This window comes from Burkholderia sp. NFPP32 (assembly GCF_900119325.1).
In the GTDB taxonomy this organism is placed as follows: Bacteria; Pseudomonadota; Gammaproteobacteria; order Burkholderiales; family Burkholderiaceae; genus Burkholderia; species Burkholderia pyrrocinia_C.
On record NZ_FPJP01000008.1, the window covers coordinates 113,054 to 226,681 of the forward strand.

Consider the following 113,628-nt stretch of genomic DNA (forward strand, 5'->3'; position numbering starts at 1 on the left):
CGGCCTCTTGCAGGCAGGCTTCGAAGTAGTCGGCCATGTCGTCTTCGGTTTGCAGATGGTCGGCCGAATCCCACGGCCGGGTGCTGATCTTGTCCATCGATCACTCCATGTCGAGATGCGCGAGCATCGCGTGCGCGGCGCGTATGTCGGCCTGTTGCGTCGATTTATCGCCGCCGCAGAGCAGGATGACCCAGATCGTTCCGCGCCGGACGTAGTAGACGCGATAGCCGGGGCCATGGTCGATACGCATTTCGACGACCGGCGAGCCGGCGGATTTCCAGTCGCCCGGATTGCCCATCGACAGGCGGTCGATGCGTGCCTGGATGCGGCGCTTCGCGACGCGATCCTGCAGGCCGGCAAACCATGCGTCGAAGACGTCGGTGGTCCGGATGCTGAACGTAGGCGCACTGTAGGGCATTGATTGCAGTATGTCAACCATGGTTCACAGGTATATCGGGCTATTCCGTAGTCGCTACATTAGGGCCGCCCGCTCCGTTTGCGCGCCGAATGGCCATTCGGCCGAAGTCGAAATCTGCCGAATCCGTCTACAATCAAAAACATCTTTTCCGCCCGTGCGCGCCCGCCGCGCGCGGGCGGATCCGTTCGTCCTCCGGTATCCGGAGGCGCCGCCGCGCATCGCTCGTTGCGCGGCGGGCAGTGCCGTGGCTTGTGTCCGGTAGGTAAAGCGTCCGCGTGCCGTAGGCCGGCGCGCGTCATGTACGCCGCGTGTCCGTAGGCCGGGCAGGCGGCATCAACCGAGAGTCCCCATGAAAGCATCGGATCTGTTCGTGAAGGCGCTGGAAGCCGAAGGCGTCGAGTACGTATTCGGCATTCCCGGCGAGGAAAACCTCGATCTGCTCGAATCGCTGCGGCGGTCGAAAATCAAGCTCGTGTTGACCCGGCACGAACAGGCGGCCGGGTTCATGGCCGCCACCTACGGCCGCCTGACGGGCCGCACCGGCGTGTGTCTCGCGACGCTCGGGCCCGGCGCCACGAACTTCGTGACGGCCGCCGCGTATGCGCAGCTCGGCGGGATGCCGATGCTGATGATCACCGGGCAGAAGCCGATCAAATCCAGCAAGCAGGGCCACTTCCAGATCGTCGACGTGGTCGACATGATGCAGCCGCTCACGAAGCTCACGCGGCAGATCGTGTCGATCGGCCACATCCCGTCGGCCGTGCGCGAGGCGTTCCGGCGCGCGGAGGAAGAGCGGCCCGGCGCGACCCACCTCGAATTGCCGGAGGACATCGCGCACGAGGAAGGGGACGGCAAGCCGATTCCCGCGAGCTACAGCCGGCGGCCCGTGGCCGAGGAGAAAGCGGTCGCGCACGCGGTCGACGCGATCCAGTCCGCGCGCCATCCGCTGCTGATGATCGGCGCGGGCGGCAACCGCAAGACCAGCTGCAAGATGCTGCTCGAATTCGTCGACAAGACGGGCATCCCGTTCTTCACGACGCAGATGGGCAAGGGCGTGATCGACGAGACGCATCCGCTGTGGCTCGGCAACGCGACGCTGTCCGACGGCGACTTCGTGCACCGCGCGATCGAGCATGCGGACTGCATCATCAACGTCGGCCACGACGTGATCGAGAAGCCGCCGTTCTTCATGCACGCGGACGACAAGACGGTCATCCACGTGAACTTCCTCGGCGCGCAGGTCGACCCGGTCTATTTTCCGCAGATCGAGGTGGTGGGCGACATCGCGAACGCGGTATGGCAGATGAAGGAGGCGCTCACGCCGCAGCCGCACTGGGATTTCGTGCGCTTCGCGATGATCAAGGAGCATTTCGACGCGCACCTGCAGAAGGGCCAGCACGACCCGCGCTTCCCGATGTACCCGGTGCGCATCGTCAACGACCTGTACAACGCGCTGCCGGCCGACGGGATCGTCTGCCTCGACAACGGCATGTACAAGATCTGGTTCGCGCGCTACTGGCGCGCGCACGAGCCGAACTCGTTGTTGCTCGACAACGCGCTTGCGTCGATGGGCGCGGGCCTGCCGTCGGCGATCGCGACGAAGATCGTGCATCCGCAGCGCAAGGTGATCGCCGTGTGCGGCGACGGCGGCTTCATGATGAATTCGCAGGAGCTCGAAACGGCCGTGCGGCTGAAGCTCGACATCGTCGTGATGATCCTGCGCGACGACGCATTCGGGATGATCCGCTGGAAGCAGGAGAACATGAATTTCCCCGATTTCGCGATGACGCTGCAGAACCCCGATTTCGTATCGTATGCGCAAAGCTACGGCGCGCACGGGCATCGCGTCGAATCGGCCGACGATCTCGAACCGCTGCTGCGCGAGTGCTTTTCGTCGCCGGGCGTGCACGTGATCGACGTGCCGATCGACTACTCGGACAACGAGCGCGTGCTGAACCGCGAGATCAAGCGGCTGTCGGCGCAACTCTGAATTCCCCGTTCACAGGAAGGAGTCGTTCCATGTTGAAGGAAACCTATCCGTACTACCTCGCCAACGAGGCTGTCTACGCGAACACCGATCTGGAAGTGACGGACAAGTTCAGCGGCGAGGTCGCGACGCGCGTCGCGCTGGCCGACGCGAAGGCGATCGATGCGGCGATCGGCGCGGCGGTCGATGCCGCGAAGCCGATGCGCGAGCTGCCGGCCTTCAAGCGGCAGGCCGCGCTTGACCATTGCGTCGCGCGCTTTCGCGAGCGCTTCGACGAGCTGGCCGAAGCGCTGTGCATCGAGGCCGGCAAGCCGATCAACGATTCGAAGGGCGAGGTGACGCGGCTGATCGACACGTTCCGCGTCGCGTCCGAGGAATCGGTGCGTATCGACGGCGAGATCATCAACCTCGAGATCTCCGCGCGTGCGCAGGGCTATACGGGCTACACGAAGCGCGTGCCGGTCGGCCCGTGCTCGTTCATCTCGCCGTTTAACTTCCCGCTGAACCTCGCCGCGCACAAGGTCGCGCCCGCGCTCGCGGCCGGTTGTCCGTTCGTGCTGAAGCCCGCGAGCCGCACGCCGATCGGCGCGCTGATCATCGGCGAGGTGCTCGCGGAGACCGACTTGCCGAAGGGCGCGTTCTCGGTGCTGCCCGCGCATCGCGACGGCGCCGATCTGTTCACGACCGACGAGCGCTTCAAGCTGCTGTCGTTCACGGGCTCGCCGGCCGTCGGCTGGGCGCTGAAGGAGAAAGCCGGCAAGAAGAAAGTCGTGCTGGAACTCGGCGGCAACGCGGCCGCGATCGTCGATGCGGACCAGCGCGACCGGCTCGACTACGTGGTCGAGCGTCTCGCGTTCGGCGCGTACTACCAGTCGGGCCAGAGCTGCATCGGCGTGCAGCGGATCCTCGTGCATGCCGATCTTTACGATGCGCTGCGCGAGAAGCTGATCGCGAAGACGCGTTCGCTGAAGATGGGCGATCCGAAGGATCCGTCGACGTTCGTCGGCCCGATGATTTCCGAATCCGAATCGCGCCGGCTGTCGGGCTGGATGGACGCGGCCGTCGCGGCGGGCGCGAAGATCGTCGCGGGCGGCAAGGTCGACGGCGCGATGTTCGAGGCGACGCTGCTGGAAAACGTCGGGCACGAGCAGGACCTGTACCGCAAGGAGGCGTTCGGCCCCGTCGCGATCCTCGAGAAATTCGACCGGTTCGACGACGCGCTCGCGCGCGTGAACGACAGCGATTTCGGGCTGCAGGCCGGCGTGTTCACCGATTCGCTCACGCATGCGCAGCGCGCGTGGGACGAGCTGGAGGTCGGCGGTGTCGTGATCAACGACGTGCCGTCGTTCCGCGTCGACAACATGCCGTACGGCGGCGTGAAGGATTCGGGCCTTGGCCGCGAAGGGATCCGCTACGCGATCGAAGACATGACCGAGCCGCGGCTGATGGTCGTGCGGCGCCGGTAACGCGGGGCGGGCAGCGCGGTGCCGCGACGGCACGCGGGCGGGCGATCGTGCCGGCCCGCGTGCCGTTTTTCATCGCGGCACGCGTACCGGGCCGCGTCGGGCCCGTGCCGCGTGGCGGGCCTCCCGAACACGCTCGACTGCGGGCATCGCATCGTGATGTAATCGCGCCAAACTGCCGACCGGGGTACGACGCCGGAAAGCGCGAATTCATTCTTCACGAGGTCGATTCATGTCTCCCGTCTCGGCATTCAAGCTGGTTCTGTTGTCATTCCTGGCGATCGTCGCACTCGAATGCATCGCCAAGCGGCTGCGGCTGCCGCCCGCGGCCGCGCTGCTGATCGGCGGCATCGGCATCGCGTTCATCCCCGGCCTGCCGCCGATCAACCTCGATCCCGAACTGGTGCTGCTGGTGTTCCTGCCGCCGCTGCTGATGGACGGCGCGTACTTCTCCGTGTGGGAGGAGTTCAAGCGCAACGTCGGCGGCATCCTGCTGCTCGCGATCGGCGCGGTCGTGTTCACGACGTTCGCGGTCGGCTTTGCCGTGCACTGGGTCGCGCCGGCGCTGCCGTGGGCTGCCTGCTTCGCGCTCGGCGCGATCGTGTCGCCGCCCGACGCGGTTGCCGCGAAGGCCGTGCTCGAACGTGTCGCGCTGCCGCGCCGGCTGATGGTGCTGCTCGAAGGCGAGAGCCTGCTGAACGACGCGGCCGGCCTCGTGCTGTTCCGCTTTGCGGTTGCTGCCGCGCTGACCGGCGCGTTCAGCCTCGAGCACGCGGTCGTGCGCTTCGCGGAGCTCGGGCTCGGCGGCGTGGTGGTCGGCTTCGTGGTCGGCAGGCTCGTCGTGTGGTTCCTGAAGCTGCTTGACGACGACTATCTCGTGATCACCGTCGCGGTGATCGCCGGCTGGATCGCGTACATCGCGGGCGAAATGGTCGAGGTATCGGGCGTGATCGCGACCGTCACGGCCGGCATGATCATCGGCTGGCATCAGCACGAGGTGTTCTCGGCGGCGGTGCGCACGCGCGGCACCGCGTTCTGGCAGGTCATCGTGTTCCTGCTCGAGGCGATGGTGTTCGTGCTGATCGGGCTGTCGCTGCGCGGCGCGATGCACCGGCTCGGCGGCTTCGAGCAGGTGCTCGCCACGATGGTGCCGCCCGTGCTCGCGGTACTGGCGGTGGTGATCGTGTCGCGCTTCGTGTGGATCTACGCGGTCGAGGCGCTGAAGTGGCCGGTGCGCGGCATCGCGCGGCGCGGCGACGCGCCCGACTGGAAGGCCGCGACGATCATGAGCTGGGCCGGGATGCGCGGTGTCGTCACGCTGGCGATCGCGCTGTCGCTGCCCGAGGCGATGCCCGGCCGCGACGTGATCCTGGTCGCGTCGTTCGCGGTGATCCTCGTCACGGTGCTGCTGCAGGGTACGACGATCGGGCCGCTGATCCGGCTGCTGCGCCTGCCGCAACGCGAAGAGCGCGCCGCGCATCACCTGACCGAGCCGCAGACGTGGGCGTACGTCGAGGCCGCGCAACTCGCGGCGATCCAGCCGCTCGTACGCGACGAGAACGGCGCGGTGATCCATCCGCGCCTGCTCGAGCAATACACGTATCGCGCGGAACTGACCGAGCGGACGAAGAACGAACCCGCGTATCCGGCGGAAGTGCGCACCGCGCACTACGACGTGGTGCTGGCCGCGATCAAGGCCGGGCGCGCGGAACTGTTGCGCCTGCATCGTTCGGGCCGCATCCACGACGAGATGCTGCACATGCTCGAACGCGATCTCGACCTGCAGGAAGTGTCCGCGCAGCACGCGCGCGGGTAGGCGGGCCGCACCGCCGTCACGCGGGCCGGCTCCCTGCCGGCCCGATGCGCGTACGGGACGATCCCCGCCCGGCGCGCCGCTTTTTTTCTCCCTTCCTCAAGCCGATTCGATGCATTTGCATCAGGCCCCAATACGTGCCGCGATCGAGCCTTGCAGCGCATGCAAACCTCGCTTCGTCGGGCTCGCAAACGTTATCGTCTTTCGAATCCGGAAATGATCAGATTTATCTGATTGCGGCTCTTTCCGCATATTTGGCAAAACTAAACCGGAAGGAGATAGATGCTGTGTTCTAATTTCATTTAGAATCAGCCGGTTATGTTTATTGAGAGAAAGAATGCGGAGGTAATGCGGTCGTCGACGGGGAAAATCGATGCCCGAACCCCCGCAAGGCAGTGCCGACAGGCCAAATCGGCAGAATCAGGCGGGTTTATCAACCGCCAATATAAGATAGTGTCCAAGTCGGATAAACAACTCCTATGAATGAATCGATTGGAGATTCGGCGTTTGAAACTGTGTTTATGAAAGAATCGAGCAGTGATAATGCCCCGGATTGTCTTGAATCGGGGCTTTCGGTCCTTCTGGTCGACGATCAACCGTTCGTCGGCGAGGTGATCCGCCGCGCGCTGCGCAGCGAACACGACATCGACCTGCACGTGTGCACTGACGCGCACCGGGCGCTGTCGGTCGCGCGAGACGTGAAGCCGACCGTCATCCTGCAGGATCTCGTGATGCCGGAGATCGACGGCCTCGATCTCGTTCGCGCGTGGCGCGCGGACGCCGGCACCGCACGGGTGCCGATCATCGTGCTGTCCGCGAAGGAGGAGCCGATCGTCAAGCGCGAGGCGTTCATCGCCGGCGCGAACGACTATCTGGTGAAGCTCCCCGACGCGATGGAACTGACCGCGCGCATCCGCTATCACTCGAATTCGTATCTGATGTCGCGGCAGCGCGACGAGGCGCTCGATTTCCTGTCGCACGACATGCGTTCGCCGCAGACGTCGATCCTCGCGCTGCTCGACGTCTACCGGACCGAACACGGCGACATGCCGGCGATCATGGAGCGCATCGCCGGCCATGCGCGGCGCGCGCTCGCGCTCGCCGACGGTTTCATCCACCTGACCCGCGCACAGTCCGAGCGCCGCGCGCACGAGGTCGTGAGTCTCAACGAGATCGTGCTCGATGCCGTCGACCAGCTTTGGGAGAAGGCGGCCGGGTGCGGCAGCCGGGTCGTCGCGCACGTGCCCGATACCGAGTGCGTGACGATGGGCGACCGCATGATGCTCACGCGCGCGGTCGCGAACCTGATCGACAACGGGCTGAAGTACGGCCCGGCCGGCACGGACGTGCACTGCACGCTGAGCGGCGAGGACGGCGCCTGGCTGATCGGCGTCGAGGATACCGGCGCCGGCATCGCACCGGGGCAGCGCACGGCCGCGACCGAGTCGTTCGTGCAGCTCGAATCCGCGCATGGCGCGGCGCGCGGCGGCTTCGGCCTCGGGCTCGCGTTCGTCCGCGCGACGGCGGCGCGGCATCGCGGCCAGATTTTGATGCGCAATACGGCGCGCGGCTTCATGGTCGCGCTTCGACTGCCGGCGCAAGCGGAGCGGTGATTTCGCGGCGCGGCCCGCCGGCGCCGCGTCGTCCGCCTCCGACCACGAGGCGCTCGTGGCGCGCCGTCCGGCGCGCAGGCGGGCGTGGATTTTTTCAACGCTGATTTTAGAAAGCCCATAACGAACATGGCCACCGTGACGCCCCGCGCGACCAATGAAAGCCTGCATCCGACGATCGGCGCTGCCCGGCTGACGCTCGGCAATCGCATCCTGCTCAGCTTCGGCGTGCTGTTCGTGCTGATGCTGGTGACAGCCGGCGTGTCGTACGAGCGCCTGCGCGCGATCAACAGCGAAGCCGTCAGCATCGAGCGCGACTCGCTGCCCGGCGTCTACCTCGCGTCGTCGCTGCGCGGCTCGGTGAACGAATCGTTCATGCTGCTGCAGCAGGCAACGTTCGTCGACACCGATCCCGAAGCCGTGCAGCGCGATCTCGCGAAAATTTCCGACGCGCAGAAGGAAGTCGAGTCGCTGTCGGTCGAATACCAGAACACGACGTTCCGCGACGACGACCGTCAGCGCTTCGCGACGTTTCGCGGCTCCTACGAACGCTACCTGCCGCTGCTGAACGAAGCCGTGCAGAAACACCGCATGTCGCGCGACGAGGCCGTTGCCGCCTACGCGAAGTTGCAGCCCGTGTGGGGCGAGGTCGTGCGCAATGCGAATACGCTGGTACAGGAGAACCGCAAGTTCGCCGACCAGTCCGCGAAGCTGATCCGCGAATCCGTGCAGGATACCGAGGTCGTGCTCGCGACCGCGCTGGCGATCATGCTGCTGTCCGCGCTCGGGCTCGGCTACGTGCTGTACCGTTCGGTCACCGTGCCGATGGCGCGGCTCGTCGAGGTGCACGACGTGATGCGCACCGGCAACCTGACGCGCCGCCTCGACCTGCGCCGCCGCGACGAATTCGGCACGCTCGAGACGGGCTTCAACCGGATGGCCGACGAGCTGACCGAGCTCGTCTCGCGCGCGCAGCAGTCGTCGCTGCAGGTGACGACGTCGGTTGCCGAGATCGCGGCGACGTCGCGCGAGCAGCAGGCGACCGCGAACGAAACCGCGGCGACGACGACCGAGATCGGCGCGACCTCGCGCGAAATCTTCGCGACGTCGCGCGACCTGCTGCGCACGATGAACGAGGTGGCCGGCGTGGCCGAGCAGTCGGCGACGCTTGCGGGCGTGAGCCAGAGCGGGCTCACGCGGATGGGCGAGACGATGCGCAGCGTGATGGACGCGGCCGGTTCGGTGAACGCGAAACTCGCGATCCTCAACGAGAAGGCGCTGAACATCAACCAGGTGGTCGCGACGATCACCAAGGTGGCCGACCAGACCAACCTGCTGTCGCTGAACGCGGCGATCGAGGCCGAGAAGGCCGGCGAATACGGCCGCGGCTTCGCGGTCGTCGCGACCGAGATCCGCCGCCTCGCCGACCAGACGGCCGTCGCGACCTACGACATCGAGCAGACGGTGAAGGAAATCCAGTCGGCCGTGTCGGCGGGCGTGATGGGGATGGACAAGTTCTCCGAGGAAGTGCGTCGCGGGATGCTCGACGTGCAGCAGGTCGGCGGGCAGCTGTCGCAGATCATCGCCGAGGTGCAGACGCTCGCGCCGCGCTTCCAGATGGTCAACGAAGGGATGCAGACGCAGGCGAACGGCGCCGAGCAGATCACGCAGGCGCTGTCGCAGCTGTCGGAAGCCGCGCAGCAGACCGCCGAGTCGCTGCGCCAGTCGTCGCAGGCGATCGACGACCTGACGCTCGTCGCGAACCAGTTGCGCACCAGCGTGTCGCGCTTCAAGGTCGACGCGTGACGCGCGCCGACCTGCAGAGCGGCGCACACGCGCTGTTCCTGATGTTCGAGCTCGACGGCGAGCGCTATGCGCTCGACGCGGCCGGCATCGAAGAGGTGCTGCCGCTCGCGATCACGAATGCCGTGCCCGGCGCACCGGAATGGATCGCCGGGCTGCTGATGCGCGGCGGCCAGCCGGTGCCGGTGATCGACGTGCCGATGCTCGCGCTCGGGCGGCGTGCGCATGCGCTGCGCTCGACGCGGCTCGTGATGGTGCGCTATCGCGCGGGCCACGCGGACGGCGAGCGCGTGATCGGCCTGATCGTCGAGCGCGCGACGCAGACGATGCGGATCGATCGCGCGGCGTTCCGCGCGAGCGGCATCTCGACCGCGCGTACGCGCTGGCTCGGGCTCGTCGCGAACACGCCCGACGGCGTCGTGCAGCAGGTGTCGGTAGCCGACCTGATCGACGACGTAGCACGCCTGTATCTGTTCGACGGCCTGCCGGGCCACGGGAAGGAGTCCGCATGAAAGAGTCCGAATCGCGATTTCGCGGCTGGCTGCTGCGCGAGACCGGCATCGACCCCGATTCGCTCGGCAACGATTTTCTGATCCGTGCGCTGACGGAGCGCGTGCACGCGTTGCAGGCGGACGGCGAGCGCCTGCCGTCGGCGGCGCGGCCGCCCGTGACGCAGGACGCGCTCGATGCGTACTGGCAGCAGCTCAACGCGTCGGCCGACGAGCGGCGTGCGCTGATCGAGCTGTTCGTCGTGCCCGAGACGTGGTTCTTCCGCGACCGCGAGGCCTTCGCGACGCTTGCGCGGTTCGCGGCCGAACGGCTCGCCGCGACGCCCGGCCGCGTGATCCGCGTGCTGAGCGCGCCGTGCTCGACGGGCGAGGAGCCGTATTCGGCGGCGATGGCGCTGCTCGACGCGGGGCTCGGACCGGCCAGCTTCACGATCGACGCGATCGACCTCAGCGCACGCGCGATCGAGCAGGCGCGGCTCGGCTGTTACGGGCGCAACGCGTTTCGCGGCACCGCGACGGAATTTCGCGCGCGCTACTTCACGCCGGCCGCCGACGGCTGGTTGCTCGACGAGCGCGTGCGCGCGTGCGTGCAGTTCCGTCACGCGAACCTCGTCGAACCGATCGCCGATACGGGCTTTCGCTACGATTTCGTGTTCTGCCGCAACGTGCTGATCTACTTCGACCGCGACGCGCAGGATCGCGTGATCCGCTCGCTCGACGCGTGCCTCGCCGACGACGGCATGCTGTTCGTCGGGCCGGCCGAAACGGGCGTCGCGATGCGGCACGGGATGCGCTCGGCGCGCGTGCCGCTCGCGTTCGCATTTCATCGCGAGTCTGCCGGTGCGGCGCCGCTGTCCGCGGTGGCGGCGGTCCGGCGCACGGAGCGCTTTACCGTTGCGCCGCTCGTGGCGACGCGCCCGGTGCTGGCCGTCGCGCCGCCGGCCTGGCTCGGCGGCAGGCTGCAGCCGTTCGCGGCGCCGGCGCCCGCCGTGCGCACGGTCGCGCTCGATGCACGGGCCGACCGGCGGGTGGCGACGGTCGAAGCGGCCGCGCCGGTCGCCGACGACGTCGCGCCGACGCTCGAGGAGGCGCAGGCGCTCGCGAACGCCGGCGCGTTCGACGAGGCCGAACGCGTGCTCGCGCAGTTCTCGGCGCGCGTCGGGCCGCATGCCGACGCGTTCTACCTGAACGGGCTGATCGCGGATGCGCGCGGGCGCGCGGCGGAAGCCGGCGACTTCTACCGGAAGGCGCTGTACCTGCGGCCCACGCACCACGAGGCGCTGACCCATCTCGCGACGCTGCTCGACGTCGGCGGCGATCGCGCGGGCGCGCAATGGCTGCTCGAGCGCGCACGGCGCTCGGCCGGCTGACACGAATACGCGATCGGGACCGACACCGCGATGACCAGAGGAATCCATGAACCGCGCCGCCGCTGCCACTGACGACACGACGATCGACGTCGACGATTGCTGGAACCGGATCGGCACGCACGGCGACCGCTCGTGCGAGCGGCTGGCCGACTGCCAGCGCTGCCTGAACTGCCCGGTCTACGCGTATCACGCGGCGAAGCTGCTCGAGCGTCCGCTCGGCGACGCCGAGATGGCCGACGCGACACGCCGGATGAGCGCGTTCCGCGCGACGAGCGTGCGCGACGACGACGGCGATACGCGCCACGCGGCGCTGGCGTTTCGCGTGGCCGACGAATGGCTCGCGCTGCCGATCGGCGTGCTGCGCGAGATCGCCGGCACGCGCCCGATCCATTCGCTGCCGCATCGCCGCAATTCGGCCGTGCGCGGCGTGGTCAACATCCGCGGCACGCTGCGCATCGCGATCTCGATCGGCGCGCTGCTCGGCCTCGACGCAGGCAAGGGCGGCAACGGCGGTGGCGACGGCCGTTTCACGCGGCTGCTGGTGGCCGCGCACCAGGGCGAACCGGTCGTGTTTCCGGTCGACGAAGTCGAAGGCGTGCTGCGCTTCGGCGCATCCGACTGGGTGCCCGTGCCGGCAACGGTCGGGCGCGCGAGCGCCGGCCTGTCGCGCGGCGTGCTGTCGTGGCGCGGCAAGTCGGTGGGCCTGCTCGACGACGATCGCCTGTTCGACGCCGTGACACGGAGCATGCGATGAGCGGCGACGACGACCTGAGCCACCTGTCGCTCCTCGAGCTGTATCGCGAGGAGACGCGTACGCAGACCCAGGCGCTGTCCGAGCGGCTGCTCGCGCTCGAATCGGGCGAACCCGATTCCGTCGCGCTCGAGGCGTGCATGCGTGCCGCGCATTCGCTGAAGGGCGCCGCGCGCATCGTCGGCGTGCCGCTCGGCGTCGACATCGCGGGGCGGATGGAAGAATGCTTCGTCGCCGCGCAGGCCGGCACGATCGCGCTGACGGCCACGCACGTCGACGTGCTGCTCGCCGGCGTCGACCTGCTGGTGCGCGTCGGCGATCCGCAGGGGCCGCCCGTGTCGCCGACCGAGATCGACGTGTTCGCGGCGGCGCTGACGGGCGCCGATGCCGCGCAGACGATACAGGCGGTCGTCGTGCCGCCGTCGGCCGTGCCGTATCGCGAGCACGACGGCGCCGCGAACGAGTCCGTCGGGGCCGGCGCCACGGTGCCGCCGCTCGCGGTGTCGGGCACGGTGCCCGATCCGGTCCAGGCCGGCCGCGTGGCCGGCGCCGGCGCGATGCGCCGCGTGCGCGCCGATACGCTGAACCGGCTGCTGAGCCTGTCCGGCGAATCGCTGGTCGAATCGCGCTGGCTCAAGCCGTTCGCCGAATCGATGCTGCGCGTGAAGCGTGCGCAGCGCGACGCCGCCCGTTCGCTCGATCTGATGTACGAACAGTTCGCCGACGATCTCGACGCGGGCATGCTCGCGTCGATGAACGAAGTGCGGCACATGCTCAATGACCTGCAGCGTTCGCTCGCCGAGCGCATGGACGAATTCGACCGCTTCGAGCGGCGCAGCACGCATATCGCCGAGCAGCTCTACGACGAGGCGCTGCAATGCCGGATGCGGCCGTTCGGCGATGCGACGCGCGCGTATCCGCGCATCGTCCGCGATCTCGCGCGCTCGCTCGGCAAGCAGGTGCGCTTCTCGATCGTCGGCGAGGGCACGCAGGTCGACCGCGACATCCTCGACCTGCTCGACGCGCCGCTCGGCCACCTGCTGCGCAACGCGATCGACCATGGCGTCGAGTCGCCCGACGCGCGGCTCGCGCGCGGCAAGCCGGCCGAGGCGAGCGTGACGCTGGAGGCGCGCCACAGCGCCGGCTCGCTGCTCGTCAGCGTGATCGACGACGGGCCGGGCGTCGACATGGACGCGCTGCGCGCGGCCGTCGTGCGCCAGCGCCTGACCGACGACGAGACGGCCGCGCGGCTGTCCGATCCCGAACTGCTCGAATTCCTGCTGCTGCCGGGCTTCTCGATGCGCGATGCGGTGACCGACGTATCGGGTCGCGGCGTCGGCCTCGACGCGGTGCAGGAGATGGTGCGCGGCGTGCGCGGCGCGGTGCGGATCTTCAACGAGCCGGGCGCGGGCATGCGCTTCGTGCTGCAGTTGCCGCTCACGCTGTCGGTGATCCGCAGCCTGCTCGTCGAAGTCGGCGGCGAACCGTATGCATTCCCGCTTGCGCACGTGCGCCGCACGCTCGAACTCGCGCACGACGACATCGACGTGCTCGAAGGGCAGCCGCATTTCCCGTTCGACGGCCGGCGCGCGGGCCTCGTCGCCGCGCACCAGTTGCTCGATGCGGGCGAACCCGACGGGGCGCGCGGGAGCACGGCGGTCGTGGTCGTCGGTGGCGAGCCCGAGCTGTACGGCGTCGCCGTCGACCGTTTCCTCGGCGAACGGATGCTCGTCGTGCAGCCGCTCGACAGCCGCCTGCACAAGATCCAGAACATCGCGGCCGGCGCGCTGCTCGAGAACGGCGACCCCGTGCTGATCGTCGACGTCGAGGACCTGATCCGCTCGGTCGACAAGCTCGTGCGCGGCGGGCAGCTCGCGCGGCTCAAGCGCGGCCCGCAGTTCGCGCTCGTCGACCGGCGCCGCCGCGTGCTCGTCGTCGACGATTCGCTGACGGTGCGCGAGCTCGAACGCAAGCTGCTGGAAAAGCGCGGCTACGACGTGACCGTTGCGGTCGACGGGATGGACGGCTGGAACGCGGTGCGCAGCGATGCATTCGATCTCGTCGTCACGGATGTCGACATGCCGCGCATGGACGGCATCGAGCTCGTCACGCTGATCAAGGGCGATCCGATGCTCAAGCGCGTGCCGGTGATGATCGTGTCGTACAAGGATCGCGACGAGGATCGCCGCCGCGGGCTCGATGCCGGCGCCGACTACTACCTCGCGAAGAGCAGCTTCCACGACGAGGCGCTGCTCGATGCCGTGCACGACCTGATCGGGGGCGCGCGCGGATGAACATCGGCATCGTCAACGACCTTCCGCTGGCCGTGGAGGCGCTGCGCCGCGTGCTCGCGCTGCGGCCGGACCACCGCGTGCTGTGGGTGGCGACCGACGGCGACGAGGCCGTGGATTTCTGCATCGCCCATCCGCCCGATCTCGTGCTGATGGATCTCGTGATGCCGAAGGTCGACGGCGTGGCGGCGACGCGGCAGATCATGGCGCGCGCGCCGTGCGCGATCCTGATCGTGACGGTCAGCGTCAGCGCGAACACGTCGTCGGTCTACGAGGCGATGGGCGCGGGCGCGCTCGACGCGGTCGACACGCCGACGCTTGCGCTGGGGCTGTCGACCGACGCATCGCCGCAGGCGCTGCTCGGGAAGATCGACCAGATCGGCCGGCTGCTCGAAAGCCGCACCGCGGCGCTCGTGCCGCCGGGGCCGACGCCCGCGCGCGGCCAGCCGGCGCTCGTCGCGATCGGCGCGTCGGCGGGCGGGCCGACCGCGCTCACCGCGCTGCTGCGCGCGCTGCCGGCCGATTTCCCGGCTGCGATCGTGATCGTCCAGCACGTCGACCAGGCGTTCGCGCTCGGGATGGCCGAATGGCTCGACGGCTATACGCGGCTGCCCGTGCGCGTCGCGCGGCAGGGCAGCGTGCCGCAGGCGGGCGAGGTGCTGCTCGCGGCGACCGACGATCACCTGACCCTGTCGCCGCGCGGGGTGCTCGGCTATACGCGGCATCCGGTGGAGACGCCGTACCGGCCGTCGATCGACGTGTTCTTCAACAGCGTTGCCGACGGCTGGCAGGGAGAGGCGCTCGGCGTGCTGCTGACGGGCATGGGGCGCGATGGCGCGCTGGGCCTGAAGGCGATGCGCGCGAAAGGCTGCTACACGATCGCGCAGGACGAGGCGACAAGCGCCGTCTACGGGATGCCGAAGGCGGCCGCTGCGATCGGTGCGGCATCGGCGATCCTGCCGCTCGAGCGGATCGCGCCGCAACTGATCTCGCGCATCGCGCGCGCGCCGCGCGACTGACGGCGCGCCGGGGGGGGGGGGGCGACACCGTTTTGGCCCGGTGCGCTGGCGCTGCATTGCGTGCGATGCGCGGCGTCGCGTACAATTGCGGCCTGCGGAGATGGCATGCCTCCCTGCGGTCGTTGCGGCGCGTTGCGCGCGGCGCGGCCCTCAACCGCCGGTTTGCCCGGCTGATGATGCCTGCGTGTTCCTGGGTTGTCAGGAGGTCGCAGGCCGTCCATGCGGTATTCTGCCGCCCAGGTTTTGATGTTCTGTCGAATCTGGAAATCATGTTTTTCACGACTTCTGCCGACCTGCTCGCGACCGTGCGCTACGTGTGCCGCTGGCTCGCGCTTTCGGCCCTGCTCGGCGCGCTGGCCGGCACGGCTTCCGCGCTGTTCCTGATCGCGCTCGACTGGGCGACTGGTACGCGCATGACACATCCGTGGCTGCTGTGGGGGCTGCCGGCCGCCGGTTTCGCGACCGGGTGGATCTATCATCGTTTCGGCCAGTCCGTCGCGCGCGGCAACAACCTGCTGATCGACGAGATTCACGACCCGAAGGCGCTCGTGCCGAAGCGGATGGCGCCGCTGGTGCTCGTCGCGACCGTCGTTACTCACCTGTTCGGCGGCTCGGCCGGCCGCGAGGGCACGGCCGTGCAGATGGGCGGCGCGCTCGCCGATCGCGTCACGCACATGTTCCGCCTCGACCGCGAGCATCGCCGCGTGCTGCTGATGGGCGGCATCGCGGCCGGTTTCGCGTCGGTGTTCGGCACGCCGCTCGCGGGCGCCGTGTTCGGGCTCGAGGTGCTCGCGATCGGGCGCGTGCGGTACGACGCGCTGCTGACCTGCGTTGCGTCGGCGATCGTCGCGGACGTCGTGTGCCGTGCGTGGGGCGTGCATCACACGGCCTATGCGATTCCGTTCGTGCCGGCCGTGTCGGCGACGGGGCTGGCCGTGACGGTCGTCGCGGGCATCGCGTTCGGCGTCGTCGGGCGGCTGTTCGCGTTTGCGACGCATGCGCTGACCGCGTGGTTCCGGCGCGTTGTCCGCTATGCGCCGCTGCAGCCGGTGCTCGGCGGCTTGCTGGTCGCGGCGGCGGCCACCGTGCTGAACGTGCCGCAGTATCTCGGCCTCGGCATTCCGACGATCGAGGCCGCGTTTCACGGGCCGCTGCCGCTCTACGATTTCGCGGGCAAGTTCGCGTTCACCGTCGTCACGCTGGCGTCGGGGTTCAAGGGCGGCGAGGTGACGCCGCTGTTCTACATCGGCGCGACGCTCGGCAACGCGCTCGGCCAGGTGCTGGCGCTGCCGGTGGCCGTGCTCGCGGGGCTCGGCTTCGTCGCGGTGTTCGCGGGTGCGGCCAACACGCCGATCGCGTCGACGATCATGGCGATCGAACTGTTCGGCGCGGATATCGGCGCGTATGCGATCGTCGCGTGCGTCGTCGCGTATCTGTTTTCGGGGCACGCGGGGATTTATCGCGCGCAGCGTGTGGCGGTGGGGAAGGGGGCGCAGGCCGAGGCGGAGTGAGGCGGAACCGTGGATCGAGGTGTTCACCGACGAAAGCCGGTACTCGGTGATCCTGCGGATCACCTGGCACGCTGGATTACGTTACTTCTTCGGCAGCTTCGCGACGTTGCGCGCCAGCAGTTCCTCGATATCGAAGCCTTTTTCCGCCAGCAGCGTCGTGACGATGCCGGTCAATTCGCCGAGCGTTTCCTTGACCGATTCGCGGATCGTATCGACGACGACCTGCGTGCTGCGCTCGATCTCGATGTTGACCTTGTCGTTGACGCCCTTCGCATCGAAGGTCGTCGCGCGTCGCGTTTCCGGAATCAGCCAGATTTCAAACCAGCCTTCGTCTCGATTGACGTCCGAAACCGTGAGGCTGCAGCCGTTGATCGCGATATAGCCCTTCGCGAAAACATATCGTTTGAATTCGGCAGGCACGCCGATGCGAATCATCCGGTTGTGCTCGGACGACGCGATGTGCAGGATGGTCCCCGGGAAATCGACATGGCCGGACAGCGGATGCCCGCCGATTTCCGCGCCGTCCTTCGCGGCCCGCTCCACGTTGATCCGCGCGCCTGGCGCCAGGTCGGCCAGCGTGGTGATCTTCAGGCTCGGCAGCATCACGTCGAAGTCGATCAGCTCCGGCGAATGGATGGTCGTCACCGTCAGGCACACGCCGTCGACGGACACGCTGGCGCCGATCTCGATGTCGTCGGTAAACCGCTCGGGGAATTCGATGCTGAAGGTTCTCAGCTCTCCGTGATCCTTGATGGCCTTGATGACGCCAACGCCCTGGACAATTCCTGTAAACATGATCGATCCCTCGTCGCAAATTTCCTGGTCGACATGATAAGTGATCCCGGAAAAAGCGATGCGGCGGCGCGCGGCTCAGGGCCGGCCGGCGATATTCGCGGACGCGATGCAAAAAAGGCCGTGCACGTGGCACGGCCTCGATCCGCTTCCGGTCGGGTCAACACGGCCCGGCGGTGATCATCCCGCCGCCGGGCCGTATCGCGACACGCTTGCGTCAAGCCTCCGCCGGCTCGCCCAGCGGCCCGGCATTATCGTCCGCCATCCGCCGCGGCGAATCGGCAAGCCCCTTCGCGAGCTCCAGCGCCTGCCGCTCGAACAGCCGGCGGTAGATGCCGCCGTCGATGCGGATCAGCGCGTCGTGGTTGCCTTCCTCGATCACCTTGCCGCGATCGAGCACGAGCAGCCGGTCGAGCGCGCGCACGGTCGACAGCCGGTGCGCGACGACGAGCGTCGTGCGGCCGACCATCAGCCGCTCCATCGCCTGCTGGATCAGCAGCTCGCTTTCGCTGTCGAGGCTCGACGTCGCTTCGTCGAGGATCAGGATCGGCGCATCGGCGAGGAACGCGCGCGCGATCGCGACGCGCTGGCGCTCGCCGCCCGACAGCTTGATCCCGCGTTCGCCGACGAGCGTGTCATAGCCGTCCGGCAGCGCGACGATGAAATCGTGCGCACTGGCGAGACGCGCGGCGCGTTCGATGTCCGCGCGGCTCGCGTCGGGGCGCGCATACGCGATGTTCTCCGCGAGCGTGCGGTGGAACAGCACGGGCTCCTGCTGGACGATCGCGATCTGACTGCGCAGCGAATCCTGCCGCACGCGCGCGATATCCTGCCCGTCGATCGTGATGCGGCCGCCCGACACGTCGTACAGGCGCTGGATCAGCTTGATGAACGTCGTCTTGCCCGACCCCGAGTGGCCGACGAGGCCCACGCGCTCGCCGGGCGCGATCCGCATCGAGAAATCGTCGTACAGCGGCAGCGGATGGTTGCCGTAGCGGAACGTCACGTGCTCGAAGCGGATCTCGCCTTGCCCGATCCGGATGGCAGGCGCGCCGGGGCGATCGTCGATGCCGAGCGGCTGGCGTTCGAGCGCGACGAGTTCTTCCATGTCGTTCACCGAGCGCTGCAGGTTGCGGATGTGCATGCCGACGTCGCGCAGGTAACCCTGCAGCATGAAGAACATCGTCAGCGCGAACGCGATGTCGCCGACGCTCGCCTCGTCGTTCGCCCACAGCCGCAACGCGACGCCGATCATCGCCGCCTGCATCGCGACGAGCATCGCGCCCTGCAGCCCGCCGTTGAACGTGCCGCGCACCCACGTGCGGCGCGTGCGCTGCCGCCACTTGCCGATCACGCGCGCGAGCCGCGCTTCCTCGCGCGTTTCCGCACCGAACGCCTTGACGACCGCGTTGCAGCTCACCGCGTCGGCGAGCGCGCCGCCCATGCGCGTATCCCACAGGTTGCCGAGCCGCGCGGCCGGCGCGACGATGCCGAGCGACACGGCGACCGTCACCGCGATGTACAGCAGCGAGCCCGCGCCGACGACGAGCCCCATCACGGGCCAGTGCGTACCGAGCAGCACGGTCGCGCCGACCAGCATCGCGACCGACGGCAGCAGCGCGATCAGCACGGTGTCGTTCAGCAGGTCGAGCGCCCAGATGCCGCGCGTGATCTTGCGCACGGTCGAACCCGCGAAGCTGTTCGCGTGCCAGTCGGTCGAGAAGCGCTGCACGCGATGGAACGACGCGGCGGCGATCTCGCTCATCATCTTCAGCGTGAGCGTGATGATGTTCAGGTAGACGGCTTGCCGCAGCACCGTCGCGCCGATGCCGAGCGCGGCGAGCGTGCCGAACGCGGCGACGGCCGAATGCCATGCGGCGGCGCGGTCGGTCAGGCCGGTCGACAGCGCGTCGACGAGGCGGCCGGCGAACAGCGGCGTGAGCACGTCGGCGAGCGCGGCGAGCAGCGCGAAGGTCGCGACCGTGGCGATGCGCGCCGGCTGCTTGCGCCAGTAGCGGATGGTGAAGCCGAAGACGGCCTTGAATGCGTGGCCGCCCAGATGGGAGGTTTTTCTGGTCATTTATCATTGCCCGGCGCATCGCGCGACGGGACTTTCCGGTTCGGAGAACGTCGAAAACGCAACAGCCGGAGCCGCGTGGAAAACGCGGGCGGAACGAAACGGGCTGTCGGGAAAAGCGCGGCTGACGGGTTAGCGAAAAACTCGGGAGCCGGCTCGGACGGCGGGCTGGATCAGCTGCGCCGTGGGACCACGTTCGGGAAGGTTGCTGGCATTCGGAACATCTGCACCTCCCCTGAAGTGAACGGTTGAAAGGACGCCGAAAAGACGTTTAAAGATTCTATCAGCAGTGTTCTGCACGCTGCAACGTCTGACGAATGCGGCGTTGCGGCGTCGATACGGTTAGTATTCAGGGTTCCGGCCCTTTCTTTTTAGGGCTTTCCGCGAAGCGGTGGCGCAGGGTGGGCGGCGGGCGCATCGATTACACTTCGGCGTTCGCGGCACGCCACGGTGCGTGCGTCCCGGCGCGGCCCGGCACGACGAGCGGCCGCCCGTTGCGGCCCTCGCAGAATCACCCCCGATACACTCCTGAGGAAACGATGAGCGACGTTCAGCAAGGCATTCTGGCTCCGATCGACACGGCGGCCCGATACCTCACTTTCACGATTTCGAATGACGGCAATGTAGCGGCGGCGCTGGCCGCGCTGCGCGAGATCGTCGATGGACGCGACACGGTCGTCGGTTTCGGACAGGCGCTGGCGGCGCACCTCGGGCGCCCGGTTCCGGGCCTGACCGACTACCCGGCGTTCGTGGTGAAGGACCGCACGCTGCCGGCGACGCCGGCCGACGTGTGGGTCTGGCTGCGCGCCGACGATCGTGGCGAGATCGTGCTGCGCGCGCGGGCGATCGAACGCGTGCTGGCGCCGGCGTTCGCGCTGCAGGACGCCGTCGACGGCTTCCGCTATTCGAACGATCGCGACCTGTCCGGCTACGAGGACGGCACCGAGAACCCGACCGGCGACGACGCGCTCGACGCGGCGATCGTGGCGGGGCAGGGCGCGGGGCTCGACGGTTCGAGCTTCGTCGCGGTCCAGCAGTGGCTGCACGACTTCGACCAGATGGAGCGCATTCCGTCGGGCGACATGGACAACATCATCGGGCGCCGCCGCTCGGACAACGAGGAACTCGACGACGCGCCCGAGTTCGCGCACGTGAAGCGCACCGCGCAGGAAAGCTTCGAGCCGGAGGCGTTCATGCTGCGCCGTTCGTCGCCGTGGTCGGACGCGCGCCGCGCGGGCCTCTACTTCGTTGCGTTCGGCTGCTCGTTTCGCGCGTTCGACGTGCAGATGCGCCGCATGAGCGGCGCGGACGACGGGATCGTCGACGGCCTGTTCCGCTTCACGCGGCCGCTGACAGGCGCGTATTTCTGGTGCCCGCCGATGAAGGACGGCAAGCTGGACCTGTCCGCGCTCGGACTGTAAGCGCCTGGTTGTATCGATGGACGGGCGGGCTGCGCATCGTGCGCGGCCCGCCCGTTTTGTTTTTCAGGCGGTGATGGTGTGCCGCGCGCCGCTCGCCGCGCACGTCACTTCAACGTCGTCTCGATCCGCGTGCCGCGCTTGATGAACTGCGTCACCGGCGTCTTCTCGCAGATCTCGGCGAGGCGCTGGCGTTGCGCGTCGTCGAGCGGGCCGTCGAGCGTCACGACGCGGCGCACGTATTGCACGCCTTCGCGATCGGCATGCAACTCGGTGCGCACGTCGATGCGTGCGGCCGGCCACGACTTGCGCTGCATGACCATGCGCAGCGTCGCGGCCGTGCATTGTGCGAGACCGGCAAGCACGAACTCGTACGGTGCCGGCCCGCGATCCTGGCCGCCTTCGCGCGGCGCCTCGTCGCCGGTCAGCGCGTGCGTGCCGGCCTGCAGCTGGACGACGTAGTCGGGCGCGTCGGCATCGAGGACGGCGGCGGCATGGATGAGCGACATGGCAAGTCTCCGGTAAGCGGGAAAAAGGAAGCGGGCGCCGCATGTCGGCGCGAATCCGTCAGCATACCGTTTCGATCGTAACGGCGTACGCAGCGTGGTTACGCGCCGGCGCTGCCCGCGCTGCTGCGCACGAGCGCGGCGATGCGCTCGCGCACCCACTGGTGCGCGCGATCGGTGTCGCGCGATTCGTGCCAGTACGCGAGCAGCGGGAACGGCTTGAGCCGCAGCGGCAGCGGCCGCACGACGATCGGCAGCAGTGCGGCCATCCGCAGCGCATAGGTGTGCGGCAGCGTGACCAGCAGGTCGCCGGTCGCGGCGATCTGGCATGCGGCGAAATAGTGCTGGCAGGTGAGCCGGATATCGCGGAAGCGCCCGTCGCTGCCGAGCAATACGTCGAGCGATTGCGGTTCGCCGAACGACGACACCGCGATATGCCGCGCCGCGAAATAGTCGCCGCGCCGCAGCGGATCGCGCGCGAGCGGATGATCGCGGCGCAGCGCGACGACGAGCGAATCGTCGAGCAGGTGTTCGGTGGCGATGCGCGGGCTCGTCTGCACGCGACGGTCGACCGCGAGATCGAGATTGCCCGATGCGAGTTCGCGCTCGATGTCGGGCACTGCGATGCGGCGGCTCACGAGCCGCAGGCCCGGCGCTTCGTCGGCGAACGCGGCGACGATCCGCGGCAGCGCGATCGATTCGAGCACGTCGCGAATGCCGACCGCGATGCTCAGGTCGAGCGTCGCGGGATCGAATGCCGATGGATCGCGCACGGTGCCTTGCAGGCCCTTCAAGTGCAACTGCACGTCCGCGATGATCGACCGCGTGCGCTCGGTCGGCACGACGCGGTTGCCCTGGCGCACGAACAGCGGATCGTCGAAATGCGCACGCAGCCGGTTGAGTGAGTGCGTAACCGCGGGCTGCGTGAGATGCAGCGCGCGGGCGGCTGCGCCGATACCGCCGTGCACGTAGACGGCGTCGAGCACGCGAAACAGGTTCAGGTCGAGACGGTGATCGGCGGGCACGGGGCGCGGGCGGCGTGATGAACGGTGGATCGATTCTAAAGGATGAGCAGGCAACGGATGCGCGGGCTTTCATGCGCGGCGATCGACGGCGTTCGATGCATGTCGGGGCCGTTCGGACCGGTACGCGACCGCAGCTTCGTCCGATGCGCAACGCAACACAACGAAACGAAATGCGCACATCGTGACGCACGACGACCGCACCGATCGGCTGTATCGACAGGTGCGATTCCGTGCGGGCATACCATCGACTCGCAACAGCCTGTAGTAATCCGCCATCATGCTGTCCACGTCGGCCATTTCGTGCCAAAGGCGCTACCCGTTCGGCTAAGATGCCGTCGCTTCATATTTCGGGATAGCCGTCCTGTCGCACGCATTCAAACCAAATATAAGCCTGACAGTTCGACGGTATTAGAAGAAGTCGAAACAAGTCGGGGGCTTGGCCAGTGAATGCAGCAGATCAGAGGTGGGTCGTTATCTATTTGAGTACGGGGTTTTCGTTGGCCCAGGCCGCGCGTCTCGGCGAGGCTTTCAACCTGGCGAATCGCCTGCATGCGCTCAGTGCGGATTACCAGTTGAAGTACGTATCCGAAAGCGGGGGACTGTTGCAGTCGTCGTCCGGCGTGAGCATCGCGGCCGATCCGCTCGGCGACGAGCACGGTCGCCGTGCGCTCGCGTTCTTTCATCTTCACGGCGACCGCGCGGCCGTCAACTGGAACGATGCGTTGCAGCGGCGCCTGACCGACATTCGCCGGCACGCGCGCTGGATTGTCGATGCGATGGACCTGCCCGGGCTCGCGGCCACGCAGCGGCCGTCGGCGGCGATCCACGTGTCGCCCGGCAAAGCCGGGCGCCGTGCCGACGCGACGGTCGAACTGCAGGCAGGCGAGACCGACGTGTTCGCGGCCGCGCTCGACATGTTCCGCGCCGATCTCGGCGACAGCGCCGCGCAGGAGATCGCCAGCAACATGCTGCGGCCAGTCGAGCAGCGCTATGCACAGTCGATGTGGGCGTTTCGTGAACTGAGCGCGAGCCCGTCGATCCGGATGTCGGCGCAGCGGCTGCGCGCGTTGAGCGTGAACCGCATATCGATCGCGAACGCCGCACAGGCCGCCGCGATGAGCGAGCGCAATTTCCTGCGGCGCTTCAAGAAGGAGATCGGCGTGACGCCGACCGCGTTCGTCCAGCATGTGCGGCTCGAGCGCGCGTGCCACATGCTGATCCATACGACGCTGCCGGCCGACAAGGTCGCGCGCCGCACGGGGTTCGGCAGCGGCGAGCGGCTCGCGAAGCTGTTTCGCCAGCGCCTGCTGATGTCGCCGACCGAATTTCGCGTCGCCGAGCGGGAAAAGATCCTTGGCCACGATGCCGCGTCGTGCGATGCGGACGACCGACCTGCAGCCGCGTTGTGCGAGGGCGGAGGGGCGAGTTGCGCCGCGTATGCCGGCGTGCAGGAGAAAACGGGACGGATACCCGTAGAATCGTCCTGTCGCGATCTCGATTCCCGGTTTACATGCCCTTCCTCCCCACTACCGCCACCGCCCCTTTCTGCCCGTCGGAAGTAAAGGGCAGCATCACGATCGACGCCGGCGCGCCGCGCTGGCAGAAGCTCAAGCGCTTTTTCGGCCCCGGCCTGCTCGTCGCGATCGGCTACATGGATCCCGGCAACTGGGCGACCGACATCCAGGCCGGCTCGCAGTTCGGCTATTCGCTGCTGTGGGTCGTCGCGTTCTCGAGCCTCGCGGCGATCTTCCTGCAGATGCTCGCGGCGCGGCTCGGCCTCGTCGCGGGCAGGGATCTCGCGCAGGCCAGCTACGAACGCTACGGCCGGTTCGGCCGCATCGTGCAGTGGGTCACCGCCGAGGTGTCGATCATCGCGTGCGACATCGCGGAAGTCCTCGGCTGCGCGCTTGCGTTCAAGCTGCTGCTCGGCGTGCCGCTCGCGTGGGGGATCGTGCTGACCGCGCTCGACACGATGATCGTGCTCGGCCTGCAGGGCAAGGGGTTCCGGCAGATCGAGGCGATCGTGCTCGGGCTGATCGCGACGATGGCGTTCTGCTTCGTCGCGCAGGTCGCGATCACGCCGCCCGACTGGCACGCGGTGGTCGGTGGGCTCGTGCCCGGCGATCCGGGCCACGACCGCAAGGACGCGATCGTGCTCGCGCTCGGCATCGTCGGCGCGACGATCATGCCGCACAACCTGTATCTGCATTCGTCGGTCGTGCAGACGCGGCATGTCGTCGGCGGCGCGCGCGGCGTGGTCCGCGACACGCTCGCGCTGGTGCGCATCGATACCTGCGTGTCGCTGTTCGTCGCGATGCTCGTCAATGCGGCGATCCTGATCGTCGCGGGCGCGGCATTCCATGCGACGGGCCAGCACAACGTGACCGACATCGAGCAGGCCTACAAGCTGATTACGCCGATCGCGGGCGGCGCTGCCGCACTGCTGTTCGGCATCGCGCTGCTCGCGTCGGGGCAAAGCTCGACGCTGACCGGCACGATCGCCGGCCAGGTGATCATGGACGGCTTCCTGCATACGAAGATCCCGTGCTACCAGCGCAGGCTGATCACGCGCGGGCTCGCGCTCGTGCCGGCGCTGATCGGCGTGCTGTGGCTCGGCGACGGGTCGGTCGGGCAACTGCTCGTCTGGAGCCAGGTGCTGCTGAGCTTGCAGCTGCCGTTCGCGATGTGGCCGCTGATCCGGTCGGTCAGCGATCGCGGCGTGATGGGCGAGCACACGATCGGGCGCGGGATGCAGGTCGCCGCGTGGGCGCTGTTCGTCGTCATCACCGGCACGAACCTGCTGCTGATCACCGGTGTCGCGGGCTGATACAGCCTGTCACAGGCTGACACAGACGCGCTGCGCGCATGCGGTAAACTGCGGCCTTTCGATCGTCGTCCGAAGTCCGTTATGTGGAGTGAAATCAGCAACATCGGCGATGCCGCGCTGACCTTGCCGATCGCGCTGGCCTGCGCGGCGTGGCTGGCGCTGACCGACCGGCGCGTCGCCGTGCGCTGGGTCGTACTGCTGGCCGCCGGCATGGGCCTCGTCGGCGCAACCAAGATCCTGTATGCCGGGTGCGGCATCGAGATTCCCCAATTCGATTTCCGCGTGATCAGCGGCCATACGATGCTGTCGACGTCGGTATGGACGGTCGCGCTGTCGATGCTGTGGCAGGCGTTCCGGCCGGGCAAGGCGCCCGGCATTGCGGCCGGGCTGGCCGTCGGCGCGGTTACGGCCGTCGCGCGCGTGTTCGATCACTCGCACACGATTCCGGAAGTCGTCGTCGGCTGGATGCTCGGCGCGCTGGTCGCGCTGATGTTCCTGCGCGGCTACGACGGCGCGCGGCAGCGCGCGTTCTCGCCGCGCATCGCGGCCGTCTGCCTGCTGCTCGTGTCGGGCATCGCTTACGGGAACCGTGCGCCGTTCCAGCAGATGATCGATACGCATTCGCCGCAACTCTGCGCGTTCGTGCGCGCGCCGTCGGGCGACGGATTCTGACGGTTGCCGGTTGCGGCAGCCCGGTGTTTCGGTGTTCCGGTGCCCCGAGGTTGCCGCCGGCGATCGCCCGGTGATTGCGCGATTCCTCTTCCCGATCGTTCCCTGTCTGTCGCGGTACGCATCGTCCGTCATTCCCGGAATCAACGAACCGGCCGGTCCACGGGATCGGCCGTGCCGCTTTGCGCATTGGCGCAGCCGCACGACGGTCATGAGCGGAATCTATGACCGGGCATAACGATTATTCATTTCATCGATTGGCGTCATTCGCGTACGCTGGCTGTCGTTCGACCGCGGCCGGCTGCCCGGCGCGCGTCACGCTCGTCTCGATATACTCGCGGAAACCGTGCGGCACCTTATGAAGCCGACGCGCCGTCGACCGGCATGCGTCGGCCGCGACACGCACGGAAAACCCGTCGCGGCAGCATGCCGCGACGACGATTCACGACAGGAGCAGCTCACATGACAGTCGTTTCTTCGCGCCTCGCCGGCAAGTGCGCATACATCACGGGCGCCGCGGGCGGCCTCGGCCGCGCGATCGCGCGCCGGATGGTCGAGCAGGGCGCGCGCGTGTTCTTGACCGACATCGCCGAAGCGGCGGTGCTCGACGCGTTCGCGCAGGAACTCAACGCGGGCCACGCGACGCCGGTCGCGTTCGCCGCGACGCAGGACGTGCGAGACGAAGCGCGCTGGCAGGCGCTGCTCGCGCAGGCGAACGATGCGATGGGCGGGCTGTCGGTGCTCGTCAACAATGCGGGCGTCGGCTCGATCGGCTCGCCCGCGCAAATCGAACTGGACGAATGGCGGCGCGTGATGGCGATCAACGTCGAGAGCATCGTGCTCGGCTGCAAGCATGCGCTGTCGTACCTGGGCGCGAGCCATCCCGCATCGATCATCAACATCTCGTCGGTCGCCGCGTTCAAGGTCGAGCCGGATTTCACCGCGTACAACGCATCGAAGGCGGCGGTCGCGTCGCTGACGAAATCGGTCGCGATCGATTGCGCACGCCGCGAGCTCGACGTGCGCTGCAACTCGATTCACCCGGCGTTCATCCGCACGGGGATCGTCGAACCGCTGTTCCAGACGCTCGGCGAACGCGATGCGACGCGCAAGCTCGCGCGTGGCATTCCGCTGCGCCGGCTCGGCGAGCCGGACGACGTCGCGCATGCGGCCGTGTATCTCGCATCCGACGAAAGCCGCTTCGTGACGGCCGCCGAACTCGTGATCGACGGCGGCATGTGCGCGGTCTGACGCGCATCCCGCATCCCGTACCGCAATTACCGGAGGAGAACATCGTGTCGACACCCGTGAATCGCCAACTGCTGCTGAAGACGCGCCCGGAAGGGCGGGTCGGCCGCGAACACTTCTCGCTCGTCGAGACGCCGGTGCCGCCGCTCGCGGACGGCGAGGTGCTCGTGCGCGTGCTGTACCTGTCGATGGACCCGACCAACCGCGTGTGGATGAGCGACGTGCCGCAGTACCTGCCGCCCGTCGCGATCGGCGAGGTGATGCGCGCGCTCGGCATCGGGCGCGTGGTCGCGTCGCGCCATGCCGGTTTCGCGGAAGGCGATCTCGTGCAGGGGCTCGTCGGCTGGCAGGACTATGCGGCCGTGCCGGCCGACCAGGCCGCGCAGCTCGTGAAGCTGCCCGCGCAGTCGGGCCTGCCGCTGCCGACGCTGCTCGGCGCGTGCGGGATGAGCGGGCTGACCGCGTATTACGGGCTGACCGACATCGCGCCGGTGCAGCCCGGCGAGACGCTCGTCGTGTCGGCGGCGGCCGGGTCGGTCGGCTCGATCGCCGGGCAGATCGGCAAGATCCACGGCGCGCATGTGGTCGGCATTGCGGGCGGCGCCGACAAGTGCCGCTACCTGACCGAGACGCTCGGCTTCGACGCGGCCGTCGACTACAAGGCCGACGATTTCCGTCAGCAACTGAAGGCGGCGACGCCGGACGGCGTGCACGTGAACTTCGAGAACGTCGGCGGCGAGGTGATGCGCGCGGTGTTGTCGCGGATGGTGATCGGCGGGCGCGTCGCGCTGTGCGGCGTGATCTCGAACTACAACAGCGGCCGCGCGGCCGACGACGTCGGCGTGCTGATCTCGAAGCGGCTGACGATGCGCGGCTTCCTGATCCTCGACTACCGCAAGAGCCGCGAAGCCGTGCAGACGCTCGCGGGCTGGTTGCGCGACGGTCGGCTCAAGGCCGAGGAAACTGTTGCCGACGGTCTCGAAAACGCGCCCGACGTGCTGAATCGCCTGTTCGACGGCGATCATCGAGGCAAGCTCGTGCTGCGTGTCGATCCGGACGCGTGACCGGCTTGCGGCGCGGCGCGCGATATCGGTCGCGCGTTGCCGTCAGGTGTTGTCGAGCGCGATGAGTTCGATCAAACGGCTCTCAGTTTCGGACTTGTCCCATATATTGTCCCGGCCTCTCTCCCTAAAGTGATCGCCAGTGAACAGGCGGCGTGACCGACGCGTCACGCCGCCTTTTTTCTGGTCACGCGGCAGAGGAGAGGGAACATGCGGAACAACGCGAAGCGGGCGGCATCGGCAGCGATGCGCAATCGAACGGTGCGGTGCGTCGGCGCCGTGCGGATGATGGCGATCGGGCTGGGCGTCGTGCTGGCGATGTCGAATGCGGCGGCGGCGGGGCAGGCCACGTCGGACGGCACCGTACGGTTTACCGGCGCGCTCGTCGATCTCTACGACGTGACGTTCGACGCGCCGTCGGGCGCGGTTGTCGAAGGACGGGAAGCGGCGGGCGGCGGGGCCGCGGCGACGCTCCGGTTCGATGCGCATGGCCGGCGTTTGCCGGGTGCTCATGTGGCACTGGTCGGGCCCGACGGTGCGCCGTTCGCGCTGGACGCCGATTCCGGCGTGCGCGCAACGTGGCGCGATGCGCGCGACGATCGAAGCGTGCCGCTGGTGTCGGGCCGCGTTCATCGCGTGGGCCCGTATGGCGGCGTGATGACCGTCGCGGCGGATGAAGCGACGGGCGCCGTGGCGCCCGTCGTGATCAGGATTCGCCATCCGTGACGGAGGGCTTGTGCGTGCGGATGGAGCGGTGGCGGCCGGGCGTATGGCACGCGGCCACGCGCCGCGTCATTCGCCCTGTTCGGCGCGCGCGTAGATGTCCCAGCTCGCCATGAACAGCGCGGCGACGAGCGGCCCGATCACGAAGCCGTTGATGCCGAACAGCGCCATCCCGCCGAGCGTCGAGATCAGCACGACCCAGTCGGGCATCTTCGTGTCCTTGCCGACGAGGATCGGGCGCAGCAGGTTGTCGACGAGACCGATCACGCCGACGCAGAACGCGACGAGGATCACGCATTTCCAGATCTCGCCGATCGCCAGGAAGTAGAGCGCGGCCGGTATCCACACGAGGCTCGCGCCGATCGCGGGCAGCAGCGACAGGAACGCCATCAGCGCGCCCCACAGCACGACGCCCTGGATGCCGAGGATCCAGAAGATCAGCCCGCCGAGCGCGCCCTGCACGAGCGCGACCGCGACGTTGCCTTTCACGGTCGCGCGCACGACCGTCGTGAACTTCGCGAGCAGCAGATTCTTGTGCTCCTCGTCGAGCGGCAGCGCGCGGCGTACGCGGCGGCCGATCTCGCCGCCGTCGCGCAGCAGGAAGAACACCATGTACAGCATCACGCCGAAGCTGACGATGAACTGGAACGTGTTCTGGCCGATGCTGAACGCCTGGGCCGCGGCGAACTGGCTGATCTGCGCGGCGCCGTCGGTCAGTTTCTTCTGGATGCCGGGGATGTTGGTCAGCCCGTATTTCGCGAGCACGCGCTGGATCGAGGTCGGCAGCGCGTGGATGATGTCCTGGAAGTACTGCGAATAGTTCGGCTGCGCGGTCTTGATTTCCTGGTACACGTATGCGATTTCCTGCACGAGCGTCGCGGTGACGAACACGAGCGGCAGGATCACGATCAGGATGATCAGCGTCATCGTCACGAGCGCGGCCAGGTTGCGCCGCTTGCCGAAGCGCGCCGCGAGCCAGCGCTGCACCGGCTGGAACAGGATCGCGAGAATGGCGCCCCAGAACACGGCCCCGGAGAACGGCGCGAGAATCCCGCACATGCCGACGGTGACCGCGAACAGCAGGAAATAGAAGAATTTTTGGTGATCGTGTCCGCTATCCATGGGTGGCATTCGCGCAGATTGATGCTTGGTTTGATTGAATCTCGTTGCCCCGGGCGCGATCGGCTCGCGAACGTCACGGGTTCGCTGCGGAACACGCGGCGGGGCGGCCCATCGGGAGTATGCCCGCAAAGGTGCCGCCATCATAACCGCTGCGCGCGACCCATGCGAAAACGCCGCGGCCGGGGCCGCGGCGCTGCCGGGAAACGAACGCGGCGCAAGGCCGCGTGCGGTACCGTCAGATATTGAGCTTCGTGACCTTGGTGCCGTTCACCGACAGGTCGCCCATCAGGCCTGCGTTGGTCAGGACCAGCACCTCGACAGGCGCGGTGGCCGTGGTGGTGTCGACCGCGCCGTTCGCGCCGACCTTCACGACCGCGACCGATGCGTCGGCGCCGGCAGCCCAGCCGTCTGACTTGCGGAACGAGTCAAGCGCATCCTGCGTCATGAACAGGAACACGATCGCCTTCGACTGCGCGCCGGCCTGCAGGCCGACCGACAGCGACGACGTGTTGTAGTAGCCGACGGTGCTGCCGCCGACGCGCAGCGCGCCGTTGCCGGACTGGCCGCCGATGATGAGACCGGCCTGCAGCACGTTCGGGAACACGAGTACGCCGCGCGATTTCGCGACGAGCTCACGCGAACCCGGCACCGTCGAATAGAGGCGCGACAGCGTCGCGTTCACGCTCGCGTCGATCGACTGGCGCTTCGACGCGCTGGCCGATGCGGTTTCGGGTTTGTCGGGCGTGGTCGTGCAGCCGGCGAGTGCAAGGCTGCCGAGCATCACGGCGGCAGCGGCTTTCATGGCGAGGGACTTCTGCATGGCGGTTCTCCTTCGTTGTCTGATTGAGGACGGACGGTGCGGGCAGCGGTGCGGGCAGCCCCGTTCAACGGCGGGCAAGGAGCAGGCCCGCAACGAACGCGAGGCCAGCGACGACGCCGGCGGTCTGCCACGGGTTGTCGTGCACGACCTGCGACACGCGTTCGGCCGAATCGCGCAGCCGGGCGGCCGCGCTGCCCGACGCGTAGTCGAGCGCGCTGCGCGCTTCGTCGAGCCTCGACTGCACGCGCTTGCGCAGCGCGGCGATATCGCCGTCGCCATCGTTTTTCAACAGGTCTTCCAGTTCGTCGACCAGCCCGCGCAGATCGTCGGTCACGTCGGCATGCAGATCACGGGCGGCGGAGCGCGTCGTGCGTCCCACGCGCCGGCCGGTGCGACGGATGTCGGCCAGGCCGCGGTCCAGTTTGTGTTCGATCGAGTCGGTGAGCGCCATGGTGTTTATCCTCCTTCGATTCCAGGCCAATTTGAAGATAAGACGAATCCCAGCAATTGATGTGATTCACTTGCCCCAATTGAGTTTCGAGACAAATTTTCAATTCGTTGGCAGGATCGCCGCGAAGCCCCGTCGCGCGGGGCGGGGCGACGGTTGAAAAAATTTCGCAATCGGGCGAATCGGCGTGTGGAGCAGCGGTACGAAGCGAATGTCAGGTAAATATGGCATCGCCAGGGTCGTCAGGTAAATAGTGCCGTTGCAGGCCTTGTGTTGATGCAAATGCACTAGTCCACGCTGTGTCGGGGAGCACGGTTCATGCCCGAGGCCGGCACGGCGCCGCTGTCGCCAAGCGCGACATCGATGATGACGGGATCGTGGTCCGACGAGCGGTATGCGTCGGGTGCGTAATAAGACGACCGGTGCACACGCGTTTTGTAATCGGGCACGGGTTGCAGGGCGACCGGTTCGTCGGCGTTGATGTGCCATATGTGCACGGCCTTCACGCGTGCGGCGAGTGTCGATGTGGCCAGCGCGTGGTCGAGGTAACCGGCTTCGCCGCGAAATACGTAGCTGTACGCAGCATCGCCGACGAAGCGGGCAACCAGGTTCGCATAGCCGCGCGATTCGAGCGCGCGGACCGGATCTTCCTTCGCATAGCTGTTCAGGTCGCCGATCAGCAGCATGCCGTCGGCCGCGGCGCCCGTCGGCGAAGCGGCGAGCCAGTCGGCGATGCGCGTGGCCGCTCGCGTGCGCGCCGCATTCCAGCAGCCCTGGCCGTCGGACTGGTCGAGGTCGGAGCCGGTCGCGTTCGGGCAGTTCTTCGACTTCAGGTGATTGACCGCGACAGTGAACGCGCGCGTGCCGCCGATGCGCCGGAAGGTCTGCGCAAGCGGCGGGCGGTGCCGGCCGCCGAGTGCGACGGTCGCGGCGAGCCCGACCGGCTCGACCGTGCGACTGTCGTACAGCAGCGCGACCGCGATCACGTCGCGGCCGAGCCGCGCGGTGCCGGGGTCGACAGCGCGCCAGCCGTCGCCAAGTTGCGCAGCGAGACGCCGCACCGCGCTCGCGTCGCCGTGGCCGTTGTTCGCGATTTCCATCAGCCCGATCACGTCGGCGCGCAGCGCGCGCAACGCCGTGACGATCTTCGCTTCCTGCCTCGCGAAGACGGCGTGCGTTTTTGCGCCACGGTTGGCCGGCGCGTCGAATCCGCCGCCATGGCCGTCGCCGTTGAAATAGTTGAAAACGTTGAACGACGCGATGCGCACGTCTGCAGCGGAGTGCCGGTCCGGCGCATCGGTACGCGGATTCGCGGCGGCGTCGAACACGGGCGCCGTGCCGGTTGTCGGTTGCAGCCGCCACGTGCCGTAGCGCAGTTCGAGCACGCCTTCGACGCCGCGCACCGTGTAGCCCGCGCGCAGCGTATTGGCGGCGCTCAGCGCGGGCGGCGGATAGCGGACGGTCGCGGGATCGCGGCGGCTCGAGCCGTCGTCGAGCACGATGCGGTTGCGCGCGTTGGCCGCCGCGAGCGCGGCGGCTTCGGCTGGCGGCGCGACGTGGGTCGGGATGCGCAGCCGGCCGTTGCTGAGAACGAGGCTGCCGTAGCGGCCGAGTTCGTGCGTATCGCTGACCGTCAGCGTTTGCGGCAGGCGCACCCGCATGCCTTCGTGCGCGGCCAGCACGGCCGGCGCGGCGACCGGCAGCGTGAGCGTCGCCGGCGTGACCGTCTGCCCGCGTGTGCAGACGGCGATGCCGCCCGACAGCACGAACTGTGTGCGGCCGTATTTATCGTCGACCCGGCCCGTGAGATGCACGAGATCGCCGGGGCTCGCGCGTGCGTTCGGTGCGTACACGAACAGGCCTTCCGGGACGCCCGGCCGCCTCCGCCGCTGCGCGTCGGCCTGCTGGACGAAGAAGCCGCCGAAGCCGTCGGCGCCGTCGAACGCCGCGGTGACGACGGCTTCGATCGAGGTCGTTTGCCCGGCCAGCGGCGACGGGCCGCCAGCGCTGCGGAGGTCGGCAATCGCCGAGGTCGCGCCGCCGCAGCCGGCGCTGACCGGTAGCGCGGCGGGGGCCGGCCGGACGGAGAGGGCGAGCGATAGCGCAACGGCAAGCGGCGGAAGCAAGCGTGACATGGGACGGTCCACTGGAAGAAAATCCGACAGTTCGGGAGCGCATCTTGACGGCAAAATGCCAGGAAGCGGCCGAATTGGCCGTCCGGCCAGTGCCGGATGGCTAACAATGCAGGCAGACCCTGCCGCGGCTGTTACGCTTTCGCATCGGGTGTCGCACGCCGATCGCGCAGCGAACGCCGCCGCACCCCGTCCCTACAGGAGAAGTCCATGTCTTACATGCTGTTGATCGTCGAACCGACCGACCAGCGCGCGGAACGCACGCTCGACGAAGGCCAGGCGCTTTACGCGCGGATGGTCGATTTCGCCGAGACGCTGAAGGCGCGCGGCGTGCTGCGCGGCGTCGAGTCGCTGGAGCGCTCCGAGCGCGGCACGCGCGTGCAGGTGCGCGACGGCGAAACGCGTCTGCTCGACGGTCCGTTCGCGGAGGCGAAGGAGATGGTCGGCGGCTTCTTCCTTGTCGATGTCGACACGCGCGAGGAAGCGATCGAGATCGCACGCCAGTGCCCGGCCGCGCAATGGTGCACGGTCGAGGTACGCGCAGTCGGCCCGTGCTTCCTGTGAAGGCCGGAGATAGGTATTTACCCTGATTCAGCGTGGCGCACGTCGATCCGGCTGTATCCCGCCCGTCGTCCGGATAGGGCGCCGATGAACGGGTGCCTCCTTCCACCGACGACAAGGAGTGAACGATGCGATTCATGATCATGATCCGGGCGAACGCCGTCAGCGAATCCGACGCGTTGCCGGACAACCGGCTGGTCGAGGCCATGACCGTCTATCACGAGGAACTGGCCAACGCAGGCGTGCTGCTCGACGCGAATGGCCTGCGGCCGAGCGCGCTCGGCTGGCGCGTGCGCTATACGGGCGGCAAGGGCACGGTGGTCGACGGCCCGTTTGCCGAAACGAAGGAACTGATCGCCGGCTATACGCTGATCCAGGTGCGTTCGCGCGACGAGGCGCTCGAATGGACACGCCGGTTCCCCGCGCCGTTCGGCGTCGAGATGGATTGCGAGATCGAGGTGCGGCCGCTGTTCGAGCTCGACGACCTCACGCCGAGCGACGCGGTCGAGCGGTTTCGCGAACTCCACGTCGGCCGTACCAGCGCCTGATTGACTGCCCACCTGAATCCAACCTCACCGGGAGCACCCGACATGCACAAGATGGTCTTCATCAACCTGCCCGTGGCCGACCTGCCGCGCTCGAAGGCGTTCTACCAGGCGCTCGGCTTCGAAGTCGTGCCGGCCTATACCAACGACCAGGCCGCCTGCATCAAGATCAGCGACACGATCTTCGCGATGCTGCTCGTGCGTCCGTTTTTCCAGACGTTCACCGGCAAAACCATCATCGATCCGGCAACGCAGGTGCAGGTCCTGTCGTGCCTGTCGTGCGAAAGCCGCGCCGAAGTCGACGCGATCGTCGCAAAGGCGCTGGCGGCCGGCGGGTCCGCGCCGCAAGCGCCGCGCGAGTACCCGAACATGTACGGCCACGGGTTCGACGATCCGGACGGCCATGCATGGGAACTGATGGCCATGCCGCTGGACGCGTCCGCCGAGGGGCAGGCGTCGTGACGCATGAGGCGACGCATCGTGCGATCGAGGCGGTCTGGCGGATCGAGGCGCCGAAGATCATCGCACGCGCCGCGCGCGTGGTGCGCGACGTCGGCGTGGCCGAGGAGCTGGCGCAGGACACGCTCGTCGCGGCGCTCGAGCACTGGCCCGTCGACGGCGTGCCCGACAATCCGGCCGCCTGGCTGATGACGGCCGTGAAGCGTCGCGCGCTCGACCGCGTCCGGCAGGAGTCGCTTCATGCGGCGAAGCGCGACCAGCTCGGCCACGAGATGGACGCGCTCGAAGCGCATGTCGTCCCCGACATCGCCGATGCGCTCGCCGACGCGAGCGACGACGACATCGGCGACGACCTGCTGCGGCTGATCTTCACGTCGTGCCACCCGGTGCTGTCGACCGACGCGCGCGTCGCGCTGACGCTGCGGCTGCTCGGCGGGCTGACGACGGGCGAGATCGCACGTGCGTTCCTGACGCCCGAGCCGACGATCGCGCAGCGGATCGTACGCGCGAAGCGCACGCTCGCGGCGGCGCACGTGCCGTTCGAGGTGCCGGCCGCCGATGCGCGGCCCGCGCGGCTCGCGTCGGTGCTCGAGGTGATCTACCTGGTGTTCAACGAAGGCCATGCGGCGACCGCGGGCGACGACTGGATGCGCCCCGCGTTGTGCGACGAAGCGCTACGGCTCGGCCGCGTGCTCGCGGGGCTGGCGCCGGACGAGAGCGAAGTGCTCGGCCTCGTCGCGCTGATGGAGTTGCAGGCATCGCGCATGCATGCGCGCACCGATGCACAGGGCCGGCCGGTGCTGCTGCTGGATCAGGATCGCAGCCGCTGGGATCAACTGCTGATCCGGCGCGGTCTCGCGGCGCTCGAACGGGCGACGAAGCTCGGCGGCGTGCGCGGGCCGTATGCGCTGCAGGCCGCGCTGGCCGCCTGCCACGCACGTGCGCGGCACGCGTCGGAAACGGACTGGGCGCAGATCGTCGCGCTGTACGACGCGCTCGCCGAAGTCGCACCGTCGCCGGTCGTCGAACTGAACCGCGCAGTGGCGGTGGGAATGGCGTTCGGGCCGGCAGCGGCGCTCGAACTCGTCGACGTGCTGCGCGACGATCCCGCGCTCGCGCGCTATCACTGGCTGCCGAGCGTGCGCGGCGATCTGCTGGCGAAGCTCGGGCGTGCCGACGAGGCGAAGCTCGAGTTCCGCCGCGCGGCGGAACTGACGCGCAACGAGCGCGAGCGCGAATTGCTGCTCAAGCGTGCGATGGATGCGTGACGCATGAAGCGTGCGTCGTAAGCGCGGCATACGCGCACCGATCCCTCCCTCCCTCCCTCCCTCCCTCCCTCCCGACGATCCCCGGATGTACACCCGGCACTATCACCCGGATTGAAAAAGCCTATTGGGGGATGCGAACGCCAGCGCCTAGATTAAAAGGCACGATGCGTGCGCCCCAGGCAAACGCATCGTTCCCCACATATCTGATCGGCCCGGCTTCGCATGCGGCCGCGCCGACTCGAACGGAGGCGCACATGGCTCACCTCAAGGGCAGCAAAACCGAAGAGAACCTGAAGGCCGCATTCGCGGGCGAATCGCAGGCGAATCGACGCTATCTGTATTTCGCTTCGAAGGCTGACGTCGAAGGCCAGAACGACCTCGCCGCGCTGTTCCGCTCGACCGCCGAAGGCGAAACCGGCCATGCGCACGGCCACCTCGAATACCTGGAAGCCGTCGGCGATCCGGCAACGGGCTTGCCGTTCGGCTCGTCGCGGCTGAATCTCGAATCGGCGATCGCCGGCGAAACGCACGAATACACCGACATGTATCCGGGCATGGCGAAGACGGCGCGCGACGAAGGCTTCGACGAAATCGCGAACTGGTTCGAGACGCTCGCGAAGGCCGAACGCAGCCACGCGAACCGCTATACGAAGGCGCTGGACAGTCTCGTCGACTGACGGGCCGCCGCAGGCCGCACGGCACGACCGTGTAACCGGCAAGCGGCCGGCCGTTCGTTCATCGCTGCCCGCAGCGCGCGGGCGGCGCGCTCGCGCGCATGCGCGCCACGCTGGAGCGCCTCATGCCCCACAAGGAAGGCAGTCTCGAAGCCCCGACCCGGCATCCGCTCGACTGGCAGTCCGATGCGTTCTACGACCAGGCCGCGATCGATGCGGAAATGACGCGCGTGTTCGACATCTGCGCCGGGTGCCGGCGCTGCGTGTCGCTGTGCGGCGCGTTTCCCGCGCTGTTCGATCTGGTCGACGACACGCCGATGGGCGATATCGACGAAGTGCCGAAGGCAGCGTTCGGCAAGGTGGTCGACCAGTGCTATCTGTGCGACCTCTGCTACATGACGAAATGCCCGTACGTGCCGCCGCATGCATGGAACGTCGACTTCCCGCACCTGATGCTGCGCGGCAAGGCGGCGCGCTACAAGCGCGGCGAAGCGACGCTGCGCGACAAGGTGCTGTCGAACACCGATGCGCTCGGCCATTTCGCGGGCATTCCGATCGTCACGCAGACGGTGAACGCGGTGAACCGCACGCCGCCCGCGCGCCATGCGCTCGAAGCGGCGCTCGGCGTCGATCGCAACGCGTGGCTGCCGGAGTTCGCGCCGCGCAAGTTCCGGCGCGCCGCGAAGCGCTCCGGCAACCCGCCCGCGCGCGACGGCGAACGCACGCCCGGCAAGGTCGCGATCTACGCGACGTGCTACGTGAATTTCAACGAGCCGGGCATCGGCCACGACCTGCTCGCGATCCTCGCGCACAACGACATTCCGTACGAGCTCGTCACGCGCGAAGCATGCTGCGGAATGCCGCTGCTGGAGCAGGGCAACCTTGCCGGTGTGGCCGCGAAGAAGGAGGTGAACCTGCCCGTGCTCGAACGCTATGCGCGCGAAGGCTATGCGCTGATCGGCGCGATCCCGAGCTGCGTGCTGATGTACAAGAGCGAGCTGCCGCTGATGTTCCCCGGCGACGAAGCGGTGCGCGCGGTGGCCGACGCATTCTGGGATCCGTTCGAATACGTGATCGCGCGGCATCGCGACGGGCTGCTGAAAACCGATTTCACGACCGGCCTCGGCACCGTGTCGTATCACGTGCCGTGCCATGCGCGCGTGCAGAACATCGGCCGCAAGACGGCCGACGTGCTGTCGCTCGTCCCCGATACGCGCGTGAACGTCGTCGAGCGCTGCTCGGGCCATGCGGGCACGTTCGGCGTGAAGAAGGAATTCCATGCGGACGCGATGCGGATCGGCGCGCCCGTGTTCAAGGCGATGGCCGAGCCGCAGCCGGATTTCGTGTCGTCGGATTGCGCGCTGGCCGGCCATCACATCGTGCAGGGCATCGACGAGAAGGGGCTGCCGTCCGCGCCGCTCGCGCATCCGCTCACGCTGCTGCGCCGCGCATATGGCATCTGAGCCGCTGCCGGCCGACTCACGAGGACATCCCATGACGCTGACCCGCGACTCCCTGCTGACGCTCGAAGCGTACGCGAAGATCCGCAGGACCGAACACGCGCGGCTCGTCGCGTACAAGCGCCGCCGGGCGGTCGCACTCGGCAACCACCTGCGCTTTTTGTTCGAGGACGAGACGACGATCCGCTATCAGATCCAGGAGATGCTGCACATCGAGAAGATCTTCGACGAGGCGGGCATCGACGGCGAACTGGACGCGTATCTGCCGCTCGTGCCCGACGGCACCAACCTGAAGGCGACGATGCAGATCGAATACGAACACGAGATCGAGCGGCGCGCGGCGCTCGCGCGGCTGATCGGTATCGAGGATCGCGTGTACCTGCAGGTCGACGGGCACGCGCGCGTCTACGCGATCGCCGACGAGGATCTCGAGCGCGACAACGACGAGAAGACGTCGGCCGTGCATTTCGTGCGTTTCGAACTCGACGTGCCGATGCGCGCGGCGCTCAAGGACGGGGCGGCGCTGTCGATCGGCTGCGATCACCCGGCCTACACGATGCCGCCGCAGCGCGTGGATCCGGACGTGACCGCGTCGCTGGCCGGCGACCTGCGCTGACATGACCGCCGCGCGTCCTACGCGGCGTATTCCGCTTTTCCGTTCGACCCGAGACAGGCTTTCCGCGAGTAGCGCGGCGAGCGCTCGCCTGTTGCCGCGAAAATGTAACAGGCGTCCCGCGCTTGCGTGCGGAGAAACAATGTGCATTCCGCGTCACCGTGCTTTCATCACTCGCAGAGAAACAATAAAGAGATTGTGCACGGAGAAAATTCAATTGAACGGGAATTGAATGATTTACCGATTCGTGAATATCTTGTTACGAAATTTTCCCTGATTTACCGATTTTAGTCGGCAATTCCGGGGATTGTTGCAGGCAAGGGTCGGAACAGCCCGGAAAGGCCCATTGGCGGCCATTCTTCATACCCTGAAGCGCCCCGCCAGACGGGCCTTTTCAGCGCCGGGCATAAAGATCGCGCAAAAAAATTCAAGCATAAATGGATTGCGTACCCGTGGCAGGTTGTTTCAGTGCGTAACATTAAGTCATTGTCATATTGAGATAAACCCTGAGGATGGTATGCTTCGTGCACAAAAATTCCCACATTGGAGTGAGACCGTGATTTGTGCGCTGTTGCCGGGAATTCCGGCACCGTGAAAGTGCGGTGTCGGCCGGCATGCACAACATCGGATAAACATAATGTGCAAACCTGGCCGCCCCGCGACGCGATGTGTCGCGACGGCGCCGCCAATCGCAGCCCGGCCTGGCTGCGTGGAGAGATCTACTATGTTCTTCGATGAGCTTAACGATGAAGAGTGGTTTCGTCTTTCAACGCTGATCGCCGATGAACCCATCCGGCTGAATCGTCGTGGGCGTCCACGAGCCGAACCGCGCGTCGTTGCCAACGCGGTGCTCTGGATCCTGACGACCGGTGAAGCCTGGTCCAAGCTGCCCGGTCGTTATCCGTCCGGGCCGACGTGCCGTCGTCGCTACGAGGAGTGGCTCGCGAGCGGCACGCTGCTGCAGATGATCGACGTGCTGACCCAGTTCAGCGGGCGCACGTTCGCGTATATTCCGCCGCCGCCGGTGCCGGTCGTGCCTGCGCGTCGCGCGGAGCCCGCGCCCGACAACGATCGCTTGCGCGGCGTGTTCTGGCAAAACCCCGAGTCGTGGCAATTGCCGGTCGCGCAGGCAAACGTTTGGGAGGGCGAAGGCGCGTCGCTGAGCGCGATGCCGGACGACGCAGTGGCCGATCCGGCCCGCACGTCGTTCGTGGTGCCCGGTACGCCGGCGGCGGAACTGCGCCATGCGCGTGCGTCGTCGGCGAGCTTCGCCGCTGCCGAACCGCAAGTCGACGAGTATCGCGGCTATACGATCTGCGGCATCGCGCAGCCCGTGCAGAACCTGATGTATCGCGCGTGGGCCGAGATCTCGCAGGACGACCGGCGCGTCGAGCGCTCGGGCCTCATCGGTCCGCGTTTCACCGATGCCGAGGAAGCCGAGCAGTTCGCGCTCGACTGGGCGCGCCAGTGGATCGATCGCCACGGTGCGAGCCACGAGCCGGCGCGCGCGCCGCAAAGCGAGGTGCTGGCCGGTTTGTCCGCGCTGGCGCGCGCGGAGTCGGACATCAAGCGCTTCATCGCCGAGCGTCACGCGGGTGCGTTGTCGGAAAGCCGCAACGATCCCGTGCAGTCGGAGCGCCGCGAATACGCGTACCGCGTAGGTTGAGCGCCGTTCCAATGCAACGCGCGGGCCGTCGTGTGCCACGACGCCCGCGCGGAAGCCTCGTCTTTCCATGCTTGCCACGCCGGGGCTCCGCTGTCGAAGCGGAGCCCCGGCGCTTGCTGCGTCACTGCCGGCCGTAGGTATCGTCGAAGCGGACGATGTCGTCCTCGCCGAGATACGCGCCCGACTGCACTTCGATCAGTTCGAGCGGCATCTTGCCCGGGTTCTCCAGGCGGTGCGAGACGCCGAGCGGGATGTACGTCGATTCGTTTTCGGACAGCAGGAACGTTTCGTCGCCGCGCGTGATGCGCGCGGTGCCGCGCACGACGATCCAGTGTTCGGCGCGATGGTGGTGCATCTGCAGCGACAGTCGCGCACCCGGTTTCACGACGATGCGTTTTACCTGGAAGCGCTCGCCCATGTCGACCGAGTCGTAGTGGCCCCACGGGCGATGCACCTTGCGGTGATCGGTGGCTTCCGCGCCTTGTTGCGCCTTGATGCGGCCGACGATCTTCTTCACGTCCTGCACGCGCGACTTGTCCGCGACGAGCACGGCGTCGGGCGTTTCGACGACGACGAGGTTCTGCGTGCCGACGCACGCGACGAGCCGGCTTTCCGAATGCGCGAAGGTCGATTCGGCGCCTTCGAACAGCACGTGGCCGCGGCCGACGTTCCTGGCCTCGTCCTTCTGCGAGATCTGCCAGATCGCGTCCCACGAGCCGACGTCCGACCAGCCCGCGTCGAGCGGCACGACGACGCTCTCGCACAGCTGCGGCAGGCTCGCGAGCGGCTCCATCACCGCGTAGTCGATCGAGTTCGACGGCGATGCGGCGAACGCGTCGCGATCGACGCGGAAGAAGTCGCCATCGGCCTTGCCCTGCGCGACAGCCTGTTCGCAGGCCTCGTAGATCGCCGGTTCGAGCTGGCGGATCGCCTTCAGCCACACCGACGCGCGAACGATGAAGATCCCGCTGTTCCACCAGTACTCGCCGGATGCGACGTACTGCTGCGCGAGTTCGAGGTGCGGCTTCTCGACGAAACGGTCGAGGCGGCGCACGTCGAGGTTGCCCGTCGCGGCGTCGCCGAGCGGCGCACCGACGCGGATGTAGCCGTAGCCGGTTTCCGCGTGCGTGGGCACGATGCCCATCGTCGCGATCCTGCCTTGCGCCGCGCAGTGCACGCCGGCCGCGACGGCGGCGTGAAAGCGCGGCAGGTCGGCGACCGCATGGTCGGCCGGCATCACGGTCATCACCGCATCGTTGCCGTCGGCGACGAGCCGCAGCGCGGCGAGCGTCAGCGCGGGCGCGGTGTCGCGGCCGAGCGGCTCGAGCATGATCGTCGCGGGCTTGGCCGTCAGGCGCAGTTGTTCGGCGGTCGTGAAGCGGTGATCCTCGCCGCACACGATCAGCACGTCGTCGTTCAGCGGGTAGTCGGCCGCGAGGCCGTCGAGGCGCAGCGCGGTCGACTGCAGCAGCGAATGATCGCCGAGCAGGCCGATCAGCTGTTTGGGAAAGCGTTCGCGCGACATCGGCCACAGGCGCGTGCCGGAACCGCCCGCAAGAATCACCGGCTGCACGGCGAGGCGCGTGCCGGCGGCGGGAGCGGCGGAAGAAGATTGGCGCGTTTCGGCTGCCACTGCCGGAGCATTCATGGTGACACTCTCCACGGTTGAAGTCAGTGCCTGTCGTTGTAGCATGAAGTAAATCGACAATAAAACCGGGACCATTGACTGATATTCGCCATGCATGCATCTGGAAAAATTTTCCGCGATCGCGTCGGACGTAAATAAAAAAATAAAAAATAATTCCGGGCATTGTTGGTCATCCCGTGCCTGCAAAGGGCTCGCGGCGAAGGGAAAATTTCCGAAAATTTCTCGATTTCCGATCGATTCGGGAAAACCTGCCGAATTAAATCAAAAACTTCGCGGCAATAATTTCCGATTATTTTTCGAAATACTTGTGCGCTTGAGGGGCGATTTTCTTGTCGCTTCAATAGCGTCATGCAACGTTTGAATCGAATGTGCGGCACGGGCTGCACGAGGAGCTGTTCGGCAAACGCCTGTTCAAAGAGGAAGCAGACATGTTGAGCGTGCTGGCGAGAGTCATCGATATCGCGATGGTCGTGGCAGGGGCGCTGATCGCCGCTGCGCTGCACGACGGCAGCATCTGGCTCAACGACCTGCAGCGCACGACGGTGCTGTTCGACTGCCTGCTGGTCGTGGTGTTCTTTCCGGCCATCGGCATCTACCAGTCGTGGCGAGGCAAGCGTCTCGTCGGGCTGATGGGCCGCGTCGCGTTCGCGTGGCTCGTGGTCGAGCTCGCGGGCATCCTGATGAGCTTCAGTTTTCACCAGTCGGGCGACCTGTCGCGGCTGTGGCTTGGCTACTGGGCGCTCGTGACGATGGCGCTGCTCGCCGGCTCGAAGGCTTGCGTGCACGTCGTGCTGCGGCAACTGCGCCGCGGCGGCTACAACCTGAAGGCGGTCGCGATCGTCGGCGGTACGCCGGCGGCGCGGCGGCTGATCGCGCAGATGCGGGCGCGGCCGGAAGCGGGCTTCAACCCGGTGTGCGTGTACGACGAAAGCGAAGTGCCGGGCGATGTCGCGCTCGACGACGTGCGCATCGAGCGGCAGTTCGAATCGCTGGTGTGGCTCGTGCGCAGCCGCGCGATCCGCGAGCTGTGGCTCACGCTGCCGATCTCGGAGGAACCGAGGATTCACCAGATCGTGACGGTGTTCCGCCATGATTTCGTGAACATCCGTTTCATTCCGGACGTGCGCACGTTGTCGTTCTTCAACCAGGAAGTGGTCGAGGTGCTCGGCGTGCCGGCGATCAACCTCGCGGCGTCGCCGATCACCGACGTGCGGATCCTGCCGAAGTTCGTGTTCGACCGGCTGTTCGCGCTGGCGGCGCTCACGGCACTCGCGCCGGTGATGCTGCTGATCGCGGGCCTGATCAAGCTGACGTCGCGGGGGCCGGTGTTCTTCCGCCAGAAACGCAAGGGCATCGACGGGCACGAGTTCGAGATCTACAAGTTCCGCTCGATGAAGGTGCACCAGGAAGCGGCGGGCACGGTGACGCAGGCGACCAAGAACGACACGCGCGTGACGCCGGTCGGCCGGTTCCTGCGCCGCACCAGCCTCGACGAGCTGCCGCAGTTCATCAACGTGCTGAAGGGCGAGATGTCGGTCGTCGGCCCGCGCCCGCATGCGCTCGCGCACGACGACATCTACAAGGATCTGGTCAAGGGCTACATGTTCCGCTACCGGATCAAGCCCGGCATCACCGGGTGGGCGCAGATCAACGGCTTTCGCGGCGAGACCGACCAGATCGAGAAGATGATGGGGCGCGTGAAGCTCGATCTGTACTACATGCAGAACTGGTCGTTCTGGCTCGACATCAAGATCGTCGCGCTGACGCTGTGGAAAGGCTTCACCGGCAGCAACGCGTACTGACACAGTGCCCCGCGGGCATTCCGGTTTTACGAATTTCGAATCATTGGTCAAGAGGTCGACACATCATGAATCTGACTATCATCGGCAGCGGTTACGTAGGTCTTGTCACCGGCGCATGCCTCGCCGACATCGGGCACGACGTGTTCTGTCTCGACGTCGACCAGGCGAAGATCGACATCCTGAACAACGGCGGCGTGCCGATCCACGAGCCGGGCCTCAAGGAAGTCATCGCGCGCAACCGCTCGGCCGGCCGCCTGCGTTTCTCGACCGACATCGAGGCCGCGGTCGCGCACGGCGACGTGCAGTTCATCGCGGTCGGCACGCCGCCCGACGAGGACGGCTCGGCCGACCTGCAATACGTGCTCGCGGCGGCGCGCAACATCGGCCGCTACATGACGGGCTTCAAGGTGATCGTCGACAAGTCGACGGTGCCGGTCGGCACGGCCGAGCGCGTGCGCGCGGCGGTCGCCGAGGAGCTCGCGAAGCGCGGCGGCGACCAGATGTTCTCGGTCGTGTCGAATCCGGAATTCCTGAAGGAGGGCGCGGCGGTCGACGATTTCACGCGGCCGGACCGCATCGTGATCGGCTGCGACGACGACGTGCCGGGCGAGCGCGCCCGCGAGCTGATGAAGAAGCTGTACGCGCCGTTCAACCGCAACCACGAACGCACGCTGTACATGGACGTGCGCTCGGCCGAGTTCACGAAATACGCGGCGAACGCGATGCTCGCGACGCGCATCTCGTTCATGAACGAGCTGGCGAACCTCGCCGACCGCTTCGGCGCGGACATCGAAGCCGTGCGCCGCGGGATCGGCTCCGATCCGCGCATCGGCTATCACTTCCTGTATGCCGGCTGCGGCTACGGCGGCTCGTGCTTCCCGAAGGACGTCGAGGCGCTGATCCGCACGGCCGACGAGCACGGTCAATCGCTGCAGATCCTGAAGGCCGTGTCGTCGGTCAACGCGACGCAAAAGCGCGTGCTCGCCGACAAGATCGTCGCGCGCTTCGGCGAGGACCTGACGGGCCGTACGTTCGCGATCTGGGGCCTGGCATTCAAACCGAATACCGACGACATGCGCGAGGCGCCGAGCCGCGAGCTGATCGCCGAGCTGCTGTCGCGCGGCGCGCGCATCGCCGCGTACGACCCGGTCGCGCAGCAGGAGGCGCGCCGCGTGATCGCGCTCGATCTCGCCGATCACCCGAGCTGGCTCGAGCGCCTGAGCTTCGTCGACGACGAAGCTCAGGCCGCGCGCGACGCCGATGCGCTCGTGATCGTCACCGAATGGAAGGCGTTCAAGAGCCCCGATTTCGTCGCGCTCGGCCGCCTGTGGAAGACGCCGGTGATCTTCGACGGCCGCAACCTGTACGAGCCGGAGACGATGAGCGAGCAGGGCATCGAATACCACCCGATCGGCCGGCCGGGCTCGCGCCAGGCCGTCGCCGCCCGCGTGCCGGGCGCCGCGCGAGCGAGCGCGTAACCCTGTTTCCCGTCACCCGCTACGAGACGCCATGTTCCGGAACATCCTGATCGTCTGCCACGCGAACGTCTGCCGCAGTCCGGCGGCGGAAATGCTGTTCAAGTCGCACGCCGCGTCGCGCGGCGGCCCGCGCGCGACGTTTCATTCGGCCGGCGTTCATGCGAACGACGGCGACGGCATCGATCCGGTGATGCGGCAGTTGCTCGCGGAGCGCGGCGTCGATGCGACGACCCACCGCTCGCGGCGGCTGTCGCGCCGGATCGTGCGCGACGCCGACCTGATTCTCGTCAGCGAGCGCGGACAGATCGCGGCCGTCGAATCGGTCGATCCGTTCGCGCGCGGCAAGGTCCACCTGCTCGGCAAGTGGGAAGGGGCCGAGATTGCCGATCCGCACGGCGGCCCCGAGGCCGAATACCGCGAGAGCTACTCACAGATCGAACGTCTGGTTCAAGGATGGCTACAGAAACTATGCTGAAACGCCCGATGCGCCCGGTGGCGCTTGCCGTCGCGCTGACGACTTTCCTGTCGGCCTGTGCAACCGCGCCCGGCAACTACCTCGACTCGTCGAACCTGAAGGACGAAGGCCGCCAGCAAGCGGCCGAGACCTATCCGGTTCATTACATCGACGCCAAAGTGGTGATGGACCAGTTGCAGAAGCAGCAGGTCGACCATCCGCTGCCGCCGGGACGTTATACCGATCCGTCGCAGTACGTGTACCGCATCGGCCCGCAGGACATCCTCGGCGTCACCGTCTGGGACCACCCCGAGCTGACGACGCCGCAAGGCCAGTCGTTCTCCAGCGGCGGCAACACGACGCAGACGATCGCGGGCGCGCTGCAGCAGCCCTATTCGTCGTCGCTGCCGGGCCAGGCCGATCCTTACGGCCAGACGGTGGCCGCCGACGGCACGATCTTCTTCCCGTTCGTCGGCCGCATCCACGTGGCGGGCAAGACGATCGCGCAGACCCGCGACGAGCTGGCCACGCGTCTCGCGCGCTATGTGAAGAACCCGCAGCTCGACGTGCGCGTGCTGTCGTACCGCAGCCAGAAGGTGCAGGTGACGGGCGAGGTGAAGACGCCGGGCCCGCTCGCGATGAGCGACGTGCCGCTGACGCTGGTCGATGCGATCTCGCGCTCGGGCGGCTCGACCAACGAGGCCGACCTGCAGCGCGTGCGCCTGACGCGCGACGGCAAGCTGTACACGCTCGACGCGAACGGCGTGCTCGATCGCGGCGAAGTGCGGCAGAACGTGATGCTGCAGCAGGGCGACATCGTCAACGTGCCGGATCGCAGCGACAGCCGCGTGTTCATCATGGGCGAGGTCAAGACGCCGGTCACGGTGCCGATGCTCAAGGGCAGGCTGACCATCGCCGACGCGCTGACGGCGGGCGGCGGCATCCTCGACACCGATGCGAACCCGCGCAAGATCTACGTGATGCGCGGCATGCGCGACAACCCGACGAAGCCTGAAGTGTTCCGCCTCGACATGACGCAGCCCGATGCGTTGATGCTGTCGAGCCGCTTCCCGCTTCAGCCGCTCGACGTGGTCTACGTCAGCACGGCCAGCTCGGTGCAGTTCAACCGGGTGCTGCAGCAGGTGCTGCCGACGATCCAGACGATCTTCTACATGCGGCAAATCACGCGCTGATAGCCCGCCGGGGCGGCGCCTCCGCTCCGGCACCACTCAAGCGGGAACGAATGGTGAACACGCAAGCGAAACACTCCTACGCGGATCTGTCCGTGAAAACCGAGGAAGAGGACGTCGTCCTCGGCCAGTTGCTCCAGGTGATCATGGACGACATCTGGCTGCTGCTCGGCATCGCGGCGACGGTCATCGCGCTCGCCGGCCTTTACTGCTACATCGCGAAGCCGGTGTATCAGGCCGACGTGCACGTGCGGGTCGAGAGCAACGACAACACGTCGCAGGCGCTCACGCAGACGCAGACCGGCGCGACCATCAACACCGGTCCGCAGCAGGCGCAGACCGATGCGGAAATCGAGATCATTAAGAGCCGCGGCGTCGTCGCGCCGGTCGTCGAGCAGTTCAAGCTGAACTTCTCGGTCGTGCCGAAGACGCTGCCCGTGATCGGCAGCCTCGCCGCGCGCGTCGCGACGCCGGGCACGCCGGCGCGGCCGTGGCTCGGCCTGAAATCGTACGCGTGGGGCGGTGAAGTCGCCGACGTCGATTCGATCAGCGTCGTGCCCGCGCTCGAAGGCAAGAAGCTGACGCTGACGGCCGGTCCGAACGACACCTATTCGCTCGTCGACCAGAACGGCACCCGGCTGCTGTCGGGCCAGGTCGGCGAATCGGCGCAAGGCGGCGGCGTGACGCTGCTCGTGAAGAAGCTCGTCGCGCGCCCCGGCACGCAGTTCACGGTGGTCCGCTACAACGATCTCGACGCGATCGGCGGCTTCCAGGCCGGCATCCAGGTGAGCGAGCAGGGCAAGCAGACGGGCGTCGTGCAGATCTCGCTCGAAGGCAAGGACCCGGATCAGACCGCCGCGATCGCGAACGCGCTCGCGCAGTCGTACCTGAACCAGCACGTGGTCGCGAAGCAGGCAGAAGCGACCAAGATGCTCGACTTCCTGAAGGGCGAGGAACCGCGCCTGAAGGCCGACCTCGAACGCGCGGAAGCCGCGCTGACGCAATACCAGCGCACGTCGGGCTCGATCAACGCGAGCGAAGAGGCGAAGGTCTACCTCGAGGGCAGCGTGCAGTACGAGCAGCAGATCGCCGCGCAGCGCCTGCAGCTCGCGTCGCTCGCGCAGCGCTTCACCGATTCGCACCCGATGGTGATCGCCGCGAAGCAGCAGCTCTCGGAGCTTCAGGGCGAGAAGGACAAGTTCAGCAACCGCTTCCGCAGCCTGCCGGCGACCGAAGTGAAGGCCGTCCAGCTCCAGCGCGACGCGAAGGTCGCCGAGGACATCTACGTGCTGCTGCTGAACCGCGTGCAGGAGCTGTCGGTGCAGAAGGCCGGCACGGGCGGCAACATCCACCTCGTCGATTCGGCGCTGCGCCCGGGCGATCCGGTCAAGCCGAAGAAGGTGCTGATCCTGTCGGCCGCCGTGTTCCTGGGGCTGATCCTCGGCACGGGCATCGTGTTCCTGCGCCGCAACCTGTTCCAGGGCATCGAGGATCCCGATCGCATCGAGCGCGCGTTCAACCTGCCGCTGTACGGGCTGGTGCCGCAAAGCGCCGAGCAGGTGAAGCTCGACGCCGCGGCCGAGAAGGGCGGCGGCCGCGCGCGGCCGATTCTCGCGAGCCTGCGTCCGAAGGATCTCAGCGTCGAGAGCCTGCGCAGCCTGCGCACCGCGATGCAGTTCGCGATGATGGACGCGAAGAACCGCGTGATCGTGCTGACGGGCCCGACGCCCGGCATCGGCAAGAGTTTCCTGACGGTCAACCTCGCGGTGCTGCTCGCGCATTCGGGCAAGCGCGTGCTGCTGATCGACGCCGACATGCGTCGCGGCCTGCTCGATCGCTACTTCGGCCTCACCGCGCAGCCGGGCTTGTCGGAACTGCTGAGCGACCAGTCGCCGCTCGAGGATGCCGTGCGCGAAACGCCGGTGCAGGGCCTGTCGTTCATCGCGGCCGGCACGCGTCCGCCGAACCCGTCGGAACTGCTGATGTCGACGCGCCTGCCGCAATACCTCGAAGGGCTCAGCAAGCGCTACGACGTCGTGCTGATCGATTCGCCGCCGGTGCTGGCGGTGACCGACGCGACCATCATCGGCCGCATGGCCGGCTCGACGTTCCTCGTGCTGCGCTCGGGCATGCACACCGAAGGCGAGATCGCCGACGCGATCAAGCGCCTGCGCACCGCGGGCGTCGATCTGGAAGGCGGGATCTTCAACGGCGTGCCGCCGAAGGCGCGCGGCTACGGCCGCGGCTACGCGGCCGTGCACGAATACCTGAGCGCCTGAGTGCAGTGTGCGAAACCGGGCCGGCGCGCAGCGCGCCAGCCCGGCCGACTGGAGAACCATCGATGAAAATTTCCGTGCTCGTCCCGACCTACCGGCGCCCGGCCGACCTCGCGCGCTGCCTGCTGGCGCTGCAGCGGCAGCAGCGGCTGCCCGACGAGGTGATCGTCGTCGCGCGCCCGGAGGACGACGCCACGCACGAACGGCTCGCCGATCCGGCGGTCGGCGGCGCGCTGCCGCTGCGCATCGTGCCGGTCGACGTGCCGGGGCAGGTCGCCGCGCTGAACAAGGGGCTCGACTCGGCGAACGGCGACATCGTCGCGATCACCGACGACGATGCGGCGCCGCACCCCGACTGGCTGGCGCGCGTCGAGTCGGCATTCCAGGCCGATCCGCGCGTGGGCGCGGTCGGCGGGCGCGACTGGGTGCACGAGAAAGGCCGCGTGCTCGACGAATCGCGCGAACTCGTCGGCCAGCTCACGCTGTCCGGCAAGATCGTCGGCAATCATCACCTCGGCGTCGGCGGCGCGCGCGAAGTCGACATGCTGAAGGGCGCCAACATGAGCTACCGCCGCGCCGCGATCGAACGGCTGCGTTTCGACACGCGGCTGCGCGGCGCGGGTGCGCAGGTGCACAACGACATGGCGTTCAGCATGCGCGTGCAGCGCGACGGCTGGAAGCTCGTCTACGACCCGGCGATCGCGGTCGATCATTTCCCGGCCGAGCGCTTCGACGACGACCGGCGCGACGCCGCTTCGCTGAATGCGATCAGCAACGGCGCATACAACCTGCATCTGATCCTGCGCGAGCATCTGCCGCCGGTCCGGCGCGAGATCGCGTGGTGGTGGTGGACGCTGGTCGGTACGCGCGTCTATCCGGGTTTCGCGCACGTGCTGCTGTCGCTGCATACGGCGCAGCGCAGCCGGATCCGCGAGCACTGGCGCGCGGTGCGCCGCGGCGCGCGCGACGCACGCCGCGCGAACCTTGCCCCCCACCGTGCGGCGATGCCGCCGGTGACGTCTTGAACGGGCTGCGCGCATCGCGCGCGGCCACTCCCGGAGGGCTCGAAATGAAACAACCCCCACGCGCGCTTTGCGCGCTGCCCCCCGAGGGGGCGGTCAGCCTCATCGGGGCGGCCCGGCGGAGGCTGACATGACCACAACGAAAGTCCACGTCCACCTGTTTTACGGCGCCGATCCGCGTACCTATCGGAAAGGCGAGAACATCGGCTGCCTGTACGGCTATCACCATGCCGAATCCGACGAATTCCGGCTGACGTATTCGCAGGACGGCGGCGAGGGCCGGGTCGCCAGCCTCGCGCGCCGCGCGCTGAAGGCGGCGCTCGGCTTCGACGTCGTGCATGCATGGCGCAACCGCGCCGCGCTGCTGAACACCGACGTGATCTGGACGCACACCGAGCAGGAGCATCTCGCCGCTTCGCTGATCCTGAAGCTCGCCGGCGCGCAGGGCAAGCGCCCGCTGCTGCTCGCGCAGAGCGTGTGGTTGTTCGACAAGTGGGGCAGCTTCGGCGGCGCGCGCCGCTGGCTGTACCGCAAGCTGCTCGCGCGCGCCGACGCGCTGACCACGCTCGCCCGCGACAACGCAGAGCTGTGCCGCCGCTATCTCGGGCGCGATGCCGAGTTCGTCTATTACGGGCTGAACACGCAGGATTTCCCGCTTACCGAGCCGCAGCAGTGGCAACCGAACCGGCCGCTGCGGATCGCGGCGATCGGCAACGACCGCGACCGCGACTGGCGCACGTTCCTCGCCGCGTTCGGCGGCGACGAACGCTACGACGTACGGCTCGCGACGCGGCGCCGCGTGCCGCGCGAGTGGCATGCGCCGAACGTGAAGATCGGCTCGGCGTCGGGGCTCGCGAAGCAGCACGAGCTGTACGCGTGGGCCGACGTGATCGTCGTGCCGCTGCGGCCGAACTTCCACGCGTCGGGCATCACCGTGATGCTCGAGGCGGCGGCCGTCGGCAAGCCGATGATCGTGTCCGACGTCGGCGGCCTCAGCGACTACTTCCCGCACGATACGGCCGCCTATGTGCCGGCGTTCGACGCGCAGGCGATGCGCCAGGCCGCCGATCGCTTCGTCGCCGATCCGGTCGCGGCGCTCGGCTGCGCGCGGGCCGCCGCCGCGTGCCTGCGCGAGCGCGACCTGACCACGCAGGCGTTCGCCGAGCAGCACGTGCGGATCACGCGCGACCTGCTGCGACGGCGCCGCACGCCGGCCGCCGCGGGCCTGGCGATGCCGCTTGCGGATTCGCGTCCGTCGTCGCGGTGAGAGCGGATCGATGAGTACGATTGCCGCCGAACGCGCACCGTCGCGCAACCGCAGCTGGTTTGCCGAACCGAAGCACTGGGCCGGGCAGGCCGGGCTGTGGTCGTTCACCGCCGTGCTGATCGCCGCGCACCAGGGCAAGGTACTGACGCTCGCGTTTCCGGTGCTGGCGATCGCGGTGGGCATCTGGCTGTATTTCAAGAGCCCGGCGCGCTATGTCGGCTTCATGTGGTGGGTGTGGTTCCTGAGCCCGGAAGTGCGGCGTCTCGCCGACTGGTCGAAGGGCGCGTTCACGCCGACCAGCCTGATCCAGGTCGCGCCGCTCGCGGTGACGATGATCGCCGGCTTCGGGCTGATCCGGCATTACCGCGTGCTCGCGCAGCGGCGCGGGATTCCGGTGCTGCTGATGCTGTTCGGGCTCGCGTACGCCTATCTCGTCGGGATCGTGTCGAGCGGCGTGATGGCCGCGACCTACGACCTCGCGAACTGGGTGTACCCGGTGCTGATCGGCTTTCACATCATGGTCAACGCGCGCGACTATCCCGAGTATCGCGACGTGCTGTTGTCCACGTTCATGTGGGGCATGCTCGTGATGGGCGTGTACGGCGTCGTGCAGTACTTCGTGATGCCGCAGTGGGACGTGTTGTGGATGATCGGCTCGGACATGGGTTCGCAGGGCGAGCCGGTGCCGTACGGCGTGCGGGTATTCAGCACGATGAACTCGTCGGGGCCGTTCGCGTTCGCGATGATGGGCGCGCTGGTGTTCGTGCTCGCGGCGCCGCAGAAGATCCGCTGGTTCGCGGGGGCGGCCGGGTTCGTGTCGTTCGCGCTGTGTCTCGTGCGTTCGACGTGGGGCGGCTGGGTGATCGCGCTCGCGATCCAGCTCGCGCAGTCGAACAACCGCGTGCGGATGCGGATCCTCATCAGCGGCATCGTGCTGGTCGGGTTATGCGTGCCGCTGCTGACCGTCGGGCCGGTGGCCGATCGTCTCGGCCAGCGTCTGCAGTCGATCGTGAACCTGAAGGACGACCGCAGCTACGACGACCGCAACAAGTTCTACGCAACCTTCGCGCAGACGGCGTTTACCGACGTCGCCGGTGAGGGGATGGGCGCGACGGGCGCATCGACGAAGCTGTCGAGCGACAGCGGCGAGCTCGGCAAGTACGGCAGCTTCGACAGCGGCGTGATGAACGTGCCGTTCGTGCTCGGCTGGCCCGGCACGCTGCTGTATCTCGCCGGCGTCGTGATGCTGTTCGGCCGCACGCTGCGCGCGGCGTTCAAGCTGCGCAAGGACAAGTTCGTCGGCGCGTGCCTGAGCCTGTGCCTGTCGACGTTCGCGATGCTCGTGTTCACGAACTCGCTGATCGGCACGGGCGGCCTGCTGATGTTTACAGCCATTTTTTCGATACTTTCCGCGGCGCACTGGCAGAAGGCGCAACGCCTGCTGGCCGCCGCGCGTTCACGGGGAGGCGACCTTTGAGAATCGCGATCGTCACGCATGTCGTGCGACATAACGACGGGCAGGGCCGCGTCAATTACGAAATCGCGCGCGCGGCGCTGGCCGAGAACTACGAAGTCACGCTGGTCGCATCGCACGTCGCGCCCGAGCTGCTGGCCGACCCGCGCGTGCGCTGGGTGCCGGTGAAGGTCGGGCGCTTCTGGCCGTCGAATCTCGTCAAGCAGCAGGTGTTCGCGCTGAAGAGCGCGTGGTGGCTGCGCGCGCATCGCGGCGAGTACGACGTGCTGCACGTGAACGGCTTCATCTCGTGGATCAAGGCCGACGTGAACACCGCGCACTTCGTGCACGGCGGCTGGTTCAGGAGCCCGTACTATCCGTTCGGGCTCACGAAGGGGATGTGGTCGGCTTACCAGTACGTCTATACGCGCGTGAACACCGCGCTCGAGCGCTGGGCATACCGGCGTTCGCGTGCGATCACCGCGGTGTCGCAGAAGGTGGCCGACGAGATCGCCGCGCTCGGCATCGACAGCCGCAAGATCAGCGTGATCTACAACGGCGTCGACGGCAGTGCGTTCGCGGGCGCGCAGGCCGACCGTGCGGCGTTCAAGCTGCCGGACGACGCGTTCCTGCTGCTGTTCGTCGGCGACCTGCGCACGCCGCGCAAGAACCTCGGCACCGTACTGAAGGCGCTGACGAAGCTGCCGGCGAACGTCCATCTGGCGGTGGCCGGCTATCTGCCCGGCAGCCCGTATCCGGACGAGGCGCGCGCGCTCGGCATCGATTCGCGCGTGCATTTCCTCGGCCTCGTGAAAAACATGCCGACGCTGATGCGCTCGGTCGATGCGTATGTATTCCCGTCGCGCTACGAAGCGATGAGCCTGTCGCTGCTCGAGGCGATGGCGGCCGGACTGCCGGTCGTCACCGCGCGCACCGCGGGCGGCGCGGAAATCATCACGCGCGAATGCGGGATCGTGCTGGAGGATCCGGACGATCCCGCCGCGCTCGCGCAGGCGATCGGTTCGCTCGCGGCGTCGCGCGACACCTGCCGTGCGATGGGCGGCGCGGCTCGCGAACTGATGACCCGTTTCGGCTGGGCGCACATGGGTGCCCAGTACGTCGCGCTCTACCGGCGCATCGGCCAACCCACGCAGCCGTCCGCGTTCGAGCGGGTCGAGCATGCAGTCACGCAGGAGCAATCGTGATGTCCCAATCTTCCCGGCCGATCAAATCGTTGCAGATCGGCATGCACTGGTTCCCCGAACGTGCGGGCGGCCTCGACCGGATGTACTACTCGCTCGTCGGCGCGCTGCCGGGCGCGGGTGTGGAGGTGCGCGGGCTCGTCGCAGGCTCGCCGAAGGTCGCCGACGACACGGGCGGCGCGATCCAGGGCTTCGGTCCCGCGTCGCAGACGCTCGCGCGCCGGATGCTCGCCGCGCGGCGCGCGCTGCGCGAGGAGATCCGCAGCGAGCGGCCGGACGTGATTTCTTCGCACTTCGCGCTGTACACGTTCCCGGGCCTCGACGTGACGCGCGGGATTCCGCAGGTGTCGCACTTCCAGGGGCCGTGGGCCGACGAAAGCCAGGTCGAGGGCGCCGCGACGCTCGGGCAGCGCGCGAAACGCTATCTCGAGCAGGCCGTCTATACGCGCTCGTCGCGGCTGATCGTGCTGTCGCAGGCGTTTGGCCAGATCCTGACGAATCGCTACGGGATCGAGCCGTCGCGCGTGCGCGTGATTCCCGGCTGCGTCGATACCGCGCAGTTCGACACGCCGCTCACGCCCGCCGAGGCGCGGCACAAGCTGCAACTGCCGCAGGACCGGCCGATCGTGCTGGCCGTGCGCCGGCTGGTGCGACGCATGGGGCTGGAGGACCTGATCGACGCGATCGGCCTCGTCAAGCACCGTCATCCGGACGTGCTGCTGCTGATCGCCGGCAAGGGCAAGATCGGCGAGGAACTGCAGCAGCGTATCGACGCGGCGGGGCTGCAGGACAACGTGAAGCTGCTCGGCTTCGTGCCCGACCATCATCTCGCGGCGCTGTACCGTGCGGCGACGGTCAGCGTCGTGCCGACGGTCGCGCTCGAAGGCTTCGGGCTGATCACCGTCGAATCGCTTGCGTCCGGCACGCCCGTGCTGGTCACGCCGGTCGGCGGGCTGCCGGAGGCGGTGGCCGGGCTGTCCAACGATCTCGTGCTGCCGTCGACCGGCGCGGACGCGATCGCGGAAGGGCTCGGCGGCGCGCTGTCTGGTGCGATCGCGCTGCCCGACGAGGCCGCGTGCAAGCGTTATGCGCGCGATCATTTCGACAACGCGGTGATCGCGCGGCGCGTCGCCGGCGTGTACGAAGAGGCGATCCAGGCGGCAGGTTGAGCGCCCGCGGCGCGCACCGTGCGTGCCGTACCGAAGGTCGAACCGGTGCGCGTGCGCGGCCGGTTCGCGCACCGGCCGCCCGCGACGGGCGCGCCGGCTTTCCCCTCCCGATCCGCGTCGCCGGCACGCGTCACGCGCGCCTGAGCGTCGCGGCCCACACGCCGAGCGCGGCCACGCTGACGACCGCGCCGAGCGCGCAGACGCCCGGCCATCCGGCGCGCGCATACATCATCGTCGACGCAATCGCGCCGAGCCCGCTGCCGGCCGAGTAGAACAGCATGTAGCAGCCGACGAGCCGTGCATGCGCGTCGGGCCGCGTGCCGAGAATCATGCTCTGGTTGACGACGTGGACGGCCTGTCCGCCGACGTCGAGCAGCACGATGCCGACGATCAGCAGCGCAATCGACGTATTGCCGAACGCGAGCGGCAGCCATGAGCACGCGAGCAGCGCGAGCGCGGCGCCGGTCGTCGCTTCGCCGCGCCCGCGATCGGCAAGCCGGCCCGCGCGCGTGGCCGCCGCCGCGCCCAGTGCGCCGACGAGGCCGAACGCGCCGATCTGCGTATGCGACATCGAATGCGGCGGTGCGCTCAGCGGCAGCACCAGCGCGCTCCAGAAGATGCTGAACGCCGCGAACATCAGCAACGCGATCGCGCCGCGCACGCGCAGCACGCGGTCGTCACGCAGCAGCGACACCATCGATCGCAGCAGCGCCGCGTAACCGATGCGTTCGCGCGGCCCGTTCGTGTCGGGCAACAGCCGCGACAGCACGGCGAGCATCGCGATCGCGAGCGCACCCGAGACGAGATAGACCGCGCGCCAGCCGGCAATATCGGTGACGACGCCGGCCACCGAGCGCGCGGCCAGCAGCCCGATCACGACGCCGCCCTGCGCGGCGCCCACCACGCGCCCGCGTTCGCCGGCGCCCGCGAGCGCGGCCGAGCACGCGATCAGCCCTTGCGTCATCGCGGTGCCGAGCAGCCCGACCGCGACCATCCCCGCCAGCAGCGCGATGCGCGTCGATGCCGCCGCCACGCCGATGCAGGCCGCCGTCAGCAGCAGAAGCTGCGCGGCGATCAGGCGTTTGCGGTTCAGCAGATCGCCGAGCGGCACGACGAACAGCAGCGCGAGCGCGCAGCCGAGCTGCGTGGCGGTGATGACGCCGCCGACCGCGGCTTGCGACACGCCGAAATCCCGCGCGATCGAATCGAGCAGCGGCTGCGCGTAGTAGACGTTCGCGACGCTCGCCGCGCAGCAGACGGCCAGCAGCGAGACGCGGGCCGCGGACAGGCGGCCGTCGCCGGCCGGATGCGCCGTGTTCGATGCATTCGCTGCATTCGACGCGACGGTGCTTGAATGACAGGAAGGCGCCATCGGTTTCCTTACGCAAAGTAGTTGCAATTTGAAACTGGTGTGAGTGTAGGTAAAGTAGTTTTAAAATGCAACCTGTTGTGCGGCGGGCGACGGGCCCGCGCACGGACGGCCGGCACTGCCGTGAGGGCGGCCGGCTAGACTGCGGAGAGGAACATGGCCAGGCAGAAAAGTCTTGCGGATTCGCCGTGCCCGGTGGCGCGGGCGACCGATATCGTCGGTGATCGCTGGGCGCTGCTGATCGTGCGCGATGCGTTCGACGGCGTGCGCCGCTTCGGCGATTTCCGCGCGAGCCTCGGCGTCGCGAGCAACATCCTGTCCGACCGGCTCAGGATGCTGGTGGACGCCGGCGTGTTCGACGTCGTGCCGGCGTCGGACGGTACCGCGTATCAGGAGTACGCGCTGACCAAAAAGGGCGAGGGGCTGTTTCCGGTCATCGTGATGCTGCGGCAGTGGGGCGAGGCGAACCTGTTCGCGCGTGGCGAGCCGCATTCGGTGCTGGTCGACCGCAATACGGGGCGCGCGATCCGCAAGCTCGCGCTGCGGCACGACGATGGCCGGCCCGTGAAGGCGGCCGAGACGGTCGTGAGGAAGGTCGGCGACGAAGCGGGCGCGACGCGGCGGTGAGCACCACGCGCTATGGCGCGGATTGCGAGCGGAAACGAAGCGGGGGCGACGAAGGTTGCGGCCGGACCGGCTCGAACGCGGTTTGCCGAACCGTGCGGCTACGTGGGTTGACGCGTGTTCAGGGCGACGGATTCGCGCTCAATGCCGCTCGCCGCGCCAGCGTCCCGGCGCAACGCCGAAGCGCTTCGTGAACGCATGCGTGAACGTGCTTTGATCCGCAAAGCCGACCATGCCCGCGATGTCGACGAGCGGATGCCGGCCATCTGCGAGCAGTACGACCGCCGCGTCGAGCCGCAGCCGCTGCAAATAGCGATGCGGCGTTTCGCCGAACGCGTCGACGAACAGTTGATGAAACCGGCGCATCCCGTAGCCGCAGTGCGCGGCGAGATCGGCGATGCGCAGCGGCTCGGCGAGCCGCGCGCGCAGCCAGCGGTCGATGCGCGCGAAATCGAGGCCCGACGTGGGCGCGGCGATGCCGGCATCGTCGATGAGCGCGCCGCACAGGCGTGCCGCGGCCTGCCACTGGAAACGGTGCGCGGCTGCCTGCCGTGCGTCGCCGGCCGGCGCATCGAGTTGCGCGGCGGCCGCTGCGACCTGCGCGACGAGCGACGTCAGGGCCGGATCGATCGACACGGCGCGTGCGCGGTCGAACAACCGCTGCGGCACCGCGAGCGATGCTGCGGGCAGGTCGATCACGAGCTGGCGATTGTCGCCGAGGCCCGCATAGTCGTGGCGCGCGCCGGCCGGAATCAGCCACGCCGCGTGCCGGTCGATGCGCCGGCCGATCCCGTCCACCGCCATCACCATCGCGCCATCGACGCCGAGCACGACCTGGTGGAAGTCGTGCACGTCCGACGCTTCGCACGTGTCGTAGCGGCGCAGCGCGATGGCGGGGGAGGCGATGCGTTCCATCGGAAGGAAACGGCCGGGTGCGTCGTCAGACGTCGAGCAGTTCGACTTCGAACACGAGCGTCGCATTCGGCGGAATCACGCCGCCTGCGCCGCGCGGGCCGTAGCCGAGTTGCGGCGGGATCGTCAGGCGGCGCACGCCGCCGACCTTCATGCCCTGCACGCCTTCGTCCCAGCCCTTGATGACCATGCCGCCGCCGAGCACGAACGCGAACGGGTCGTTGCGGTCCTTGCTCGAATCGAATTTCTGACCGTCGGTCAGCCAGCCCGTGTAGTGAACGCTGACGGTCTTGCCGGCTTGCGCTTCCGCGCCGGTGCCTTCGGTCAGGTCTTCGTATTTGAGGCCCGATTCGGTCGTGATGACAGACATGACTACTCCTGAAAGAGGGTTGCGTAAGACCGCTATTGTAGGCGAGCCCGCAGCGGGCCGTCGCACGTGGCTTTCACCCGCCGGTACGCGTGTCGCGGACGGCTGCGAGGCGCCGCGCCCGCGGTCGCCGAAAATGCAAATGGAACGCGCGTTTGAATTTTTCTCGGGCCGCGCGACCGAGGTTGCATCGTGCGAGTGCGCCGCGCGTATGAATCGGTGCTACCGGGGCGGTATGCCATATGCCGCGCGCCGCCGCCGGATTCGTCGAAACGCCCGTCGCGCGGGGCGTTCGGGCAGATGGCGAGTCGCGGCGCCGAGCGCCTCGCGTCGCTTGCAGGCCGTTCGAATCGCGGCCCGCCCGGGCGCTGTTCGAACGTCGTTTTTCCCGCCTTTCCGACCGTGCCCTGTTTGGAAGCGGGCATCTACCGCGCGGCTTGCGCGCGTCGGCGCGGGCGGCCTATCTTTACATCTGTCGATGTCAAGATTTTGGCGGTGCGCGATGCGCCGCCGGGGCCTGCGCCGGCCGCGTCGGACGACGCGCCGGGCCGCTCCGGAACAGGAGAACGATGAACATGAAGTCTGCCGCTTCCGCTTCCGCTACCGCAGCCGGAATCATGCCGGTGCGCCGCGACCTGCGCTTCGATCTGCGGGTCGAGCGCGCGAAGGACTGGCATGGCCTCGGGTCGCACGTGACCCATTTCTTCAACGCGCTGTCGCTGCTGTTCCCGGCCGGCGAGCGCTTTTTCATGGACTCGGTGCGCAATTACCGCGACCGGATCGACGATCCCGTGCTGAAGCAGCAGGTGCTCGGCTTCATCGGCCAGGAGGCGATGCATACGCGCGAGCACGTCGAATACAACGAGCTGATGCAGGCGAACCGTTTGCCCGCGCGCAAGCTCGACAAGCGCGTGTGGGCGGTGCTCGGTTACATGAAGCGCAAGCTGCCGCATTCGGTGCAGCTCGCGCATACGGTCGCGGCGGAGCACTATACGGCGATGCTCGCCGAATGGCTGCTGCGCGACCCGACGCGCCTCGAAGGCTCGATCGAAGGCTACCGGCAGATGTGGATATGGCACGCGCTCGAGGAAACCGAGCACAAGGCCGTGTCGTTCGACGTGTGGAATGCCGTGATGAAGCCGGGGCTGCGGCGTTACCTGATCCGCATCGGCGTGTATCTGCTGACGACGCTGACGTTCTGGCCAGCCGTGTTCCTGATGCACGCGACGCTGCTGTGGCGCGATCGCGGTGCCGGACATCACGTGCGCGGGATGCTGCGGACGATCGCGTTCCTGTACGGGCCGCGCCGCGGGCTGTTCCCGCGCATCGCGGGCGAATGGCTGAGCTTTTTCCGGCCGGGCTTCCATCCGTGGGATCACGACAACCATCACCATCTCGCGCGGGTCGACGCGCTCGTCGCCACCTACGGCGAACACGGCGGCACGCCGGTCGGCCGCGGCCGCGCGAACGCGCTGGCGCCGGTCGCATCGGGCCGCTGACACAATCCGTTTCTGACACAAGCCGTCGCGCTGCGATGGACGGCGTCGGGCCGCGCATGTTGCGTTCCTGCATCATGCCGGCTTCCTCCGACGATTAACCGAAATCAACCGGAACCGGTTGCGCGGGCATCCGGCTGTCCGGTCGACCGGCCGCGCACCTCCTCGCCGGCGTGCCGATTCTGCGTGCGCCGCATCGCACCCTAACGCCGCGCGCCAGCACCGGCGCGGCTTTGCGCACAGCGCGCCCGCCCGCTCCGGGTTCGCGCCGCGCCCGCCACCGGGATAACACCCATCTAGCCGCAGGCCGGCCGCGTCGATATACCGTTCATGACAACCTCAAGCTCATGCACGATTCATGCGCAGGGGGATTTTATTCGGACGGAAATGCGGCCAATATGTCAGTTCGATCGTGGTCCGTCGTATGCGTCGGCGAGCCGGCGCACGATACCAACGCCAAGCGGGGAACAACGATGGTTGCAAGGTCACCCGACGCAAACGGGAATGCGGCGCCCGAGACGACGCCCGTGTCCGTCACCGCTCCAGAGGCCGGCCGCAAGCTGTTCGTGATCATGCGTACGCCCGACGAGCCGCTGCTTGCGCAACTGCGGGGGCTCGGCTGGGAGATCACGGTCGCGAAGACAGCCGGCGCCGCGCAGAACATGACATCCGGCGTAATCGTCGCCGCCGGGCTGGTCGATTTCACGGGGTTCACGTCGCGCGACTATCCGGCGCTGAAAGCGTGCCTGAGCCAGCCTGCGATCGGCTGGATTTCGATCGCGCAGGCCGGCATCACGATCGGTCCCGCCGTGCGCGAGTTGATCCGCAGCTATTGTTTCGATTACGTGACGCTGCCGCTGCCCCACGAATGGATTTCGCATGTGCTCGGCCATGCGCGCGGGATGGCCGCGCTCGACCGCGTCGACGGCGCAGCCTATGCGGCGTCGATCGGCGAGCACGGCATGATCGGCAACTGCGAGGCGATGCAGCAGTTGTTCAGCACGATCCGCAAGGTCGCGAAGACCGACGCGAGCGTATTCATCTCCGGCGAGTCGGGCACCGGCAAGGAACTGACGGCGCTCGCGATTCACGAGCGTTCCGGCCGCGGCAAGGGGCCGTTCGTCGCGATCAACTGCGGGGCGATTCCGCATCACCTGCTGCAGTCGGAGCTGTTCGGCTATGAGCGCGGCGCGTTCACCGGCGCGAACCAGCGGCGCGTGGGCCGGATCGAATCGGCGAACGGCGGCACGCTGTTTCTCGACGAGATCGGCGACATGCCGGTCGAGAGCCAGGCGAGCCTGCTGCGCTTCCTGCAGGGAGGGAAGATCGAGCGGCTCGGCGGACAGGAATCGATCTCGGTCGACGTGCGGATCATCTCGGCGACGCACGTGGATCTCGACGGCGCGGTCGAGACCGGGCGCTTCCGCGCGGATCTCTATCACCGCCTGTGCGTGCTGCGCATTCACGAGCCGCCGCTGCGCGCGCGCGGCAAGGACATCGACATCCTCGCGCATTACGTGCTGCAGAAGTTCAAGGCCGACAGCGGCCGCAAGATCAGCGGCTTCACGTCGGCCGCGCTCGACGCGATGCGCCGCTACGAGTGGCCCGGCAATGTGCGCGAGCTGATCAACCGCGTGCGGCGCGCGATCGTGATGGCCGAGAGCCGTCTGCTGACGCCGCACGATCTCGGGCTCGAGACGCCGGGCGAAACCGAACCCGTGACGCTCGAGCAGGCGAGGGCGATTGCCGAGCGCACCGCGATCGAGAATGCGCTGCTGCGCAACGATCACCGGATCAACAAGGCTGCCGCCGAACTCGGCATTTCGCGCGTGACGCTCTACCGGATGATGATCGAGCACGGGCTGAACGATCACGACAACAACGGCGGGCACGACGGCGCGCCGTCCGGCGACGCGGGGCATCAGCGCGTCGGCTGAGCGGCGCGCAAGGCGCGTGAACCGGTTCGGTGCCGGCCGTTCAGCGATACGTCCAGAGCCGGTGCAGCACGAACGTGACGGGCGGCCCGCGCACGACCGTCAGCCCCGATGTCGCCGACGGCATGTAAAGCGCATGAAACATTTCGCGGCGCAACCGGACGAATTTCCGCGGCGAATCGGGCCGATCGGTACGGTGCCGGTCGGCAAAAATTCCATGTCGATTGTTCAGCCTTATCCCGCAAGGCTCGGCCGCCACGCAGCCGGCGCATGCCGCGCGCCGCATGTTTCAGATTCGCAACTTCCGGCATTGCGCCCCCGTTCCGGCCGTCGTCCCGCGCGCCGAACCCCTTGTGCGGATGGGCGCGCGCGAAGCTGGCCCGCTCCTTGCGGATATGAACGTACGAAAGTCGACGACGCGAAGTCAGGCCGGTTCTGCAGCTAACCCTGTCAATACCGGCCAGGACGCAGTCCGCGGGGATGCGGCGGCGGAGCGCGGCGCAGCAGCCGCGTTCCGGCGAGCATGGAACGTTGTCGCCTGATCGTCGGGGCACCGGCATCGTCCGGTTGCCGGAACAAGTATCAGACTGAAAACGGGGTAGAAAAATGATCGATCGCCACACGCCGCGGCTCGCAGGCCGCGATCGCAGTGATGCGGGGCATCGCCGGTCGAGCGTCGTTCTCGCAGCCGGCCGGCATGCATCGACAGGCCATCTCTCCGCGCCCGGTGCGAGGCGGATCCGGCTGATTGCCGGTCATCCGCGCCGGGTCGGCACTTTCCTGCACCCAGACCCGATTCGAAAGGGCATGTGCACACGGGCGCCGGTATCGCGACGCCCGATCTTCGGCTACTGAATTCGCACGATATCCGGTCGCGTTACCTGTCGTTCACGCGAACCGGTGCAATTGATCTGCAATCCGAATCAAGTTCGACACGTGGCGCAGCGCACGCGACGGAGGATGAATTCGATACGGCGGCGAACGGCGCAATGCCGTCGCCGCCCGGTGGTGAGGGGAGGGCGGTCGGACGCGCGCGACGGGAGAGTCGCCCGTACGCGCGCGACGCCGTTTCAGCCGCCGTAGATGTCGAAGTCGAAGTACTTCGACGCGAGCCGCTTGTAGGTGCCGTCCTTGACCATGTCGACGATCGCGCGGTCGATCTTCGCCTTCAGGTCGGTGTCTTCCTTGCGCAGCCCGATGCCGGCGCCGATGCCGAGCACCTTCTCGTCGACGAGTTCGGGCCCGACGAACTGATAGTTCGCGCCGCGCGGCGATTTCAGGAACCCGATCGCGGCCTGCACTTCATCCTGGAGTGCCCCGTCGAGGCGGCCCGAGGTCAGGTCCGCATACACGCCGTCCTGGTTCTGGTACGACACGACGTTCGCGCCTTGCTTGCCCCAGTACGCTTTCGCATAGGTTTCCTGCGTCGTGCCCTGCTCGACGCCGATCGACTTGCCCTTCAGCGATTCGGCCGTCGGCAGCAGCGGCGAGCCCTTCTTCACGACGAGCCGCGTCGGCTGGTTGTAGATCTTCGTCGTGAAGCCGATCTGCTCCGCGCGCTGCGGCGTGATCGACATCGACGACAGCACCGCGTCGAACTTCTTCGCCTTCAGCGCCGGAATCATCCCGTCGAAATCGTTCTCGAGCCACACGCACTTCGCCTTCAGGCGCGCGCAGATCTCGTTGCCGAGGTCGATGTCGAAGCCGACGAGCTTGCCGTCGGGCGCCTTCGACTCGAACGGCGCGTAGCTGGCGTCGGTGCCGAAGCGGATCGTGGTCCAGTCCTTCGCGGCGGCTGGGCCTGCGGATACCGCGAGCAGGGCGATCGAAACAGCGGCAATCAGTCTCTTCATGGTGCGTTCCTTGGCGGGGTGCTTCCGGTTCTGTGCGACACGGTTCCGCGGACACGAACCGCGTCTGCACGCGGTGTCCGCATGGCCATTAACGCAGAAAATAAAATTTGAGTCCATAATGGACAAAAAATATCGTTTTGCCGGAAGAAATGGCCGATCGCCGGGTGTCGACCCTTGCAAAAATACGAAAATGGACTAGTCTTGTTAGTGAATTCATTTCGAGACTAACGATCATGTCACAGCCTGCCTACGATTCGCATTCCGCCCCGCCGCAGGCTTCGTTTGCGCAGATGTCGGCGGCCGGCCTGCGTGCGTTTTTCAACATCGCGCGCGACTGGGAACTGACGATCGACGAGCAGATCGTGCTGCTCGGGTCGCCCGGCCGTTCGACGTTCTTCAAGTGGAAGGCGGCGCCGGAGTCGGCGCGGCTGCCGCGCGACACGCTCGAGCGGCTATCGCTGCTGCTCGGCATCTACAAGGCGCTGCAGATCCTGCTGCCGCAGCCGGCCGCGGCCGATGCATGGGTCAAGCGGCCCAACGATGCGGCGCCGTTCGGCGGCAAGCGCGCACTCGACCGGATGCTGGCCGGCAACGTCGGCGATCTGGTCGCCGTCCGGCAATATCTCGACGCGATGCGAGGTGGCTGGGCGTGACGATGCCGATCGAAGCAAAACAATGGCCCACGACCGCCGTCGACTGGGCTCCTGCCTATCGTGTGATCCCCACCCGTTTTCCTGCGATCAACCTGTTCGACCGCGTCGCGTCGGCGGACGATTTCGACGCGCTGTACGCGCTCGAATCGCTGACCAACGACCGCATCCGCAACGAAGTCGGCACGCTCGACCTCGTGCCGCCCGCCGAACGCCGCTACGGGCTGGGCTGGGGGCCGATCATGGCCGCGTTCACGCACCTGAATCCGCAGGGCAGCCGTTTTTCCGACGGCAGCTACGGCGTGTTCTACTGCGCCCGCTCGCGCGACACGGCGATCGCCGAAACGCGCTATCACGGCGCGCTGTTCCTGGCCGCGACGAAGGAGCCGCCGATGCGCCAGCAGATGCGGCTCTATACGGTGTTCGCGCAGGGCGACGTGGTCGACGGGCGCACGTGGCCGCAGCGCGATCCCGCGTTGCTGCATCCGCTCGATTACAGCGCGGGGCAGGCGCTCGGTCGCGCGGTGCGCAACGCGGGCGGCGCGGGGATCGTCTATCCGTCGGTGCGCGACCCGGGCGGCGAGTGTCTGGCGGCATTCCGCACCACGCTGCTGCGCGACTGCCGTCACGCGGCCTACCTCGAATACAACTGGAACGGCTCGGCCGTCGACGCGGTGTTCGAACTGAACCAGGTTGGCTAGGGCTCGCTCGCGGGCCGATGCGGGCGCGAGGGCATCACGGCAGCGGCCAGTCGCCCGCGTGGCGTTCGCGCGCCTCGGCCTGCGTCATCGACCACGTGCTGCCGGTGCGCGGCTCGGCGAGCGTGAGCCGCCCGGACGGCGCGAACGCGCCGGTGTCGATGAACCACTGCGCGCCGATCCGCTGCGGTGTGCGTACGGGCGTGTGCCCGGTGCAGGTCAGCGACAGTCCGGCCTGCCGCGCCGGATCGGCGAGCCCCTGGACCAGATCGCGGCCCCAGATCAGTCGCTCGCGCACGTCGTGCGAATAGCTGCCCGTATCGAGGTCGGCGTCCGACCCGAAAAATTCCGCATGCAGCACGTTGAAGCGCTCGGGGCCGTCGCCGATCACGCGCACCAGCGGCAGCGCGTCGACGCGTGCCGCATGCGCGTGCAGCCGCTCCGGCGGCAGGTCGGCGCCCCAGTCGCCGCCGATCCCGCGCCACGCGTCGGGCGACAGCTTGCCGCGCGACACGAGGCTCAGCACTTCCTCGTGATTGCCGCGCACGACGTGGCACCACGGGCGGTCGAGCAGGTCGAGCGCGGTTTCGGACGCGGGGCCGCGGTCGACGAGGTCGCCGACCGAGAACAGGCGGTCGCGGGCCGGATCGAAGCGGATGTCGTGCAGCAGCGCGCGCAGCACGTCCACGCAGCCGTGCAGGTCGCCGACGACGAAGTCGCGGCCGGCCGTGTTCGCGGGGTGGCGGCAGAGGGAGGCGGTGGCAGTCATCCCAGTATCTTAGGCGCTCGTGCCCATCGCCACGTCGCGATGGAATGGCGATAATCGGGGCGCGGTACCCGCCGGCGCGGCGCAGCGGGCCGCCCCGCGTACCGTTCGAACCCTTTCCATCCGCTTTCGGAATCACACGATGACGTTTTATCCGCAGGTATTACGCAACCGGCCGCGCATGGTCGCGGCGTTCGTCGCGGGCTTGCTGTGCGCGGTGCTGCTGCCGTTTCAGCTGCGTCTGACCGCGCGTACGCTGATCGGCTGGGATTGCGCGGTCTGGCTGTATCTCGTGCTGATGTGGGTGCGCATGGTCACCGCGCATCATCACAAGGTGCGCGAAGTCGCGATCCGCGAGGACGAAAGCGCGACGACCGTGCTGACCGTCATATGCCTCGCGACCGTCGCGAGCGTGGCCGCGATCGCGATCGAGCTCGCGACCGCCAAGAGCGTCGGCTTCCGTGCGGGGCTCAGCCATTACGCGATCACGGGCGCGACGCTGTTCGGCGCGTGGTTCCTGATTCCGACGATCTTCACGCTGCACTATGCGCGGCTCTATTACGGCTCGCCGAGCAGCGACCGCGCGCTGCGCTTCCCGGACCGGAACCCCGAACCCGATTACTGGGATTTCCTGTATTTCGCGTTCACGCTCGCGGTCGCGTCGCAGACCGCCGACATATCGCTGGCGAACCGCTCCGCGCGGCGCGCGGTGCTCGCGCAGTCGATCCTGTCGTTCTACTTCAACATGGCCGTGCTCGGGCTGTCGATCAACGTCGCGGCGGGGTTGCTGAGTTGACGCCGGCTACTTGAGCAGGTCGTACGGACCGCCGCGTTCCAGTGCCCGCCGGTACGCCGGCCGCGCGTGGATCGTGTCGAGAAAGCGCGCGATCGCGGAATACTGGCTGCCGCCGCCGCGCGCGGTCGCGGCTTCGAGCGGAAAGCTCATCTGGATGTCGGCCGCGCTGAAGCCGTCGCCGACGAACCAGCCGGTGCGATTCAGCGCGCCGTCGATATGGCCGAGATGCAGCGCGATCTGCGGATCGACGAAGCCCGACTCCAGCGTGTCGGCGATCTTGCGCGCGATCGGCCGCGCGAAGAACGGCATCGGCGCATGCGCGATCCGCAGCGCGACGAGCTTGAGCAGCAGCGGCGGCATCGCCGACCCTTCCGCATAGTGCAGCCAGTACGTGTAGTCGTGCCGCTCGGGCGTGCCGGGCGGCGGCGCGAGGCGCCCGTTGCCGTAGCGTTCGACCAGGTACTCGATGATCGCGCCCGATTCGGCGAACGTGCGGCCGTCGTCGGTGACGACGGGCGACTTGCCGAGCGGATGGATCGCGCGCAGCGCGGGCGGCGCGAGCATCGTTTTCGGATCGCGCTCGTAGCGCACGATCTCGTACGGCACATCCAGTTCTTCGAGCAGCCAGAGCACGCGCTGCGAGCGCGAGTTGTTCAGGTGATGGACGGTGAGCATGTCGAGGCCGGAAGGGGGCGGGAACGACATCATACCCAGCGCGCGCGGCGTGTACGCGAGTCGCGCCGCCCGCCGTTTCGAACCGCTTCGATCCGTTATGCGCGCCGCACCGCGATCCACGCACCCCAGAACAGGCTCGCGAAAAAGCGCAGCGGCGCATCGAAGCCCGCGTTGCGCAGCAGGCTGAACACGGCTTCCTCGGATGCGGGCGGATCGGCGCCTTGCAGGATCTTCGCGAGTTGCGCGCGCACGGCGTCGGGCGTGGCGCCCTTCATGCGCCAGCGCTGCTGCCAGGCGTCGAGCAGGCGAGGGTGGTCCGCATAGCGGCGATGATTGCCGGCGAGCACGAGCGGCGCGCCGGGCTTGAGGCGGCGCGCGATCGCGTGCAGCAGCGCCGCCTTCGCATCGTCGCCCGGGACGTGATGCAGCACGCCGATCAGCGTTGCGCCGTCGAACTCGGGTGCGTCGGGCAGCGCATCGACGTTGTCCTCGACGAATGTCGTGCGCGCACCGAAGCCGGCGGTTTCGACGTTCGTGCGCGCAAGCGCGAGCATCGGCGCGGACGGGTCGACGGCCGTGAATTGCCAGCCCGGCTCGAGCGCGGCCGCCACGCAGATTTCCTGCCCCGTGCCGCCCGCGCCCGCGACGAGTATCCGCGCATCGGGCACGCCGATCGCCGACGCGAGCATGCACGCGGCGAGTTCGTGGCAGGCATCGTAGCCGGCGAGCGCGATGCGCGATTGCTCGGCGTATTCGTGTGCGCGTGCCGGATCGAATTTTGCGGCGCTGGCGGGAAGCGACATGGCGGGTTCCTCGGGTCGGGCGCGGACGACGTGTCCGCGAGCATGGCGCAGAGCGTAAGCGTGCGTGGTCGACGCAACAAGGCGAGCGGTCATTCCGGTATGCCGACTACCCGATTCGGCAAGCGTCGGGCTGCCGATTTTCCGGGGGTCGATTCGCATTTAAAAATGTCTGAACATGATGCATCGCGGTGGCGAATCCGGCGCATACTCGATTCTCTCCCCCCGCCTGGCCGTCGCATGCCGGGCCCCGATGCGCCGCGCCAGTGGCGCGGCCATGCCGCTCGGCACGCACGAGGAGCGCATGATGTCCGATTGTCCGCACGATCCGTACGCGCAGCACTACATTCATTGTTTGCCGTTTGGCGCGCAGCCCTGTGGCGCGCTCGGCACGACACCGCGCACGCATTTTCGCGTGTGGGCGCCGGGCAGCACGCAGGTCCAGCTCGAACTCGATACCGGCTACGGCCCGACGCTCGTCCCGATGAAGGCCGCCGGCCCGAACTGGTTCGAAGTGTTCGCCGATTGCGGCGCGGGTGCGCGTTACCGCTATCGCCTCGACGATGCCGTGTCGATTCCCGATCCCGCGTCGCGCTCGCAACCCGAAGGGCTCAACGGTCCGAGCGAGGTTGTCGATCCGCGCGCGTTCACGTGGCGCAACACGTTCTGGCGCGGGCGCGCGTGGGAAGACATGGCACTCTACGCGATTCGCCCGCACGCGGTGGGCGGCTTCGCCGGCGTGCGTCGCCGCCTGCCGCAGCTCGCGCGCCTCGGCGTGACCGCGCTGGAACTGCTCGCATCGCCGCACGACAGCCTGCCGTTCGCGCCGCTTGCGGCCGAAGGCGGCCCCGATGCGCTGAAGGCGCTGATCGACGACGCGCATGGCTACGGCTTCGCGGTGCTGCTGGAACTCGACTACGCGCGCTTCGGCAGCGGCACCGACGCGCTGCGCCACTTCGCGGAGCCGTTCTTCCATATGCGCGACGATCCGCTGCAGGCGCCGCCGCTGGCGCTCGATCATCCGGACGTCTGCGATTTCTTCTGCGACAACGCGCTGTACTGGATCGACGAATACCGTTGCGACGGGCTGCGCCTGCGCGAGGCCGACCGGATCGGCGTGTCGTGGCTGCGCGAGATCGCGGACCGCGTGCGCGCGGCCGTGCCGGCCGACCGGTTCATCCATCTCGTGCTCGGCAGCGAGCGGCATCCGGCGCATCTCGCCGATACTCATTTCGATGCGCAATGGAACGGTTGCGGCGAACGCGCGCTGCACCGGCTGACGGGGCGCGACACATCGGGCCATGAAGGCATTTCCACGCACCAGTCGATCCATACGCTCGCCCGTGCGCTGACCGCGGCCGGCGCGGCGTTTCAGCCGGCCGCGCCGGCAGAAGGCATGGCCGCCGAAACCGGGCTGTCGTTGACGTCGCTGGTGCTGTCCGATGGCGCGTGGCGCGACTGCGGTCAGGGCGAGCGAGGGCAAGCGGCCGGCCTGGCCGGGCTCGCGCTGTCGCTGCTCACGCCGCAGATCCCGCTGATCTTCGACGAAACCGCGCGCGACGCCGATCGCGCGCATTTCGTGCAGTCGGCGCTCGCCGTGCGCGCGAAGCTGATCGCGCCGCGGCTGTCCGATTGCCGGCCGCAGGACGCGCATGCGCTGAAGGCGGACGGCGACGGGGATGCCGACGCGCTGCTCGCGTCATGGCGTCTTGCCGACGACGAGACGCTGACGATCGCATTGAACCTGTCGCCCGATGCGGTGTCGTTCGATGCGCCGCGAGGGCAGGTCGTGTTCGAGACGCCGGCGCGCGCGCGCGACCGGGTCGATGAAGGGGAATTGCCGCCGTATTCGCTCGTTGCGTGGCTGACGGGCGACGTCAACCGGTACGCGCTCACGCACGACGTGCGTCGCATCGATGACGGCTCGTGGCGTGGAGCGCGACCGAACCTGAACGCCTGAAGCGCGCCTGCGTGCGCGAGCAGGTGACTGTCCGAACGGCCGGGCGCAACCGCGCCCGGCGGCTGCACTGCCGGCCCCCGAGTTACCAGAACCCGCGAATACCCGCGATGCCGTACGCGCCATGACGGCGCGCGTTGTCGAGATGCGCGCGCGTCATCCCGCCGAGCGCGTAGACGGGCATCGCGGCCTGCGCGGCCAGCGCGTCGAATCGGCTCCAGCCGAGCGCCGGCGCACCGGGGTGGCTGAGCGTCGGCAACACGGGCGACAGCGTGACGAAATCCGCGCCGGCGCGCGCGGCCAGCAGCAGGTCGTCACGTGTGTGGCAGGCGGCGGACACCCATCGTCCGGCCGGCAGCGGCCGCTGCGCGGCGGCGCGCAACGCGGCGCCGTCGAGATGCCAGCCGGCGCCGTCGAGCCGCATCACGCCGGCCGCATCGATCGGGCCGTTCAGCATCAGGTGCGCGCCGGCGGCATCGCAGCGCGCGAGCGCCGCGGCGGCGAGCCGCGCGAACGCGGCCGTATCGAGCGATTTCACGCGCAGTTGCACGAGCGTCTCGCCGCGCGCGAGCACGGCCGACAGCCGGTCGAGGAACGCATCGCAATCGGCCGCCGACGCGGACGCCGGTTCCGGCGTGATCACGCAGCAGCGCGGCAGCGTTGCGTTCATCGCGCGTCGCGACGACAACGGGAGGCCGTCATTCGTCGGCCTCTTTCGCGATCTTCGGATAGACGCGCACGAGCACGATGCGCGGCCCGTTCATCTTCTTCACGACGACGTCGAAGCGGTCGAACGACACGCGCTGCCCTTCGCTCGGCAGGTCGCTGAGCGCCTGGATCACGAGGCCGCCGACCGATTCCGCACGGCCTTCGTCGATGTCGATGCCGAGCGCCTGCTCGAGCGACACGACGGGCAGGCTGCCCTTGCCCATCAGCGTGCCGTCGTCGAGGCGGCTCCAGTCGGCATCGCCCTGGCGGAACTCGTCGTGGATCTGGCCGACCAGCGCGCCGAGCAGGTTGTCGAGCGTCAGGAAGCCGATCGGTTTCTCGCCCTTGTTGCCGACCAGCGCGAAGTGCGGCGCACCCTTGCGGAAGCGGCGGAACAGTTCGAGCGCCGGGGTGTCGGGCTTCACGTACTGCACGGGGCGCACGTAGTCGGACAGGTCTTCGAGCGCCGCGCCCGCGTGACGCGCGAGCAGCAGGTCCTTCAGGTGGATCAGCCCGCTCACCTGTTCGCGCGACGCATCCTCGAACAGCGGATAGCGGCTGAAGCGGTGCCGCGCGACGATCTCCATGTTGTCGGGCAGCGGCAGGTCGCGCCGCAGGCCGATCATTTCATGGGCCGGCCGCATCAGGTCCGACACGGTCATCGACGAAAAATCGAGCGAATGCGCGAGCGTGTTCCACTCGTCGTTGCTGTACGTGCCGCGCGCCGGCTGTGCCGCGTTGCCGGCCGTGCTGCGGCGGCTGCGCAGGATCAGCTTCAGCTCGTCGGTCGAGTAGTGCGCGTCGCCGCCGTGGTCGGTCGACAGCCCCGCGAGCCGCAGCACCGCGTTGGCGCTGTTGTTGAGCACCCAGATCGCCGGATACATCGCCCAGTAGAACGCATAGAGCGGCAGCGCGACCCACAGGCCGATCTTCTCGGGCTGGCGGATCGCCATCGATTTCGGCGCAAGCTCGCCGACGACGATGTGCAGGAACGAGATCAGCGAGAACGCGAACACGAGCGAGATCAGGTGCACGACGCGTTCGGACTGCACGCCGATCAGGTCGAGCAGCGGGCCGATCAGTTCCGCGAAGGCCGGCTCGCCGACCCAGCCGAGGCCGAGCGACGCGAGCGTGATGCCGAGCTGGCACGCGGAAAGATACGCGTCGAGCCGGCCGTGCACGATGCCGAGGATGCGCCCGCGCAGGCCGTGCTTGCGGGCAAGGGTCTTGACGCGCGTCGCGCGCAGTTTGACGAGGCCGAATTCGGCCGCAACGAAGAACCCGTTCAGGGCCACCAGGAACAACGCGCCGATGAGCGCGAAGATCTGTAACAAAGAATCGCTCCGGTTATGACAGGCCCATCAGTATAGAGCCGGAAAGGAATTTGTAATGTTATGGACGACCGATTGCTTACACCGGCGCCTCGCGGGGGATGGCGAGCGTCATGGTGGCGGTCGCGCCGTCGGCGAACGCGGTATGCGCGAACGTGCCGCCGTGCGCGAGCGCGACGCGCTGGCACAGCGCGAGCGCCCATGCGATTCGCTTCGCGTCGCGCTCGCGCAGCATTTCGCGTCGCGCGAACGATTCGAACGCATGCGGCTGTGCAGGGTCGGCGAGTGCGTCGGCGCTCACGGTGCAAGTGGTGCACGCGACGAACTGCGCGCCGTCGCGCGTGCATGCGAACGTCACGCGGCTGCCGGCGGCGCTGGTCTCGATGGCCGCCGTCAGCATCGTCCAGAGCGCCTGCGCGATGCGTTCGCGGTCGGCCGACAGCAACGGTTCGTCGTCCGGCAGCGTCGCGTCGAGCGCGACCTGCCGTGCGTCGGCGAGCGCAAAACGGACGAGCGCGAGCGTGTCGTCGAGCAGCGCGCGCAGCGCGAACGGCCGCGGCGCGATCGCGAGCGTGCGCGTTTCCGCGCGCGGCGCATCGAGCACGTCGTCGATCAGCGTCACCTGCTGGTCGATGCCCGTGCGGATGCCCGCGAGCGCGCGCTGCAGGTTCGGATCGGCATTGGCGAGCTGGCGCTCGAGCACGTACGCCCAGCTATGCATCGCGTTCAGCGGGCTGCGCAGATCGTGCGACGCGGTGGAGAGCGCCTGGTCGCGCAGGAACAGCGCCGCCTGGGCGGCGTAGTGCGCTGCGCGTTCGCGCAGCAGGTCGGCGGCGGGATCGACGGAAGTGGACGTCACGGAGCAGGCCTGTCGGAAGCGGTTGGCGTGGAAGTCACGCGAACCGTCATTATAGGGACGGTGCGTGTCACGCCGGCAGCGCGTCCTCGTCCTTTTTCCGCGCGTCGCCGTTCGGCAGCAACTGGCACGCGAGCAGGCCGGCCAGCATCAGCGCGCAGCCGACGAGCGCGCGCAGCGTCAGCGTTTCGTTGAGCGCGGCCCAGCCGGCGACCGCCGCGAATACGCCTTCCATGCTGAAGATCACGGCCGCGTGCGCGGGCGCAGCGTCGCGCTGCGCGACGACCTGCAGCGTATAGCCGACGCCGACCGACAGCAGCCCGCCGTACAGCAGCGTCGGCAGCGCGCCGCGCAGCATCGCGACGCTGACCGGCTCGACGGCCAGGCCGACCGCGAGGCACGCCACGCCGCAGACGACGAACTGCAGGAACGCGAGCACGAGCGGATCGTGACGCTTCGCGAGATGGCCGACCGCCATCACGTGCGCGGCGATGATGACGGCGCCCGCGAGCTGGAACCAGTCGCCGTAGAGCACCGAGAAGTGCTCGTCGATGCTGAGGAAATACAGGCCGATCGCCGCGAGCAGCGCGCCGAACCACGTGCCTGCGCCGATCCTGTGGCGTGCGAACATACCCATCAGCGGCACGATCACGACGTACAGCGAGCTGATGAAACCCGCGTTCGCGACTCGCGTGTACTGCAGGCCGAACTGCTGCAGCGAGATCGACACCGCGAGGAGCCCGCCGAGCGCGAGGCCGGGCAGCAGCAGTGCCGGCTCGCGGCGGATCGCCGCGAGCTGCGCGCGCGACGCCGCGTTCAGCATCAGCAGCGGAACCAGCACGAGCGCGCCGAGCAGGAAGCGCAGCCCGGTGAACAGGAACGGCCCGATCACGTCGAGGCTCAGTCGCTGCGCGACAAACGCAGAGCCCCAGATCGCGGCGGCGGCGAGCATCAGCAGGTTGGCGCGGAGGTGCTTGCGGGCTTCGGGCTTCATCGGATTCTTCTGAAGATTGCGGGCGGCGAAACCCCACAGCTTACGCCGAGATTGCAAGGCTGTCGGCAAACCTGCGCAGCGCGGCGGCCGCACGTGCGTCGCGCACGCGCGAATACAGCACGACCTGCGACTGCGGCAGCGGCGGCAGCCCGAATTTCGCGCCGACGTCGACCAGCGTGCGCGGCGCGACCCGCCGCGCGAGCGGGCAGACGGCGAGCCCCGCCGCGGCGGCGGCCGTGACCGCCGCGACACCGCCGCCCGTGAAGCGTTCGCGCCACGGCCGCCCCGCATGGTCGAGCGCGCGCAGCGCGGCGGCCCGCACGCCGCACGGGCCGGCCAGCACCGCGAGCGGCAGCGGCTCGCCCGCGCGCGGCGCCCAGTCCGGCGCGGCGAGCCAGGCCAGCGGTTCGGCAAACAGCAGCGTGCCGTCGTCGCGCGGCGGGTCTTCGCCGGGCTCGTGCCGCACGATTGCCGCGTCGAGCCGGCGTTCGTCGTATTGCGCGAGCAGGCCCGCCGACATCCCGAGATGCATTTCCAGCGACAGCCCCGGATCCTGCCGATGCAGGCTCGTGAGCACGGCCGGCAGGTCGGGTACCGCGACGTGCTCGCTGACGCCGAGCGACAGGCGGTGCGTGCCGGCCGAGATCGCGCCGAGCGCGTGGTCGTGCGCGTCGAGCAGCGCACGGGCGGCCGGCAGGAAGTTCTCGCCGTCGGCGGCCAGCTTGACCACGCGCGGCGTGCGCGCGAGCAGCGGCTTGCCGAGGTGCGCCTCCAGCCGCTTCAGCTTCAGGCTGACGGCCGATTGCGTCGTGCCGAGCGCATCGGCGGCGCGCGTGAAGCTGGCGAGATCGGCGACCAGCACGAACGCGCGCACGGCATCGAGATCGAGTACTTTCATTTCAGATGAAAATGAATGAAATATTCATTGATGACTGTTTATTATAGTTCGGCGGGGCTAACCTGATGCCGTGTTTCCGTTCTTCAACGTCACCGACAGGAGCAGGACCATGCCATTCACCCGTATCGCAGTGCGCGAAGGCAAACCGGCCGCATACCGTGCGGCGCTCGTCGACGGCGTGCATCGCGCGCTGATGCACACGTTCAACGTGCCCGAGGACGACATCTTCATGGTCGTCACCGAGCATGCGGCCGAGAACTTCGTGTACGGCCGCCATTACCTCGACATCGAACGCAGCGACGATCTCGTGATGATCCAGATCACCGCGAACAACACGCGCACGCTCGAGCAGAAGCGGGCGCTGTACCGGACGATCGCGGAGAATCTCGCGCAGCAGCCCGGCGTGCGGCAGCAGGACGTATTCATCAGTCTTGTCGAGGTGCTGAAGGAGGACTGGTCGTTCGGCAACGGCATCGCGCAATACGCCGCTTGATATGCGACAGCGCGACAGGGCCGGATCGTCGCCCGCGCGTTTTGACGGCGTGTACTATGGAAGTTGCTTCACGGACGACGCCGGCGCGGACGATGCGCCGGCGATTCTTCATGTGCAGGAGCTTCCATGTCGCGCGTGCTGGAAATCGTGTTGTCGTTGTCGCTGGAAGGCTGGCCGGTCAAGGCTGGGAGTCGCGCTCGCGGCACGCAGCGCGATTTCGGCGCCGAGCTCGTGCGCGCATGGCGGATCTGCCCGCAGGTCCGGATGCGGCGCGGCCATGAGCGCGTGACGATCGAGCCGTGCCAGGTCGAGGAGGCCGAGCCGAGCCCCGGCGCGAGCTGGTGGACCTGGGTCGAGTCGAACGCGCATGGCAGGCGGGTCGTCGCGTCCCGCACGAAAGCGTTCGCGCCCGGCGTCACGCAGCGCGAACTGTTCGACGCGGATCATGCGGGCATCGTCGTCGCGATGCCGCTGCCCGTGCCCGCAACAGGCACCGCGGTTGATGCCGATGCGCCGACGGGCGACGTCGACGAAGTCGACGGTGTCGCGCCGGACGCCACCGAGCGCTCCGCCGCCGGCGCGCCGCCGGAATCGACGGCGATGCGCCTCGTCAGCGAACGGCGGCGCGGGCGGTGGGCCGACGACAGCGGCGTCGTGGTCGAGATGACGCTCGACGACGTCACGCTGCACGGCGGTGGCGAGCCGCCGCGCCGCTACGTCGAACTGCGTCTCGCCGCGCCCGACTGGGAAACCTCTGCCGCGCGCGCGGCCGCGCTGCACGCGCTGTTTGCCGCGGCGCGCGAACTGAGCGGCGCGTGGCCCGCATTCGTGCAACTGACGAGCGTGATCGACCGCGCCTGTGCGGGCGAGCCGGCCGCCGCCGGGCCGGTCAAGGCGCGGCTCGTCGACCTGACCGGCATCCGCACGCAGCGCGCCGCGCTGTTCGCGCTGTCCGGCGACATCGCCGCACAATGGCTCGGCAACGAGGGCGGCGTGCTCGATCGCGACGATCCCGAATTCGTGCATCAGATGCGCGTCGCGCTGCGCCGCCTGCGCACGCTGATGCGCTTCTTTCCGAGCTTTGCCGACCGCCAATGGAAGGACGCGTTCGGCGCCGACCTGCACTGGCTCGCCGCACTGCTCGGCACGGTACGCGACTGGGACGTGTTCTCGACCGAAACCCTGCCCGCGCTGATCGCGGCCGACGGCGGCGGCGCCGACTGGGACGGCACGCTCGACGCCGCGCGTGCGCAGTCCATGGCCGCGCGCGTCGAACTGCGGCAGGCGCTGCATTCGGCCCGCTATGCGCGGCTGACGCTCGGCTGGCTCGAATGGCTGAGCACGCTCGCGCTGCCGCCTGCCGAAGGCGACGACGCGCCGTCGCTGCGGCGTCACGCGACGAAGCGCGTGCGGCGGCTGTTCGGCCATCTTTACGCATCGCCGTCGCTCACGTCGCTCGATACGGCTGCGCGCCACCGGTTGCGGATCGACGCGAAGCGGCTGCGCTATGCGCTCGAATTCTTCGCGTCGCTGGCGTCGCGCCGCACGCGCAACGAGACGGTCAAGACGCTCGCGCGCGTGCAGACCGTGCTCGGCGAATCGAACGACACGATGGTCGCGCTGCAACATCTCGAGCAACTGACGGCGCCGCCGTACCAGCTCGGTTTCGTGCGCGGCTACGGCGCGGCGCTCGAGCAGCGCGCGGCGCGCGAAGCCGAGACGCTGCTGGCCAGCCTGCGCCCGCCGAAGCTCGACGGCAAGCCGGGCTGAGCGGCGCGCGCTGAATATAATGGCCGCCCGTTTCCCGCACCCATGCCGATGACCGACGCACCGCATTCTTCCCCGTCTTCCGAGCCGCTCGAACTGGGCGGCGAGCTGTGGCTGCGCGCGGGCGAGCAGACGCTCGGCGGCGCCACGCGCATCGCGCTGCTCGCGGCGATCGGCGACACCGGTTCGATCACGCGCGCGGCGAAGGCCGTCGGCCTCAGCTACAAGGCTGCATGGGATGCGGTCGACACGATGAACAATCTCGCCGGCGAACCGCTCGTCGCGCGGTCGACGGGCGGCAAGGGCGGCGGCGGCACGACGCTGACGCCGCGCGCGACGTCGCTGATCGCCGCGTTCCGCACGATCGAGCGCGAGCATCGCCGTTTCATCGACGCCGCGAGCGCGGCCGTTGCCGGGTTCGACGTCGACTGGGCGCTGATCGGCCGGATCGGCATGAAGACCAGCGCGCGCAACCAGTTGTTCGGCAAGGTCGCATCGATCGTGCGCGGCACGGTCAACGACGAAGTGACGCTCACGCTGCCAGGCGGGCAGCCGATCGTCGCCGTGCTGACGCACGAAAGCGTCGATGCGCTCGGCCTGCGGGAAGGTGCGGACGCCTGCGCGCTGGTGAAGGCGTCGTGGGTCGTGCTGGCGGTCGACGATGGCGGGCCCGAGCTGAAGGTGTCCGCGCGGAACCGGCTGCGCGGCAGCGTCGAATCCGTCGCGGCGGGCGCGGTGAACAGCGAAGTGACGCTGGCGCTCGACGGCGGCGGGACGCTGACGGCCGTCGTCACCAACGAAAGCGTCGATGCGCTGCAGCTCGACGCCGGCCGGCCGGCGATCGCGCTGTTCAAGGCATCGAGCGTGATTCTCGCGGTGACGGGTTGACGGCGCAGGCACGGCAGCGCGTGCGTGCTGCGGCGATCGTGTGACGGACGGGGGCGAAGCCGGCGCCGGACGTCGTCCGCATGGCGCCGGCTTCGTTTCCGTTTCCAGCTTATGCCGCAGCGTGCGGCTTCTCTCAGGCTCCAGCGTGGCTGCCAGCGCCACGGCCCCGGCCTCGCGCGCTCACGCGACGCGCGTCGGCCACTCGGCGTGCGGCGGTGCCGCCTGCACGCGTCCTTCGCTCAATTGCACGACCTGGTCGCCGAACGCGGCGACGTCGTCGGGGTCGTGCGAGATCAGCACCATCGGGATGTCGAGCCGCGCCTGCAACTCGGCGAGCTCGTGGCGCATGCGCTGGCGCATCGCGGCGTCCAGTGCCGCGAACGGTTCGTCGAGCAGCAGGATCCGCGGTTGCGCGACCAATGCGCGCGCAAGCGCGACGCGCTGCTTCTGCCCGCCCGACAGTTGCGACGGATACTGCCCCGCGAGCGCTTCGAGGTCGAACGCGTGCAGCCAATACGCGACTTCGGGCGGCACCATCTTCGCGCGCGGGTTGCGCAGGCCCGACGTGAGCCCGAACGCGATGTTCTGGCGCACGTTCAGATGCGGAAACAGCGCGTAGTCCTGGAACAGGTACGCGACGCGCCGTTCCCGGGTCGGCACGTCGATGCGGCGCGCGGCGTCGAACAGCGGCTCGCCGTTCAGCGTGATCGTGCCTGCGTCGGGCGACAGCAGGCCGGCGATTGCCTGCAGCGTCATGCTCTTGCCCGCGCCGGACGGCCCGAACAGCACGACGCGCTGCGTCGCCGCCGTGAACGACACGTCGAGCGTGAAACGGCGCTCGGCGTTCGTGTAGGTCTTGCGGATATCGACGACGAGGCTCATGCGGGCCTCCGCCGAAGCAAGCCGGCCGCCGCACGAGACAGGCGATACGGACGAGGCAGGCGCTTCATGTCAACTGGCTCCGCCGGGCGCGCGACGGCACGAGCCAGCCGGTCGCGAGCAGCACGAGCACGCAGGTGATCGACGTCACCAGCACGAGGAAGTTGGCCGTGTTGTCGTCGCCGGCCTGCACGGCCGCATAGATCGCAACCGACAGCGTCTGCGTACGGCCGGGCAGGTTGCCCGCGATCATCAGCGTCGCGCCGAACTCGCCGAGCGCACGCGCGAACGCGAGCAGCGCACCCGCGAGGATCCCGCGCGTGGCGAGCGGCAGCGTCACGCGGAAGAACACCGCGGCTTCGCCGAGCCCGAGCGTGCGCGCGGCGCGCTCGAGATGCGGATCGACGCCCTCGAACGCGGCACGCGCCGACTTCAGGATCAGCGGAAACGCGACGACCATCGATGCGATCACCGCGCCTTGCCACGTGAAGACGAGCTCGATGCCGAGCTTGTCGAGCCACGCGCCGAACACGCCGCGCCGGCCGAGCAGCACGAGCAGGTAATAGCCGAGCACCGTCGGCGGCAGCACGAGCGGCAGCGTCAGCAGCGAATCGACGACGTCGCGCAGCGGCGAGCGCCAGCGCGCGAGCACGAACGCGGCCGCGACGCCGAGCACGATGTCGAGCGCGGTCGCCCAGCCGGCGACCTTCAGCGACAGCAGCAGCGGTACCCAGGCGTCTTGCATCGCGATACGCTCACTTGCCCGCGGGCTTGAAGCCGAACGTCGACAGCACGGCCTGGCCCTGCGGCGACGAGACGAAGTCGACGAACGACTGCGCCTGCGCGGTGTGGCGGCTGTCCTTGACCACGGCGATCGGATAGGTGATGGCCGTCTTCGTCGGCACCGTCAGCGCGACCTTCACGCGGCCGGGCATGATCGCGGCGTCGGTGCCGAACACGAAGCCCGCGTCGACCTCGCCGCGCGCGACGTAGTCGAGGCTCTGGCGCACGTTGGCGGCCAGCACGCCCTTCGCGCTGACGGCATCCCACACGCCGGCCGCGCGCAGCGCGCCTTCGGTGTAGCGGCCGACCGGCACCGATGCCGGGTCGCCGTACGCGATGCGCTTCACGCCGGGCGCCGTCAGGTCGTTCAGCGACGTCGGCGCGGCCGCGTGGCTGTCCGCCGGCACGATCAGCACGAGCGAGTTCGCCGCGAAATCGCGGCGCGTGCCGGGCACGATCACCTTTTCGTCGGCCGCGCGATCCATCGCCTTCTGGTCGGCCGACGCGAACACGTCGGCCGGCGCGCCCTTGGCGATCTGCTGCATCAGTACGTCCGACGCGCCGAAGTTGAACAGCACCTTGGTATCGGGATGCTGTTTCTGGTACGCGTCGCCGACGGCCTTGAACGCGTTCGTCAGGCTGGCGGCCGCCGACACGACCAGTTCGTCGGCGGAAGCGGGCGCGCTGAACGCGACACCGGCGGCGGCAAGCGCGGCGATCGGCAGCAGGCGGAGCAGGGTGCGGCGAAGCGGACGGACGATTGAGCGCATGACGGATTCGTTGGAATGGGTGGAAACCGTAATCGTAATATAGGGCGGGTTATAACGCTTGGCATACCGCTCATGCGAGGGGGCGCATGAAATGGTCAGACCTGAAGAACGGCGGGCGTGACGGCAGGACGCCCCGTCACGCGTGCAGCGTGTGCGTCGACGATTCGGTGCGCTGCAGCGACGACGGCTGCGACGCGGGGCGGTAGTTCGGGCTGGCCTTCCAGCGCGCGCGGACGAACGGGCGCTCGTGGCCCGACAGTTGCAGCGCAACCTTCGTGACCCAGCGATGCGACGGCACCGTGATGCCGTGTAGCGCGACGGTGACGAGTGCGAGGCTCACGATGACCGCGGGCGCCGACCAGCGGTGCGGCACCGCGCGCCATGAGCCGGCGATGAACGCGAGCGCAGCGATCGCGCCGACGATGCAGCCGGTGATCGATTCGGACGGCGAATGCGCATCGAGCGCGACGCGCGACACGCCGACCGCGATGCCGGCCGCGAGCCCGAGCGCGATGCCGGCGATCCGCGCCGGCGTGCGCATGCGGATCAACATCAGGAAGATCGCGACCGGATAGACCGACGTCGACAGCATCGCGTGGCCGCTGAAGCCCGTGAAATCCCACGCACGGATGCCGATGCCCCAGCCGAGGAACGCGATCTTCGTGAGCGCGACCACGCCGATCGCGGCTGCGAGCACGCCGAGCCACGCGGCCGCACGCTGCCACGAGTAGCCGAGCGCGAGCCAGACGGCGATCGTGATCGCGAGCGGCAAGGTCAGGCCGGCGCCGCCGAACGCGGTGATCATGATCCACAGGTGAGACGGCAGGTCGAACATCGGGAGGGGACGAACGGAGGCGGGAAGGATGCTTAAATCAACGCGCGAGCCGGGAAGAACGACTACAACGGATACAAGCGGCGAAACCCCAGTATAGCGCCGCGTGCGCACGAGCCCCGTTTTTTGCGCCGTCGGGAACTTCCCGCGCGCAGGAAAAATCCCAGAAACAATGTTATGGTGCATTGCACAAAGTCGAACGATGCATCCGTTGCGGCGCCCTTGTTGCGCCCCTATTTTTCCTGACTGCGAGCCCGATCGATGACCAAAAGTCTGACCAAGGTGTGGCTGGGCGGCATGAAACGCATGCTGTCTCCGGCCGCCAAACGCGCGGCGCGCGATGCGCAGCGCATCACACGCGACGCACTCGAGGCCGCCGCCTCTCCCGCCGTATCCGATCTGTCCCCGCCGCGCGAATCGCGGGTGCGGCCGCGCGCGGCCGCGTGGGCGGCGGGCGAGTGGACGCGCGGCGAACATCCGATGGCGCCCGCGCTCGGGCGTCTCGTCCAGAATCTCGCATACGGCCTCTACGTGCCGCCCGGCCGCCGGCGCGGCGCGATGCCGCTCGTCGTGATGCTGCACGGCTGCCAGCAGTCCGTCGACGAATTCGTGCAGGGCACGCGGATGAACCTGCTGGCCGACAAGCACGGTTTCGCGGTGCTGTATCCGGAACAGTCGCTGCGCGCGCACGCGCACGGCTGCTGGCACTGGTATGAAGACACCGACCGCGCGGGCCGCGGCGAGGCGAACGCGGTTGCGTCGCTGGTCGACGCGCTTGTCGACGAACGCGGCTTCGACGCGTCGCGCGTCTATGTCGCGGGGCTGTCGGCCGGTGCGGGCCTCGCGTCGCTTCTTGCACTGCACCATCCGGACCGCTTCGCCGCGGTCGCGCTGCACTCGGGCCCCGCGCTCGGCGAGGCGAACTCCGGCATCACCGCGATGGACGTGATGCGGCGCGGCGTGCGGCAGAACCCGGCCGCAGCCGTCGATGCGCTGGTCGACGCCAGCGGGTATCCAGGCATGCCGGCGCTGATCGTCCAGGGCGACGGCGACCACGTCGTCGCGCCGAAGAACGCCGACCAGCTGACGGTGCAGTTCATGCGGCTGAACGGGCTCGCCGACAGCCGCGGCGCGCTGCGCGGCGGCGAACGTGTCGAGACGCGCGGCGCGGGCGCACAGATCACCGATGTCTGCCGCGACGGCGAACCGGTCGTGCGGCTCTGCCATGTGAAAGGGCTCGATCACGCGTGGGCCGGCGGCGACGAAGCCGTGCCGTTTCATGCGGCCGTCGGCCCCGATGCGAGCGCGATGATCTGGGCCTTTTTCGAAGCATATCGGCGCACTGTGGCGACCGAACGACGCATCGTCTGATCGACGCTGGCCAAAGACTAGGGTTTTCCCTATAATTCGGGAAAACCCTAGTCAAAGACCCTTTGGATTGCGAGATCGAACATGTACCTGCTGAGCCACCTCTTCCTGATGCTGACCAAGAACGCTGAAACGGCCCGTAAAGAGCGCGCCGAGGCGTACCTGTCCGAAGCGACCGACATCTACGATCTCGAATTCCGTATGCGCAAGATCGATCGCGAAGCGTCGATGAACCGCCCGTATTCGTTCGGCGCGCGTTAAGCAGCGCAAGGCGGGCCGGCCGGCCCGCCGTTTCGGCGAGTCACGCAAAAGGGCGCGTGCGGCTTGATGCCGCACGCGCCCTTTTTGCATTCGTCGTCCTGCGTCGCGTCAGACGACCGTCAGGCGCACCGGCACGTTGTTGCGCGTTGCGTTCGAATACGGGCACACGTGGTGCGCTTTTTCGACCAGCGCCTGCGCGTCGGCCTTGTCGAGCCCCGGCAGCGACACGCGCAGTTCGATGTCGAGCCCGAAGCCGCCTGCGTCGTTCGGGCCGATGCCCACTTCCGCAGTAACCTGCGTATCGGCCGGCAGCGCCTGCTTGTTCTGGCCGGCGACGAATTTCATCGCGCTCAGGAAGCACGCCGAGTAACCTGCGGCAAACAGCTGCTCCGGATTCGTGCCTTCCGCGCCCGTGCCGCCGAGTTCGCGCGGCGCGGCCAGCTTTACTTCCAGCTTGTTGTCGGCGGATACCGCGCGGCCGTCGCGGCCGCCCGTGCTCGTGGCGCTCGTCTTGTACAGAATGTTCATCGTGCAGCTCCTGTCGGGAAAAGGGGAGAAAGGCGGCCCGGTCGAATGGAATGTCGCCGGCCACGAAGAAAATATAGAACACAAATCATTAGTGTGCAAATGAAATTTTGAAGAAAAACCCGGCGGTGCCGGGCCGGTCGGCCGACGCTCGGTTCGTCAGCGTTCGTTGGCGGCCGACAGCGCGTCGCGCAACTGCTGGAGATCGGCGCGCAGCCTGATCAGGAACTCGGGCGTTTGCTGCATCGCGCAGAAGAGATCGGCGGGCACGGAGCGCGCGCGGTTCTTCAGCGCCCGGCCTTCCGGCGTCACGCGCACGTTCACGACGCGTTCGTCGGCCGCGCTGCGCACGCGCTCGACGTAGCCGAGCGCTTCCAGCCGCTTGAGCAGCGGCGTGACCGTGGCCGGGTCGAGGTCGAGCCGCGCAGCGATGTCCTTTACCGCGATGTCGTCGCGCTCCCACAGCACGAGCATCGCGAGATATTGGGGATAGGTCAGCGACAGCTTGTCGAGCAGCGGCTTGTACGCTTTCGTCATCGCGTGCGAAGTCGAGTAGAGCGCGAAGCATAGTTGCTCGTCGAGCGTCTGGGGCAGCGGGGGTGGGCGGTCCATGATTCGGGAGGCGCGGTGGACGCGCGAACAATTTGTACGCAAATTATTTTGCGCGCAAAAGATCGGGTTGAACAGGGGCGCCCGGCTAGGGGCGGCGGGCGAAGGATGCGCGGAGCGGCGCAAGACAGGGAGGGGCGCCGGGACGCAACCCGGCGCGGAGAATAGCGTGACGGCCGGCGACGCGCGCCGGCCGGGGGGGGGGGCTTCAGCGGCCCGACGTGGTCGTCGGCGCGCCCGGCTCCTGCACGCCGAAGCAGCCGCGATAGGTCGCGTAGAACGAGCAGTACAGCATCGTGACGATGATGATCGTCACCGGCATCATGATCGTCAGCGCATAGGCGCCGGCACCGAGCGCCTGCAGCAGCAGCGACAGCGCGAGCGACGTGCCGAGCGCGACGCCGAACCACAGCACGCCGTACACGGCGAACGCGCCGCGATTGCGCCAGCAGCTGACGATGCTGAAGAACAGCGCCTTCGCCGGCGGGACGTCATGCCATGCGACGAGCACCGGCGCGAACCAGAACAGCATCGCGATCGGCAGATACAGCAGCGTCGCGAACATCAGCGCGCCGAACGTGCCTTGCGCGGCGAGCGTTTCCGGCGTCGTGCTCGCTTCGTCGGCCGCGCCCATCATCACGTGGAACAGCGCGCCGCCGTCCACGAACGACGAAGCGGCGAACACGAGCACCATCGACGCGACATAGATCACGCCGAGCACGAGCAGCCGCTGGGTCGTGACGGTGCCGTACGAGCGGAAGCCATCGATCAGGATCGTCGGCATCACCGGCTTGCCGGCCACCGTGTCGCGGCACGCGGCCATGAAGCCGACCGCGATGCCGGGAATGAGCACCAGCGGCAGCGCCGAGCCGATCACGGGCACCATCGACACCAGCGTGATCGCCAGCAGGTACGTGAAGAACAGCGTGATGAACGCGAGCGGGTTCCGGCGGAACAGCCAGACGCCTTGACGGAACCAGACATAGCCCGTTTTCGCGGGCACTTCGATCAGTTGCATGCGGTTTGGATCTCGGGAAGCGCGGGCGTATGCGCGATACGCTCACGCAGGATGCGTTCGAAATGACCGGGGTCGTGCGGCTTGAGCATCTCGGCCGCGCGCGGCAGGTAGAAGTCGTACAGGCGCGACACCCAGAAGCGGTACGCGCCCGCGCGCAGCATGTCGCTCCAGTGGCGGCGTTCCTCGGCCGTGAACGGCCGCACGGTCTGGTACGCGCGCAGCAGCGCATCGGCGCGCGCGACGTCGAGCACGCCGGTCGCGAGGTCGACGCACCAGTCGTTGACGGTCACCGCGACGTCGAACAGCCATTTGTCGCAGCCGGCGAAATAGAAGTCGAAGAAGCCGCCGAGCCGCACGTCGTGGCCGGTGCCGGGCGCCGCGTGCGCGAACAGCACGTTGTCGCGGAACAGGTCGCAATGGCACGGCCCGGCCGGCAGCGCCGCGTAGTCGTCCGACGCGAAGAACGCGGCCTGGTGCGCGAGCTCGCCTTCGAGCAGCGTGCGTTGCGCGTCCGTGATGAACGGCACGATTGCCGGTACGTTCTCTTGCCACCACGGCAGGCTGCGCAGGTTCGGCTGGTTGCGCGGATAGTCGCGCCCCGCGAGGTGCAGGCGCGCGAGCATTTGCCCGACCTCGATGCAGTGTTCGACCCCCGGCGCGAGTTCGGCCGCGCCGTCGAGCTTCGTGACGATCGCGGCCGGCTTGCCGTGCAGCTCGCCGAACAGCGCGCCGTCGTCGCGCGGAATTGGATCCGGCACCGGCACGCCGTGGCCGGCCAGGTGGCGCATCAGGTCGAGGTAGAACGGCAGCTGTTGCGCGGTCAGCTTTTCGAAGATCGTGAGGACGTATTCGCCGCGCGTCGTCGTCAGGAAGAAATTGCTGTTTTCGATACCGGACGGAATGCCGCGAAACGCAAGCACGTCGCCCAGTTCGTAGTGGCGCATCCATTGCGCGAGATCGGAGTCGGAAACAGCAGTGAAAACGGCCATGCGGGATGCGTCAGGTCAGGGTGTCGGCACGCGGGCGGCATGCGTCGCGACAGCAGGTGAAGGGAGGCGGTGCGCCGCAATCGATGCGGCGCGCGACGGAATCAGTAGCGCAGGTTCAGCGACGGCAGGCGCGTGATCGGGATGCCCGCGTCGTGCGGCTTCGGCGACGTGTCGGGCGTCGAGCTCATCTGGTAGCGTGTGCCGAAGTTCGACTTCACGTCGATCTCGACCGGCTTGCCGCGGTCGCGGTACTCGGTGACCTCGGTGCCGTTCTTGCTCTTTTCATGGAAGCTCGGCGTGCGTCGAATGTCGGCGAAGTCGACTTTCGACGTGACTTCGGCGCCAGGCCGGTTGATCTTGCGGAGATCGGGCAGGCCGGCGGCTTCGTTGGCCTCGGCCCGCGCCTGCGCGTCGGCGTCAGGCGTGGCGCCGGCGGCGTAAGCGACGCTGGCGGCGGCAAACGCGGCGGCAGCGGCGACGAGAATGAGCGGCTTCATGATGAGTCTCCAGTGAACCCACTGATTTTAGCAAATACTGCGCGTCATCCGGCCCTGGCGTGCGTATGGGCGGCCACGAGGGTGACCGGGTTCCGTGGTAATGTCGTCGGATCAGACGAGGTGATACAAATGAAGAACGACCTGAGCCGCCGGCACCGTGTGCTGACGCCCGAAAGCCCGCCCGTCGAGGCTTTCGACGATCCGATCGCCGCCGTCGCGCGGCTGTCCGCCATTTACGACACGAATACGGGCTTCCTGCGCGACGCATTCGCGCGCTATCGCCGCCACGAACCGATTATCGAGCACGTGCGCGCGTGCTACCCGTTCGTGCGGATCCGCACCGACGTCAACACGCACGTCGATTCGCGCCGCTCGTACGGTTTCGTCGCCGGCCCCGGCGTGTTCGAGACGACGGTCACGCGCCCCGATCTCTTCGCGAACTACTATCGCGAGCAACTGCGCCTGCTGGCGAAGAACCATCATGTGAAGATCGAGATCGGCGTGTCGTCGCAGCCGATTCCGGTCCATTTCGCGTTTCCGGAAGGCATCCATCTCGAAGGCGAACTCGACCGCGACCGCCTGCTCGCGATGCGCGACATCTTCGACACGCCCGACCTGTCGTATCTCGACGACCGCATCGTCAACGGCACGTTCGAGCCGGCGCCGGGCGAACCGCATCCGCTCGCGTTGTTCACGGCCGCGCGCGTCGACTTCTCGCTGCACCGGCTGCGTCACTACACGGCGACGTCGCCCACGCATTTCCAGAACTACGTGCTCTACACGAACTACCAGTTCTACATCGACGAGTTCGTGAAGCTCGGCCGCGAACTGATGACGGAGAGCGACGATCCCGAGGTGCGTGCGTACCGCAGCCAGTACAGTTCGTTCGTCGAGCCGGGCGATGTCGTCACGTACAACGCGAACCTCGGCAGCGAGCCGGCCGAGGGCGCCGCGCCGCCGCGCCTGCCGCAGATGCCCGCGTATCACCTGAAGCGCGCGGACGGCAGCGGGATCACGATGGTCAACATCGGCGTCGGTCCGTCGAACGCGAAGACGATCACCGACCACATCGCGGTGCTGCGTCCGCACGCATGGGTGATGCTCGGTCACTGCGCGGGGCTGCGCAACACGCAGCGCCTCGGCGACTACGTGCTCGCGCACGGTTACGTGCGGGAAGATCACGTGCTCGATGCAGACCTGCCGCTGTGGGTGCCGATCCCGGCGCTGGCCGAAGTGCAACTCGCGCTCGAGCGCGCGGTGGCCGACGTCACGCGGCTCGAGGGTGTCGAACTGAAGCGCGTGATGCGCACCGGCACGGTCGCGAGCGTCGATAACCGCAACTGGGAGTTGCGCGACCATCGCGAGCCCGTGCAGCGGCTGTCGCAGAGCCGCGCGATCGCGCTGGACATGGAAAGCGCGACGATCGCCGCGAACGGCTTCCGCTTCCGCGTGCCGTACGGCACGCTGCTGTGCGTGTCGGACAAGCCGCTGCACGGCGAGCTGAAGCTGCCGGGCATGGCCGACACGTTCTATCGCGGGCAGGTCGACCAGCATTTGCAGATCGGCGTGAAGGCGATGGAGATCCTGCGCACGAACGGGCTCGACAAGCTGCATAGCCGCAAGCTGCGGAGCTTTGCGGAAGTGGCGTTTCAGTGATGTGAACACCGGCCCCGGCGGCGATGCGCATCGCCATGTGCGATGCGCCTTCTGACGGGGCACATCTGCCTTTGTCGCAAGCGTCCGATGCACCGGCGAATCTACCGGCAGGCGGAATGCGCGACGGTCGGGGCTGCCGTTCGCGTTGCCGTTGGAAGACAGCGGTCGCGTGGAATGCGCCGCCGAAAACGACAAGGCCGCGCGGTGTCGCTTAGCACTCACCCTTCTTCGCGTGTCCCGGCGGGCAGTGGTAGCCGCGACGATCGTCGTAACCATGATGACGTTCCCACTCGCGGCGTTCCCAATAACGGCGGCCGTCCCAGTAGCGGTCGCCATGCCAGCCGATGATGACCGCGGGCGCCGGAGCGACCACGACGGGCGCGGGCGCGACGACGACCGGCGCGGGCGTGCCGATGTTGACGTCGACGTTGACGGCATGAGCGAGGCCGGACAGCGAAAGGCCGAGGCCGGCGAAGGCGAGGGCGATCAGCGAACGTTGCATGTTCTTTTCCGTGAGGTCGTTATGAATAGGCCGGCGCGACGCGATGGAAGCGAGGGGGGATCGTTCCACCGGGGGAACGCCGCGCCGACACAATGCAGTGTGCTGGCACGCGACGGAAAAGGCGAGGCCGGTTTGTTACCGCGGATTGGCGGCTCGCAGGCGCGGGATGCGGGCATTGGGCCGCACATTTGACAATGGCGGGCCGCGGGTGCGGGCGATCATGCCGCATCGCGCAGCGCCGGCCGCGCGAATTTGACATTCGACGGCGCGCGGCCGTGAAGCGGGATTAACAGCGCGTTACAAAGTAGCGCGCGGCAGGTGGCCTGATCGCCATGCCTGCCGCGCGGGAAGCGGTACGCCGGCCGTCGGGCCGGCAGTCGTCACGGACTGGTTACAGATAGAACATGCGGTCTTCTTCGGGCCGCGGCGGTTGCCCTTCCGAACCTTCGCCTTCTTCCTCGCCGCTGTCCTCGTAGAACGCGAGCACTGCGTCGAGCACCTGGTCGGGATCGTCGATCACCTGCATCAGATCCATGTCTTCCGGATTGATGAGGCCCATCGGAATCAGCTGGTCGCGGAACCACTGCAGCAAGCCTTGCCAGAACGTGCTGCCGACGAGGATGATCGGCACGAGGCGCGACTTCTTCGTCTGGATCAGCGTGAGCACTTCGGACAGTTCGTCGAGCGTGCCGAAACCGCCCGGCATCACGATCACCGCATCCGAATTCTTCACGAACGTGACCTTGCGCGTGAAGAAGTGGCGGAAGCGCAGCGAGATGTCCTGGTAGTGGTTGCCGGCCTGCTCGTGCGGCAGCTCGATGTTCAGGCCGACTGACGGCGCCTTGCCGGCGTGCGCGCCCTTGTTCGCGGCTTCCATGATGCCGGGGCCGCCACCGGAGATCACGGCGAAGCCGGCGTCGGACAGCTTGCGCGCGATCTGCGCGGCCAGCTTGTAGTGCGGCGTGTCGGGTTTGAGGCGGGCAGAACCGTAGATGCTGACAGCCGGGCGGATCTCCGACAGGTACTCGGTCGCCTCGATAAACTCTGCCATAATCGTGAACATCTGCCACGATGCGCGGGCCTTCTTGGCCGTCGCGCGTTCTTGATCTGCGAGCGAACGCAGACTCGGAATCACTTTTCTCTTGTTCATAATGCCTGAAGAACGAAATCTGGAAGGTAAGACCCTGCTATTGGTTGACGGTTCGAGCTATCTGTATCGGGCTTACCATGCGATGCCTGATTTGCGTGGCCCTGGCGGGGAGCCGACCGGAGCGCTCTACGGAATCATCAACATGCTGCGCCGTATGCGCAAGGAAGTCAGTGCAGAGTATAGCGCTTGCGTGTTCGATGCAAAGGGCAAGACGTTCCGCGACGACCTTTATGCCGACTATAAGGCAAACCGCCCGTCGATGCCGCCCGACCTCGCATTGCAGGTCGAGCCGATCCACGGCGCGGTGCGCGCGCTCGGCTGGCCGCTGCTGATGGTCGAAGGCGTCGAGGCCGACGACGTGATCGGCACGCTCGCGCGCGAAGCCGAACGGCATGGGATGAACGTGATCGTGTCGACGGGCGACAAGGATCTCGCGCAGCTCGTGACCGACCACGTCACGCTCGTCAACACGATGACCAACGAGACGCTCGACCGCGACGGCGTGATCGCGAAGTTCGGCGTGCCGCCCGAGCGGATCATCGACTACCTGGCATTGATCGGCGACACCGTCGACAACGTGCCGGGCGTCGAGAAGTGCGGGCCGAAGACGGCCGTGAAATGGCTGTCGCAATACGACAGCCTCGACGGCGTCATCGCGCACGCGGGCGACATCAAGGGCGTGGTCGGCGACAACCTGCGCCGTGCGCTCGACTTCCTGCCGCTCGGCCGCACGCTCGTGACGGTCGACACGGCCTGCGATCTCGCGCCGCATCTCGAATCGATCGAAGCATCGCTGAAGACCGACGGCGAGGCGCGCGATCTGCTGCGCGACATCTTCGCGCGCTACGGCTTCAAGACGTGGCTGCGCGAAGTCGACAGCGCACCGGCGGAAGGCGGCGACGCCGATGCGCCGGATGGCGAGCCGGCACCGGTGGTGGCGGCCGACATCGTTCGCGAATACGATACGATCCAGACCTGGGAGCAGTTCGACGCGTGGTTCGCGAAGATCGACGCGGCCGCGCTGACCGCGTTCGACACCGAGACCACCGCGCTCGACCCGATGCTCGCGCGGCTCGTCGGCCTGTCGTTCTCGGTCGAGCCGGGCAAGGCGGCATACCTGCCGGTCGCGCACCGCGGCCCCGACATGCCCGAACAGCTTCCGATCGACGAAGTGCTCGCACGCCTGAAGCCGTGGCTCGAATCGGCCGATCGCAAGAAGGTCGGCCAGCACCTGAAGTACGACGCGCAGGTGCTCGCGAACTACGACATCGCGCTGAACGGCATCGAGCACGACACGCTGCTCGAATCGTACGTGCTCGAATCGCACCGCACGCACGACATGGACAGCCTCGCGCTGCGTCATCTGGGCGTCAAGACGATCAAGTACGAAGACGTGGCCGGCAAGGGCGCGAAGCAGATCGGCTTCGACGAAGTGGCGCTCGCGCAGGCCGCCGAATACGCGGCCGAGGATGCCGACATCACGCTGCAGCTTCATCACGCGCTGTATCCGCAGGTCGCGCGCGAACCGGGCCTCGAGCGCGTGTACCGCGAGATCGAGATGCCCGTATCGCTCGTGCTGCGCAAGATGGAACGCACGGGCGTGCTGATCGACGACGCGCTCCTGCACGCGCAGAGCACTGAAATCGCAACGCGTCTGATCGAGCTCGAGGCGCAGGCGTATGAACTGGCGGGCGGCGAATTCAATCTTGGCTCACCTAAGCAGATCGGGCAGATCTTCTTCGAGAAGCTGCAGTTGCCGGTCGTGAAGAAGACGCCGAGCGGCGCGCCGTCGACCGACGAAGAAGTGCTGCAGAAGCTGGCCGAGGATTACCCGCTGCCGAAGCTGCTGCTCGAGCATCGCGGGCTGTCGAAGCTGAAGTCGACCTATACCGACAAGCTGCCGCGCATGGTGAACCCCGCCACGGGCCGCGTGCACACGAACTATGCGCAGGCCGTCGCGGTGACGGGCCGCCTCGCGTCGAACGACCCGAATCTTCAGAACATTCCGGTGCGCACGGCCGAAGGCCGGCGGATCCGCGAGGCGTTCATCGCGTCGCCGGGCCACCGGATCGTGTCGGCCGACTATTCGCAGATCGAACTGCGGATCATGGCGCACATCTCGGGCGACGCGTCGCTGCTGCGTGCGTTCTCGCAGGGCGAGGACATCCACCGCGCGACGGCCGCCGAGGTGTTCGGCGTGACGCCGCTGGAGGTCAATTCCGACCAGCGCCGGATCGCGAAGGTGATCAACTTCGGGCTGATCTACGGGATGAGCGCGTTCGGGCTCGCGTCGAACCTCGGCATCACGCGCGACGCGGCGAAGCTCTATATCGACCGCTATTTCGCCCGCTATCCGGGCGTCGCGCAGTACATGGAAGACACGCGCGCGGCCGCGAAGGAGAAGGGCTACGTCGAGACAGTTTTCGGCCGCCGCCTGTGGCTGCCGGAGATCAACGGCGGCAACGGCCCGCGCCGCCAGGCGGCCGAGCGCGCGGCCATCAATGCGCCGATGCAGGGCACCGCGGCCGATCTGATCAAGCTGTCGATGATCGCGGTGGACGATTGGCTCACGCGCGACAGGCTTGCATCGCGGATGATCATGCAGGTGCACGATGAACTGGTGCTCGAGGTGCCCGACGGCGAACTGTCGCTCGTGCGCGAGAAACTGCCGGAAATGATGTGCGGCGTCGCGAAGCTGAAGGTGCCCCTCGTCGCCGAAGTGGGCGCCGGCGCGAACTGGGAAGAGGCACACTGACGCACCGCTGCGCGGTTCCCGATTCCTGCGGCATATTGTTGCAGGGATGCTGAATATCGAGATGGTTTGCTTGTGGTCAACGCGCAAGCTCCCGGACAATGCATGTCAGTCATGTCATTGACGCGGGGCGGCGCGCCCCGCGTTCCGGGGCCGGCGCATCGAAGTGCTTCGAACTGCACATCGATGATGTCCGAACCGGTTAATCCACCGGGTGGCGCGAATGCAGCGCGTTTGTTTCGTCCGGCGGCAGCAGTTTCGAATCGCAAAGGGGGAATCGGATGCATCGGATCATCATCGTAGGCGGAGGCGCGGGCGGCCTGGAACTGGCGACGCGGCTCGGCGACCGTTACGGCGCGCGCGGCAATCGTCCCGCGCGTGCGCTCGTCACGCTCGTCGACCGCAATCCGACGCACATCTGGAAACCGCTGCTGCACGAGGTCGCGGCGGGCAGCATGGACCCGTTCACGCAGGAACTCGAATACGCGGCGCAGGCGCGCTGGCACGGCTTCGAATTCCAGCAGGGCGGGCTGACCGGGCTCGACCGCGCGGCGAAGCGCATCACGCTGTCGCCCATCAACGACAGCGATGGCGAGGAACTGCTGCCGGAGCGCGAGCTGGAATACGACACGCTCGTGATCGCGATCGGCAGCACGACCCACTTCTTTGGCGTGCAGGGCGCGCCGGAAAACGCGATCGCGCTCGATACGGTTGGCGAGGCCGAGCGCTTCCGCAAGCGGCTGATCGCCGCGTGCATGCGTGCCGAGCACCAGGCACCGGCGCCGACCGCGCCGGGCGACGCGCCCGAGCCGCGCATCCAGGTCGTGATCGTCGGTGGCGGCGCGACGGGCGTCGAGTTGTCCGCGGAGCTGCGCAACACGGCGCAGGTGCTGTCCGCGTATGGGCTGCACAAGCTCGACCCGCGCCATGACGTCGGCATCGTGCTGATCGAATCGGGGCCGCGGATTCTGCCGGCGCTGCAGGAGCGCGTGTCGACGGCGACGGCCGAACTGCTCGAAAAGCTCGGCGTGCGGCTGATGCTCAGCGAGCGCGTGACCGAGGTCGCGCCGGGATTCGTGCATACCGCGAGCGGGAAGACGGTGCGCGCGGACCTGACGGTCTGGGCGGCCGGCATCAAGGCGCCGTCCGTGCTCTCGCATCTCGACGGCCTCCAGGTCAACAAGCTTGGCCAGCTCGACGTGCGTCGCACGCTGCAGACCTTCACCGACGACAACGTGTTCGCGCTCGGCGATTGTGCGGCATGCGCGTGGCCCGGCAACGAACGCAACGTGCCGCCGCGCGCGCAGGCCGCGCACCAGCAGGCGAGCTTCCTGCTGAAGGCGATCGGCTGCCGGCTCGAAGGGCGTCCGCTGCCCGAATTCACGTATCGCGATTTCGGTTCGCTCGTGTCGCTCGGCCATTTCAGCGCGGTCGGCAACCTGATGGGCGGGCTGATCGGCGGCAACATGCTGATCGAAGGGCTGTTTGCGCGCTTCATGTACATGTCGCTGTACCGGCTGCACATCGCGGCGCTGCACGGCTATCCGCGGATGATGCTCGACACGGTCGCGCACTGGCTGCGGCGCACGACGTTGCCGCGCGTCAAGCTGCACTGACAGCTCGCGTTCGCGCGGGGAGTGCGTACGTCGTGCGTGTTCTCCGCCCGTTGTGTTTGCGGGCAGCGAGGCGGCTGCGCATGTTCTGGCCGGGCGATGTCGCGCACGCGTTTTTTTTCAATCCGCAAGCATCCGGTCGTGCAACGGCGATCGATACACGCAGGCCGCGCCGCGATTCGGCGGGGCCGTCAGCGGGCTTCGACGCCACAAACGATGCGCTTTGGGTCGATGAGTCGTAATCGAGTCTTACACATCTGACAGTTGACGCGACAACGGATTATTGGGCATCTTGTCCGGGTTTCCGTTTGCGGCGGGGTGCCAACCGCCGCGACATCCGCGCCATGCGCCGGCGCGATGCCCCGTCATGCCGCATCCACGATCGTGACGGCGGCGCCCTATCGAGGAGTGCATTCATGTTGAAACCCGAAGTAGACAGCCTGGTTCCCCACGTCCCGTTCTCGCGCCGCAAGTTCATGCAGGCCGCGCTGGGCGGCACCTTCGCTGCGGCCGTGCTGCCCGTTTCGGCGCAGACGGTCACGACCGACAGCGCCGGGCTGGACGTCGACACCGTCGAGATCCGCTCCGGCGACGCGAGCGTGCCGGCCTATCGCGCGCAGCCGGCCGGCAAGACGAATCTGCCGGTCATCATCGTGATCCACGAGATCTTCGGCGTGCACGCGCATATCGCCGACGTCTGCCGCCGCTTCGCGAAGCTCGGCTACCTCGCGATCGCGCCCGACCTGTTCGCGCGGCAGGGCAACGCGGCGAAGTATCCGACGATGAAGGATCTTTTCGACAACATCATCAACAAGGTGCCGGACCGGCAGGTCACCGAGGATCTCGATGCGACGGTCGCATGGGCCGGCAAGAACGGCGGCGACCCGGCGCGTCTCGGCGTGACGGGGTTCTGCTGGGGCGGCCGCCAGGCGTGGTTGTATGCGGAGCACAACCCGCACGTGCGTGCGGCCGTTGCGTGGTACGGGTTCGTCGAAGGCAAGACCGACGAGATGACGCCGTTCAATCCGGTCGATCATGCGGCGTCGCTGAAGGTGCCCGTCCTCGGGCTGTATGGCGAGAAAGATGCGAACATCACGCAGGCCTCGCTCGCGGACATGCGCAAGGCGATCCAGACGAGCGACTCGAAGCTCGCGCGCGAATCGGAGATCGTCGTGTATCCGGATGCCGGCCACGCGTTCTTCGCTGACTACCGGCCGAGCTATGTAAAGGCTGATGCCGAAGACGGCTGGAAGCGCGCGATCGCGTGGTTCCACAAGTACGGCGTGATGTAAACGAAACGCGGCGGCCGAATGGCCGCCGCTTCGTTTCACCGGTGCGCCGCGCACCGGATTACGGGTTCGGGCCGGTCGCGATCGGCCGCGACGGATCGGCGCTCCATTCGCTCCACGAGCCCGGATACAGCGATGCGCCGTGCAGCCCTGCGATCTCCAGCGCAAGCGCGTTGTGGCAGGCGGTGACGCCGGAGCCGCACTGCAGGATCGCGAGATTCGGTTCGGTGCCCGCCAGCAGTGTGGAAAACGTCTCGCGCAGTTCGTGACCAGTCTTGAAGCGGCCGTCGGCGTTGAGGTTGTCCTTGAAGAACCGGTTGCGCGCGCCGGGGATGTGGCCGCCCACGCGATCGATCGTTTCGTTTTCGCCGCGATAGCGGTCCGGTGCGCGTGCGTCGATCACGACGCGCGTGTGCGACGTCACGTTCGCAAGCACGGCTGCTGCGTCGACCGTCGATTCAAGAGGCGCTCCCGCGCGGAAATCGCCGGCGGCCGGTTGCGGCACGTCGGCCGTCAGCGGCTGGCCGGCCGCTTCCCATGCCTGCAGGCCGCCGTCGAGCACGGCGACCGAATCGTGGCCGAGCCAGCGCAGCAGCCACCACAGGCGCGCCGCATAGGCGCCGCCTTGCGCGTCGTATGCGACGACCTGCTGGCCCTGCTTGAGACCGCGGCTCGCGAGCAGCGTGGCGAATGCATCGCGGGTCGGCAGCGGATGGCGGCCGTTGGTGCCCGTCTTGCGGCCCGACAGGTCGCGGTCGAGATGAAGATACTGTGCGCCGGGGATGTGGCCGGCTGCATACGCGGCTTCGCCCGCGCCCGGATCGGCGAGGTCGAAGCGGCAGTCGAACAGCACGACGCTGCCGGGCGCCGCGGCCAGGCGCTCGGCGAGATTGGCGGCGGAGATGAGCGTGGTGTAATGAGTGTGCGGCATGACGGCTCCCTGGAGTGCGAATGGCCTGATATTCCAAGTCTAAACAAAAAAAGACGGGCCGAAGCCCGTCTTTTCGTCTGCCGGATGCGGTGCGGCGTCAAAGCGCCGCACCGGCCATCAGATGTCGCCGAGGTGGCGGCGCAGGAACTCGTGGAAGTGCTGCATGCCGTCTTCCATCGGGCTCTGGTACGGGCCGACCTGCGACTCGCCGCGTGCCATCAGCGCATGGCGGCCTGCGTCCATCCGCATCGCGATTTCGTCGTCCTCGACGGCCGTTTCCATATAGGCGGCGCGCTCGGCCTCGACGAATTCGCGTTCGAACAGCGCGATTTCCTCGGGGTAATAGAACTCGACGATGTTGGTCGTCTTCTGCGGGCCGCGCGGGATCAGCCACGACACGACGAGCACGTGCGGATACCACTCGATCATCAGGCCCGGGTAGTAGACCATCCAGATCGCGCCGAACTCCGGCGGCACGCCGTTGCGGAACTTCAGCACCTGCTCGTGCCATTTCTGGTAAGTCGCGCTGCCCGGTTTCGCGAGTGCGTTGTGCACGCCGACCGTCTGCACGCTGTACCAGTCGCCGAATTCCCACTTGAGGTCGTCGCACGACACGAAGCTGCCGAGGCCCGGGTGGAACGGGACGACGTGGTAATCCTCGAGGTAGACCTCGATGAAGGTCTTCCAGTTGTAATCGCACTCGTGCACTTCGACATGATCGAAGTGGTACTCGGAGAAGTCGAAGTGATGTTTCGTGCCGAGATTGGCGAGGTCGCGCGCGACATTCCGGCCTTCGGCCTCGAACAGCAGCCCCTGCCAGTTCTGCAGCGGGCTCTTGCCGAGGTTCAGGCACGGCTTGTCGGGGAAGTGCGGCGCGCCGAGCAGCTCGCCTTCCAGGTCGTACGTCCAGCGGTGCAGCGGGCACACGATGTTCTGCGCGTGGCCGCGCCCGTTGAGCATGATCGCCTGCCGGTGGCGGCAGACGTTCGACAGCAGTTCGATCCGGTTCGTCTGGTTGCGGACCAGCACGCGGCCTTCCTTCTCGGACGGCAGCGCAAAATAATCCCCCGCCTCGGGCACCATCAACTCATGCCCGACGTAACGAGGTCCTTTCTTGAAGAGGGTTTCGATCTCGCGCTCGAGTAGCGCCTCATCGAAATATGCAGTGACTGGAAGCTGGCTGTGAGCCGACTTCAACTGAAGCGCATCGCTCAGATTGGACATTCCCACTCCCGGTGTTAGCGTGAAAGCAGTGAACAACCCAACCATCGAAAAATCGATTTAGGGAAACGGGGAATTATACCCGGTTCGCCTCGCAAGGCCAGGATTAAGTGCCTGATTTGTGTCAATTTTTTGTCGGGAGACAATCGCCAGGCGCACACTGTGTGCCGGAGATGGGGCCGGAATATGTGCCAGGTGCCCAAGTCGGCAGATCGGAGAATTCTCTTTTGCCGTAGAATGTCCGACTTGTTTTGAAATTTGACACCCTCGTCCATGGCGAAAACCGCATCCCCAGGCGCCACGCCGCCCGGCAATGGCACCGAACCGTTGCCGGACAATTATGAGATGGCGCTCGCGGAACTCGAGACGCTGGTTGCCCGGATGGAAGGCGGCGCGTTGAGCCTCGAGGATTCACTGGCGGCGTACCGCCGCGGTGCGACCCTCGTTGCATTTTGCCAACAGCAGCTCGAGAAAGTGGAGCAGCAGGTTCGCGTGCTCGACGGCGCGACGCTGAAGCCGCTTTCGTCCGGAACGGCCGCCACGGACGGCGAAGACGACGATCTATGACATTCGAACAATGGATGCGGTCCGTGCTTGACCGTGTCGAGGACGCACTCGGTCACTATCTGCCCGCTGAAACCGCGATGCCCGCGCAACTCCACGAGGCGATGCGCTATGCGGTCCTCGGCGGCGGCAAGCGCGTTCGCCCGCTGCTGTGCCATGCAGCAGGCGAGCTGACCGGCGCGACGGAAGCGGCGCGCAATGCGGCGGCGGCGGCGCTGGAGATGATCCACGTCTACTCGCTCGTGCACGACGACATGCCGTGCATGGACGACGACGCGCTGCGACGCGGCAAGCCGACCGTGCACGTGCAGTACGACGAGCCGACGGCACTGCTCGTCGGCGATGCGCTGCAGTCGCAGGCGTTTGTCGCGCTGACCGACGCCGCTGCGCTGTCGCCGGTGCAGCAGGCCGCGCTCGTGCGCGAGCTTGCGCTTGCGAGCGGCTCGCTCGGCATGGCGGGCGGGCAGGCGATCGACCTGGCGAGCGTCGGCCTCAAGCTGACGCGCGAGCAGCTCGAGACGATGCACCGGATGAAGACTGGCGCACTGCTGCGCGCGGCCGTGCGGATGGGCGCACTGGCCGGCGAGACGCCGTCGGCGGAAACGATGGCCGCGCTCGACGTCTATGCGGGAGCCGTGGGCCTGGCTTTCCAGGTCGTCGACGATATTCTCGACGTCACGACCGATTCGGCGACGCTTGGCAAGACGGCTGGCAAGGACGCGGCGAACGACAAGCCGACCTACGTTTCGATCCTCGGCCTCGAGGCGTCGCGCGAGCTCGCAGCGCAACTGCGCGCCGAAGCGCACGACGCGCTGAAACCGTTCGGCGCACGCGCACAGCGTCTCGCCGAACTTGCCGACCTGGTAGTGAACCGGGTCAGCTGACGCGAAAGCCCGCCGCCGCGCACACGCTACGGTGCGTGCAATAGAATGCGGGCGCGTTTGATTTCCTACAATGGAACGACGATGTACGACTTGCTGAAAACCATCGACGACCCGGCGGATCTGCGCCGCCTCGATCGTCGCCAACTGCAACCGCTCGCGGATGAACTGCGCGCGTTCGTGCTCGACAGCGTGTCGAAGACGGGCGGCCATTTGTCGTCCAACCTCGGGACGGTCGAGCTGACGATCGCGTTGCACTACGTGTTCAACACGCCGAACGATCGCATCGTCTGGGACGTGGGCCACCAGACCTACCCGCACAAGATCCTCACGGGCCGCCGCGACCAGATGCATTCGCTGCGCCAGTACGACGGCATCTCGGGCTTCCCGCGCCGCAGCGAATCCGAATACGACACGTTCGGCACCGCGCACTCGAGCACGTCGATCTCGGCCGCGCTCGGCATGGCGATCGGCAGCCAGCTGAACGGCGACGACCGCTTTTCGATCGCCGTGATCGGCGACGGCGCGATGACGGCCGGCATGGCGTTCGAGGCGATGAACAACGCGGGCGTGTCGGAAGATGCGAAGCTGCTCGTGATCCTGAACGACAACGACATGTCGATCTCGCCGCCGGTCGGCGCGCTGAATCGCCATCTCGCCCGCCTGATGTCGGGCCGCTTCTACGCGGCTGCGCGCGCGGGCGTCGAGCGCGTGCTGAGCGTTGCGCCGCCGGTGCTCGAGCTCGCACGCAAGCTCGAGGAGCACGCGAAGGGCATGGTCGTGCCGGCCACGCTGTTCGAGGAGTTCGGCTTCAACTACATCGGCCCGATCGACGGTCACGATCTCGATTCGCTGATCCCGACGCTGCAGAACATCCGCGAACTGCGCGGCCCGCAGTTCCTGCACGTGGTGACGAAGAAAGGCCAGGGCTACAAGCTCGCCGAAGCCGATCCCGTGCTCTATCACGGCCCCGGCAAGTTCAATCCGGCCGAAGGCATCAAGCCGTCGACCACGCCCGCGAAGAAGACGTACACGCAGGTGTTCGGCGAGTGGCTGTGTGATGAAGCCGAGCGCGATACGCGCGTCGTCGGCATCACGCCCGCGATGCGCGAAGGCTCGGGCATGGTCGAGTTCGAGAAGCGTTTCAAGGATCGCTACTACGACGTCGGCATCGCCGAGCAGCACGCGGTGACGTTCGCGGGCGGCCTCGCGACCGAAGGGCTCAAGCCGGTCGTCGCGATCTACTCGACGTTCCTGCAGCGTGCTTACGATCAGCTGATCCACGACGTCGCGCTGCAGAACCTGCCGGTCGTGTTCGCGATCGACCGCGCGGGCCTCGTCGGCGCGGACGGCGCGACGCACGCGGGCGCGTACGATCTCGCGTTCATGCGCTGCATCCCGAACATGACGATCATGGCCGCATCCGACGAGAACGAATGCCGCCAGATGCTGCACACCGCGCTGCAGCAGCCGAACCCGACCGCTGTGCGCTATCCGCGCGGCGCGGGCACGGGCGTGCCGACGGTGAAGGAATTCACCGAGATCCCGCTCGGCAAGGGTGAAGTGCGTCGTCACACGGCGCAGCCGGAAGGCAAGCGTGTCGCGATCCTCGCATTCGGCACGATGGTCGCACCGTCGCTCGCCGCGGCCGAGGAGCTCGACGCAACCGTCGCGAACATGCGCTTCGTGAAGCCGGTCGACGCCGCGCTCGTGCGCGAACTCGCCGAGACGCACGACTACCTCGTCACGATCGAGGAAGGCTGCGTGATGGGCGGCGCGGGCTCGGCCTGCGTGGAAGCCCTGATGGAGAGTGGGGTTATCCGACCCGTACTACAATTGGGCCTCCCTGACCAGTTCGTCGATCACGGCGACCACGCAAAGCTGCTGTCGCTATGCGGCCTCGACGGCGCAGGCATCGCGAAATCGATTCGCGAACGCTTCCTGAACCCGGCGGCCGATGTCGCCGGTCAGGCGAAGCGCGTCGCATAAGCTGGCGCCGCCCGCGGGCGGCGCTGGTGCGACTGGCGCAACCGGTCTTCATTGATGCGGAAAACATGGGCCTGCGGGCCCATGTTGCTTTTCCGGCTGCCGCATGATGCGGCGTGCGCGTCGTCGAACGCGCGGCTTACAAGGATTGAACAAGATGAACCAGATGAATCCCGCCTTCGTGATGCCCGACGTGCAGAGCACGGTGGATACCCGTCAGATCCCGATTCAGCGCGTGGGCGTGAAGGCGGTCCGGCATCCGTTGACGGTGCGTACCGAAAGCGGCGACGTGCAGCCGAGCGTCGGTGTCTGGAATCTCGACGTGCGCCTGCCGGCCGACCAGAAGGGCACGCATATGTCGCGCTTCGTCGCGCTGCTCGAAGAGAACCGCGCGCCGCTGACGGTCGAGCGTTTCCGCGCGATGCTCGCGTCGATGCTCGAGAAGCTCGAAGCCGAGGCCGGCCGCATCGAGGTCACGTTCCCGTACTTCGTGAACAAGACGGCGCCGGTGTCCGGCGTGCAGAGCCTGCTCGACTACGAAGTGACGCTTGCAGGCGAAAGCCGCAACGGCGACACGCGCCTGTTCCTGAAGGTGCTCGTGCCCGTGACGAGCCTGTGCCCGTGCTCGAAGAAGATCTCGCAGTACGGCGCGCACAACCAGCGCTCGCACGTGACGATCGATGCCGAACTCGCGGCCGACCTGCCGGTCGAGGCGCTGATCCGCATCGCCGAGGAAGAGGCGTCGTGCGAACTGTGGGGCCTGCTGAAGCGCCCGGACGAGAAGTTCGTCACCGAGCGCGCGTACGAGAACCCGAAGTTCGTCGAGGATCTCGTGCGCGACGTCGCGCAGCGTCTCGATGCGGACGAGCGTGTGATCGCGTATGTGCTCGAAGCCGAGAACTTCGAGTCGATCCACAATCACAGCGCGTATGCGCTGATCGAGCGCGACAAGCGGCAGGCGGCATAACACTGCGTCGTTTTGCCGCGTCGATGAAAAAGGCCGCTCGTTTTTGAGCGGCCTTTTGGTTTTCTTGCTCGGGACGTCGAGGTTCAGCGTGCGAGCGACGCGAGATCCCAGCGCGGCTTCACCGTGAAAGCGTAGTCGGCGTTCGCCTGCTCGGGCCAGCGGCCGAGCCGCAGCGCGCCCGCGAGCGCGATCATCGCGCCGTTGTCGGTGCAGAGCGCGAGATCGGGGTAGTGCACGTCGAAGCCGCGCTTGGCCGCGGCGGCCGACAGAGCCTCGCGCAACTGGCGGTTCGCGCCGACGCCGCCCGCGACCACGAGGCGCTTGAGCTTCGTCTTCTTCAGCGCGGCGAGCGACTTCGCGACGAGCACGTCGACGGCTGCATCGACGAAACCGCGCGCGAGGTCGGCTTTCGCGCGTTCGAGCGCGTCGCCCGTCAGCTTCGCCGCCTCGAACTTCTTCATCTGCGTGAGCACGGCCGTCTTCAGGCCGCTGAAGCTGAAATCGAGGTCGCCCGAATGCAGCATCGGGCGCGGCAGCACGACCGCGCCCGGCGTGCCCGTTTCGGCGAGCTTCGACACTTCCGGGCCGCCCGGGTAGCCGAGGCCGATCAGTTTTGCCGTCTTGTCGAACGCTTCGCCGGCCGCGTCGTCGAGCGTTTCGCCGAGCGTCTCGTACACGCCGACGTCGGTCACGCGCATCAGTTGCGTATGGCCGCCGGAAACCAGCAGCGCGACGAACGGGAACGGCGGCGGCTCGGCGACGAGCAGCGGCGACAGCAGGTGGCCTTCGAGGTGATGGATGCCGACGGTCGGCTTGTTCCATGCAAGTGCGAGCGCATTCGCGATGCTCGCACCGACCAGCAGCGCGCCGGCGAGGCCGGGGCCTTGCGTGAACGCAATCGCGTCGATGTCGTCGCGGCGCGTGCCGCTTTGCGCCATCACTTCCTCGAGCAGCGGCAGCGCGCGGCGGATATGGTCGCGCGACGCGAGCTCGGGCACGACGCCGCCGTATTCGCGGTGCATCGCGATCTGCGAATGGAGCGCGTGCGCGAGCAGGCCGCGCTGCGTGTCGTAGAGCGCGAGGCCGGTTTCGTCACAGGAGCTTTCGATGCCGAGAACGAGCATGGGTGCGGGCGGGGCGCGCCGAAGGAAGGTAAACGTAACCCGAAAGTATAGCAGGCGAGGGCCGGCCGCCGCTGGCGGCGGCCCGGGCCCGATGCCGGGCAGGTACAATCCGCGCCATGGAAACTTTTGACATCGCCGTGATCGGCGCGGGCGCCGCCGGGATGATGAGCGCCGCGGTCGCCGGGCAGCTCGGCCGCCGCGTCGTGCTGATCGATCACGCACCGCGGCTCGCCGAGAAAATCCGCATCTCGGGCGGCGGCCGCTGCAACTTCACGAACCTGTACGCAGGCCCCGACAATTACCTGTCGGCGAATCCGCATTTCGCGCGTTCGGCGCTGGCGCGCTATACGCCGCGCGACTTCCTCGGGCTGCTCAGGCGCCATCATGTGACCTGGCACGAAAAGCACAAGGGCCAGCTCTTTTGCGACCACGGCAGCGACACGATCATCGACGTGCTGAAGCACGAATGCGACGCGGGCGGCATCGCGTGGCGCCGGCCCGTCGTCGTCGACGCGGTGCGCCACGCACCGGCCGACGGCTTCACGCTCGACACGCAGCAGGCCGGGCCGATCGGTGCGCGCGCACTGATTGTCGCGACGGGCGGCCTGTCGATTCCGAAGATCGGCGCGACCGACTTCGGCTACCGGCTCGCGAAGCAGTTCGGCCACAAGCTCATCGATACGCGGCCCGCGCTCGTGCCGCTCACGTTCGCGCAGCACGACTGGGAGCCGTTCGCGGCGCTCTCCGGCGTGTCGCTCGAAGTGCGCGTATCGACCGGCGACAAGAAGCGCGGCGGCGAATTCGTCGAGGACCTGCTGCTGACCCATCGCGGCCTGTCGGGGCCCGGCATCCTGCAGATCTCGAGCTACTGGCAGCCCGGCGACCCGATTCGCGTCGACCTGCTGCCGCAGCGCGACACGGTGGCTGACCTGCTCGACGCGAAGCGCACGTCGAAGCGCCAGATCGGTTCGCTGCTGGCGGACTGGGTGCCGTCGCGCCTCGCGCACGCATGGCTCGACACGCATCGCGTCGCGGCCGACGCACGGCTTGCGGACCTGCCCGACAAGACGCTGCGCCAGATCGGCGACGCGCTCGCCGGCTGGACGCTGACGCCGAACGGCACCGAAGGCTACAAGAAGGCCGAGGTGACGAAGGGCGGGATCGATACGCGGGAGCTGTCGTCGGCGACGATGATGAGCGCGCGCGTGCCGGGGCTGTTCTTCGTCGGCGAGGCCGTGGACGTGACGGGCTGGCTCGGCGGCTACAACTTCCAGTGGGCGTGGGCGTCCGGCACGGCGGCCGGGCAGGCCGCGGCGGAGTATGCGCGCGGCGCCTGACGGGCCGGGCAAGCCCCGTTTTAGCGGGACCAGGCCCCGTGCCTTTGAACAATCGCTCTGCTATACTCGGTAGTCTTTCCCTGCAAACCTTTATTCGTGTCGGATCATGACGATCATTCGCGTTAAAGAGAACGAGCCGTTCGAAGTTGCAATGCGTCGCTTCAAGCGCACGATCGAGAAGAATGGTCTGTTGACCGAACTTCGTGCGCGCGAGTTTTACGAGAAGCCGACCGCGGAGCGCAAGCGCAAGAAGGCTGCTGCGGTGAAGCGTCATTACAAGCGTATCCGCAGCCAGACGCTGCCGAAGAAGCTGTACTGAACGATTGGGCGCCGCGCGGTTCGCTGAGCGGCGCACCGGCGACTCCGTGCGATCGGGTGATCGCGCAGCCGATCAGGCGGCGAGTCGCCGATGCCGGATTCGAGCAACCCGCTTGAGACACTGTCCCAAGCGGGTTTTTGTGTTGACGCCCGTTCGCGGGCGTCGGATTCACGTTTCCATCCCGGGTGAAAGATGAGTTTGAAAGAGCAGATCAGCGAAGACATGAAGGCCGCGATGCGCGCGAAGGAAAGCGAGCGCCTGGCGACGATTCGCCTGCTGATGGCCGCGATCAAGCAGCGCGAGGTCGATGATCGGGTCACGCTCGACGACGCGGGCATCACGGCCGTGATCGACAAGATGATCAAGCAGCGCAAGGATTCGATCAGCCAGTTCCAGGCCGCCGGCCGCGACGACCTCGTCGCGAAGGAGCAGGCCGAGTTGACTGTGCTGGGCGGCTACATGCCCGCGCAACTGTCGGATGCCGAAGTGGCGGCCGAAGTCCAGGCGGCGGTCGCGCAAACCGGCGCAGCCGGCCCGCAGGACATGGGCAAGGTGATGGGCGTGCTGAAGGGCAAGCTCGCCGGCCGTGCCGACATGACGGCCGTTTCCGCGCAGGTCAAGGCCGCGCTCACGAAGTAAAACCCGTTCCCGGCGCGCGCGGCGTTGCGTGCGCCGGGCGTCGTATTGTCTTTTTTCGCTCGATCCCACGGTGATTCCGCATTCGTTCCTGCAGGACTTGCTGAACCGCGTCGATATCGTCGACGTGGTGGGGCGGTACGTGCAGCTCAAGAAGGGCGGCGCCAACTTCATGGGGCTGTGCCCGTTCCATAACGAGAAGAGCCCGTCGTTTACCGTCAGCCCGACCAAGCAGTTCTATCACTGCTTCGGCTGCGGCGCGCACGGTACGGCGATCGGCTTTCTGATGGAGCATGCGGGGCTCACGTTCCCGGAAGCCGTGCAGGAGCTCGCGCAGTCCGTCGGGCTGACCGTGCCGCACGAGCCGTCGATGCGCGGCGGCGGAGGAGGCGGGGGCGGCGATTATCCGGCGCCGGTGTCGAAATCCGTCGCGACCGCGCTGTCCGATGCGATGACTGCCGCGTGCGATTACTACCGCAAGCAGTTGCGCGGCGCGACCGTCGCGATCCAGTACCTGAAGAACCGGGGCCTGACCGGCGAGATCGCCGCGCGCTTCGGTCTCGGTTATGCGCCGGACGGTTGGCAGAACCTCGAAACCGCGTTCCCCGACTATCGCGACGAGTCGCTCGTCGAGTCGGGGCTCGTGATCGTCAGCGAGAAAACCGATGCGCAGGGTGTCGCGCGCCGCTACGACCGGTTCCGTGAGCGGATCATGTTCCCGATCCGCAACGTGAAGGGGCAGGTGATCGGCTTCGGCGGCCGCGTGCTCGGCAGCGGCGAGCCGAAATACCTGAACTCGCCCGAAACGCCGCTGTTCAACAAGGGCAGCGAGCTGTACGGGCTGTTCGAGGCGCGGCTCGCGATTCGCGAGCGCAAGTACGTGCTGGTCGTCGAAGGCTACATGGACGTCGTCGCGCTCGCGCAACTGGGTTTTCCGAACGCGGTCGCGACGCTCGGCACCGCGTGCACGCCGATTCACGTGCAGAAGTTGCTGCGCCAGACCGACACGGTCATTTTCAGTTTCGACGGCGACTCGGCCGGGCGGCGTGCGGCCCGGCGCGCGCTCGAGGCGTGCCTGCCGCATGCGGCGGACAACCGCACGATCCGGTTCCTTTTTCTGCCGGCTGAGCATGATCCGGACAGCTATGTGCGCGAGTTCGGCGCGGATGCGTTTTCCGAACAGGTCGAGCGCGCGATGCCGCTGTCACAATTTCTGCTCAACGAAGCAATTGCCGGCAAGGCGCTCGATCAGCCGGAAGGCCGCGCGAAGGCGCTGTTCGACGCGAAGCCGCTGCTGCAGGCACTGCCCGCGAACGCGTTGCGCGCGCAGATCATGCACATGTTCGCGGGCCGCCTCGATATCCCGTTCGAAGAGGTCGCGGGTTTATCCGACGTCGACGCGCGGATCGCGGCGCCGCCGCGCCAGGCGCCCGCGCGCAGCGAGCGGCGCCGCGTGACGGACAGCGAAAAGCGTGCGTTGCGCACGCTGGTGATGCATCCGCGTATCGCATCGCAGCTCGACGACGAACAGATTGCGACCCTGCGCGCGTTGCCGCGCATCGGCGAGCTGTTCGCCGAAGTCGTCGATCATGCGCGTGCGCTGGGCGACGGCGCGGAGTTCCGGCTGCTGTCGGATGTCCTGAGGACGTCCTCGAACGGGGCGACTTACGAGGAAATCTTCCGCGAAATTCTGGACTATGATGAAAACGTCCGCGATTTGCTGTTACAGAATCCGGAAGACGAGACGGTGCCCGAGCGGCAGCGCGAACAGGAACGGATCGCGGGGGAGGAGCTGCAGGCGGCGGTGCTCAAGATGCGCTATGACGCCTGCTGCGACCGGCTCGATCGGCTGGCGCGGCAATCCACCTTCACACCCGAGGAATTGGCCGAATTGACGGAATTGAACCAGCAGCGAACCGACATGAAGCGTCGGCTCGGGCTGTAGGCGGCCGGGGCGCTTAGAGAGGGTTCCCCAGCGTGCTATAATATAAGGTTTCCAGCGGTTTGTTTTCCAAGCAGAGGCGAGAATCGCGATGGCAAAGACGACAGGCGGAAAGAAAGCAACAGGCAAGGGCTCGACGGAGCCGACCAAGAAGGTCACAGCGGCCAAGTCTGCTTCTTCCACCAGGACAACGTCTTCAGCATCGTCAGCCCCTGCGGGAAAGAAAACCGCGGCCGGCACTGCTCAGGCTGCGCCGGCGCCGGCAGCCAGAACACGGGCTGCCGCCAGACCCGACTCCGGGCCGGCCAAGCCGGCGGCGAAGCGGGCAAGTGCGAAAAGCGCAAGGGACACGACTGCCGCCGCGGACGAAACGGCAGTACGTACTACTCATGCACCCACGGTTCAACCGGCTGTCGTCCAGCAGCCGCGAGTCGATATAGCCGGTACGGCGAACTCCATGACCAAAAAGCTGAACGAAGTATCCGTCGACGACGACGCAAATCAGAGCGACGAGCAGCCCGCAGCCGCGGCTGCACCGGGCAAATCCAAGGTGCGCGATCGTCGCGCCAAGGAAAAGGCGCTGCTGAAGGAAGCGTTCGCGACGAGCACGCCGGGCACGGCCGAGGAGCTCGAAGAGCGCCGCGTGAAGCTGCGCGCGCTGATCAAGCTCGGCAAGGAGCGCGGCTTCCTTACGTACGCCGAAATCAACGATCACCTGCCGGACAACTTCACCGAGACCGAAGCCCTCGAAGGCATCATCGGCACGTTCAACGACATGGGCGTGGCGGTCTACGAGCAGGCGCCGGACGCGGAAACGCTGCTCCTGAACGACAACGCGCCGGCCGCGTCATCGGACGATGAAGTCGAAGAGGAAGCGGAAGTCGCGCTGTCCACCGTCGATTCGGAATTCGGCCGCACGACCGATCCGGTCCGGATGTACATGCGCGAAATGGGCACGGTCGAGCTGCTCACGCGCGAAGGTGAAATCGAGATCGCGAAGCGGATCGAGGACGGCCTGCGCCACATGGTGATGGCGATTTCCGCGTGCCCGACGACGATCGCCGACATCCTCGCGATGGCCGAGCGCGTCGCGAACGAAGAGATCCGCGTCGACGAGCTCGTCGACGGCCTGCTCGATCCGAATGCTTCGGACTCCGCCGATACGGACGGCTTCTCCGCGAAGGAAGCGGAAGCCATCGAGAACGAGGACGAGGAAGCCGAAGAGGAAGAGGAAGAAGAGGAAGAGGAGGAGGATGACGGTGCCGCACAGGCATCGGCCAACGCCGCCCAGCTCGAAGCCCTCAAGCGCGCATCGCTCGAGAAGTTCTCGCAGATCAGCGAGTGGTTCGACAAGATGCGCCGCGCGTTCGAAAAGGAAGGCTACAAGTCGAAGGCCTACCTGAAGGCGCAGGAAACGATCCAGACCGAACTGATGACGATCCGCTTCACCGCGCGTACCGTCGAACGCCTGTGCGACACGCTGCGTGCTCAGGTGGACGAAGTGCGTCAGGTCGAGCGCCAGATCTTGCACATCGTCGTCGACAAGTGCGGCATGCCGCGTTCGGAATTCATCGCGCGCTTCCCGGGCAACGAAACCGACCTCGACTGGGCCGAGAAGATCATGGCCGAAGGCCATTCGTACAGCGCGGTACTGTCGCGTAACGTTCCGGCGATCCGCGAACAGCAGCAGCGCCTGCTCGACCTGCAGGCGCGCGTCGTGCTGCCGCTGAAGGACCTGAAGGAAACCAACCGCCAGATGGCGGCCGGCGAACTGAAGGCACGCCAGGCGAAGCGCGAAATGACCGAGGCCAACCTGCGTCTCGTGATCTCGATCGCGAAGAAGTACACGAACCGCGGCCTGCAGTTCCTCGACCTGATCCAGGAAGGCAACATCGGCCTGATGAAGGCGGTGGACAAGTTCGAATACCGTCGCGGCTACAAGTTCTCGACCTATGCGACGTGGTGGATCCGTCAGGCCATCACGCGTTCGATCGCGGACCAGGCGCGCACGATCCGTATTCCGGTTCACATGATCGAGACGATCAACAAGATGAACCGCATCTCGCGGCAGATCCTGCAGGAAACCGGTCTCGAGCCGGATCCGGCAACGCTCGCCGAGAAGATGGAAATGCCGGAAGACAAGATCCGCAAGATCATGAAGATCGCGAAGGAGCCGATCTCGATGGAAACGCCGATCGGTGACGACGACGATTCCCATCTCGGCGACTTCATCGAGGACACCAACACGGTCGCGCCGGCGGATGCCGCGCTGCATGCAAGCATGCGGGACGTCGTGAAGGACGTGCTCGATTCGCTGACGCCGCGCGAGGCGAAGGTGCTGCGGATGCGCTTCGGCATCGAGATGAGCACGGACCACACGCTCGAGGAAGTCGGCAAGCAGTTCGACGTCACGCGCGAGCGGATCCGTCAGATCGAGGCCAAGGCGCTGCGCAAGCTGCGTCACCCGAGCCGTTCCGACAAGCTGAAGTCGTTCCTCGAAGGGAACTGATTTCCAGCGTTTCTCCTGCGAACGCCGCCGGCATCTGCGTGATGCCGGTGGCGTTCGTCTCCTTTGTTGTTACAATGCCGGCCCGGCTTCCTTGCCGGGGCTGCGTGTAGCACGCGTCGTATCTCATCAGGGCTTGTAGCTCAGCGGTTAGAGCAGTCGACTCATAATCGATTGGTCGCGGGTTCGAACCCCGCCGGGCCCACCAGATTCGCTTCCACGGTGTTCCATGGATTGCCGCAAACCCGCGATAGCCGCAAGGCTTCGCGGGTTTTTTATTGATTCAACGCGAAATTCCGGGGAAGGCGACGCGGCTCTTTAGGAAGAAGTACTCCTCGTCGCGGCACCCGTAAGCCCTGCGCTTGATGACCGTGATGGTGTTGTTGATGCCTTCGACAACGCTGGTATTGAGCGGATGGCGGCAGCGAGTCACGATTCCGTGCCAGTAGCTCTGCAAGCGCTCGGCGCACTTTTGCAAGGCGGCGATCCCGCTTTGCTGAGGCCTGTTCGAACCACTGCCCCCAAGCCTTGTCCGCCCAGGCCGGCTTTCGGTAGAACCAGAGCCGGTTGAGCTCGTCGCGTAGCACGTAGACGCATAACAGCGACCGATTGGCGGCCAGCAACTCCTTCAACTGCACTGCCTGTTCTGGCTTCAGATTGTGGCCATACTGACGCAAGCGGCGCCGGCGGTTCCGCTGTCGGTATCGAGCGGGCAGGCGGAGAGGATGGTCGACGCGGTGGGGTTGATGGAAGCGCTCGGAGGCAGCGGGTCAACGGACGAGATGGAATCTGGGTCGGCTTCGACCGGTGGGCGCATCGAACGGCGCTATCCGGGCCCGGCCAGCCTCAGGTCCGGCTCGACCAGGAATTGGGATTTCACATGGTCGACGACATGGATGACCACGCCGCTCGCCCGGCGCGTCCTCGGTGAATAGTCGAACTCGGTCGCATCGGCGTCGGCGGATGCCGGCCTCACGAGAAACACGCGCATCCCGGCCTTGAATACGTGATGCGAGGGCAGACGCTGATTGACCAGTTCGATGAATTGCGTGGCCGAGATCACGGGCATGAAAGCAGACATGGATCTTCTCCGGTACGAACTGATAACGCGTTCAGGACGGACAAGCGTGAGCGTCGCAGGATTTCACGCAGTCAGAGGCCGCGGCATCAAAGCGTACCGCGGGCCGTGGACGAATCGGCATTCAACCAGTAGCCGTGCTTGCCGTAGAACTGATGCAGCACAATCTCGTCGCTTCGATAGACGGGCTGCGAATCGTCGTATTCGGGGCTCTGGCGAATCGAGTCGCGGTTGAGCGCGGTTGATACCGTTTCCCTGGCCCAGTCCACCCGGTCGAGCCAGTGCGTCGCGATCAGGACTGCCTTGGTGGTCAACCACCAGTTCCGCGTACTGATTGCGAGATAGCGGATCACCCAGGCTTCATCGTCATAGATGAAGTCGGACACGCGGCCGATGCGTCCGGCCGTGGTTTCGAGCCGGTAATCCTTGACCCGGCCGGTGCCGCGCAGATGCGTATCCGTCGGTGTGTCTGCGGGCGCGTCGGCCCCCGCGTCGGCCGGCGTTGCGCGAGTGGGCAGCGGACTTCCAGCCTCGAAATCTTGCGACAGGGCGGCAGAATGGAACGCAGGGTATGCGCCCATGCCCCACAGGTTCGGGCCACCCCAGTAGGGCGGGTAATGGTAGTACCGCAGGTATTCGACCTCGTGTTGACGGGATAGCGGCTTGCGTGTGTCCAGATTCGGGCTGTCTCCTACTTGATGGCGCGTCAGGTCGACATGCAGCGTGCTGGATCGGGAGTCGGTGTGCTTGACGGAGTAGGGCGAGATGAGCACCCGCCTCTCATGCAGCCAGTCGCCCGTCTTGACGACGAGGTAGCGGATGCACCAGTTGTCGTCGTCGAAGTAGGCTTGAATGACGTGTCCGATGTCGCCGTCCTTCGCGCGGACCGCGCTTCCGTGCAATTCCTTGATGCTTCGTAGCATGATGTTCTCGTCAGATCGATGCGCGGCATGTCGATGATCCGGCTGAACCGCGTGCCGTGCGGTGGCGTCCAGTCGCCCGCCCGTGGATGCCGAGCGATTCGTACCGATCCCGTTCATGCTCGTGGTGCCACAGTCTGATATTTCGTCGTGACGGATTCCGGCATGCTTTCACGATACTGGCAACGGACTGCCGACGCGGTACGAAAGCGTACAAAGTGTGTGCCGGATCGGACATGGGGCTGTCGGATCGACGCGGATCAGGCGGCTATTCGCGCCGCATGTCTGTGCGGTGCCGGACGCTTGGTCTTCATCCGATTACGCGCCGTCCGGGGCGTCGTCCGCACAGGCTTCGGCAACTTGAGCAGCGCGCTGCCCGCAGGCGTGGCGCTACCGCGAACACTGCGTCGGCGGCATGTCGCGCATCTTCGGAACACCACCACCGGGAAAACATGGGAGTGTGCCGTCCCGATGGCAATCGAAGTATGCTGTGGCGCGGCACGGTCCGCGCGCGATGCCTGTCGGGCGCCCGGGCAGCCGTCGAGCCCCGAGATCCATCCGGCGGCCGGAATAAACATGCTTCGCCCGGGAGTGGCGACGGTAATCATGATCATGCTGCGTTCGTGGGGTGCGATTCTTTCGTTGCTGGCGCTCGTCGCGTGCGCCAGCCTGCCGCCGCAGGCCGACCGCGCGCCGACGCATGCGTTCGCCGACACGGAAAACACGCGGCTGGGCGTTGCGTTCCGCCAGCAGGCCGGTATGCATCCGGGGCAGGACGCGTTTCATCTGCTGACGGATCCGGTCGATGCGCTGGATGCGCGCGTGCTGCTTGCGGACCGCGCGGACCGGTCGCTGGACCTTCAGTACTACATCTGGCACGACGACCTGACCGGGCACGAACTGGCCGACGCGATCATTCGCGCGGCCGATCGCGGCGTGCGCGTCCGCGCGCTGCTCGACGATCTCGGCACGAACGCGGACGACCGCAAGCTGCTCGAGATCAGCTCGCACCCGAACATCGAGATCCGGCTGTTCAACCCGGTTGCCACGCGTACGTTCAAGAAGATCGGCACGGTGTTCGAGTTCTCGCGCGTCAACCGGCGCATGCACAACAAGGCGATGATCGCGGACAACCAGGCGGCGATCGTCGGCGGCCGCAATATCGGAGACGAATACTTCGGCGCATCGTCGATGCTGGAGTTCGGCGATCTCGATGTCGTCGTCCATGGTCCGGTCGTGAAGGACATCTCGACGGAATTCGATACGTTCTG

The 113,628-nt window shown here is 67.4% G+C and carries 101 protein-coding genes, 1 tRNA gene, 1 pseudogene and 1 riboswitch (2 of these 104 only partly in view); of the genes and pseudogenes, 63 read left to right on the plus strand and 40 right to left on the minus strand.

Annotated elements, in window-relative coordinates:
- Both BT264_RS17645 and BT264_RS17650 read right to left on the minus strand, forming a co-directional pair.
- On the minus strand, window positions 1–97 hold the start of the coding sequence (locus BT264_RS17645) for an addiction module antidote protein (protein WP_072439284.1). It extends 203 nt beyond the left edge of the window; the window shows 97 of its 300 coding nt (coding positions 1–97); it begins with the start codon at window positions 95–97; its stop codon lies beyond the left edge, outside the window.
- Between the two features lie 3 nt (window positions 98–100).
- Window positions 101–418 (minus strand): type II toxin-antitoxin system RelE/ParE family toxin, encoded by a 318-nt coding sequence (locus BT264_RS17650; protein ID WP_096474909.1) that lies wholly within the window; start codon window positions 416–418, stop codon window positions 101–103.
- Window positions 419–767: 349 nt separating this feature from the next.
- Here BT264_RS17650 and BT264_RS17660 point away from each other — a divergent pair, with 349 nt between their 5' ends.
- From BT264_RS17660 to BT264_RS17715, 11 genes are all read left to right on the plus strand, one after another.
- The gene (locus BT264_RS17660; protein WP_072439285.1) at window positions 768–2,408 is read left to right on the plus strand and encodes an acetolactate synthase large subunit; all 1,641 of its coding nucleotides are present in this window, start codon (window positions 768–770) and stop codon (window positions 2,406–2,408) included.
- 29 nt (window positions 2,409–2,437) lie between these two features.
- Window positions 2,438–3,871 (plus strand): aldehyde dehydrogenase family protein, encoded by a 1,434-nt coding sequence (locus BT264_RS17665; protein WP_072439286.1) that lies wholly within the window; start codon window positions 2,438–2,440, stop codon window positions 3,869–3,871.
- Window positions 3,872–4,100: 229 nt separating this feature from the next.
- Window positions 4,101–5,684, plus strand: coding sequence for a Na+/H+ antiporter (locus BT264_RS17670; RefSeq protein WP_072439287.1), 1,584 nt, complete (start codon window positions 4,101–4,103; stop codon window positions 5,682–5,684).
- 476 nt (window positions 5,685–6,160) lie between these two features.
- Window positions 6,161–7,294: a hybrid sensor histidine kinase/response regulator gene (locus BT264_RS17675; protein WP_072439289.1), complete on the plus strand. Its 1,134-nt coding sequence runs from the start codon at window positions 6,161–6,163 to the stop codon at window positions 7,292–7,294.
- A gap of 126 nt (window positions 7,295–7,420) precedes the next feature.
- Window positions 7,421–9,097 carry a methyl-accepting chemotaxis protein gene (locus tag BT264_RS17685; protein WP_072439291.1) on the plus strand — a complete coding sequence of 559 codons (1,677 nt, stop codon included), beginning with the start codon at window positions 7,421–7,423 and terminating at the stop codon, window positions 9,095–9,097.
- A complete protein-coding gene (locus tag BT264_RS17690; RefSeq protein WP_072439293.1) occupies window positions 9,094–9,606 on the plus strand; it encodes a chemotaxis protein CheW in 513 nt (170 codons plus the stop codon). Before BT264_RS17685 ends, BT264_RS17690 begins: the two co-directional genes overlap by 4 nt.
- Window positions 9,603–10,973, plus strand: coding sequence for a CheR family methyltransferase (locus tag BT264_RS17695; protein WP_072439295.1), 1,371 nt, complete (start codon window positions 9,603–9,605; stop codon window positions 10,971–10,973). Before BT264_RS17690 ends, BT264_RS17695 begins: the two co-directional genes overlap by 4 nt.
- 46 nt (window positions 10,974–11,019) lie before the next feature.
- Window positions 11,020–11,727 carry a chemotaxis protein CheW gene (locus tag BT264_RS17700; RefSeq protein ID WP_072439297.1) on the plus strand — a complete coding sequence of 236 codons (708 nt, stop codon included), beginning with the start codon at window positions 11,020–11,022 and terminating at the stop codon, window positions 11,725–11,727.
- Entirely contained in the window at window positions 11,724–14,018 is a 2,295-nt protein-coding gene (locus BT264_RS17705) for a hybrid sensor histidine kinase/response regulator (RefSeq protein ID WP_072467044.1), read from the plus strand. Before BT264_RS17700 ends, BT264_RS17705 begins: the two co-directional genes overlap by 4 nt.
- The gene (locus BT264_RS17710; protein WP_072439300.1) at window positions 14,015–15,034 is read left to right on the plus strand and encodes a chemotaxis response regulator protein-glutamate methylesterase; all 1,020 of its coding nucleotides are present in this window, start codon (window positions 14,015–14,017) and stop codon (window positions 15,032–15,034) included. The genes BT264_RS17705 and BT264_RS17710 overlap by 4 nt, the downstream gene beginning before the upstream one ends.
- 87 nt (window positions 15,035–15,121) lie before the next feature.
- A riboswitch (Fluoride riboswitch) is annotated at window positions 15,122–15,224 on the plus strand.
- A gap of 79 nt (window positions 15,225–15,303) precedes the next feature.
- Complete coding sequence (locus BT264_RS17715; RefSeq protein ID WP_072439302.1) at window positions 15,304–16,545, plus strand: voltage-gated chloride channel family protein; 1,242 nt, start codon at window positions 15,304–15,306, stop codon at window positions 16,543–16,545.
- 81 nt (window positions 16,546–16,626) lie between these two features.
- Here the strand turns inward: BT264_RS17715 and BT264_RS17720 are convergent, their stop codons facing one another.
- Both BT264_RS17720 and BT264_RS17725 read right to left on the minus strand, forming a co-directional pair.
- Window positions 16,627–17,340, minus strand: coding sequence for a riboflavin synthase subunit alpha (locus tag BT264_RS17720; protein ID WP_072439305.1), 714 nt, complete (start codon window positions 17,338–17,340; stop codon window positions 16,627–16,629).
- 214 nt (window positions 17,341–17,554) lie between these two features.
- Complete coding sequence (locus BT264_RS17725) at window positions 17,555–19,417, minus strand: ABC transporter ATP-binding protein (protein WP_072439306.1); 1,863 nt, start codon at window positions 19,415–19,417, stop codon at window positions 17,555–17,557.
- Between the two features lie 536 nt (window positions 19,418–19,953).
- Here BT264_RS17725 and BT264_RS17735 point away from each other — a divergent pair.
- Entirely contained in the window at window positions 19,954–20,835 is an 882-nt protein-coding gene (locus BT264_RS17735) for a Dyp-type peroxidase (RefSeq protein ID WP_072439308.1), read from the plus strand.
- Window positions 20,836–20,939: 104 nt separating this feature from the next.
- Here BT264_RS17735 and BT264_RS17740 read toward each other — a convergent pair whose 3' ends face one another.
- Both BT264_RS17740 and BT264_RS17745 read right to left on the minus strand, forming a co-directional pair.
- Window positions 20,940–21,341, minus strand: coding sequence for an OsmC family protein (locus BT264_RS17740; RefSeq protein ID WP_072439310.1), 402 nt, complete (start codon window positions 21,339–21,341; stop codon window positions 20,940–20,942).
- A 98-nt stretch (window positions 21,342–21,439) separates the two neighbouring features.
- Window positions 21,440–22,363: a LysR family transcriptional regulator gene (locus tag BT264_RS17745; RefSeq protein ID WP_072439312.1), complete on the minus strand. Its 924-nt coding sequence runs from the start codon at window positions 22,361–22,363 to the stop codon at window positions 21,440–21,442.
- Between the two features lie 497 nt (window positions 22,364–22,860).
- Between BT264_RS17745 and BT264_RS17750 the strand changes: the two genes are divergently transcribed.
- The 6 genes from BT264_RS17750 to BT264_RS17775 all read left to right on the plus strand — a co-directional run bounded on the left by BT264_RS17750 (window position 22,861) and on the right by BT264_RS17775 (window position 28,894).
- Window positions 22,861–23,925, plus strand: a complete 1,065-nt coding sequence (locus BT264_RS17750; protein WP_083534082.1) for a helix-turn-helix domain-containing protein — start codon at window positions 22,861–22,863, stop codon at window positions 23,923–23,925.
- Window positions 23,874–25,190, plus strand: a complete 1,317-nt coding sequence (locus tag BT264_RS17755) for an Nramp family divalent metal transporter (protein WP_072439316.1) — start codon at window positions 23,874–23,876, stop codon at window positions 25,188–25,190. The genes BT264_RS17750 and BT264_RS17755 overlap by 52 nt, the downstream gene beginning before the upstream one ends.
- Before the next feature lie 81 nt (window positions 25,191–25,271).
- Entirely contained in the window at window positions 25,272–25,862 is a 591-nt protein-coding gene (locus BT264_RS17760; protein WP_072439318.1) for a phosphatase PAP2 family protein, read from the plus strand.
- A 459-nt stretch (window positions 25,863–26,321) separates the two neighbouring features.
- Window positions 26,322–27,110 carry an SDR family oxidoreductase gene (locus tag BT264_RS17765; protein ID WP_072439320.1) on the plus strand — a complete coding sequence of 263 codons (789 nt, stop codon included), beginning with the start codon at window positions 26,322–26,324 and terminating at the stop codon, window positions 27,108–27,110.
- A gap of 44 nt (window positions 27,111–27,154) precedes the next feature.
- Window positions 27,155–28,171 (plus strand): NADP-dependent oxidoreductase, encoded by a 1,017-nt coding sequence (locus BT264_RS17770; RefSeq protein WP_072439499.1) that lies wholly within the window; start codon window positions 27,155–27,157, stop codon window positions 28,169–28,171.
- 207 nt (window positions 28,172–28,378) lie between these two features.
- Window positions 28,379–28,894 carry a thioesterase gene (locus BT264_RS17775; RefSeq protein ID WP_072439322.1) on the plus strand — a complete coding sequence of 172 codons (516 nt, stop codon included), beginning with the start codon at window positions 28,379–28,381 and terminating at the stop codon, window positions 28,892–28,894.
- Window positions 28,895–28,960: 66 nt separating this feature from the next.
- Here BT264_RS17775 and BT264_RS17780 read toward each other — a convergent pair whose 3' ends face one another.
- From BT264_RS17780 to BT264_RS17795, 4 genes are all read right to left on the minus strand, one after another.
- Entirely contained in the window at window positions 28,961–30,013 is a 1,053-nt protein-coding gene (locus tag BT264_RS17780; protein WP_072439324.1) for an AI-2E family transporter, read from the minus strand.
- Between the two features lie 235 nt (window positions 30,014–30,248).
- Entirely contained in the window at window positions 30,249–30,833 is a 585-nt protein-coding gene (locus BT264_RS17785; protein WP_072439326.1) for a BPSL1445 family SYLF domain-containing lipoprotein, read from the minus strand.
- 64 nt (window positions 30,834–30,897) lie between these two features.
- Complete coding sequence (locus BT264_RS17790; RefSeq protein ID WP_072439328.1) at window positions 30,898–31,284, minus strand: ElaB/YgaM/YqjD family protein; 387 nt, start codon at window positions 31,282–31,284, stop codon at window positions 30,898–30,900.
- A 284-nt stretch (window positions 31,285–31,568) separates the two neighbouring features.
- Entirely contained in the window at window positions 31,569–33,416 is a 1,848-nt protein-coding gene (locus BT264_RS17795; RefSeq protein ID WP_072439330.1) for an ExeM/NucH family extracellular endonuclease, read from the minus strand.
- A 207-nt stretch (window positions 33,417–33,623) separates the two neighbouring features.
- Between BT264_RS17795 and BT264_RS17800 the strand changes: the two genes are divergently transcribed.
- The 8 genes from BT264_RS17800 to BT264_RS17835 all read left to right on the plus strand — a co-directional run bounded on the left by BT264_RS17800 (window position 33,624) and on the right by BT264_RS17835 (window position 40,659).
- Entirely contained in the window at window positions 33,624–33,977 is a 354-nt protein-coding gene (locus BT264_RS17800) for a YciI family protein (RefSeq protein WP_034185206.1), read from the plus strand.
- A 125-nt stretch (window positions 33,978–34,102) separates the two neighbouring features.
- The gene (locus BT264_RS17805) at window positions 34,103–34,522 is read left to right on the plus strand and encodes a YciI family protein (protein ID WP_072439332.1); all 420 of its coding nucleotides are present in this window, start codon (window positions 34,103–34,105) and stop codon (window positions 34,520–34,522) included.
- 42 nt (window positions 34,523–34,564) lie between these two features.
- Window positions 34,565–34,981, plus strand: coding sequence for a VOC family protein (locus tag BT264_RS17810; protein WP_072439335.1), 417 nt, complete (start codon window positions 34,565–34,567; stop codon window positions 34,979–34,981).
- A complete protein-coding gene (locus tag BT264_RS17815; protein ID WP_072439337.1) occupies window positions 34,978–36,246 on the plus strand; it encodes an RNA polymerase sigma factor in 1,269 nt (422 codons plus the stop codon). The genes BT264_RS17810 and BT264_RS17815 overlap by 4 nt, the downstream gene beginning before the upstream one ends.
- Before the next feature lie 254 nt (window positions 36,247–36,500).
- The gene (locus BT264_RS17820; protein ID WP_034185149.1) at window positions 36,501–36,923 is read left to right on the plus strand and encodes a rubrerythrin family protein; all 423 of its coding nucleotides are present in this window, start codon (window positions 36,501–36,503) and stop codon (window positions 36,921–36,923) included.
- 122 nt (window positions 36,924–37,045) lie between these two features.
- Entirely contained in the window at window positions 37,046–38,383 is a 1,338-nt protein-coding gene (locus BT264_RS17825; protein ID WP_072439501.1) for a heterodisulfide reductase-related iron-sulfur binding cluster, read from the plus strand.
- A gap of 31 nt (window positions 38,384–38,414) precedes the next feature.
- Window positions 38,415–38,996: a DUF3501 family protein gene (locus BT264_RS17830; RefSeq protein ID WP_072439339.1), complete on the plus strand. Its 582-nt coding sequence runs from the start codon at window positions 38,415–38,417 to the stop codon at window positions 38,994–38,996.
- A 721-nt stretch (window positions 38,997–39,717) separates the two neighbouring features.
- Window positions 39,718–40,659: a transposase gene (locus BT264_RS17835; protein WP_072439341.1), complete on the plus strand. Its 942-nt coding sequence runs from the start codon at window positions 39,718–39,720 to the stop codon at window positions 40,657–40,659.
- Between the two features lie 121 nt (window positions 40,660–40,780).
- On the opposite strand, the gene BT264_RS17840 is transcribed toward BT264_RS17835, so the two are convergent.
- Window positions 40,781–42,307, minus strand: coding sequence for a mannose-1-phosphate guanylyltransferase/mannose-6-phosphate isomerase (locus tag BT264_RS17840; RefSeq protein WP_072439343.1), 1,527 nt, complete (start codon window positions 42,305–42,307; stop codon window positions 40,781–40,783).
- 428 nt (window positions 42,308–42,735) lie between these two features.
- Between BT264_RS17840 and BT264_RS17845 the strand changes: the two genes are divergently transcribed.
- From BT264_RS17845 to BT264_RS17890, 10 genes are all read left to right on the plus strand, one after another.
- A complete protein-coding gene (locus tag BT264_RS17845; RefSeq protein WP_072439503.1) occupies window positions 42,736–44,109 on the plus strand; it encodes an undecaprenyl-phosphate glucose phosphotransferase in 1,374 nt (457 codons plus the stop codon).
- Window positions 44,110–44,174: 65 nt separating this feature from the next.
- A complete protein-coding gene (locus BT264_RS17850) occupies window positions 44,175–45,587 on the plus strand; it encodes a UDP-glucose dehydrogenase family protein (protein WP_034185153.1) in 1,413 nt (470 codons plus the stop codon).
- A 31-nt stretch (window positions 45,588–45,618) separates the two neighbouring features.
- Window positions 45,619–46,062 carry a low molecular weight protein-tyrosine-phosphatase gene (locus BT264_RS17855; RefSeq protein WP_072439345.1) on the plus strand — a complete coding sequence of 148 codons (444 nt, stop codon included), beginning with the start codon at window positions 45,619–45,621 and terminating at the stop codon, window positions 46,060–46,062.
- Complete coding sequence (locus BT264_RS17860; RefSeq protein ID WP_072439347.1) at window positions 46,056–47,234, plus strand: polysaccharide biosynthesis/export family protein; 1,179 nt, start codon at window positions 46,056–46,058, stop codon at window positions 47,232–47,234. Before BT264_RS17855 ends, BT264_RS17860 begins: the two co-directional genes overlap by 7 nt.
- A 50-nt stretch (window positions 47,235–47,284) precedes the next feature.
- Window positions 47,285–49,510, plus strand: coding sequence for a polysaccharide biosynthesis tyrosine autokinase (locus BT264_RS17865; RefSeq protein ID WP_072439349.1), 2,226 nt, complete (start codon window positions 47,285–47,287; stop codon window positions 49,508–49,510).
- Window positions 49,511–49,572: 62 nt separating this feature from the next.
- Window positions 49,573–50,532, plus strand: a complete 960-nt coding sequence (locus BT264_RS17870; protein ID WP_072439351.1) for a glycosyltransferase family 2 protein — start codon at window positions 49,573–49,575, stop codon at window positions 50,530–50,532.
- A 127-nt stretch (window positions 50,533–50,659) separates the two neighbouring features.
- Window positions 50,660–51,796 (plus strand): glycosyltransferase family 4 protein, encoded by a 1,137-nt coding sequence (locus BT264_RS17875; RefSeq protein WP_072439354.1) that lies wholly within the window; start codon window positions 50,660–50,662, stop codon window positions 51,794–51,796.
- Window positions 51,797–51,806: 10 nt separating this feature from the next.
- Window positions 51,807–53,273 (plus strand): O-antigen ligase family protein, encoded by a 1,467-nt coding sequence (locus BT264_RS17880; protein ID WP_072439356.1) that lies wholly within the window; start codon window positions 51,807–51,809, stop codon window positions 53,271–53,273.
- The gene (locus BT264_RS17885) at window positions 53,270–54,454 is read left to right on the plus strand and encodes a glycosyltransferase family 4 protein (RefSeq protein WP_072439358.1); all 1,185 of its coding nucleotides are present in this window, start codon (window positions 53,270–53,272) and stop codon (window positions 54,452–54,454) included. The genes BT264_RS17880 and BT264_RS17885 overlap by 4 nt, the downstream gene beginning before the upstream one ends.
- Window positions 54,454–55,620 carry a glycosyltransferase family 4 protein gene (locus BT264_RS17890; RefSeq protein WP_072439360.1) on the plus strand — a complete coding sequence of 389 codons (1,167 nt, stop codon included), beginning with the start codon at window positions 54,454–54,456 and terminating at the stop codon, window positions 55,618–55,620. Before BT264_RS17885 ends, BT264_RS17890 begins: the two co-directional genes overlap by 1 nt.
- A gap of 130 nt (window positions 55,621–55,750) precedes the next feature.
- On the opposite strand, the gene BT264_RS17895 is transcribed toward BT264_RS17890, so the two are convergent.
- A complete protein-coding gene (locus BT264_RS17895) occupies window positions 55,751–56,992 on the minus strand; it encodes an MFS transporter (RefSeq protein ID WP_072439362.1) in 1,242 nt (413 codons plus the stop codon).
- A gap of 153 nt (window positions 56,993–57,145) precedes the next feature.
- On the opposite strand from BT264_RS17895, the gene BT264_RS17900 reads away from it, so the two are divergent.
- Window positions 57,146–57,616, plus strand: coding sequence for a winged helix-turn-helix transcriptional regulator (locus BT264_RS17900; protein WP_072439364.1), 471 nt, complete (start codon window positions 57,146–57,148; stop codon window positions 57,614–57,616).
- Between the two features lie 138 nt (window positions 57,617–57,754).
- On the opposite strand, the gene BT264_RS17905 is transcribed toward BT264_RS17900, so the two are convergent.
- Together BT264_RS17905 and BT264_RS17910 are read right to left on the minus strand one after the other, a co-directional pair.
- A complete protein-coding gene (locus BT264_RS17905; RefSeq protein WP_072439367.1) occupies window positions 57,755–58,528 on the minus strand; it encodes an AraC family transcriptional regulator in 774 nt (257 codons plus the stop codon).
- 25 nt (window positions 58,529–58,553) lie between these two features.
- Complete coding sequence (locus tag BT264_RS17910) at window positions 58,554–58,895, minus strand: FKBP-type peptidyl-prolyl cis-trans isomerase (protein WP_006479474.1); 342 nt, start codon at window positions 58,893–58,895, stop codon at window positions 58,554–58,556.
- A 572-nt stretch (window positions 58,896–59,467) separates the two neighbouring features.
- Between BT264_RS17910 and BT264_RS17915 the strand changes: the two genes are divergently transcribed.
- Together BT264_RS17915 and BT264_RS17925 are read left to right on the plus strand one after the other, a co-directional pair.
- On the plus strand, window positions 59,468–60,391 hold the full coding sequence (locus BT264_RS17915; RefSeq protein ID WP_072439505.1) for a metal-dependent hydrolase: 924 nt from the start codon (window positions 59,468–59,470) through the stop codon (window positions 60,389–60,391).
- 470 nt (window positions 60,392–60,861) lie between these two features.
- Entirely contained in the window at window positions 60,862–62,325 is a 1,464-nt protein-coding gene (locus tag BT264_RS17925) for a sigma-54 dependent transcriptional regulator (RefSeq protein ID WP_072439369.1), read from the plus strand.
- Window positions 62,326–63,392: 1,067 nt separating this feature from the next.
- Here BT264_RS17925 and BT264_RS17935 read toward each other — a convergent pair.
- Window positions 63,393–64,175: an ABC transporter substrate-binding protein gene (locus BT264_RS17935; protein ID WP_072439373.1), complete on the minus strand. Its 783-nt coding sequence runs from the start codon at window positions 64,173–64,175 to the stop codon at window positions 63,393–63,395.
- A gap of 233 nt (window positions 64,176–64,408) precedes the next feature.
- Here BT264_RS17935 and BT264_RS17940 point away from each other — a divergent pair, with 233 nt between their 5' ends.
- On the plus strand, window positions 64,409–64,828 hold the full coding sequence (locus tag BT264_RS17940) for an MbcA/ParS/Xre antitoxin family protein (RefSeq protein ID WP_034185167.1): 420 nt from the start codon (window positions 64,409–64,411) through the stop codon (window positions 64,826–64,828).
- Between the two features lie 2 nt (window positions 64,829–64,830).
- Complete coding sequence (locus BT264_RS17945; RefSeq protein WP_072439375.1) at window positions 64,831–65,526, plus strand: RES family NAD+ phosphorylase; 696 nt, start codon at window positions 64,831–64,833, stop codon at window positions 65,524–65,526.
- A 34-nt stretch (window positions 65,527–65,560) separates the two neighbouring features.
- Here BT264_RS17945 and BT264_RS17950 read toward each other — a convergent pair whose 3' ends face one another.
- Window positions 65,561–66,292 (minus strand): metallophosphoesterase, encoded by a 732-nt coding sequence (locus tag BT264_RS17950; RefSeq protein ID WP_072439377.1) that lies wholly within the window; start codon window positions 66,290–66,292, stop codon window positions 65,561–65,563.
- Between the two features lie 139 nt (window positions 66,293–66,431).
- Between BT264_RS17950 and BT264_RS17955 the strand changes: the two genes are divergently transcribed.
- On the plus strand, window positions 66,432–67,085 hold the full coding sequence (locus BT264_RS17955; protein ID WP_072439379.1) for a DUF1345 domain-containing protein: 654 nt from the start codon (window positions 66,432–66,434) through the stop codon (window positions 67,083–67,085).
- A 6-nt stretch (window positions 67,086–67,091) separates the two neighbouring features.
- On the opposite strand, the gene BT264_RS17960 is transcribed toward BT264_RS17955, so the two are convergent.
- Both BT264_RS17960 and BT264_RS17965 read right to left on the minus strand, forming a co-directional pair.
- On the minus strand, window positions 67,092–67,760 hold the full coding sequence (locus BT264_RS17960) for a glutathione S-transferase (RefSeq protein WP_072439509.1): 669 nt from the start codon (window positions 67,758–67,760) through the stop codon (window positions 67,092–67,094).
- A gap of 95 nt (window positions 67,761–67,855) precedes the next feature.
- Window positions 67,856–68,563, minus strand: coding sequence for a class I SAM-dependent methyltransferase (locus BT264_RS17965; RefSeq protein WP_072439381.1), 708 nt, complete (start codon window positions 68,561–68,563; stop codon window positions 67,856–67,858).
- A 304-nt stretch (window positions 68,564–68,867) separates the two neighbouring features.
- On the opposite strand from BT264_RS17965, the gene BT264_RS17970 reads away from it, so the two are divergent.
- Window positions 68,868–70,520 (plus strand): DUF3459 domain-containing protein, encoded by a 1,653-nt coding sequence (locus BT264_RS17970; RefSeq protein ID WP_072439511.1) that lies wholly within the window; start codon window positions 68,868–68,870, stop codon window positions 70,518–70,520.
- Window positions 70,521–70,602: 82 nt separating this feature from the next.
- On the opposite strand, the gene BT264_RS17975 is transcribed toward BT264_RS17970, so the two are convergent.
- From BT264_RS17975 to BT264_RS17995, 5 genes are all read right to left on the minus strand, one after another.
- The gene (locus tag BT264_RS17975; RefSeq protein ID WP_072439513.1) at window positions 70,603–71,187 is read right to left on the minus strand and encodes a thiamine phosphate synthase; all 585 of its coding nucleotides are present in this window, start codon (window positions 71,185–71,187) and stop codon (window positions 70,603–70,605) included.
- Window positions 71,188–71,215: 28 nt separating this feature from the next.
- Window positions 71,216–72,559 carry a hemolysin family protein gene (locus BT264_RS17980; protein ID WP_072439383.1) on the minus strand — a complete coding sequence of 448 codons (1,344 nt, stop codon included), beginning with the start codon at window positions 72,557–72,559 and terminating at the stop codon, window positions 71,216–71,218.
- 76 nt (window positions 72,560–72,635) lie between these two features.
- A complete protein-coding gene (locus BT264_RS17985; protein WP_072439385.1) occupies window positions 72,636–73,415 on the minus strand; it encodes a sensor histidine kinase in 780 nt (259 codons plus the stop codon).
- A gap of 67 nt (window positions 73,416–73,482) precedes the next feature.
- Entirely contained in the window at window positions 73,483–74,406 is a 924-nt protein-coding gene (locus tag BT264_RS17990) for a DMT family transporter (protein ID WP_072439387.1), read from the minus strand.
- 40 nt (window positions 74,407–74,446) lie between these two features.
- On the minus strand, window positions 74,447–75,304 hold the full coding sequence (locus BT264_RS17995; RefSeq protein WP_034185176.1) for a LysR family transcriptional regulator: 858 nt from the start codon (window positions 75,302–75,304) through the stop codon (window positions 74,447–74,449).
- Window positions 75,305–75,413: 109 nt separating this feature from the next.
- Between BT264_RS17995 and BT264_RS18000 the strand changes: the two genes are divergently transcribed.
- The 3 genes from BT264_RS18000 to BT264_RS18010 all read left to right on the plus strand — a co-directional run bounded on the left by BT264_RS18000 (window position 75,414) and on the right by BT264_RS18010 (window position 78,452).
- On the plus strand, window positions 75,414–75,797 hold the full coding sequence (locus BT264_RS18000) for a tautomerase family protein (RefSeq protein WP_072439389.1): 384 nt from the start codon (window positions 75,414–75,416) through the stop codon (window positions 75,795–75,797).
- 126 nt (window positions 75,798–75,923) lie between these two features.
- Window positions 75,924–77,567, plus strand: coding sequence for a CHAD domain-containing protein (locus BT264_RS18005; protein ID WP_072439391.1), 1,644 nt, complete (start codon window positions 75,924–75,926; stop codon window positions 77,565–77,567).
- 48 nt (window positions 77,568–77,615) lie between these two features.
- Window positions 77,616–78,452, plus strand: coding sequence for a TOBE domain-containing protein (locus BT264_RS18010; RefSeq protein ID WP_034185212.1), 837 nt, complete (start codon window positions 77,616–77,618; stop codon window positions 78,450–78,452).
- A gap of 180 nt (window positions 78,453–78,632) precedes the next feature.
- Here the strand turns inward: BT264_RS18010 and BT264_RS18015 are convergent, their stop codons facing one another.
- From BT264_RS18015 to BT264_RS18030, 4 genes are all read right to left on the minus strand, one after another.
- Window positions 78,633–79,334 carry a sulfate/molybdate ABC transporter ATP-binding protein gene (locus tag BT264_RS18015; protein ID WP_072439392.1) on the minus strand — a complete coding sequence of 234 codons (702 nt, stop codon included), beginning with the start codon at window positions 79,332–79,334 and terminating at the stop codon, window positions 78,633–78,635.
- Window positions 79,335–79,398: 64 nt separating this feature from the next.
- Complete coding sequence (gene modB, locus BT264_RS18020) at window positions 79,399–80,076, minus strand: molybdate ABC transporter permease subunit (protein WP_072439394.1); 678 nt, start codon at window positions 80,074–80,076, stop codon at window positions 79,399–79,401.
- Between the two features lie 10 nt (window positions 80,077–80,086).
- Window positions 80,087–80,884, minus strand: a complete 798-nt coding sequence (gene modA, locus BT264_RS18025; protein ID WP_072439396.1) for a molybdate ABC transporter substrate-binding protein — start codon at window positions 80,882–80,884, stop codon at window positions 80,087–80,089.
- Between the two features lie 136 nt (window positions 80,885–81,020).
- A complete protein-coding gene (locus BT264_RS18030; protein WP_072439398.1) occupies window positions 81,021–81,719 on the minus strand; it encodes a phosphatase PAP2 family protein in 699 nt (232 codons plus the stop codon).
- Between the two features lie 258 nt (window positions 81,720–81,977).
- Here BT264_RS18030 and BT264_RS18035 point away from each other — a divergent pair, with 258 nt between their 5' ends.
- Complete coding sequence (locus BT264_RS18035; protein WP_072439400.1) at window positions 81,978–83,087, plus strand: extracellular catalytic domain type 1 short-chain-length polyhydroxyalkanoate depolymerase; 1,110 nt, start codon at window positions 81,978–81,980, stop codon at window positions 83,085–83,087.
- A gap of 81 nt (window positions 83,088–83,168) precedes the next feature.
- Window positions 83,169–83,345 (plus strand): DUF3563 family protein, encoded by a 177-nt coding sequence (locus BT264_RS18040; RefSeq protein ID WP_065502568.1) that lies wholly within the window; start codon window positions 83,169–83,171, stop codon window positions 83,343–83,345.
- Between the two features lie 108 nt (window positions 83,346–83,453).
- Here BT264_RS18040 and BT264_RS18045 read toward each other — a convergent pair whose 3' ends face one another.
- From BT264_RS18045 to BT264_RS18065, 5 genes are all read right to left on the minus strand, one after another.
- Complete coding sequence (locus BT264_RS18045) at window positions 83,454–83,873, minus strand: organic hydroperoxide resistance protein (RefSeq protein WP_034185184.1); 420 nt, start codon at window positions 83,871–83,873, stop codon at window positions 83,454–83,456.
- A gap of 156 nt (window positions 83,874–84,029) precedes the next feature.
- Window positions 84,030–84,482: a MarR family winged helix-turn-helix transcriptional regulator gene (locus tag BT264_RS18050; RefSeq protein WP_072439402.1), complete on the minus strand. Its 453-nt coding sequence runs from the start codon at window positions 84,480–84,482 to the stop codon at window positions 84,030–84,032.
- Window positions 84,483–84,687: 205 nt separating this feature from the next.
- Window positions 84,688–85,497: a BPSS1780 family membrane protein gene (locus BT264_RS18055; RefSeq protein WP_072439404.1), complete on the minus strand. Its 810-nt coding sequence runs from the start codon at window positions 85,495–85,497 to the stop codon at window positions 84,688–84,690.
- Entirely contained in the window at window positions 85,488–86,486 is a 999-nt protein-coding gene (locus BT264_RS18060; RefSeq protein WP_034185187.1) for a homoserine kinase, read from the minus strand. The genes BT264_RS18055 and BT264_RS18060 overlap by 10 nt, the downstream gene beginning before the upstream one ends.
- Before the next feature lie 101 nt (window positions 86,487–86,587).
- Window positions 86,588–86,983 carry a hypothetical protein gene (locus BT264_RS18065; protein ID WP_034185188.1) on the minus strand — a complete coding sequence of 132 codons (396 nt, stop codon included), beginning with the start codon at window positions 86,981–86,983 and terminating at the stop codon, window positions 86,588–86,590.
- A 129-nt stretch (window positions 86,984–87,112) separates the two neighbouring features.
- Here BT264_RS18065 and BT264_RS18070 point away from each other — a divergent pair, with 129 nt between their 5' ends.
- On the plus strand, window positions 87,113–88,639 hold the full coding sequence (locus tag BT264_RS18070; RefSeq protein WP_072439406.1) for an AMP nucleosidase: 1,527 nt from the start codon (window positions 87,113–87,115) through the stop codon (window positions 88,637–88,639).
- Window positions 88,640–88,850: 211 nt separating this feature from the next.
- Here the strand turns inward: BT264_RS18070 and BT264_RS18075 are convergent, their stop codons facing one another.
- On the minus strand, window positions 88,851–89,141 hold the full coding sequence (locus tag BT264_RS18075; protein ID WP_072439408.1) for a hypothetical protein: 291 nt from the start codon (window positions 89,139–89,141) through the stop codon (window positions 88,851–88,853).
- Between the two features lie 391 nt (window positions 89,142–89,532).
- On the minus strand, window positions 89,533–90,291 hold the full coding sequence (locus BT264_RS18080; protein WP_034185191.1) for an LOG family protein: 759 nt from the start codon (window positions 90,289–90,291) through the stop codon (window positions 89,533–89,535).
- A 1-nt stretch (window position 90,292) separates the two neighbouring features.
- On the opposite strand from BT264_RS18080, the gene polA reads away from it, so the two are divergent.
- The 3 genes from polA (at window position 90,293) to BT264_RS18095 (ending at window position 95,948) form a co-directional block, all read left to right on the plus strand.
- Window positions 90,293–93,046 carry a DNA polymerase I gene (gene polA, locus BT264_RS18085; RefSeq protein ID WP_072439410.1) on the plus strand — a complete coding sequence of 918 codons (2,754 nt, stop codon included), beginning with the start codon at window positions 90,293–90,295 and terminating at the stop codon, window positions 93,044–93,046.
- A 278-nt stretch (window positions 93,047–93,324) separates the two neighbouring features.
- Window positions 93,325–94,659: an NAD(P)/FAD-dependent oxidoreductase gene (locus BT264_RS18090; protein WP_072439413.1), complete on the plus strand. Its 1,335-nt coding sequence runs from the start codon at window positions 93,325–93,327 to the stop codon at window positions 94,657–94,659.
- Window positions 94,660–95,072: 413 nt separating this feature from the next.
- Window positions 95,073–95,948 carry a dienelactone hydrolase family protein gene (locus tag BT264_RS18095; RefSeq protein ID WP_072439415.1) on the plus strand — a complete coding sequence of 292 codons (876 nt, stop codon included), beginning with the start codon at window positions 95,073–95,075 and terminating at the stop codon, window positions 95,946–95,948.
- A gap of 58 nt (window positions 95,949–96,006) precedes the next feature.
- Here the strand turns inward: BT264_RS18095 and BT264_RS18100 are convergent, their stop codons facing one another.
- Window positions 96,007–96,876, minus strand: a complete 870-nt coding sequence (locus tag BT264_RS18100) for a sulfurtransferase (protein WP_072439417.1) — start codon at window positions 96,874–96,876, stop codon at window positions 96,007–96,009.
- Between the two features lie 117 nt (window positions 96,877–96,993).
- Window positions 96,994–98,100 (minus strand): aromatic ring-hydroxylating oxygenase subunit alpha, encoded by a 1,107-nt coding sequence (locus tag BT264_RS18105; protein ID WP_072439419.1) that lies wholly within the window; start codon window positions 98,098–98,100, stop codon window positions 96,994–96,996.
- 270 nt (window positions 98,101–98,370) lie between these two features.
- Here BT264_RS18105 and BT264_RS18110 point away from each other — a divergent pair, with 270 nt between their 5' ends.
- The 4 genes from BT264_RS18110 (at window position 98,371) to folE2 (ending at window position 102,495) form a co-directional block, all read left to right on the plus strand.
- The gene (locus BT264_RS18110; protein ID WP_006479428.1) at window positions 98,371–98,664 is read left to right on the plus strand and encodes an exodeoxyribonuclease VII small subunit; all 294 of its coding nucleotides are present in this window, start codon (window positions 98,371–98,373) and stop codon (window positions 98,662–98,664) included.
- On the plus strand, window positions 98,661–99,545 hold the full coding sequence (locus BT264_RS18115) for a polyprenyl synthetase family protein (protein ID WP_034185197.1): 885 nt from the start codon (window positions 98,661–98,663) through the stop codon (window positions 99,543–99,545). The genes BT264_RS18110 and BT264_RS18115 overlap by 4 nt, the downstream gene beginning before the upstream one ends.
- Window positions 99,546–99,626: 81 nt before the next feature.
- Window positions 99,627–101,531 carry a 1-deoxy-D-xylulose-5-phosphate synthase gene (gene dxs / locus BT264_RS18120; protein WP_034185198.1) on the plus strand — a complete coding sequence of 635 codons (1,905 nt, stop codon included), beginning with the start codon at window positions 99,627–99,629 and terminating at the stop codon, window positions 101,529–101,531.
- Window positions 101,532–101,685: 154 nt separating this feature from the next.
- The gene (gene folE2 / locus BT264_RS18125) at window positions 101,686–102,495 is read left to right on the plus strand and encodes a GTP cyclohydrolase FolE2 (protein WP_072439515.1); all 810 of its coding nucleotides are present in this window, start codon (window positions 101,686–101,688) and stop codon (window positions 102,493–102,495) included.
- Between the two features lie 83 nt (window positions 102,496–102,578).
- Here folE2 and tsaD read toward each other — a convergent pair whose 3' ends face one another.
- Window positions 102,579–103,619: a tRNA (adenosine(37)-N6)-threonylcarbamoyltransferase complex transferase subunit TsaD gene (gene tsaD, locus BT264_RS18130; RefSeq protein WP_072439421.1), complete on the minus strand. Its 1,041-nt coding sequence runs from the start codon at window positions 103,617–103,619 to the stop codon at window positions 102,579–102,581.
- A 116-nt stretch (window positions 103,620–103,735) separates the two neighbouring features.
- Between tsaD and BT264_RS18135 the strand changes: the two genes are divergently transcribed.
- From BT264_RS18135 to BT264_RS18160, 6 genes are all read left to right on the plus strand, one after another.
- The gene (locus tag BT264_RS18135) at window positions 103,736–104,956 is read left to right on the plus strand and encodes a BaiN/RdsA family NAD(P)/FAD-dependent oxidoreductase (protein ID WP_072439424.1); all 1,221 of its coding nucleotides are present in this window, start codon (window positions 103,736–103,738) and stop codon (window positions 104,954–104,956) included.
- A gap of 106 nt (window positions 104,957–105,062) precedes the next feature.
- On the plus strand, window positions 105,063–105,275 hold the full coding sequence (gene rpsU / locus BT264_RS18140) for a 30S ribosomal protein S21 (RefSeq protein ID WP_006479415.1): 213 nt from the start codon (window positions 105,063–105,065) through the stop codon (window positions 105,273–105,275).
- A 192-nt stretch (window positions 105,276–105,467) separates the two neighbouring features.
- Entirely contained in the window at window positions 105,468–105,914 is a 447-nt protein-coding gene (locus BT264_RS18145; protein ID WP_006479409.1) for a GatB/YqeY domain-containing protein, read from the plus strand.
- 70 nt (window positions 105,915–105,984) lie between these two features.
- Window positions 105,985–107,856 carry a DNA primase gene (dnaG, locus tag BT264_RS18150; protein WP_072439426.1) on the plus strand — a complete coding sequence of 624 codons (1,872 nt, stop codon included), beginning with the start codon at window positions 105,985–105,987 and terminating at the stop codon, window positions 107,854–107,856.
- Window positions 107,857–107,944: 88 nt separating this feature from the next.
- Window positions 107,945–110,362: an RNA polymerase sigma factor RpoD gene (rpoD, locus tag BT264_RS18155; protein WP_072439428.1), complete on the plus strand. Its 2,418-nt coding sequence runs from the start codon at window positions 107,945–107,947 to the stop codon at window positions 110,360–110,362.
- A gap of 129 nt (window positions 110,363–110,491) precedes the next feature.
- Window positions 110,492–110,567: transfer RNA gene (locus tag BT264_RS18160), tRNA-Ile, on the plus strand.
- A 75-nt stretch (window positions 110,568–110,642) separates the two neighbouring features.
- On the opposite strand, the pseudogene BT264_RS18165 reads toward BT264_RS18160, so the two are convergent.
- The 3 genes and pseudogenes from BT264_RS18165 to BT264_RS18175 form a co-directional block, all read right to left on the minus strand.
- Window positions 110,643–111,096 (minus strand): annotated as a pseudogene (locus BT264_RS18165) (transposase); the annotation flags it as partial.
- 89 nt (window positions 111,097–111,185) lie between these two features.
- Window positions 111,186–111,440, minus strand: coding sequence for a hypothetical protein (locus BT264_RS18170; protein ID WP_072439430.1), 255 nt, complete (start codon window positions 111,438–111,440; stop codon window positions 111,186–111,188).
- An 86-nt stretch (window positions 111,441–111,526) separates the two neighbouring features.
- Window positions 111,527–112,360 carry a PRC-barrel domain-containing protein gene (locus tag BT264_RS18175; protein WP_072439432.1) on the minus strand — a complete coding sequence of 278 codons (834 nt, stop codon included), beginning with the start codon at window positions 112,358–112,360 and terminating at the stop codon, window positions 111,527–111,529.
- A 603-nt stretch (window positions 112,361–112,963) separates the two neighbouring features.
- Between BT264_RS18175 and BT264_RS18180 the strand changes: the two genes are divergently transcribed.
- A protein-coding gene (locus tag BT264_RS18180) for a phospholipase D family protein (RefSeq protein WP_072439434.1) crosses the window boundary here: on the plus strand, window positions 112,964–113,628 show its beginning. The gene runs 886 nt beyond the window's last position; 665 of the gene's 1,551 nt are visible here — the first part of the coding sequence; its start codon is at window positions 112,964–112,966; the stop codon falls past the right edge of the window.

Coding starts and splice junctions, on each gene's coding strand:
- BT264_RS17650 (WP_096474909.1), bottom strand. CDS start 418: ATGCCCTACAGTGCGCCTACGTTCAGCATCCGGACCACCGACGTCTTC.
- BT264_RS17660 (WP_072439285.1), top strand. CDS start 768: ATGAAAGCATCGGATCTGTTCGTGAAGGCGCTGGAAGCCGAAGGCGTC.
- BT264_RS17665 (WP_072439286.1), top strand. CDS start 2,438: ATGTTGAAGGAAACCTATCCGTACTACCTCGCCAACGAGGCTGTCTAC.
- BT264_RS17670 (WP_072439287.1), top strand. CDS start 4,101: ATGTCTCCCGTCTCGGCATTCAAGCTGGTTCTGTTGTCATTCCTGGCG.
- BT264_RS17675 (WP_072439289.1), top strand. CDS start 6,161: ATGAATGAATCGATTGGAGATTCGGCGTTTGAAACTGTGTTTATGAAA.
- BT264_RS17685 (WP_072439291.1), top strand. CDS start 7,421: ATGGCCACCGTGACGCCCCGCGCGACCAATGAAAGCCTGCATCCGACG.
- BT264_RS17695 (WP_072439295.1), top strand. CDS start 9,603: ATGAAAGAGTCCGAATCGCGATTTCGCGGCTGGCTGCTGCGCGAGACC.
- BT264_RS17700 (WP_072439297.1), top strand. CDS start 11,020: ATGAACCGCGCCGCCGCTGCCACTGACGACACGACGATCGACGTCGAC.
- BT264_RS17705 (WP_072467044.1), top strand. CDS start 11,724: ATGAGCGGCGACGACGACCTGAGCCACCTGTCGCTCCTCGAGCTGTAT.
- BT264_RS17710 (WP_072439300.1), top strand. CDS start 14,015: ATGAACATCGGCATCGTCAACGACCTTCCGCTGGCCGTGGAGGCGCTG.
- BT264_RS17715 (WP_072439302.1), top strand. CDS start 15,304: ATGTTTTTCACGACTTCTGCCGACCTGCTCGCGACCGTGCGCTACGTG.
- BT264_RS17720 (WP_072439305.1), bottom strand. CDS start 17,340: ATGTTTACAGGAATTGTCCAGGGCGTTGGCGTCATCAAGGCCATCAAG.
- BT264_RS17725 (WP_072439306.1), bottom strand. CDS start 19,417: ATGACCAGAAAAACCTCCCATCTGGGCGGCCACGCATTCAAGGCCGTC.
- BT264_RS17735 (WP_072439308.1), top strand. CDS start 19,954: ATGAGCGACGTTCAGCAAGGCATTCTGGCTCCGATCGACACGGCGGCC.
- BT264_RS17740 (WP_072439310.1), bottom strand. CDS start 21,341: ATGTCGCTCATCCATGCCGCCGCCGTCCTCGATGCCGACGCGCCCGAC.
- BT264_RS17755 (WP_072439316.1), top strand. CDS start 23,874: ATGCCCTTCCTCCCCACTACCGCCACCGCCCCTTTCTGCCCGTCGGAA.
- BT264_RS17760 (WP_072439318.1), top strand. CDS start 25,272: ATGTGGAGTGAAATCAGCAACATCGGCGATGCCGCGCTGACCTTGCCG.
- BT264_RS17765 (WP_072439320.1), top strand. CDS start 26,322: ATGACAGTCGTTTCTTCGCGCCTCGCCGGCAAGTGCGCATACATCACG.
- BT264_RS17775 (WP_072439322.1), top strand. CDS start 28,379: ATGCGGAACAACGCGAAGCGGGCGGCATCGGCAGCGATGCGCAATCGA.
- BT264_RS17780 (WP_072439324.1), bottom strand. CDS start 30,013: ATGGATAGCGGACACGATCACCAAAAATTCTTCTATTTCCTGCTGTTC.
- BT264_RS17785 (WP_072439326.1), bottom strand. CDS start 30,833: ATGCAGAAGTCCCTCGCCATGAAAGCCGCTGCCGCCGTGATGCTCGGC.
- BT264_RS17790 (WP_072439328.1), bottom strand. CDS start 31,284: ATGGCGCTCACCGACTCGATCGAACACAAACTGGACCGCGGCCTGGCC.
- BT264_RS17795 (WP_072439330.1), bottom strand. CDS start 33,416: ATGTCACGCTTGCTTCCGCCGCTTGCCGTTGCGCTATCGCTCGCCCTC.
- BT264_RS17800 (WP_034185206.1), top strand. CDS start 33,624: ATGTCTTACATGCTGTTGATCGTCGAACCGACCGACCAGCGCGCGGAA.
- BT264_RS17805 (WP_072439332.1), top strand. CDS start 34,103: ATGCGATTCATGATCATGATCCGGGCGAACGCCGTCAGCGAATCCGAC.
- BT264_RS17810 (WP_072439335.1), top strand. CDS start 34,565: ATGCACAAGATGGTCTTCATCAACCTGCCCGTGGCCGACCTGCCGCGC.
- BT264_RS17820 (WP_034185149.1), top strand. CDS start 36,501: ATGGCTCACCTCAAGGGCAGCAAAACCGAAGAGAACCTGAAGGCCGCA.
- BT264_RS17825 (WP_072439501.1), top strand. CDS start 37,046: ATGCCCCACAAGGAAGGCAGTCTCGAAGCCCCGACCCGGCATCCGCTC.
- BT264_RS17830 (WP_072439339.1), top strand. CDS start 38,415: ATGACGCTGACCCGCGACTCCCTGCTGACGCTCGAAGCGTACGCGAAG.
- BT264_RS17835 (WP_072439341.1), top strand. CDS start 39,718: ATGTTCTTCGATGAGCTTAACGATGAAGAGTGGTTTCGTCTTTCAACG.
- BT264_RS17840 (WP_072439343.1), bottom strand. CDS start 42,307: ATGAATGCTCCGGCAGTGGCAGCCGAAACGCGCCAATCTTCTTCCGCC.
- BT264_RS17845 (WP_072439503.1), top strand. CDS start 42,736: ATGTTGAGCGTGCTGGCGAGAGTCATCGATATCGCGATGGTCGTGGCA.
- BT264_RS17850 (WP_034185153.1), top strand. CDS start 44,175: ATGAATCTGACTATCATCGGCAGCGGTTACGTAGGTCTTGTCACCGGC.
- BT264_RS17855 (WP_072439345.1), top strand. CDS start 45,619: ATGTTCCGGAACATCCTGATCGTCTGCCACGCGAACGTCTGCCGCAGT.
- BT264_RS17860 (WP_072439347.1), top strand. CDS start 46,056: ATGCTGAAACGCCCGATGCGCCCGGTGGCGCTTGCCGTCGCGCTGACG.
- BT264_RS17865 (WP_072439349.1), top strand. CDS start 47,285: ATGGTGAACACGCAAGCGAAACACTCCTACGCGGATCTGTCCGTGAAA.
- BT264_RS17870 (WP_072439351.1), top strand. CDS start 49,573: ATGAAAATTTCCGTGCTCGTCCCGACCTACCGGCGCCCGGCCGACCTC.
- BT264_RS17875 (WP_072439354.1), top strand. CDS start 50,660: ATGACCACAACGAAAGTCCACGTCCACCTGTTTTACGGCGCCGATCCG.
- BT264_RS17880 (WP_072439356.1), top strand. CDS start 51,807: ATGAGTACGATTGCCGCCGAACGCGCACCGTCGCGCAACCGCAGCTGG.
- BT264_RS17890 (WP_072439360.1), top strand. CDS start 54,454: ATGTCCCAATCTTCCCGGCCGATCAAATCGTTGCAGATCGGCATGCAC.
- BT264_RS17895 (WP_072439362.1), bottom strand. CDS start 56,992: ATGGCGCCTTCCTGTCATTCAAGCACCGTCGCGTCGAATGCAGCGAAT.
- BT264_RS17900 (WP_072439364.1), top strand. CDS start 57,146: ATGGCCAGGCAGAAAAGTCTTGCGGATTCGCCGTGCCCGGTGGCGCGG.
- BT264_RS17905 (WP_072439367.1), bottom strand. CDS start 58,528: ATGGAACGCATCGCCTCCCCCGCCATCGCGCTGCGCCGCTACGACACG.
- BT264_RS17910 (WP_006479474.1), bottom strand. CDS start 58,895: ATGTCTGTCATCACGACCGAATCGGGCCTCAAATACGAAGACCTGACC.
- BT264_RS17915 (WP_072439505.1), top strand. CDS start 59,468: ATGAAGTCTGCCGCTTCCGCTTCCGCTACCGCAGCCGGAATCATGCCG.
- BT264_RS17925 (WP_072439369.1), top strand. CDS start 60,862: ATGGTTGCAAGGTCACCCGACGCAAACGGGAATGCGGCGCCCGAGACG.
- BT264_RS17935 (WP_072439373.1), bottom strand. CDS start 64,175: ATGAAGAGACTGATTGCCGCTGTTTCGATCGCCCTGCTCGCGGTATCC.
- BT264_RS17940 (WP_034185167.1), top strand. CDS start 64,409: ATGTCACAGCCTGCCTACGATTCGCATTCCGCCCCGCCGCAGGCTTCG.
- BT264_RS17945 (WP_072439375.1), top strand. CDS start 64,831: ATGCCGATCGAAGCAAAACAATGGCCCACGACCGCCGTCGACTGGGCT.
- BT264_RS17950 (WP_072439377.1), bottom strand. CDS start 66,292: ATGACTGCCACCGCCTCCCTCTGCCGCCACCCCGCGAACACGGCCGGC.
- BT264_RS17955 (WP_072439379.1), top strand. CDS start 66,432: ATGACGTTTTATCCGCAGGTATTACGCAACCGGCCGCGCATGGTCGCG.
- BT264_RS17960 (WP_072439509.1), bottom strand. CDS start 67,760: ATGCTCACCGTCCATCACCTGAACAACTCGCGCTCGCAGCGCGTGCTC.
- BT264_RS17965 (WP_072439381.1), bottom strand. CDS start 68,563: ATGTCGCTTCCCGCCAGCGCCGCAAAATTCGATCCGGCACGCGCACAC.
- BT264_RS17970 (WP_072439511.1), top strand. CDS start 68,868: ATGTCCGATTGTCCGCACGATCCGTACGCGCAGCACTACATTCATTGT.
- BT264_RS17975 (WP_072439513.1), bottom strand. CDS start 71,187: ATGAACGCAACGCTGCCGCGCTGCTGCGTGATCACGCCGGAACCGGCG.
- BT264_RS17990 (WP_072439387.1), bottom strand. CDS start 74,406: ATGAAGCCCGAAGCCCGCAAGCACCTCCGCGCCAACCTGCTGATGCTC.
- BT264_RS17995 (WP_034185176.1), bottom strand. CDS start 75,304: ATGAAAGTACTCGATCTCGATGCCGTGCGCGCGTTCGTGCTGGTCGCC.
- BT264_RS18000 (WP_072439389.1), top strand. CDS start 75,414: ATGCCATTCACCCGTATCGCAGTGCGCGAAGGCAAACCGGCCGCATAC.
- BT264_RS18005 (WP_072439391.1), top strand. CDS start 75,924: ATGTCGCGCGTGCTGGAAATCGTGTTGTCGTTGTCGCTGGAAGGCTGG.
- BT264_RS18010 (WP_034185212.1), top strand. CDS start 77,616: ATGACCGACGCACCGCATTCTTCCCCGTCTTCCGAGCCGCTCGAACTG.
- BT264_RS18015 (WP_072439392.1), bottom strand. CDS start 79,334: ATGAGCCTCGTCGTCGATATCCGCAAGACCTACACGAACGCCGAGCGC.
- modB (WP_072439394.1), bottom strand. CDS start 80,076: ATGCAAGACGCCTGGGTACCGCTGCTGCTGTCGCTGAAGGTCGCCGGC.
- modA (WP_072439396.1), bottom strand. CDS start 80,884: ATGCGCTCAATCGTCCGTCCGCTTCGCCGCACCCTGCTCCGCCTGCTG.
- BT264_RS18030 (WP_072439398.1), bottom strand. CDS start 81,719: ATGTTCGACCTGCCGTCTCACCTGTGGATCATGATCACCGCGTTCGGC.
- BT264_RS18035 (WP_072439400.1), top strand. CDS start 81,978: ATGACCAAAAGTCTGACCAAGGTGTGGCTGGGCGGCATGAAACGCATG.
- BT264_RS18040 (WP_065502568.1), top strand. CDS start 83,169: ATGTACCTGCTGAGCCACCTCTTCCTGATGCTGACCAAGAACGCTGAA.
- BT264_RS18045 (WP_034185184.1), bottom strand. CDS start 83,873: ATGAACATTCTGTACAAGACGAGCGCCACGAGCACGGGCGGCCGCGAC.
- BT264_RS18050 (WP_072439402.1), bottom strand. CDS start 84,482: ATGGACCGCCCACCCCCGCTGCCCCAGACGCTCGACGAGCAACTATGC.
- BT264_RS18055 (WP_072439404.1), bottom strand. CDS start 85,497: ATGCAACTGATCGAAGTGCCCGCGAAAACGGGCTATGTCTGGTTCCGT.
- BT264_RS18060 (WP_034185187.1), bottom strand. CDS start 86,486: ATGGCCGTTTTCACTGCTGTTTCCGACTCCGATCTCGCGCAATGGATG.
- BT264_RS18065 (WP_034185188.1), bottom strand. CDS start 86,983: ATGAAGCCGCTCATTCTCGTCGCCGCTGCCGCCGCGTTTGCCGCCGCC.
- BT264_RS18070 (WP_072439406.1), top strand. CDS start 87,113: ATGAAGAACGACCTGAGCCGCCGGCACCGTGTGCTGACGCCCGAAAGC.
- BT264_RS18075 (WP_072439408.1), bottom strand. CDS start 89,141: ATGCAACGTTCGCTGATCGCCCTCGCCTTCGCCGGCCTCGGCCTTTCG.
- BT264_RS18080 (WP_034185191.1), bottom strand. CDS start 90,291: ATGAACAAGAGAAAAGTGATTCCGAGTCTGCGTTCGCTCGCAGATCAA.
- polA (WP_072439410.1), top strand. CDS start 90,293: ATGCCTGAAGAACGAAATCTGGAAGGTAAGACCCTGCTATTGGTTGAC.
- BT264_RS18090 (WP_072439413.1), top strand. CDS start 93,325: ATGCATCGGATCATCATCGTAGGCGGAGGCGCGGGCGGCCTGGAACTG.
- BT264_RS18095 (WP_072439415.1), top strand. CDS start 95,073: ATGTTGAAACCCGAAGTAGACAGCCTGGTTCCCCACGTCCCGTTCTCG.
- BT264_RS18100 (WP_072439417.1), bottom strand. CDS start 96,876: ATGCCGCACACTCATTACACCACGCTCATCTCCGCCGCCAATCTCGCC.
- BT264_RS18105 (WP_072439419.1), bottom strand. CDS start 98,100: ATGTCCAATCTGAGCGATGCGCTTCAGTTGAAGTCGGCTCACAGCCAG.
- BT264_RS18110 (WP_006479428.1), top strand. CDS start 98,371: ATGGCGAAAACCGCATCCCCAGGCGCCACGCCGCCCGGCAATGGCACC.
- BT264_RS18115 (WP_034185197.1), top strand. CDS start 98,661: ATGACATTCGAACAATGGATGCGGTCCGTGCTTGACCGTGTCGAGGAC.
- dxs (WP_034185198.1), top strand. CDS start 99,627: ATGTACGACTTGCTGAAAACCATCGACGACCCGGCGGATCTGCGCCGC.
- folE2 (WP_072439515.1), top strand. CDS start 101,686: ATGAACCAGATGAATCCCGCCTTCGTGATGCCCGACGTGCAGAGCACG.
- tsaD (WP_072439421.1), bottom strand. CDS start 103,619: ATGCTCGTTCTCGGCATCGAAAGCTCCTGTGACGAAACCGGCCTCGCG.
- BT264_RS18135 (WP_072439424.1), top strand. CDS start 103,736: ATGGAAACTTTTGACATCGCCGTGATCGGCGCGGGCGCCGCCGGGATG.
- rpsU (WP_006479415.1), top strand. CDS start 105,063: ATGACGATCATTCGCGTTAAAGAGAACGAGCCGTTCGAAGTTGCAATG.
- BT264_RS18145 (WP_006479409.1), top strand. CDS start 105,468: ATGAGTTTGAAAGAGCAGATCAGCGAAGACATGAAGGCCGCGATGCGC.
- rpoD (WP_072439428.1), top strand. CDS start 107,945: ATGGCAAAGACGACAGGCGGAAAGAAAGCAACAGGCAAGGGCTCGACG.
- BT264_RS18170 (WP_072439430.1), bottom strand. CDS start 111,440: ATGTCTGCTTTCATGCCCGTGATCTCGGCCACGCAATTCATCGAACTG.
- BT264_RS18175 (WP_072439432.1), bottom strand. CDS start 112,360: ATGCTACGAAGCATCAAGGAATTGCACGGAAGCGCGGTCCGCGCGAAG.